Source organism: Haloprofundus salinisoli (genome assembly GCF_020097815.1).
Lineage (GTDB): Archaea > Halobacteriota > Halobacteria > Halobacteriales > Haloferacaceae > Haloprofundus > Haloprofundus salinisoli.
In genome coordinates this window covers 1,916,641-2,024,099 of the sequence record NZ_CP083663.1, presented here as the reverse complement: position 1 = coordinate 2,024,099, position 107,459 = coordinate 1,916,641, and the positions used below count along the sequence as shown (strand labels likewise).

Annotated in this window: 125 protein-coding genes, 3 tRNA genes and 2 pseudogenes (2 of these 130 only partly in view); 59 read left to right on the top strand and 71 right to left on the bottom strand. The window is 65.6% G+C overall.

Annotation, left to right across the window (positions count from 1 at the left end; all coding sequences use genetic code 11):
• Positions 1-584 carry the 3' portion of a DNA repair and recombination protein RadB gene (gene radB, locus LAQ73_RS10795; protein WP_224268293.1) on the top strand. Its footprint begins 115 nt before the window's first position, so only the last 584 of its 699 coding nucleotides appear in the window; the start codon falls outside the window, past its left edge; it ends in the stop codon at positions 582-584.
• Positions 585-1,209: 625 nt separating this feature from the next.
• Here radB and LAQ73_RS10790 read toward each other — a convergent pair.
• Positions 1,210-2,352, bottom strand: a complete 1,143-nt coding sequence (locus LAQ73_RS10790) for a CBS domain-containing protein (protein ID WP_224268292.1) — start codon at positions 2,350-2,352, stop codon at positions 1,210-1,212.
• 143 nt (positions 2,353-2,495) lie between these two features.
• Here LAQ73_RS10790 and LAQ73_RS10785 point away from each other — a divergent pair, with 143 nt between their 5' ends.
• Entirely contained in the window at positions 2,496-2,843 is a 348-nt protein-coding gene (locus tag LAQ73_RS10785; RefSeq protein WP_345778405.1) for a lycopene cyclase domain-containing protein, read from the top strand.
• 213 nt (positions 2,844-3,056) lie between these two features.
• On the top strand, positions 3,057-3,584 hold the full coding sequence (locus tag LAQ73_RS10780) for a DUF7504 family protein (RefSeq protein ID WP_224268291.1): 528 nt from the start codon (positions 3,057-3,059) through the stop codon (positions 3,582-3,584).
• Between the two features lie 9 nt (positions 3,585-3,593).
• On the opposite strand, the gene LAQ73_RS10775 is transcribed toward LAQ73_RS10780, so the two are convergent.
• Positions 3,594-4,697, bottom strand: a complete 1,104-nt coding sequence (locus tag LAQ73_RS10775; RefSeq protein ID WP_224268290.1) for a GNAT family N-acetyltransferase — start codon at positions 4,695-4,697, stop codon at positions 3,594-3,596.
• 296 nt (positions 4,698-4,993) lie between these two features.
• A tRNA-Val gene (locus LAQ73_RS10770) sits at positions 4,994-5,068 on the bottom strand.
• 209 nt (positions 5,069-5,277) lie between these two features.
• Between LAQ73_RS10770 and trpD the strand changes: the two genes are divergently transcribed.
• The 4 genes from trpD to trpG are packed head-to-tail and all read left to right on the top strand — an operon-like array spanning position 5,278 to position 9,276.
• Positions 5,278-6,297: an anthranilate phosphoribosyltransferase gene (gene trpD, locus LAQ73_RS10765; protein WP_224268289.1), complete on the top strand. Its 1,020-nt coding sequence runs from the start codon at positions 5,278-5,280 to the stop codon at positions 6,295-6,297.
• Entirely contained in the window at positions 6,297-6,959 is a 663-nt protein-coding gene (locus LAQ73_RS10760; RefSeq protein WP_224268288.1) for a phosphoribosylanthranilate isomerase, read from the top strand. Before trpD ends, LAQ73_RS10760 begins: the two co-directional genes overlap by 1 nt.
• Positions 6,956-8,644, top strand: coding sequence for an anthranilate synthase component I (gene trpE, locus LAQ73_RS10755; RefSeq protein WP_224268287.1), 1,689 nt, complete (start codon positions 6,956-6,958; stop codon positions 8,642-8,644). The genes LAQ73_RS10760 and trpE overlap by 4 nt, the downstream gene beginning before the upstream one ends.
• Complete coding sequence (gene trpG, locus LAQ73_RS10750) at positions 8,641-9,276, top strand: anthranilate synthase component II (RefSeq protein ID WP_224268286.1); 636 nt, start codon at positions 8,641-8,643, stop codon at positions 9,274-9,276. The genes trpE and trpG overlap by 4 nt, the downstream gene beginning before the upstream one ends.
• A gap of 68 nt (positions 9,277-9,344) precedes the next feature.
• Here trpG and LAQ73_RS10745 read toward each other — a convergent pair whose 3' ends face one another.
• Positions 9,345-9,554 carry a DUF8029 family protein gene (locus tag LAQ73_RS10745; RefSeq protein ID WP_224268285.1) on the bottom strand — a complete coding sequence of 70 codons (210 nt, stop codon included), beginning with the start codon at positions 9,552-9,554 and terminating at the stop codon, positions 9,345-9,347.
• Between the two features lie 398 nt (positions 9,555-9,952).
• On the opposite strand from LAQ73_RS10745, the gene LAQ73_RS10740 reads away from it, so the two are divergent.
• On the top strand, positions 9,953-13,066 hold the full coding sequence (locus tag LAQ73_RS10740; protein ID WP_224268284.1) for an adenosylcobalamin-dependent ribonucleoside-diphosphate reductase: 3,114 nt from the start codon (positions 9,953-9,955) through the stop codon (positions 13,064-13,066).
• A gap of 158 nt (positions 13,067-13,224) precedes the next feature.
• Here the strand turns inward: LAQ73_RS10740 and LAQ73_RS10735 are convergent, their stop codons facing one another.
• The gene (locus LAQ73_RS10735) at positions 13,225-14,643 is read right to left on the bottom strand and encodes a Cdc6/Cdc18 family protein (RefSeq protein WP_224268283.1); all 1,419 of its coding nucleotides are present in this window, start codon (positions 14,641-14,643) and stop codon (positions 13,225-13,227) included.
• 896 nt (positions 14,644-15,539) lie between these two features.
• Here LAQ73_RS10735 and secY point away from each other — a divergent pair.
• The 9 genes from secY (at position 15,540) to LAQ73_RS10690 (ending at position 24,767) form a co-directional block, all read left to right on the top strand.
• Complete coding sequence (secY, locus tag LAQ73_RS10730) at positions 15,540-17,045, top strand: preprotein translocase subunit SecY (protein WP_224268282.1); 1,506 nt, start codon at positions 15,540-15,542, stop codon at positions 17,043-17,045.
• 133 nt (positions 17,046-17,178) lie between these two features.
• Positions 17,179-17,472 (top strand): hypothetical protein, encoded by a 294-nt coding sequence (locus LAQ73_RS10725; RefSeq protein WP_224268281.1) that lies wholly within the window; start codon positions 17,179-17,181, stop codon positions 17,470-17,472.
• Entirely contained in the window at positions 17,472-17,624 is a 153-nt protein-coding gene (locus LAQ73_RS10720; RefSeq protein ID WP_224268280.1) for a hypothetical protein, read from the top strand. Before LAQ73_RS10725 ends, LAQ73_RS10720 begins: the two co-directional genes overlap by 1 nt.
• A gap of 183 nt (positions 17,625-17,807) precedes the next feature.
• Complete coding sequence (ddfA, locus tag LAQ73_RS10715) at positions 17,808-18,062, top strand: DdfA family disk-determining factor (RefSeq protein WP_224268279.1); 255 nt, start codon at positions 17,808-17,810, stop codon at positions 18,060-18,062.
• 150 nt (positions 18,063-18,212) lie between these two features.
• Positions 18,213-19,733, top strand: coding sequence for a sensor histidine kinase (locus tag LAQ73_RS10710; RefSeq protein ID WP_224268278.1), 1,521 nt, complete (start codon positions 18,213-18,215; stop codon positions 19,731-19,733).
• Positions 19,723-20,184 carry a response regulator gene (locus LAQ73_RS10705; protein ID WP_224268277.1) on the top strand — a complete coding sequence of 154 codons (462 nt, stop codon included), beginning with the start codon at positions 19,723-19,725 and terminating at the stop codon, positions 20,182-20,184. The genes LAQ73_RS10710 and LAQ73_RS10705 overlap by 11 nt, the downstream gene beginning before the upstream one ends.
• A gap of 1,636 nt (positions 20,185-21,820) precedes the next feature.
• Positions 21,821-22,876: a metal ABC transporter substrate-binding protein gene (locus tag LAQ73_RS10700; protein ID WP_224268276.1), complete on the top strand. Its 1,056-nt coding sequence runs from the start codon at positions 21,821-21,823 to the stop codon at positions 22,874-22,876.
• Between the two features lie 116 nt (positions 22,877-22,992).
• Positions 22,993-23,769: a metal ABC transporter ATP-binding protein gene (locus LAQ73_RS10695; RefSeq protein WP_224268275.1), complete on the top strand. Its 777-nt coding sequence runs from the start codon at positions 22,993-22,995 to the stop codon at positions 23,767-23,769.
• 80 nt (positions 23,770-23,849) lie between these two features.
• Positions 23,850-24,767 (top strand): metal ABC transporter permease, encoded by a 918-nt coding sequence (locus tag LAQ73_RS10690; protein ID WP_224270748.1) that lies wholly within the window; start codon positions 23,850-23,852, stop codon positions 24,765-24,767.
• A 118-nt stretch (positions 24,768-24,885) separates the two neighbouring features.
• On the opposite strand, the gene nikR is transcribed toward LAQ73_RS10690, so the two are convergent.
• Positions 24,886-25,314 carry a nickel-responsive transcriptional regulator NikR gene (nikR, locus tag LAQ73_RS10685; RefSeq protein ID WP_224268274.1) on the bottom strand — a complete coding sequence of 143 codons (429 nt, stop codon included), beginning with the start codon at positions 25,312-25,314 and terminating at the stop codon, positions 24,886-24,888.
• A gap of 388 nt (positions 25,315-25,702) precedes the next feature.
• Between nikR and LAQ73_RS10680 the strand changes: the two genes are divergently transcribed.
• The 7 genes from LAQ73_RS10680 (at position 25,703) to LAQ73_RS10650 (ending at position 30,660) form a co-directional block, all read left to right on the top strand.
• Entirely contained in the window at positions 25,703-26,077 is a 375-nt protein-coding gene (locus LAQ73_RS10680) for a DUF8159 domain-containing protein (protein ID WP_224268273.1), read from the top strand.
• Complete coding sequence (locus tag LAQ73_RS10675; protein WP_224268272.1) at positions 26,074-27,051, top strand: alpha/beta hydrolase; 978 nt, start codon at positions 26,074-26,076, stop codon at positions 27,049-27,051. Before LAQ73_RS10680 ends, LAQ73_RS10675 begins: the two co-directional genes overlap by 4 nt.
• Before the next feature lie 87 nt (positions 27,052-27,138).
• Positions 27,139-28,374 carry an ornithine cyclodeaminase, nickel-pincer nucleotide-dependent gene (locus tag LAQ73_RS10670; RefSeq protein ID WP_224268271.1) on the top strand — a complete coding sequence of 412 codons (1,236 nt, stop codon included), beginning with the start codon at positions 27,139-27,141 and terminating at the stop codon, positions 28,372-28,374.
• Between the two features lie 66 nt (positions 28,375-28,440).
• Positions 28,441-28,812 carry a zinc-ribbon domain-containing protein gene (locus tag LAQ73_RS10665; RefSeq protein ID WP_224268270.1) on the top strand — a complete coding sequence of 124 codons (372 nt, stop codon included), beginning with the start codon at positions 28,441-28,443 and terminating at the stop codon, positions 28,810-28,812.
• A gap of 145 nt (positions 28,813-28,957) precedes the next feature.
• Positions 28,958-29,971, top strand: coding sequence for a DUF7490 domain-containing protein (locus LAQ73_RS10660; protein ID WP_224268269.1), 1,014 nt, complete (start codon positions 28,958-28,960; stop codon positions 29,969-29,971).
• Positions 29,968-30,300 (top strand): DUF8060 family membrane protein, encoded by a 333-nt coding sequence (locus tag LAQ73_RS10655; RefSeq protein ID WP_486606346.1) that lies wholly within the window; start codon positions 29,968-29,970, stop codon positions 30,298-30,300. The genes LAQ73_RS10660 and LAQ73_RS10655 overlap by 4 nt, the downstream gene beginning before the upstream one ends.
• Before the next feature lie 93 nt (positions 30,301-30,393).
• Positions 30,394-30,660 carry a hypothetical protein gene (locus LAQ73_RS10650; RefSeq protein WP_224268267.1) on the top strand — a complete coding sequence of 89 codons (267 nt, stop codon included), beginning with the start codon at positions 30,394-30,396 and terminating at the stop codon, positions 30,658-30,660.
• A 6-nt stretch (positions 30,661-30,666) separates the two neighbouring features.
• On the opposite strand, the gene LAQ73_RS10645 is transcribed toward LAQ73_RS10650, so the two are convergent.
• The 3 genes from LAQ73_RS10645 to LAQ73_RS10635 form a co-directional block, all read right to left on the bottom strand.
• Complete coding sequence (locus LAQ73_RS10645; protein ID WP_224268266.1) at positions 30,667-31,491, bottom strand: ZIP family metal transporter; 825 nt, start codon at positions 31,489-31,491, stop codon at positions 30,667-30,669.
• A gap of 87 nt (positions 31,492-31,578) precedes the next feature.
• On the bottom strand, positions 31,579-32,817 hold the full coding sequence (locus LAQ73_RS10640) for an MFS transporter (protein ID WP_345778381.1): 1,239 nt from the start codon (positions 32,815-32,817) through the stop codon (positions 31,579-31,581).
• Positions 32,818-32,938: 121 nt separating this feature from the next.
• The gene (locus LAQ73_RS10635; protein ID WP_224268265.1) at positions 32,939-33,631 is read right to left on the bottom strand and encodes an SDR family NAD(P)-dependent oxidoreductase; all 693 of its coding nucleotides are present in this window, start codon (positions 33,629-33,631) and stop codon (positions 32,939-32,941) included.
• Positions 33,632-33,723: 92 nt separating this feature from the next.
• On the opposite strand from LAQ73_RS10635, the gene LAQ73_RS10630 reads away from it, so the two are divergent.
• The 4 genes and pseudogenes from LAQ73_RS10630 to cruF all read left to right on the top strand — a co-directional run bounded on the left by LAQ73_RS10630 (position 33,724) and on the right by cruF (position 37,725).
• Positions 33,724-34,155, top strand: a complete 432-nt coding sequence (locus LAQ73_RS10630; protein ID WP_224268264.1) for a hypothetical protein — start codon at positions 33,724-33,726, stop codon at positions 34,153-34,155.
• Between the two features lie 93 nt (positions 34,156-34,248).
• Positions 34,249-35,841: pseudogene (locus tag LAQ73_RS10625) on the top strand (phytoene desaturase family protein); the annotation flags it as partial.
• 185 nt (positions 35,842-36,026) lie between these two features.
• Entirely contained in the window at positions 36,027-36,860 is an 834-nt protein-coding gene (locus LAQ73_RS10620) for a prenyltransferase (RefSeq protein ID WP_224268263.1), read from the top strand.
• The gene (gene cruF / locus LAQ73_RS10615; RefSeq protein ID WP_224268262.1) at positions 36,853-37,725 is read left to right on the top strand and encodes a bisanhydrobacterioruberin hydratase; all 873 of its coding nucleotides are present in this window, start codon (positions 36,853-36,855) and stop codon (positions 37,723-37,725) included. The genes LAQ73_RS10620 and cruF overlap by 8 nt, the downstream gene beginning before the upstream one ends.
• Before the next feature lie 27 nt (positions 37,726-37,752).
• Here the strand turns inward: cruF and LAQ73_RS10610 are convergent, their stop codons facing one another.
• From LAQ73_RS10610 to LAQ73_RS10485, 26 genes are all read right to left on the bottom strand, one after another.
• On the bottom strand, positions 37,753-38,706 hold the full coding sequence (locus LAQ73_RS10610) for a phytoene/squalene synthase family protein (RefSeq protein WP_224270746.1): 954 nt from the start codon (positions 38,704-38,706) through the stop codon (positions 37,753-37,755).
• Between the two features lie 163 nt (positions 38,707-38,869).
• Positions 38,870-39,019, bottom strand: a complete 150-nt coding sequence (locus tag LAQ73_RS10605; RefSeq protein ID WP_224268261.1) for an HVO_2523 family zinc finger protein — start codon at positions 39,017-39,019, stop codon at positions 38,870-38,872.
• A 111-nt stretch (positions 39,020-39,130) separates the two neighbouring features.
• Positions 39,131-39,634: an uL15m family ribosomal protein gene (locus tag LAQ73_RS10600; protein WP_224268260.1), complete on the bottom strand. Its 504-nt coding sequence runs from the start codon at positions 39,632-39,634 to the stop codon at positions 39,131-39,133.
• Complete coding sequence (locus LAQ73_RS10595) at positions 39,634-40,098, bottom strand: 50S ribosomal protein L30 (protein WP_224268259.1); 465 nt, start codon at positions 40,096-40,098, stop codon at positions 39,634-39,636. Before LAQ73_RS10595 ends, LAQ73_RS10600 begins: the two co-directional genes overlap by 1 nt.
• Positions 40,098-40,742 carry a 30S ribosomal protein S5 gene (locus LAQ73_RS10590; protein ID WP_224268258.1) on the bottom strand — a complete coding sequence of 215 codons (645 nt, stop codon included), beginning with the start codon at positions 40,740-40,742 and terminating at the stop codon, positions 40,098-40,100. Before LAQ73_RS10590 ends, LAQ73_RS10595 begins: the two co-directional genes overlap by 1 nt.
• The gene (locus LAQ73_RS10585) at positions 40,739-41,293 is read right to left on the bottom strand and encodes a 50S ribosomal protein L18 (protein WP_224268257.1); all 555 of its coding nucleotides are present in this window, start codon (positions 41,291-41,293) and stop codon (positions 40,739-40,741) included. The genes LAQ73_RS10590 and LAQ73_RS10585 overlap by 4 nt, the downstream gene beginning before the upstream one ends.
• The gene (locus LAQ73_RS10580; protein ID WP_224268256.1) at positions 41,294-41,755 is read right to left on the bottom strand and encodes a 50S ribosomal protein L19e; all 462 of its coding nucleotides are present in this window, start codon (positions 41,753-41,755) and stop codon (positions 41,294-41,296) included.
• On the bottom strand, positions 41,752-42,459 hold the full coding sequence (locus LAQ73_RS10575) for a 50S ribosomal protein L32e (protein ID WP_224268255.1): 708 nt from the start codon (positions 42,457-42,459) through the stop codon (positions 41,752-41,754). Before LAQ73_RS10575 ends, LAQ73_RS10580 begins: the two co-directional genes overlap by 4 nt.
• The gene (locus tag LAQ73_RS10570) at positions 42,460-42,996 is read right to left on the bottom strand and encodes a 50S ribosomal protein L6 (RefSeq protein WP_224268254.1); all 537 of its coding nucleotides are present in this window, start codon (positions 42,994-42,996) and stop codon (positions 42,460-42,462) included. It lies immediately after the preceding gene.
• A 1-nt stretch (position 42,997) separates the two neighbouring features.
• Positions 42,998-43,390 carry a 30S ribosomal protein S8 gene (locus LAQ73_RS10565; RefSeq protein WP_224268253.1) on the bottom strand — a complete coding sequence of 131 codons (393 nt, stop codon included), beginning with the start codon at positions 43,388-43,390 and terminating at the stop codon, positions 42,998-43,000.
• Between the two features lie 2 nt (positions 43,391-43,392).
• Positions 43,393-43,569, bottom strand: a complete 177-nt coding sequence (locus LAQ73_RS10560; protein ID WP_058582407.1) for a 30S ribosomal protein S14 — start codon at positions 43,567-43,569, stop codon at positions 43,393-43,395.
• On the bottom strand, positions 43,566-44,081 hold the full coding sequence (locus tag LAQ73_RS10555) for a 50S ribosomal protein L5 (RefSeq protein ID WP_224268252.1): 516 nt from the start codon (positions 44,079-44,081) through the stop codon (positions 43,566-43,568). The genes LAQ73_RS10560 and LAQ73_RS10555 overlap by 4 nt, the downstream gene beginning before the upstream one ends.
• Positions 44,078-44,809: a 30S ribosomal protein S4e gene (locus LAQ73_RS10550; protein WP_224268251.1), complete on the bottom strand. Its 732-nt coding sequence runs from the start codon at positions 44,807-44,809 to the stop codon at positions 44,078-44,080. Before LAQ73_RS10550 ends, LAQ73_RS10555 begins: the two co-directional genes overlap by 4 nt.
• On the bottom strand, positions 44,806-45,159 hold the full coding sequence (gene rplX / locus LAQ73_RS10545; protein ID WP_224268250.1) for a 50S ribosomal protein L24: 354 nt from the start codon (positions 45,157-45,159) through the stop codon (positions 44,806-44,808). Before rplX ends, LAQ73_RS10550 begins: the two co-directional genes overlap by 4 nt.
• A gap of 1 nt (position 45,160) precedes the next feature.
• The gene (locus tag LAQ73_RS10540) at positions 45,161-45,559 is read right to left on the bottom strand and encodes a 50S ribosomal protein L14 (RefSeq protein ID WP_224268249.1); all 399 of its coding nucleotides are present in this window, start codon (positions 45,557-45,559) and stop codon (positions 45,161-45,163) included.
• The gene (locus tag LAQ73_RS10535; protein ID WP_345778380.1) at positions 45,559-45,948 is read right to left on the bottom strand and encodes a 30S ribosomal protein S17; all 390 of its coding nucleotides are present in this window, start codon (positions 45,946-45,948) and stop codon (positions 45,559-45,561) included. Before LAQ73_RS10535 ends, LAQ73_RS10540 begins: the two co-directional genes overlap by 1 nt.
• Positions 45,939-46,496, bottom strand: a complete 558-nt coding sequence (locus LAQ73_RS10530; RefSeq protein WP_224268248.1) for a ribonuclease P protein component 1 — start codon at positions 46,494-46,496, stop codon at positions 45,939-45,941. Before LAQ73_RS10530 ends, LAQ73_RS10535 begins: the two co-directional genes overlap by 10 nt.
• 1 nt (position 46,497) lies before the next feature.
• Positions 46,498-46,704 (bottom strand): 50S ribosomal protein L29, encoded by a 207-nt coding sequence (rpmC, locus tag LAQ73_RS10525; protein WP_224268247.1) that lies wholly within the window; start codon positions 46,702-46,704, stop codon positions 46,498-46,500.
• On the bottom strand, positions 46,705-47,679 hold the full coding sequence (locus tag LAQ73_RS10520) for a 30S ribosomal protein S3 (protein ID WP_224268246.1): 975 nt from the start codon (positions 47,677-47,679) through the stop codon (positions 46,705-46,707).
• On the bottom strand, positions 47,679-48,140 hold the full coding sequence (locus LAQ73_RS10515) for a 50S ribosomal protein L22 (RefSeq protein ID WP_224268245.1): 462 nt from the start codon (positions 48,138-48,140) through the stop codon (positions 47,679-47,681). Before LAQ73_RS10515 ends, LAQ73_RS10520 begins: the two co-directional genes overlap by 1 nt.
• Positions 48,141-48,143: 3 nt before the next feature.
• Complete coding sequence (locus LAQ73_RS10510) at positions 48,144-48,566, bottom strand: 30S ribosomal protein S19 (protein WP_224268244.1); 423 nt, start codon at positions 48,564-48,566, stop codon at positions 48,144-48,146.
• On the bottom strand, positions 48,563-49,288 hold the full coding sequence (locus tag LAQ73_RS10505) for a 50S ribosomal protein L2 (RefSeq protein ID WP_224268243.1): 726 nt from the start codon (positions 49,286-49,288) through the stop codon (positions 48,563-48,565). Before LAQ73_RS10505 ends, LAQ73_RS10510 begins: the two co-directional genes overlap by 4 nt.
• Entirely contained in the window at positions 49,289-49,540 is a 252-nt protein-coding gene (locus LAQ73_RS10500; protein WP_224268242.1) for a 50S ribosomal protein L23, read from the bottom strand. It abuts the gene before it with no gap.
• Positions 49,537-50,280 (bottom strand): 50S ribosomal protein L4, encoded by a 744-nt coding sequence (rpl4p, locus tag LAQ73_RS10495; RefSeq protein ID WP_224268241.1) that lies wholly within the window; start codon positions 50,278-50,280, stop codon positions 49,537-49,539. Before rpl4p ends, LAQ73_RS10500 begins: the two co-directional genes overlap by 4 nt.
• Before the next feature lie 7 nt (positions 50,281-50,287).
• On the bottom strand, positions 50,288-51,304 hold the full coding sequence (locus tag LAQ73_RS10490; RefSeq protein WP_224268240.1) for a 50S ribosomal protein L3: 1,017 nt from the start codon (positions 51,302-51,304) through the stop codon (positions 50,288-50,290).
• A gap of 4 nt (positions 51,305-51,308) precedes the next feature.
• Positions 51,309-52,160, bottom strand: coding sequence for a putative RNA uridine N3 methyltransferase (locus LAQ73_RS10485; RefSeq protein ID WP_224268239.1), 852 nt, complete (start codon positions 52,158-52,160; stop codon positions 51,309-51,311).
• A gap of 222 nt (positions 52,161-52,382) precedes the next feature.
• On the opposite strand from LAQ73_RS10485, the gene LAQ73_RS10480 reads away from it, so the two are divergent.
• The 4 genes from LAQ73_RS10480 to LAQ73_RS10465 all read left to right on the top strand — a co-directional run bounded on the left by LAQ73_RS10480 (position 52,383) and on the right by LAQ73_RS10465 (position 54,232).
• Positions 52,383-52,453: transfer RNA gene (locus tag LAQ73_RS10480), tRNA-Gly, on the top strand.
• Between the two features lie 318 nt (positions 52,454-52,771).
• Positions 52,772-52,845: transfer RNA gene (locus tag LAQ73_RS10475), tRNA-OTHER, on the top strand.
• Between the two features lie 612 nt (positions 52,846-53,457).
• Positions 53,458-53,934, top strand: a complete 477-nt coding sequence (locus tag LAQ73_RS10470) for a MaoC family dehydratase (protein WP_224268238.1) — start codon at positions 53,458-53,460, stop codon at positions 53,932-53,934.
• Positions 53,935-53,986: 52 nt separating this feature from the next.
• Positions 53,987-54,232, top strand: coding sequence for a DUF6199 family natural product biosynthesis protein (locus LAQ73_RS10465; RefSeq protein ID WP_224268237.1), 246 nt, complete (start codon positions 53,987-53,989; stop codon positions 54,230-54,232).
• A 14-nt stretch (positions 54,233-54,246) separates the two neighbouring features.
• Here LAQ73_RS10465 and LAQ73_RS10460 read toward each other — a convergent pair whose 3' ends face one another.
• The 3 genes from LAQ73_RS10460 to LAQ73_RS10450 all read right to left on the bottom strand — a co-directional run bounded on the left by LAQ73_RS10460 (position 54,247) and on the right by LAQ73_RS10450 (position 56,135).
• Positions 54,247-54,573: a hypothetical protein gene (locus LAQ73_RS10460; RefSeq protein WP_224268236.1), complete on the bottom strand. Its 327-nt coding sequence runs from the start codon at positions 54,571-54,573 to the stop codon at positions 54,247-54,249.
• A gap of 57 nt (positions 54,574-54,630) precedes the next feature.
• Complete coding sequence (locus tag LAQ73_RS10455; RefSeq protein WP_224268235.1) at positions 54,631-54,855, bottom strand: DUF7130 family rubredoxin-like protein; 225 nt, start codon at positions 54,853-54,855, stop codon at positions 54,631-54,633.
• Between the two features lie 98 nt (positions 54,856-54,953).
• Positions 54,954-56,135, bottom strand: a complete 1,182-nt coding sequence (locus LAQ73_RS10450; protein ID WP_224268234.1) for a YihY/virulence factor BrkB family protein — start codon at positions 56,133-56,135, stop codon at positions 54,954-54,956.
• 30 nt (positions 56,136-56,165) lie between these two features.
• On the opposite strand from LAQ73_RS10450, the gene LAQ73_RS10445 reads away from it, so the two are divergent.
• Both LAQ73_RS10445 and LAQ73_RS10440 read left to right on the top strand, forming a co-directional pair.
• A complete protein-coding gene (locus tag LAQ73_RS10445; protein WP_224268233.1) occupies positions 56,166-56,480 on the top strand; it encodes an MTH1187 family thiamine-binding protein in 315 nt (104 codons plus the stop codon).
• A 2-nt stretch (positions 56,481-56,482) separates the two neighbouring features.
• Positions 56,483-56,671: a cation transporter gene (locus LAQ73_RS10440; protein ID WP_224268232.1), complete on the top strand. Its 189-nt coding sequence runs from the start codon at positions 56,483-56,485 to the stop codon at positions 56,669-56,671.
• Between the two features lie 106 nt (positions 56,672-56,777).
• Here the strand turns inward: LAQ73_RS10440 and LAQ73_RS10435 are convergent, their stop codons facing one another.
• Together LAQ73_RS10435 and LAQ73_RS10430 are read right to left on the bottom strand one after the other, a co-directional pair.
• Positions 56,778-57,032, bottom strand: coding sequence for a glutathione S-transferase N-terminal domain-containing protein (locus tag LAQ73_RS10435; protein ID WP_224268231.1), 255 nt, complete (start codon positions 57,030-57,032; stop codon positions 56,778-56,780).
• A 69-nt stretch (positions 57,033-57,101) separates the two neighbouring features.
• Complete coding sequence (locus tag LAQ73_RS10430) at positions 57,102-57,488, bottom strand: glutathione S-transferase N-terminal domain-containing protein (RefSeq protein ID WP_224268230.1); 387 nt, start codon at positions 57,486-57,488, stop codon at positions 57,102-57,104.
• A gap of 93 nt (positions 57,489-57,581) precedes the next feature.
• On the opposite strand from LAQ73_RS10430, the gene mch reads away from it, so the two are divergent.
• Together mch and LAQ73_RS10420 are read left to right on the top strand one after the other, a co-directional pair.
• Positions 57,582-58,523 carry a methenyltetrahydromethanopterin cyclohydrolase gene (gene mch / locus LAQ73_RS10425; protein WP_224268229.1) on the top strand — a complete coding sequence of 314 codons (942 nt, stop codon included), beginning with the start codon at positions 57,582-57,584 and terminating at the stop codon, positions 58,521-58,523.
• Between the two features lie 3 nt (positions 58,524-58,526).
• Entirely contained in the window at positions 58,527-59,015 is a 489-nt protein-coding gene (locus LAQ73_RS10420) for a double winged helix-containing putative transcriptional regulator (RefSeq protein ID WP_224268228.1), read from the top strand.
• 16 nt (positions 59,016-59,031) lie between these two features.
• Here the strand turns inward: LAQ73_RS10420 and LAQ73_RS10415 are convergent, their stop codons facing one another.
• Both LAQ73_RS10415 and LAQ73_RS10410 read right to left on the bottom strand, forming a co-directional pair.
• On the bottom strand, positions 59,032-59,379 hold the full coding sequence (locus tag LAQ73_RS10415; RefSeq protein WP_224268227.1) for a hypothetical protein: 348 nt from the start codon (positions 59,377-59,379) through the stop codon (positions 59,032-59,034).
• Between the two features lie 67 nt (positions 59,380-59,446).
• Positions 59,447-61,057 (bottom strand): GTPBP1 family GTP-binding protein, encoded by a 1,611-nt coding sequence (locus LAQ73_RS10410; RefSeq protein ID WP_224268226.1) that lies wholly within the window; start codon positions 61,055-61,057, stop codon positions 59,447-59,449.
• 170 nt (positions 61,058-61,227) lie between these two features.
• Here LAQ73_RS10410 and LAQ73_RS10405 point away from each other — a divergent pair, with 170 nt between their 5' ends.
• Positions 61,228-61,428 carry a hypothetical protein gene (locus tag LAQ73_RS10405; RefSeq protein ID WP_224268225.1) on the top strand — a complete coding sequence of 67 codons (201 nt, stop codon included), beginning with the start codon at positions 61,228-61,230 and terminating at the stop codon, positions 61,426-61,428.
• Positions 61,425-62,072: a hypothetical protein gene (locus LAQ73_RS10400; RefSeq protein WP_224268224.1), complete on the top strand. Its 648-nt coding sequence runs from the start codon at positions 61,425-61,427 to the stop codon at positions 62,070-62,072. The genes LAQ73_RS10405 and LAQ73_RS10400 overlap by 4 nt, the downstream gene beginning before the upstream one ends.
• A gap of 39 nt (positions 62,073-62,111) precedes the next feature.
• On the opposite strand, the gene LAQ73_RS10395 is transcribed toward LAQ73_RS10400, so the two are convergent.
• Entirely contained in the window at positions 62,112-62,612 is a 501-nt protein-coding gene (locus tag LAQ73_RS10395) for a J domain-containing protein (protein WP_224268223.1), read from the bottom strand.
• A gap of 288 nt (positions 62,613-62,900) precedes the next feature.
• On the opposite strand from LAQ73_RS10395, the gene LAQ73_RS10390 reads away from it, so the two are divergent.
• The gene (locus LAQ73_RS10390) at positions 62,901-63,035 is read left to right on the top strand and encodes a C2H2-type zinc finger protein (protein WP_224268222.1); all 135 of its coding nucleotides are present in this window, start codon (positions 62,901-62,903) and stop codon (positions 63,033-63,035) included.
• A 40-nt stretch (positions 63,036-63,075) separates the two neighbouring features.
• Here the strand turns inward: LAQ73_RS10390 and pyrF are convergent, their stop codons facing one another.
• Together pyrF and ppc are read right to left on the bottom strand one after the other, a co-directional pair.
• Complete coding sequence (pyrF, locus tag LAQ73_RS10385) at positions 63,076-63,870, bottom strand: orotidine-5'-phosphate decarboxylase (protein ID WP_224268221.1); 795 nt, start codon at positions 63,868-63,870, stop codon at positions 63,076-63,078.
• 124 nt (positions 63,871-63,994) lie between these two features.
• Positions 63,995-66,691, bottom strand: a complete 2,697-nt coding sequence (ppc, locus tag LAQ73_RS10380) for a phosphoenolpyruvate carboxylase (RefSeq protein WP_224268220.1) — start codon at positions 66,689-66,691, stop codon at positions 63,995-63,997.
• Positions 66,692-67,119: 428 nt separating this feature from the next.
• Between ppc and LAQ73_RS10375 the strand changes: the two genes are divergently transcribed.
• A complete protein-coding gene (locus LAQ73_RS10375) occupies positions 67,120-67,956 on the top strand; it encodes a ubiquinol-cytochrome c reductase iron-sulfur subunit (protein WP_224268219.1) in 837 nt (278 codons plus the stop codon).
• Positions 67,957-68,172: 216 nt separating this feature from the next.
• Here the strand turns inward: LAQ73_RS10375 and LAQ73_RS10370 are convergent, their stop codons facing one another.
• From LAQ73_RS10370 to LAQ73_RS10360, 3 genes are read right to left on the bottom strand one after another with little or no spacing between them, the layout of a single operon-like run.
• The gene (locus LAQ73_RS10370; protein ID WP_224268218.1) at positions 68,173-68,445 is read right to left on the bottom strand and encodes a ubiquitin-like small modifier protein 1; all 273 of its coding nucleotides are present in this window, start codon (positions 68,443-68,445) and stop codon (positions 68,173-68,175) included.
• 58 nt (positions 68,446-68,503) lie between these two features.
• Positions 68,504-69,727: a DUF8167 domain-containing protein gene (locus LAQ73_RS10365; RefSeq protein WP_224268217.1), complete on the bottom strand. Its 1,224-nt coding sequence runs from the start codon at positions 69,725-69,727 to the stop codon at positions 68,504-68,506.
• Positions 69,724-70,965 (bottom strand): potassium channel family protein, encoded by a 1,242-nt coding sequence (locus LAQ73_RS10360; RefSeq protein WP_224268216.1) that lies wholly within the window; start codon positions 70,963-70,965, stop codon positions 69,724-69,726. The genes LAQ73_RS10365 and LAQ73_RS10360 overlap by 4 nt, the downstream gene beginning before the upstream one ends.
• Positions 70,966-71,128: 163 nt before the next feature.
• Between LAQ73_RS10360 and LAQ73_RS10355 the strand changes: the two genes are divergently transcribed.
• A complete protein-coding gene (locus LAQ73_RS10355) occupies positions 71,129-72,304 on the top strand; it encodes an NAD-binding protein (RefSeq protein ID WP_224268215.1) in 1,176 nt (391 codons plus the stop codon).
• Positions 72,305-72,344: 40 nt separating this feature from the next.
• On the opposite strand, the pseudogene LAQ73_RS10350 reads toward LAQ73_RS10355, so the two are convergent.
• From LAQ73_RS10350 to LAQ73_RS10340, 3 genes and pseudogenes are all read right to left on the bottom strand, one after another.
• Positions 72,345-72,518 (bottom strand): annotated as a pseudogene (locus LAQ73_RS10350) (HPP family protein); the annotation flags it as partial.
• 77 nt (positions 72,519-72,595) lie between these two features.
• Positions 72,596-73,324: a guanosine phosphorylase gene (locus LAQ73_RS10345; protein WP_224268214.1), complete on the bottom strand. Its 729-nt coding sequence runs from the start codon at positions 73,322-73,324 to the stop codon at positions 72,596-72,598.
• Positions 73,325-73,388: 64 nt separating this feature from the next.
• Positions 73,389-73,760, bottom strand: a complete 372-nt coding sequence (locus LAQ73_RS10340; RefSeq protein ID WP_224268213.1) for an ArsR/SmtB family transcription factor — start codon at positions 73,758-73,760, stop codon at positions 73,389-73,391.
• Between the two features lie 114 nt (positions 73,761-73,874).
• Between LAQ73_RS10340 and LAQ73_RS10335 the strand changes: the two genes are divergently transcribed.
• A complete protein-coding gene (locus tag LAQ73_RS10335) occupies positions 73,875-74,396 on the top strand; it encodes a DUF7509 family protein (protein WP_224268212.1) in 522 nt (173 codons plus the stop codon).
• A gap of 3 nt (positions 74,397-74,399) precedes the next feature.
• Here the strand turns inward: LAQ73_RS10335 and LAQ73_RS10330 are convergent, their stop codons facing one another.
• The 3 genes from LAQ73_RS10330 to LAQ73_RS10320 all read right to left on the bottom strand — a co-directional run bounded on the left by LAQ73_RS10330 (position 74,400) and on the right by LAQ73_RS10320 (position 76,737).
• Positions 74,400-74,915 (bottom strand): hypothetical protein, encoded by a 516-nt coding sequence (locus LAQ73_RS10330; protein ID WP_224268211.1) that lies wholly within the window; start codon positions 74,913-74,915, stop codon positions 74,400-74,402.
• A 75-nt stretch (positions 74,916-74,990) separates the two neighbouring features.
• Positions 74,991-75,857, bottom strand: a complete 867-nt coding sequence (locus LAQ73_RS10325; RefSeq protein ID WP_224268210.1) for an ATP-dependent ribose-1-phosphate kinase — start codon at positions 75,855-75,857, stop codon at positions 74,991-74,993.
• Positions 75,858-75,930: 73 nt separating this feature from the next.
• Complete coding sequence (locus LAQ73_RS10320) at positions 75,931-76,737, bottom strand: DUF63 family protein (RefSeq protein WP_224268209.1); 807 nt, start codon at positions 76,735-76,737, stop codon at positions 75,931-75,933.
• 213 nt (positions 76,738-76,950) lie between these two features.
• Here LAQ73_RS10320 and deoC point away from each other — a divergent pair, with 213 nt between their 5' ends.
• From deoC to LAQ73_RS10285, 7 genes are all read left to right on the top strand, one after another.
• On the top strand, positions 76,951-77,586 hold the full coding sequence (deoC, locus tag LAQ73_RS10315; protein ID WP_224268208.1) for a deoxyribose-phosphate aldolase: 636 nt from the start codon (positions 76,951-76,953) through the stop codon (positions 77,584-77,586).
• A gap of 2 nt (positions 77,587-77,588) precedes the next feature.
• A complete protein-coding gene (locus LAQ73_RS10310) occupies positions 77,589-78,341 on the top strand; it encodes a winged helix-turn-helix transcriptional regulator (RefSeq protein WP_224268207.1) in 753 nt (250 codons plus the stop codon).
• Positions 78,342-78,618: 277 nt separating this feature from the next.
• A complete protein-coding gene (locus LAQ73_RS10305; protein WP_224268206.1) occupies positions 78,619-80,883 on the top strand; it encodes an amino acid permease in 2,265 nt (754 codons plus the stop codon).
• 95 nt (positions 80,884-80,978) lie between these two features.
• Positions 80,979-82,229, top strand: coding sequence for a tRNA (N(6)-L-threonylcarbamoyladenosine(37)-C(2))-methylthiotransferase (locus LAQ73_RS10300; RefSeq protein WP_224268205.1), 1,251 nt, complete (start codon positions 80,979-80,981; stop codon positions 82,227-82,229).
• A 49-nt stretch (positions 82,230-82,278) separates the two neighbouring features.
• Positions 82,279-83,292 (top strand): hypothetical protein, encoded by a 1,014-nt coding sequence (locus LAQ73_RS10295; RefSeq protein ID WP_224268204.1) that lies wholly within the window; start codon positions 82,279-82,281, stop codon positions 83,290-83,292.
• 53 nt (positions 83,293-83,345) lie between these two features.
• A complete protein-coding gene (locus tag LAQ73_RS10290) occupies positions 83,346-83,939 on the top strand; it encodes a S24/S26 family peptidase (protein ID WP_224268203.1) in 594 nt (197 codons plus the stop codon).
• 56 nt (positions 83,940-83,995) lie between these two features.
• Positions 83,996-84,586, top strand: a complete 591-nt coding sequence (locus LAQ73_RS10285; RefSeq protein ID WP_224268202.1) for a S26 family signal peptidase — start codon at positions 83,996-83,998, stop codon at positions 84,584-84,586.
• A 72-nt stretch (positions 84,587-84,658) separates the two neighbouring features.
• Here the strand turns inward: LAQ73_RS10285 and LAQ73_RS10280 are convergent, their stop codons facing one another.
• On the bottom strand, positions 84,659-85,591 hold the full coding sequence (locus LAQ73_RS10280) for a cation diffusion facilitator family transporter (RefSeq protein WP_224268201.1): 933 nt from the start codon (positions 85,589-85,591) through the stop codon (positions 84,659-84,661).
• Positions 85,592-85,699: 108 nt separating this feature from the next.
• On the bottom strand, positions 85,700-86,236 hold the full coding sequence (locus LAQ73_RS10275) for an HIT family protein (protein WP_224268200.1): 537 nt from the start codon (positions 86,234-86,236) through the stop codon (positions 85,700-85,702).
• A 296-nt stretch (positions 86,237-86,532) separates the two neighbouring features.
• Between LAQ73_RS10275 and LAQ73_RS10270 the strand changes: the two genes are divergently transcribed.
• Both LAQ73_RS10270 and LAQ73_RS10265 read left to right on the top strand, forming a co-directional pair.
• Positions 86,533-86,730 carry a DUF7835 family putative zinc beta-ribbon protein gene (locus tag LAQ73_RS10270; protein WP_224268199.1) on the top strand — a complete coding sequence of 66 codons (198 nt, stop codon included), beginning with the start codon at positions 86,533-86,535 and terminating at the stop codon, positions 86,728-86,730.
• 63 nt (positions 86,731-86,793) lie between these two features.
• Positions 86,794-86,967 carry a hypothetical protein gene (locus LAQ73_RS10265; RefSeq protein ID WP_224268198.1) on the top strand — a complete coding sequence of 58 codons (174 nt, stop codon included), beginning with the start codon at positions 86,794-86,796 and terminating at the stop codon, positions 86,965-86,967.
• An 85-nt stretch (positions 86,968-87,052) separates the two neighbouring features.
• Here the strand turns inward: LAQ73_RS10265 and map are convergent, their stop codons facing one another.
• Positions 87,053-87,943: a type II methionyl aminopeptidase gene (gene map / locus LAQ73_RS10260; RefSeq protein ID WP_224268197.1), complete on the bottom strand. Its 891-nt coding sequence runs from the start codon at positions 87,941-87,943 to the stop codon at positions 87,053-87,055.
• 430 nt (positions 87,944-88,373) lie between these two features.
• On the opposite strand from map, the gene LAQ73_RS10255 reads away from it, so the two are divergent.
• Positions 88,374-89,831, top strand: coding sequence for a hypothetical protein (locus tag LAQ73_RS10255; protein WP_224268196.1), 1,458 nt, complete (start codon positions 88,374-88,376; stop codon positions 89,829-89,831).
• 93 nt (positions 89,832-89,924) lie between these two features.
• Here the strand turns inward: LAQ73_RS10255 and LAQ73_RS10250 are convergent, their stop codons facing one another.
• The gene (locus tag LAQ73_RS10250) at positions 89,925-90,773 is read right to left on the bottom strand and encodes an isoaspartyl peptidase/L-asparaginase (protein WP_224268195.1); all 849 of its coding nucleotides are present in this window, start codon (positions 90,771-90,773) and stop codon (positions 89,925-89,927) included.
• Between the two features lie 106 nt (positions 90,774-90,879).
• On the bottom strand, positions 90,880-91,683 hold the full coding sequence (locus LAQ73_RS10245; RefSeq protein ID WP_224268194.1) for a mechanosensitive ion channel family protein: 804 nt from the start codon (positions 91,681-91,683) through the stop codon (positions 90,880-90,882).
• A 425-nt stretch (positions 91,684-92,108) separates the two neighbouring features.
• On the opposite strand from LAQ73_RS10245, the gene icd reads away from it, so the two are divergent.
• Positions 92,109-93,368 carry an isocitrate dehydrogenase (NADP(+)) gene (gene icd / locus LAQ73_RS10240; RefSeq protein ID WP_224268193.1) on the top strand — a complete coding sequence of 420 codons (1,260 nt, stop codon included), beginning with the start codon at positions 92,109-92,111 and terminating at the stop codon, positions 93,366-93,368.
• A gap of 147 nt (positions 93,369-93,515) precedes the next feature.
• Here the strand turns inward: icd and LAQ73_RS10235 are convergent, their stop codons facing one another.
• Both LAQ73_RS10235 and LAQ73_RS10230 read right to left on the bottom strand, forming a co-directional pair.
• Positions 93,516-93,854: a cupin domain-containing protein gene (locus tag LAQ73_RS10235; RefSeq protein WP_224268192.1), complete on the bottom strand. Its 339-nt coding sequence runs from the start codon at positions 93,852-93,854 to the stop codon at positions 93,516-93,518.
• A 40-nt stretch (positions 93,855-93,894) separates the two neighbouring features.
• Positions 93,895-94,695, bottom strand: a complete 801-nt coding sequence (locus LAQ73_RS10230; RefSeq protein WP_224268191.1) for a YihY/virulence factor BrkB family protein — start codon at positions 94,693-94,695, stop codon at positions 93,895-93,897.
• Positions 94,696-94,830: 135 nt separating this feature from the next.
• Here LAQ73_RS10230 and LAQ73_RS10225 point away from each other — a divergent pair, with 135 nt between their 5' ends.
• Positions 94,831-95,355: a DUF5817 domain-containing protein gene (locus tag LAQ73_RS10225; protein WP_224268190.1), complete on the top strand. Its 525-nt coding sequence runs from the start codon at positions 94,831-94,833 to the stop codon at positions 95,353-95,355.
• Between the two features lie 26 nt (positions 95,356-95,381).
• Here LAQ73_RS10225 and LAQ73_RS10220 read toward each other — a convergent pair whose 3' ends face one another.
• Positions 95,382-95,561 (bottom strand): hypothetical protein, encoded by a 180-nt coding sequence (locus LAQ73_RS10220; protein WP_224268189.1) that lies wholly within the window; start codon positions 95,559-95,561, stop codon positions 95,382-95,384.
• 70 nt (positions 95,562-95,631) lie between these two features.
• On the bottom strand, positions 95,632-96,924 hold the full coding sequence (hmgA, locus tag LAQ73_RS10215; protein ID WP_224268188.1) for a hydroxymethylglutaryl-CoA reductase (NADPH): 1,293 nt from the start codon (positions 96,922-96,924) through the stop codon (positions 95,632-95,634).
• 272 nt (positions 96,925-97,196) lie between these two features.
• Between hmgA and LAQ73_RS10210 the strand changes: the two genes are divergently transcribed.
• Positions 97,197-97,559, top strand: coding sequence for a DUF7344 domain-containing protein (locus LAQ73_RS10210; protein ID WP_224268187.1), 363 nt, complete (start codon positions 97,197-97,199; stop codon positions 97,557-97,559).
• A gap of 23 nt (positions 97,560-97,582) precedes the next feature.
• Positions 97,583-98,377 (top strand): TrmB family transcriptional regulator, encoded by a 795-nt coding sequence (locus tag LAQ73_RS10205; protein WP_224268186.1) that lies wholly within the window; start codon positions 97,583-97,585, stop codon positions 98,375-98,377.
• A 31-nt stretch (positions 98,378-98,408) separates the two neighbouring features.
• Here LAQ73_RS10205 and LAQ73_RS10200 read toward each other — a convergent pair whose 3' ends face one another.
• A complete protein-coding gene (locus tag LAQ73_RS10200) occupies positions 98,409-99,065 on the bottom strand; it encodes a helix-turn-helix domain-containing protein (RefSeq protein ID WP_224268185.1) in 657 nt (218 codons plus the stop codon).
• Between the two features lie 88 nt (positions 99,066-99,153).
• On the opposite strand from LAQ73_RS10200, the gene LAQ73_RS10195 reads away from it, so the two are divergent.
• Together LAQ73_RS10195 and LAQ73_RS10190 are read left to right on the top strand one after the other, a co-directional pair.
• Complete coding sequence (locus LAQ73_RS10195; RefSeq protein ID WP_224268184.1) at positions 99,154-100,164, top strand: NAD-dependent epimerase/dehydratase family protein; 1,011 nt, start codon at positions 99,154-99,156, stop codon at positions 100,162-100,164.
• 116 nt (positions 100,165-100,280) lie between these two features.
• Complete coding sequence (locus tag LAQ73_RS10190) at positions 100,281-101,852, top strand: amidohydrolase (RefSeq protein WP_224268183.1); 1,572 nt, start codon at positions 100,281-100,283, stop codon at positions 101,850-101,852.
• A 225-nt stretch (positions 101,853-102,077) separates the two neighbouring features.
• Here LAQ73_RS10190 and LAQ73_RS10185 read toward each other — a convergent pair whose 3' ends face one another.
• The gene (locus LAQ73_RS10185; protein ID WP_224268182.1) at positions 102,078-102,890 is read right to left on the bottom strand and encodes a formate/nitrite transporter family protein; all 813 of its coding nucleotides are present in this window, start codon (positions 102,888-102,890) and stop codon (positions 102,078-102,080) included.
• 172 nt (positions 102,891-103,062) lie between these two features.
• Positions 103,063-103,983, bottom strand: coding sequence for an ArsR/SmtB family transcription factor (locus LAQ73_RS10180; protein ID WP_224268181.1), 921 nt, complete (start codon positions 103,981-103,983; stop codon positions 103,063-103,065).
• A 131-nt stretch (positions 103,984-104,114) separates the two neighbouring features.
• Between LAQ73_RS10180 and LAQ73_RS10175 the strand changes: the two genes are divergently transcribed.
• Complete coding sequence (locus LAQ73_RS10175) at positions 104,115-104,378, top strand: hypothetical protein (RefSeq protein WP_224268180.1); 264 nt, start codon at positions 104,115-104,117, stop codon at positions 104,376-104,378.
• A 24-nt stretch (positions 104,379-104,402) separates the two neighbouring features.
• Here LAQ73_RS10175 and LAQ73_RS10170 read toward each other — a convergent pair whose 3' ends face one another.
• The 5 genes from LAQ73_RS10170 to LAQ73_RS10150 all read right to left on the bottom strand — a co-directional run.
• The gene (locus LAQ73_RS10170; RefSeq protein WP_224268179.1) at positions 104,403-105,371 is read right to left on the bottom strand and encodes an alpha-ketoacid dehydrogenase subunit beta; all 969 of its coding nucleotides are present in this window, start codon (positions 105,369-105,371) and stop codon (positions 104,403-104,405) included.
• Positions 105,368-106,453 carry a pyruvate dehydrogenase (acetyl-transferring) E1 component subunit alpha gene (gene pdhA, locus LAQ73_RS10165; protein WP_224268178.1) on the bottom strand — a complete coding sequence of 362 codons (1,086 nt, stop codon included), beginning with the start codon at positions 106,451-106,453 and terminating at the stop codon, positions 105,368-105,370. The genes LAQ73_RS10170 and pdhA overlap by 4 nt, the downstream gene beginning before the upstream one ends.
• A 44-nt stretch (positions 106,454-106,497) precedes the next feature.
• Positions 106,498-106,773: a hypothetical protein gene (locus LAQ73_RS10160; RefSeq protein WP_224268177.1), complete on the bottom strand. Its 276-nt coding sequence runs from the start codon at positions 106,771-106,773 to the stop codon at positions 106,498-106,500.
• Between the two features lie 6 nt (positions 106,774-106,779).
• Positions 106,780-107,073, bottom strand: coding sequence for a hypothetical protein (locus tag LAQ73_RS10155; protein WP_224268176.1), 294 nt, complete (start codon positions 107,071-107,073; stop codon positions 106,780-106,782).
• 245 nt (positions 107,074-107,318) lie between these two features.
• On the bottom strand, positions 107,319-107,459 hold the 3' portion of the coding sequence (locus tag LAQ73_RS10150; protein ID WP_224268175.1) for an aldo/keto reductase. It continues 660 nt past the right edge of the window; 141 of the gene's 801 nt are visible here — the last part of the coding sequence; its start codon lies off the right edge, out of view — the gene reads right to left on this strand; it ends in the stop codon at positions 107,319-107,321.

The window sequence follows — 107,459 nt, the reverse complement described above, 5'->3', positions numbered from 1 at the left end:
TCGCGCTGTCGGCCGCCGTCGACGTCGCCGCCGCGGGCGGAACCGTCGTCTACATCGACACCGAGGGGCTCTCCATCGACCGCTTCCGCCAATTCGTCGAGGCTCGCGTCGACGACGAGCAAGCGTTCGAGGACGTCGCCTCCCGCGTCATCGTCACCGAGGCGTACGACTTCGCCGAACAGGAACAAGCGGTGCGCGACGCCGAGGAGTTCGCCGACAGGGCCGACCTCGTCGTCCTCGACAGCGCCACGGGCTTCTACCGTCTCGAACGCAGCCTGGAGGGAGAAGGCGGCGAGTCGCTCCGCCGAGTCGCCCGGCAGGTGACGCATCTGCTGTCTTTGGCGCGGAAACACGACATCGCCGTCGTCCTGACGAACCAGGTGTTCACCGACCCCGACACGGAGAGAGCGCGGGCGCTCGGCGGCCACACGCTCGAACACTGGACCGGCGTCGTCGTCCGCCTCGACCGCTTCCGCGGCGGTAACCGCCGAGCGACGCTCGAGAAACATCGCGCGAAAGCCGCCGGAGAGAGTGTGACGTTCCGGATTACCGGCAACGGATTAGAGACGACCGAGGAGTTCTGAATCGGCGGGCCGGCGCTAGTTGTTGGTCTTGTTGAAATCCTCTGGACGGAGGTAGATTTCAGCGGTCGTGCTCCATAGAAGGCGCGTATCGGGTTACTGGCTCGGCGTTCGGTGTGAACGAATCAAATCACTCAGTACAGCCTCTAAGATAGATATTTTCTGAGTATCCACAAAATGAGGGCGAGAAAGGCTCCGAAGAAAAACGGAGATTCTGGAAGTGGAAGAAGAAGGGCTGAGAAAGCGAAGAGGAGAATTGCCAAGATCCACCATGTGAGCGGAGGGACAAGCTCCCCTGCTCCTTGAAGAAAACTTGACAACATACACCTTCTTCGATAGCGTTCTATAAACCGGTTCTGATGAATACAACCTCTGTATCCAGCATATAGTTCCTCTCAGCTGTTGGATGGTTCCAACCGAGCCCAGTTGTTCTATCGCGAACGAGCGAAGTGAGTGAGCGGGCCGACGACCGAACGGAAGCGCGCTCCGCGCGCTGAAGTGAGAGAGGAGTGTCCTCGTGAGCGAAGCGAACGAGGGCTCGTCAGAGCTTTGCTCTGACGGTGCTTTTGGTCGAGCTTTTGCCGAGTGAAGGCGGCGAAGCCGCCTTCACGCAGCGCAAAAGGTCGTTTTATAGTTCGCCGAGTTTCCGCAGCAACTGCCCGCGGTACTGCTCGTCGGCGTTGATCCCCTTCATCTCCAGGACGTTGCGTTCGAGTTTGTCGAGCGCGACGCGGAAGGCGTGCTCTGCGCCGTAGCCTTCCCCGGAGCCCGCGACCTGTCCGTGGCTCGTCCGGAGTCTAATCTGCGACTGGATGAGCGGCGTGCCACGGAGTTTCTCCTTGTGTTCGTGGAAGCGAAGGTGCGCGTGGTGGACCTGCATCTCCTGGTACTTGTCGACAACCTGCGTGAGGCTCTCGACGAGTTCCGTCCGCGTCACGGTGCCGAGCAGATCGACGTTCGTGATCTGAACGTCCATCTGTTCCTGCTCGGTGTAGGTGAGCGCGCGGAGCACGTCCGTCTTCGTGAGGACGCCGAGCACTTCCGAGTCGCTGTCCGACGGCGTGACGACCAGTCCGGCGATGTCGTTCTCGAACATCCGCGAGACGGCATCCCTGACCGACTCACCGGGGTTCGTCGTGAACACCGGACTCGTCATCAGGTCGTACACCGGCAGGTCGAGCATTCGTTCGAGGTCGCCGCTTCGGTCCCCGGTGCCCTGACGGGCCTCGTTACGGACGACGAATTCGGTGATGTCGTGCGTCGTCAGCACGCCGGTGAGATTGCCGTTCTCGTTGAGGACGGGAAGTCGAGAGATACCGTTCTCGCGGAGGCGATTTATCGCCTGCCCGTTGCGGTCCTCCTCGCGAATCGTCACCACGTCCTCCGTGTAGATCTGCTCGACGGTGAGCGCGTCCAAGTTCTCGTGGACGGCTTCGAGAATCGCGTCGCTCGTGATGATCCCCCAGAGCTTCTCGCCCTCGTAGACGGGAGCGATCTGGGTGTCACCCTCGATGAGCATCCGCGACGCTTCGCGGACATCCTCGTGACGGTCGATGCGCGGCGCGGAGCGCATCAACGCGGCGGCCTTCGTGTTGTCTTCGATGTGCGACTGAATCAACTGCTTCTCGCCGACCACCCCGACGTAATCGCCGTCGTCGGTGATGATGATACCCTTCGGGTTCTCGCGCTCGAACGCAGACCGGACCTTCCCGAGTCGGGTGTCGGCCTCCAGCTCCACGAAGTCCTGGAGTGCTATGTCAGTAATGTCCATGGTCCAAGTTTCATCTACACCGCCTGAGGGCTTGAAAGTTGTTTACCCCCCGCTGCTTTCCGATACCACGTTGTATAGTAGGCGTGGTGTGCTATAGCATTGGAGTCAGGGCGGCCGGAGGCGTCCGTCTCGCTCTCACGACGTTGCCGGATATCGGCGTTTTCGGGCCTTACACGTACCTGGTGACCGAGGTGTTGTTCGGAAGTATTGCGGCCGTCCTGCTCTGGCGGGCGAACGCGTTTCGACGCGCGGGCGAAACTATCGCCGTTCTCTACCCCATCGCCTACGTGTGGGACTGGTACACGCTCGAAGTGGGCGTCTTCTCGATTCCGCTTCGGACGGGTGTCGAACTGCTCGGCATTCCGTTGGAGGAACACATCTTCATCGTCGTCGTCCCCTCGCTCGTCATCGGTATCCACGAACTCGTCCACGGGCCGTGGGGGCGAACAGACGGAGCGAGTACGGAGGCGAGTGAGCGCCGGGACGAGTGAGTACGAGGATTCGTGAGTACGGAGACGAGTGAGTGCGGGGACTAGTGAGCGCCGGGACGGCCGCCTGCTGCGGGTTCGGGTGCCACCGAAACAGTCCGGAAGGCAGAGCAAACCGTCCAGTAGCGAGTGGCTATGGCCTCGGTAGGCGGCGTATGTCGATAAGGGGGGTCGTTCTACGGGAAGGTACGCGGCGGCGACACCGCAGATTTCCCAATGGTCATCGACACAGATGTAAACACGACGAACGTGCCGGCGGCGGGCGAACAGACGCTCGTGCGCACTGTCGACCCCTTACCCGCAGCGGCACTGCCCCGAACCGACAGACTGCTCGTCGTCAGCGCTCGCCTCCACCCGCAGCGCCTCGAACGCTTGCTCCGCGAATCGGGACGCGACCCCGCGAGCGCGACTCTGCTGTCGGTCTGGCCGGTCGAACTCGAGTACGACGGGCCCGTGACTCTCTCGGGCGTCGTCCACCCCGGCGACGTGACGGGCGTGGGGATGCGTCTCGTCGACGCGCTCTCGACGCTCTCGGAGGGCGATTGCGTCGCTACCGACGCACTGGGCGTTTTGGAGATGTACTGCGAACCAGACGTCGTCTCTCGGTTCTTCTCGACGGTGCTCCAGAAGACCTCGGGCCGGCGGCTCCACGGCGTCCACACGGTTCAACCGGGCGTCGCCGTCGACGGTGCGCTGGAGGCGCAGTTCGACCGAGTCGTCGACGAACCGACGCAGTCGTCCTGACACAGTCGCTCAATACGTCGGGTCCCGCTCGCTGAGCATGAGTTCCCAGCTGTCCGGGTCGGCGAGCGGTAACCCGTTCAGTCGCCACGGCCGGCCGGTCGTCGAAACCGGACGGGCCACCATCATCGTCGACGGTTTCCGGATCCTCGACAGCGGGAGGCTGTCGTCGACCAGGTAACCCGACCGAAGCGCCGCCGCCCGAGGGAGCGTCGCCTTCGTCGCTCGTATCAGGTCGCTGTCTGGGTGGTCGGCCGCGATCGCGTCCAGCAACCGCTCGAACGCCGGGTTCCTGTCGTCGACGCCCATCGGCTGTGCCTCCATCACGTTGGTGAGGACGAGTCCGTTCTGCGTCCGCTCGGTGTGCGTAATCGCCCCTGCGACCGGGTCGTCGCGCCGGGCGACGTAGACGCGGTGGTCGCACTCCGGTACGTCGTAGCGCCAGCGATAGAACGCGGCGTCACGAGCGACGTGAATCGCACTCGGGACGTTTTCGGCGTACAGCGACGCGAACACCTCCGCCGGAACCGTCGAGTGTCGGGTGACGGTCACGTCGGAGGCGTCGGCTCTGAGCTGCCGGCTACAGGCGAGATGCGCCTTCGAGAGCGCGTTCAGCGTCGCGTCCCCGACGGTACCGAGTCCTCTGCCGCGCGCGCGCAACAGCGCGTTCGGACGTTGGACTCGGAAGTACGAGCTCAGCGAAAGCACCTCTCTCCAGCCTAGTTTCTGGAGGCCTGGACTGATGGCCCCGTTCGGGAAGTTAAAGAAAACCGACGTCTCGGTTCCCTCGTACGTCTCGAACAGCCACGTCGCCAGTTTCGTCAACAGGCCTCGTCTCCGATGTTCCGGGTCGATGAGAACGCCCGCAGGTTGGAGCGCGAGCGTCCGCTCGCCGTTCGCTCGGAGCGGGAACACCATACACGGGAAGAATCCGACCGGGTCTCCGTTCACCGAAGCGACGGCGATCGCCTTCTCGTCGAGGTACGGGCTCGAATACCGCCACTCGAACCACTGTTCGCTTATCTCGAACCACTCTCCGCCGAAGAGCTCACAGAACGTCTCCCGGTCGGATTCCGCGTATCCCCGAATCCGATACGTCTCCTCTGTTTGAGCCATCCTCTCCACTAGAACTCTGCAACCACTTTGTTTTTCATCGGTTGAACTTTCGAATTGCGCCGTTTATCTCCGAAACCATAACGTGTGAAAAGTATTTCTTCCTCGGCTGTCAGTCAGCGTCTCCGGAGAGAACACGGAATAGACTGATTGGCGAGCAGTGACCGCGAGAAAATCAAAACGAGCCAAGGCGGTCGCCGGACGCCGTTTTACTCCGTCGTTTCTCGCTCGAATAGCGCCTCAGAAACGACTCTCGTGCTCAGTTCGGAGCGTCGGAGCGGAGAGCGCGAGAGCTGTAGTGGGTTTGGGCAGATTTGAACTGCCGGCCTCCTCCATGTCAAGGAGGTGTCATAACCAGACTAGACCACAAACCCAGTCCGGCGTTCACCTGCTGAACGCAGTATCACGTATCCCGGCCGGGTAATTGAAGGTTTCGGAACGTGGTTCCGTCGGCGACTTTCGACGCCCTCAAATAGGTGCGACGGTCCCGCGATGGACGCTCCGACCCGGGTTTCCGACGACAGGCTTATACCGATGTACTGATTTGTACACTACAACACGAATGCGTACATTGGTGTCCACCATGCAGGAATTCATCGAACGCGTCACGAAGGGGGAGAATCTGACCGTCGAGGAAGCCCACGAGGTCGCGGACGCGGTTTTCGAGGGAGCGACGGAGGCGCAGATCGGTGCGCTGCTCGCCGCACTCAGAGCGAAAGGAGAGACGGAAGCCGAGATAGCCGGGTTCGCACAGGGGATGCGCGACGCCGCGCGGACGATCTCGCCCGACCGGACGCCCCTGGTCGACACCTGCGGTACCGGCGGCGACGACTACAACACCATCAACGTCTCGACGACGAGCGCCATCGTCGCGGCGGGTGCGGGCGTCGCCGTCGCCAAACACGGCAACTACTCCGTCTCGTCCTCGTCGGGAAGCGCCGACGTGCTCGAAGTCGCCGGCGTGGAGATCGACGCCGAACCGCCGTCGGTCGAACGCGCCATCGAACGCGACGGCATCGGGTTCATGCTCGCGCCGGTGTTTCACCCCGCGATGAAGGCCGTCATCGGCCCGCGAAAGGAACTGGGGATGCGGACGCTGTTCAACGTGCTCGGTCCGCTGACGAACCCCGCGGGGGCGGACGCGCAGGTGCTCGGGGTCTACGACGACGACCTCGTTCCGATCATCGCAGACGCGGTGTCGCACATGCCCGTCGAACGCGCACTCGTAGTTCACGGCGACGGGCTCGACGAAATCGCGCTCCACGGTGAGACGAGCGTCGCCGAAGTCGACGGCGACGACGTCACCGAGTACGCGCTCACGCCCGAGGAGATGGGACTCGATTCGGCACCCATCGCGGCCGTCTCCGGCGGTACCCCCGAGGAGAACGCCGCCGACCTCCGCGGCATCGTCGAGGGCGACGTGACCGGCGCGAAGCGCGACATCGTCCTCGCGAACGCGGGTGCGGCCGTCTACGTCGCCGGCCTCGCCGACAGCATCGAAGACGGCGTCGACCGAGCGCGCGAGGCTATCGATTCGAGTGCGGCCGCCGAGAAACTCCGACGACTCACGGAGCCGCCGGTCGAACCCGCTCGGAGCAACTGATGACGCGGGTCAAACTCTGCGGCTTCACCCGCGCGGCGGACCTCCGAGCGGCCGCCTACGCAGGCGTCGACGCCATCGGCGTCATCACCGAACTCCCGTCCGACGTCGAGAGCCCGCGGGAAGTCGCCCCCTCCTCGGCGGCGGATCTCATCGCCGCCGCACCGCCGTTCGTCACGACCGTGCTCGTGCTCATGCCCGGAACGCCGGAGCGCGCCGTCGAACTCTCACGGCTCGTCGACCCCGACGTGCTCCAACTGCACGGCGAGTTCTCCGCAGACGAACTCCAGTACATCCGCGCGGAGGCGGAGACGAAGCTCGTCGCGGCCGCCGACGCCGAGAACACCGAGCGGGTCCGCGACCTCGACTCGGTGGTCGACGCGCTGCTCTTAGACTCCGTGACTGACGAGGGTGCGGGGGGAACCGGCGAGACCCACGACTGGGAAGCGACGGGCGAACTCGCAAAGACGCTCTGCTCGCCCGTCATCCTCGCGGGGGGACTGACGCCGGAGAACGTCGAGGCGGCCGTCGAGACGGCCGGTCCGTACGGCGTCGACGCCGCAAGCGGTGTCGAACTCGCCGGCGGCATCAAGGACCACGACGCGGTACGCGAGTTCGTCCACCGGGCGAAAGCGATGCAGTTCCGCGAGGGGGTGTCGGCGTGAGTTCGCTCGACCGCAGTCGGGCGTCGTTCGCGTCGCTGTTCGACGGCGTCGACGGCCCCGCAGTCGCCCGAGTCACGGCGATGCTCGACCTCCCGTCGATCGCACCGCTGTCGGCGTACGCGGCGCTGTCGGACGAGAACGACTACGGTTTCCTCCTCGAAAGCGCGGAGAAGACGCCGTCGAGCGACCCCGACGGGGCGTTCTCTCCCGGGACGGCGACCGACCGTCACGCCCGCTACTCGTTCGTCGGTTACGACCCCGAGGCGGTCGTCACCGTCGACGCCGACGGAGCGAGCGTCGAGTCGCTCGGCGGGCGCGCGGCGCGCTACGTCGAACCCGACGACGGTGACGTGCTCGACGCACTCCGCGGCGCGCTTCCGGACGCCGAGCGCGTCGGGTTCGACGGGGGCGAGGAGACCGCCCGTCAGCGACTCGACGGCGGCTTGGTCGGCTTTCTGGCCTACGACGCGGTGTACGACCTCTGGTTGGAGGAGGTCGGCGTCGAGCGACCGGCCGCCCACGCCGAGGAGTCCGCGACGCCTGACGCGCAGTTCGTCCTGACGACGAAGACGCTCGTCTTCGACCACGCCACCGACTCGGTGTCGCTGGTCTTCACGCCCGTCGTCGGTCCCGACGACAGTCCCGAGCGCGTCTACGGCGAGCTCGAATCGGAGACGACGCGCCTTCGTGAGAAACTCGCCGGGGCCGAGACGCCCGACCACGGCGGCTTCGAGAAGCACGACGAGACGGCAGAATCCCAAGAGGCGTACGAGGCGGCGGTCCGGGAGACGAAACGGCACGTCCTCGACGGTGACATCTATCAGGGCGTCATCTCTCGAACCCGAGAGCTTCGGGGCCGAATCGACCCGCTCGGCCTCTACGCGTCGCTGCGCGAGGTGAACCCCTCGCCGTACATGTACCTGCTGCGCCACGGCGACCGAACCGTCGTGGGCGCGAGCCCCGAGACGCTCGTTTCGGTGCGCGGCGACCGGGTCGTCGCCAACCCCATCGCCGGGACCTGTCCGCGTGGCGACAGCCCCGTCGAGGACCGCCGCCTCGCGGGCGAGATGCTCGCCGACGACAAGGAGCGCTCCGAGCACACGATGCTCGTCGACCTCGCGCGAAACGACGTGCGCCGCGTCTCCGAGGCGGGCAGCGTCCGCGTCGAGGAGTTCATGAACGTCCTCAAGTACAGCCACGTCCAGCACATCGAGTCGACGGTTTCGGGCACCTTGGACGCCGAATCGGACGTCGCCGAGGGAACCTCGGCGGGCCGACAGACGCGGTCTGTCGACGCCTTCGACGCCACCCGCGCGTCGTTCCCGGCGGGAACGCTCTCGGGCGCGCCGAAGGTCCGCGCGATGGAGATTATCGACGCGCTGGAGACGACGCCCCGAGGACTGTACGGCGGCGGCGTCGGCTACTACTCGTGGACCGGCGACGCCGACGTGGCCATCGTCATCCGGACGGCGACCATCGAGCGCGGAGACGACGGTGACGACCTGGTTCGCGTCCGCGCCGGCGCGGGCATCGTCGCCGACAGCGACCCGACCGCCGAGTACGAGGAAACGGAACAGAAGATGGGCGGCGTGCTCGACGCGCTCGAACGCATCGAGGACGAGTGCGGAGAGAGTGACGGGCGCGGAGAGAACGACGAGAAAGCGCCCGCGGAGGCGACGAGATGAAGGTGCTCGTCGTCGACAACTTCGACTCGTTCACCTACAACCTCGTCGAGTACCTCTCGGAGACGCGGGTCGAACGCGAGGATACCTCCGAGGTAGTCGACGTAGAAGTGCTGAAAAACACCGCCTCGCCCGACGAAGTTCGGGCCGTCGACGCCGATGCCATCGTCCTGAGTCCGGGGCCGGGTCACCCCGAGAACGACCGCGACGTGGGCGTGACGCTCGACGTACTTCGGGAACTGAGCCCGGAGGTGCCGACGCTGGGCGTCTGTCTCGGCCTCGAAGCGGCGGTGTACGCCTACGGCGGCGAGGTAGGCCACGCGCCCGAACCCGTCCACGGAAAGGCGTTCGCCGTCGACCACGACGGAGCGGGCGTCTACGCCGGACTCGAACAGGGCTTTCAGGCCGGGCGATACCACTCGCTCGTGGCGACGACGGTGCCGGACTGCTTCGAGGTGACGGCGACGACCGACCACGACGGAACGGAGCTCGTTATGGGCGTCCGCCACCGCGAGTATCCCATCGAGTGCGTCCAGTTCCACCCCGAGAGCGTGCTGACGGCCGTCGGTCACGACATCGTGGAGAACTTCTTGCGAAACTGCGTCGCCGACGCGCCGCGACCGACGGCGGACTGAGGCTCACCTCACGACGGGCGAGTGCGAAGAGAACCCCTGTTCGTAGATTCGGGCGTCGACAGCGGCCCTTACAGCAGACCTGGTGCGACGAGCGAAACGACGGCCAGCAACCCCACGACGACGATCGCGATGGTCACGAGTCGCCACGCCAGACGCAGGAGGACACGGCCGACGAGTACGACCGCACCGAGCGTCAGCAGTCCGATGAACAGCGAACCGTACGGCGTCTCGCTGAGTGCGGTCTGTAGGAGCGGCTCGACGACGGGGAGGACGTCCATAGCTCCCGATAGTATTGCCGTCGACATAAACATGTGTCGGACAGTGGTTGGAGGGCCGATATCTTTCGCCGACCCAGGGTCCTGACAACGAGGTTGAACCCCCCTCTGCTTCCGCTGGATATCTCGGAGCTATCTAGCGGTTCGATGCTCCTGAGAATCACTTTCACCGTACTCTGCACATCGTTATGTCCCCACCGACTCGATAGGTGAGTGAAGGCGAGTCGAGTCGGCGGAACACTCACATATCATAGATATCATCTAGTTGGTAATACCCGACTTCGAAAGCATTAATGGGTCACTGCCGTATCAAACGTTCCGTCATAGATGACGAGCCGGAGCCGATAATATGCCCTACACGCAGCCACTTACACACCCACGAACGGAGGAGAGAGCGACAGATGAGTAACGCCAACCCGAGCGCGGACGAACTCGTGCTTCCGGTCAAGCGCACCGAGGGCGAAACCCTCGAAGCGCGGATGACCTCGAACGCGTACAACAACATCCTGCCCGCACGCTATCTCCGCAAGGACGCCGACGGAAACCCCACCGAGACGCAGGACGAGCTGTTCGCCCGCGTCGCGAAGAACATCGCGCTCGCGGAGGCCGTCTACGAGGCAGAACAGACGGGCGAGTCGGTGACGGTCACGCCCGACCAGCTGAAACCGGATCACCCGCGCCGCGACGAACTCGCCGCGGAAGTGTTCGGGAAGGGTGTCACCGCCGACGACGAGGCGGAGACGCCGCTGTCGGTCTACAACGTCAACAAGTTCGCCTACGACACCGTCGTCCCCCAACTCCCCGAGGAGATTCGGTCGACCGTCGAGACGCGGCGCGGGGAGTTCCAAGAGCTGATGGAGATGCTCTCGTTCGTCCCGAACTCGCCGACGCTGATGAACGCCGGCGACGAGCTCCAACAGCTCTCGGCCTGTTTCGTCGACTCGCCCGGTGACGACATCACCGACATCCACCAGACGATGCAGGAAGCCGCCGAAGTGTTCCAGTCCGGCGGCGGCATGGGTTACGCCTTCTGGAAGCTCCGCCCGTACGGCGACGCCGTCGGCTCTACCGGTGGTATCGCCTCCGGTCCCATCACGTTCATGCGGACGTACGACCAGATGTGCGAAACCATCGCACAGGGCGGTGCCCGCCGCGGCGCGCAGATGGGCGTCATGCGCGTCAGCCACCCCGACGTCATCCAGTTCATCCACGCGAAGAACAAGGACGTCTCGCTTGCGCACTCGCTTCGCCTCAACGACCCCGACGACTACACGCACACGAAGTTCGCCGACGCGCTCGACGAGGCGCGCGAACTCATCGACGAAGAGGGACGAGTGGCGAAGCACCTCCGCAACGCCGTCGAGGGCCACCTCTCGAACTTCAACATCTCCGTCGGCGTCACCGACGAGTTCATGGAGGCGCTGTACGACGACGAGGAGTTCGTCTTCACGAACCCGCGGACCGAGGAACCGCACGTCGCCACGCCCGAGACGAAGGAGCTGTACGACATGTTCGGTCTCGGCGAGCACGTCGAAGTCGGCGAGGTGCTCTCGGTGCCGGCCGCCGAACTCTGGGACCACATCGTCTCCGGCGCCCACGAGAACGGCGAACCGGGCATCATCTATCTCGAACGCGTCAACAAACAGCACTCCTTCGACGTCGAGAAGCACCCCGACCACCGCATTCTCGCGACGAACCCGTGCGGCGAACAGCCGCTCGAAGAGTACGAGGCGTGTAACCTCGGCCACATCAACCTCTCGACGCTCGCCTCGCTGGACGCGCCCGACTGGCGCGTCTGGTCCGACGAGCACCGCGACGAGTACGACTCCCACGAGGAGGCCGTCGAGGCGTTCCTCGCGGAGGCCATCGACTTCGAGGAGTTCGACCGCCGCATCGACCTCGGGACGCGCTTCCTCGAAAACGTCGTCACGATGTCGGACTTCCCGGTGCCGAAGATCGAGCAGAAGGTACGCGAGATGCGCAAAATCGGCCTCGGCGTTATGGGTCTCGCCCAGCTGTACATCCAACTGGGCATCCGCTACGGCTCCGACGCGGGCAACGAAGTCGCCAGTCAGCTGATGACCCACATGAACCACCAGTCGAAGTGGGCGTCGCACGAACTCGCCGAGGAGCGCGGCTCCTTCGACGACTGGGGCGACTCGAAGTACGCGAACCCAACCGAGTACCGCCAGTGGTTCGAGCACCACACCGGCCTCAACGCCGACGAGTGGGCCGACGGCTTCGCCGTTCGCAACCACAACACGACGACTATCGCCCCGACGGGCACCACGTCGATGGTCGGCAACACGACCGGCGGCTGCGAACCCATCTACAACGTCGCCTACTACAAGAACGTCTCCGACGACGTCCAGGGCGACGAGATGCTCGTCGAGTTCGACGACTACTTCCTCCGCGTGCTGGAGGCCAACGACATCGATGTCGACGAGGTCAAGCGTGAGGCCCAAGAACAGATGGCGAACAACGAGTTCGACGGCGTCGACTCGCTGTCGACCGTCCCGGACGCCATTTCTGAACTCTTTGTCGTCACCGCCGACCTCTCCGGCAAGGACCACGCCGCGGTGCAGTGCGCCTGCCAGCAGGGCGTCGACTCCGCCATCTCGAAGACCTGCAACTTCCCGAACTCCGCGACGAAGGAGGATATGGACGAAGTCTACCGGTACATCTACGACCACGGCGGCAAGGGCGTCACCGTCTACCGCGACGGCACCCGCTCGAAGCAGGTGCTGACGACCCGCGCCGACAACGCCGAGTTCGCCGACGAGGACGAGGCCGCCGAGGTCATCGCCGAGCAGATTCGGGAGGCGTTCGGCAGCCTCGACACCTTCCTCGACAACGAGGAGGTCCGCGAGGCGCTCGGCAACGACCTCGAAGACGTCGTTGCGACGACCGGCGAGGGTCGCGCCTACGCACAGGAGCGCCCCCGCCCGAACGTGCTCCACGGCATCACCCAGCGCATCGACACCGGCTACGGGAAACTCTACGTCAACATCAACGAGGACGAGGAGGGCGAGCCGTTCGAGCTGTTCGCCACCATCGGCAACTCCGGCGGCTTCACCAACTCCTTCACGGAGGCGTTGGCGAAAGTCATCAGCTACTCGCTGCGCTCGGGCGTCGACCCGCACGAGATCGCCGCCGACCTCCAGGGAATCCGCAGCCCCAAGGTCGCGTGGGACAAAGGCGAGCAGATCAACTCCATCCCGGATGCGATCGGCGTCGCGATGCGACGCTACCTCGACGGCGAAATCGAGAAGCCGTACCCCAAACAGAAGAGCCTCACCGAAATCGAGTCCGAGACGACGGACGCGGACGTCGACGCCGAGGAGGCTCCCGAACCCGACGGCGGCGCGTCGGTCTCGAACAGCGCGAACTCGTCGGCGATGGACGACCTCTTGGCCGCGGGCGAGAGCCCCGAGTGCCCCGAGTGCGGTAACCTGACGCTGTACTTCTCGGAAGGCTGCAAGACCTGCGAGTCCTGCGGCTGGTCGGAGTGCTGAGATAGCAGCGCAGTAGCGACTCTCCGATCTCTTTTCTTCCCTTCTCTTTCCTTTTGACGCCGCGTTGACCTCTGGAGCGTAACGGCACTACTGGGGCGTGGCGGCGATACCGAAACGCCTCGTTTTGATTTTTGATGCGGAAGCGACGAAGAGTCCGACTACAGCTCAGAGCCCGAGTCGAGCGCCTTCAGCACGATCTCGGGGTCGCGGTTCAGCGAGTGGACGCGATAACTGCCTTTCTCGTAGCCGCCGCCGGTGTGGCGGCTCTCGGTGATGCCGAGAAACGACTGCTCCTTCAGCAGACGGGAGACGCGGTCCCACGAGATGGGGTCGGAGCCCTCGTTCGCGCAGACCTGCTTGTACGTCGAGTAGATGTCCTGTTTGGCGAACTCCTCCTCGTCGCGGCGCATCGTCAGCGACGCGAGCGCGACGAGGATGTACTTCACGTGCGGGGTGCTCCCGGAGACGAGTTCGGCGAAGCGGTCCGCCTCTGCGCGCTCCATCGCGCTGTCGATGTGTTCTTCGAGCACCTGCGAACTGTCCGACTCCTCGGCGATTGCGCCCGCGTAGCGCAGGATGTCGATGGCTTTCCGGGCGTCGCCGTGTTCGCGGGCGGCCAGCGCGGCGACTTTCGGAATGACGTCCGCCGAGAGCACGTCCGGTTGGAACGCGTCGCGCCGATTCTCGAGAATCTGTCTGAGCTGCGTCGCATCGTACGGGTGGAAGACGAACTCGCGGTCCTGCAGCGACGAGTCGACGCGCTCGCCGATGGACTCGCGGTACTGAATCTTGTTGCTGATGGCGATGATGCCGACGTACGAGTCGGTCTTGCCAGACTCCTCGGCGCGCGAGAGCGTCATCAGGATGTCGTCGTCGCCGTCGAGTTTGTCGACCTCGTCGAGGATGACGATGAGCGAGCGCACGTCGTGGTCGTCGAGGAGGTCCCAGACGTGTCTGAAGTACTCCGCCGCGCCGATTCCCTTCCGCGGAATCGAGAGGTTCGGTTCGAGCGTGTCGCGCACGCCGAGCGCGAGTTCGCGCGCCGCCCGCGTCTCGGTGTCGTCGTTCGAGCAGTCGACGTACTGGTAGATGAGGTCGACGCCGTTGTCGCTGGCGCGCGCGCCTGCCTCGCGGGCCATGTGCTTGGAGACGAGCGACTTGCCGGTGCCCGTCTTCCCGTAGAGGAGGAGATTTCGCGGCGGGCCGCCCCTGACGGCCGGACCGAGCGCCTTCCCGACCGCGCGAATCTCGTTGTCGCGGCCGATGATTCGGTCCCGTTCGGGAACGTAGCCGACGCGGAGCAGTTCCTCGCGTGCGAAGATGGACCCGACGGCGAACGGATCGCCGTTCGAGCCATCGTCCGGCCGCGGGTCACCGCCGTCGGTCGTCACCGTTTCGGCGGTTCCGCCGCTTCCACTCCTTTCTGCGTCCTCGCCGATGTCCGCGTTTCCACCCGTGCCCGCGTCTTTGCCCGTTTCGTCCGCCGTCGTCGCGTACGACCGGAGGTCGGCGTCGTACTCACTGACCCGTCGACACCGATTACGACGCTCTCGTCCTCCGTCCTCCGAGTCGGTCATCGACTCACGTAGCCACACGGCAGCGAGATAAAACTGCCGACCTCGTACCGAGTGAAGTTCGACCCGTTCCGAACGACGGCGCGGAGAACCCAGCGCGGTTCGGTGGTCACGAGAACGGTAATCCCCCACCCCCTGTACCGAGTGAAATGAGGAGTGAGGGGAGGGTGGTAGTTCGTCAAAAGTCGACGAATACGTCACTCGCACATATACACCGTGTGACGTGATGTCACGGTGGGGATAGAAAACGGCGCATCGAGGTCCGAGACGACGAACTGTACAAATTTCTGTTGTTGTTGTTTGCTTCTACAGATAAATATATAATATACGCGAGTCACTCGGTTCCATCCCGCTCCGCCGGGAGGCGGCCATGGGGCGTTTCACTCGGTTCGAGGGGTGACGGTGGTGGTATTCGGGAAGACAGTGTTCGTCATGGGAAGACAGTGGTATTCGAGAATTCAATCGGTATTGGGGGTCTGCGAACGCGTCGCTGTTCAGTGTCGAGCAGTTCGAGCGACTTTCTCGTCAACCGGCCGTTGCGCTCTATGAGCTGACGACTACGTCTCACCGACGCGCTTGCGGAGCGGTTCTTCGGACCGGCGCAAACAGTGACTCGAATCTCACACAGCGACTGTGAATTGCCTCGGAGCCTGATCCCGAGGCACGCTGTCTTGACTTCCGGATGACGACCACCGTTCGATCAAATTCACTCGGTACCGGGGGCCTCCGTCGTCATCGGTGCGATTCGTCCCGTTCAGTCCGTCGAACGTTTCGAGGAAGGGCTTCTCGTCTGCCGATTTTGGCGTCTGATTTTCGATAATCGGCCGATGATACCAGTCCACAACCGACCGGCAACAAAAGCGAAGAACATACAAATCCCGATGCGAAGTACCGGTTATATGGGTTGGAAAGAGACGGCCGAACCAGTTTTAACGCGGATGCCCGCAGTCGAGCGTCCGGAGGGACACGTGCCCTTCCGGCGCAAGCTCGGCTGGACTGCCGGAATCCTCGTGTTGTACTTCTTCCTCACGAACGTCACCCTCTTCGGGTTGGACGTTTCGACGCAAAGTGACCTGTTCGGACGCTTCCGGTCTATCCTCGCCGGGGCGCAGGGATCGATTCTACAGTTGGGTATCGGTCCCATCGTCACCGCGAGCATCGTCCTCCAGTTGCTCGGCGGTGCGGACCTACTGGGACTCGACACGGACGACCCGCGGGACCAGATCCTCTACCAGGGACTGCAGAAGTTCCTCGTCGTCGTGATGATCTGTCTGACGGGCATCCCGATGGTGTTCGCCGGGAACTTCCTCCCGCCGAGCCAGGCCGTCGCTGACGCGTTCGGAATCACGCCGACGGGCGTGAAAACGCTGCTGTTCGCCCAGATCTTCGTCGGCGGCGTCCTCATCCTGTTCATGGACGAGATCGTGAGCAAGTGGGGCGTCGGCTCCGGTGTCGGGCTGTTCATCATCGCCGGCGTGAGCCAGCAGCTCGTCGGTGGCCTGTTCGCGTGGCCGTCGCTCGGCGGCGCGCCGGGCTTCATCCCGACGTGGATCGGCATCCTCACCGGCTCTCAGCAACTGGCCGACGGGCAGTTGCTCACCGGCGCAGGCCTCCAGGCACTGCTGTTCCAGCCGGGGCAGATCCTCGCGCTGTTCACGACGGTGCTCATCTTCGCTATCGTCGTCTACGCCGAGTCCGTCCGCGTCGAGATTCCGCTGAGCCACGCCCGCGTGAAAGGCGCTCGCGGCCGCTTCCCCGTGAAGCTCATCTACGCGTCCGTTCTGCCGATGATTCTCGTGCGGGCGCTGCAGGCGAACATCCAGTTCCTCGGGCGCATCCTCTACTCGCAGAGTCCGGCCGGCTCCAGCGCGATTACGCTGTTCGGGACGTCGATGCCGTGGCTCGGTCAGTACGGTTCGGACGGACAGCCGGTCGGCGGCTTCTTCTACTACTTCGCGCCGATTCAGGCCCCGCAGGACTGGCTCTGGTTCCTCGCAGGGACGGCGGCGGAGCCGTGGCAGATCTTCATCCGGGTCGCCATCGACCTGACGTTCATGGTCATCGGCGGCGCGATATTCGCCATCTTCTGGGTCGAGACGACCGGGATGGGGCCGGAATCGACGGCGCGACAGATTCAGAACTCCGGGATGCAGATTCCGGGCTTCCGGCGGAACCCGCAGGTCATTGAGAAGGTGATGGAGCGCTACATCCCGCAGGTGACGGTCATCGGCGGCGCGCTCGTCGGCCTGCTCGCCGTCATGGCGAACATGCTCGGCACTATCGGTCAGGTCTCCGGGACGGGTCTGCTGCTGACGGTCTCTATCACGTACAAACTGTACGAGGAGATTGCCGAGGAGCAGCTCATGGAGATGCATCCGATGATGCGCCAGATGTTCGGACGATAAGGCCGGACATCTGAGCCCTCACACGGCCGAAATCAGCGTATTTCCCCATCTTAGCTTTGCCGCAGAACATCCTCCAGCAACCGCTCACTCTTCCACGGAAGCAGCGGAGTGTTCCACATGAGCCGCGACTACGATGTACAACCGCATTGAGGAACTCGAAGCCGAGAACGAACGGCTAATCGAGCAGCTCGACGCGCTCGGTGAGATCGGTGCGGAGAAGACGACGAAGACGACGAACGAGATACCAGACGACCTCGGCCTCGCCGGGAGGGAGGTCGAGTACACCGACGAATCCGTCGATGTCCACCGCGGCACCATCCGCGGGACGATCGTCGAGGACCGCGACTGTACACGCGTGCTCCTCAACCTCGATACCGGTGACCGAGTCCAGATGGACCGCCCGAGTGAACAGCCGGAGATGCTGTGATGCGAGCAACCGTGCCCGCTCAACAGGAGGATACCTATGGAAATCGTCACGGGTTACTTGAGCGGATCGTCAGCCACCGACCGAAGGGCGACGACGAGGTCCGTGAAACGCTCAGCAGAAACGGAGACATCGCTCCGATCGACGACTTCTAGAGCACCGACAACACTAGTTCAGAACTATCCGTGTTTTGGGTTCTTTGCGCAAGAACCGATTAAATTTTCGTCCCTATAGTTTTATATGTTACTCTAGATGAGTTTGGAAATAGATATTCCCTCGAATATTTAGTAGAAGAAAGGGTCTCTCTAGTTATTGAAGCAATGAGCGTGACCCCCGACATGAATACGAAACTGGAGACTGTCGCACCAAGCCAAGCAATCGTTGAGAGGATTGCTGCTCTCGAAGAAGCCGATCAGACGGAACTCGATCCGCTCTATGAGACCGTTGATCCTGAAGCCCTGAACGCTCTCGTCGAAGCAACTGAACGTAGCAACCCTTCTCTCCAGATCCAGTTTACCTACAACGGCTATGAGGTGACCGTCAGTAGCGGTGGCGTAGTCTACGTCGACGAGGACGCAGATTCGAAGAGATAACGCGGTAAACCCGCGCTACAAACTGCATTACGACTGGAAAATTAATATCCTCTTCAGAAGTGAGTAAATCAAATTTAGATAACGAAAGAAAAAGAGATTATCCCATCGAATCCCATAACACTATATGAGTCTCTCCCTGGATTACGGGTAATGCGTTTTAGGGAGTGGACCCCTTCTGACGTTTCCGGACGGAAATTTATCGTAGCAATCGGTGGGATTTTCGTCGCACTCGTAGTCAGCTATCCGTTCCTCCCCGTTGTCGACGATGCATCGTCCGAACTCTGGCTCGTACTCGGTATTCTAGTCGGTATCCCCGGTCTCATCCTGTTGTACGGTGGCTACTGGTTGCCCCGAACTGACATCCGTTCGGAACTGTATCCTACTGTCGGCAAGTGGTGTCTCCGCGGCATAGTAATCGGGGTCGCCATCATGATTCCTATCGTTCTTGCCAGTAACAATCCTAACATCGTCGCAAATATACTCTTGCTCACGGCACTGGGCAGTCTCGCGGGTTTTGGTGCGGGTGGGTACGACGCGCGGGCCAAAACACGGCAACTCGAGCTTCAAGAAACGGTCGATCAACTGGAAACGTCGAACGAGCGCCTAGAACGACACCAGCAGTACACCGACGATATTCTCGACGCGATTCCTGACGTGTTCTATGTTTTAGACGAAAACGGAGCTCTCAAACGTTGGAACCAAACCCTCTCGGAGGTTTCTGACTACACGGATGAGGACATCTCATCGATGACTGCAGCCGACTTCTTCGAGGACGACAACCGTGATGCTGCCGTGGCTGCAGTCCGCGAAAGCTTCGATAGTGGTTCAGTGAGCGTAGAGATCGATCTACACACCAAAGGTGGCGACACCGTCCCCTTCGAGTTCGTTGGATCCACGCTCGAGGACACTTCCGGAGACTCTGTTCTGGCTGGCATCGGGCGTGACGTTACGGACCGAGTCGAGCGCGAACAGCGGCTCGAAGAGTCCAACGAGCGGCTCGAACAGTTCGCCTACGCTGCCTCCCACGACCTCCAAGAACCGCTTCGGATGATTTCGAGTTATCTGCGGTTGATCGAGGACCGAGCCGACGAAGAACTGACCGAGGAGACCGAAGAGTTCCTCGAGTTCGCCGTAGACGGGGCCGACCGCATGCGTAACATGATCAATGGGTTACTGGCGTACTCACGCGTGGAGAATCAGGGGGAGCCGCTCGAACCGGTCGACCTCAACGAAGTGGTAGGAGACGTGCGCGACGACCTCAACGTACGTATAACCGAAAGTGATGCCGACGTTGACATCGAGGAGCTGCCTCGTGTGGCGGGAGATGAACGTCAGCTGCATCAGGTGTTTCAGAACTTATTGAGCAACGCGCTCGAGTACAGTGGGGACGGGCCGCCACGGGTGCATATTTCCGCCGACCGGGACAGTTCGATGTGGGAAGTGTCGGTTCGGGACGAGGGTATAGGGATCGAGCCGGACGAGCAAGATCGTATCTTTGCAGTATTCCAGCGGCTCCACTCCCAGAACGACCACCAGGGCTCGGGCATTGGCCTGGCACTGTGCGAGCGGATCGTCGAACGTCACGGCGGCGAAATCTGGGTCGAGTCCGAGCCAAGCGAGGGAACGACGTTCTCATTTACCCTCCCTGCGGAGGATGAGCATGACAAGTAAGTATAGAAGAACCGAGCCGATCGATGTCCTCCTCGTCGAGGATAATCCTGGCGACGTCCGTCTCACGAAAGAGGCATTCAAAGACGGGCAGATCGCGAATACGCTCCACGTCGTTGGAAACGGTGTCGACGCCCTCGATTTTCTCTTCCAACGAAACGACTACGCCGACGCACCTCGGCCGGGTCTCGTGCTGTTAGATCTCAACCTCCCCCGAAAGAACGGAGACGAGGTGCTCGAAGAGCTTCACGGGGACCCTGACCGCCGGCGCATTCCGGTTCTCGTCCTCACGAGTTCGGAAGCCGAAATCGACATCGTCCAGTCCTACGAACTATGTGCGAACGGGTACCTTACGAAGCCGGTCGATCCCAACGAGTTTATCACCATGATACAGGAGTTAGAGCGGTTTTGGCTCTCGATCATGCGGTTACCGACTGACACAGATCTCGATTGAAAAGTTTACGTTGTATTCAGTATATCTGCTCGCACCGATCACTCTCTGAGGGTATCAACGTAGCCAACTCAAGCCGCTCCGACATCTACTCCACTGTCACGTGACCCCTTCCTCCTTCACCACATACGCTTCGATTCGAAAACTCATGTCAATGTGACTCTGTAGCCACATGTAGCCAACAGTCCTTTCAAGAACCCTCGGCACAGTCGCTCGGCGACGGGTAGAGCGTCAACATCTCCGGGATTTAACCACCACGCTATACTTGATACCGACTTGTTGGTTAACGCCGGTGCTGTCGATGTGGAGAATATAGTTTTTCGACTGTTGTCACGAACCACAGATAGCGCAAACAATTATGTACTTTCCATCGCTCTCTAGTCTGGTTGTCGGTCCAGAACAGTTCTCTACCGAAAATTCGTGAGGGGGTGATCGGACCGGCAACCTGCCTCTGACAAGCAAACGGGGATGCGTTCCATCTCCCCTCACTTCTTCGGACGTTCGGAACTGAGTTACTGCCAGACCCTACTTGCGTGGTATTCTCACAAGCGGTATCTCAGAGACGTTCGTAGCGACCCGTACGCGACCGGAGGGTGCGCACTCGATAGCGCATCTCTCGCAATCGGCCGACTTGGGCCGCGTTTACGTCGTTTTTTCCTACCTCAGGCAGCGAATAAGTTTACTGTGTATAAGATGTTTGCACTCCGGAATTACGATAGCGTCAATACACCACCCACCAAGTCGATAGTGGACATGTCCGAGAGATTCTTAATTGCTTGCAGTTGTTGTGAAAATATCATTCCTGGTCGTCGGGATGATGACGGAGACGCCTATCCTATGGGTGTCAAAAAATGTCCCGAATGCGACGGTACTGAGTTCGAGGTTGTCGAAAATACTCAGGAAAGCTTCGACTACTCCGAGCCGGACTCAGAGCGTCTGTTCTGACACTCCCTGTTTCCGCTGCAAATTCTGGAGACACCTTATCACGAGTGAAATCCGGAAACCACGGCCGCGAGTGAAAGTTGGGCGTCAGAGTACGTCAAACACGCCGAGGCCGTATTATCTATAGATAAGAGTGTATATTTCTAACAAACATCACGTCACCTAAACAGTTAGCCACATCACTAATACTCGAAAAGCGACTACTCAGTAGTGGTGAGTGACGCTCCCCATGGCAATCGCTCGCCGGTAGGCACCTCAAAAGGTGGTGTGTCAGACCTGAGAGGAACGCAGTGGTGTGTCAGAACCTACGTCTTCTCTTGGGGGAGCTACGAAACTCCCTATGAGTAGAGAGCCTGTTCTTTTGGTATAAATCTGCCCGAATGTCTTCCTATTTGCTACTTTTGTGAGTATGCTCATTCGCCGTTGTTGAGGTTCTCTTGGTCGACCGAGCGCGATGTCCGTTCGTTGCGACGTAATTCCTGACACACGCGCAGCGCCGACCGGCGGAGGTCCCCAAATCGGAGATAAGGGTGTTGAGCGCTTTGACTTCGATATCACGACGATGCTCGACGAACTCCCGGATGGCACCACGCTCCTCGTCGTGCTCCTCTCACCACTCCTTCGCATCCGACTAACAACACTTCATAACTAGATGACAGAGTTTATTAACCGGTGAGTGAGGATTACTAAACAGAGCATGAGCCTTCACAGTCGCAGAGAGATTCTGGGGACGAGCGCCGGACTCCTGACCGCGGCGCTTGCAGGGTGCACGGACACGAACGGGAGCGGGGAGTCCGGCGGGGCGAGCGGAAGCGGCGAACCGACGGCGCAGGCGTCGTTTTTCGTGCTTTCGGATTTCGCGTCGAACGTCGCCGGCGACGCGGCCACCGTCGAGAGCCTCGTTCCGTTCGGACAGCACGGTCACGGCTGGGAGCCCGGGCCGGACCTCCAGCGGACGGTGCTGGAGTCGGACGCGTTCGTCTACATGGGTGAGGGGTTCCAACCGTGGGCGGACGACGTCGTCACGAACCTCGAAGACGCAGACAGCGACGTGGCGGTCATCGAGGCACGTCACGGGGTCGATCTGCTCGGTGCCCCGGGTGACGGTGATGGCCACGACCACGAGGAAGAGCACCACAACGAGACGAGCGACGACCACGAAGAGGAACGTCGCAACGAGTCCGAGGCCGGTGACGACCGCGGACACGACCACAGCGATGCAGACCCGCATTTCTGGCTCGACCCCACGCGCGCGGCGACCGCGGTCGAGACCATCCGAGACGGCTTCGCGGAGTTCGACTCGACGAACGCGGACGCCTACGCCGAGAACGCCGACGCCTACCACGAGACGCTCGAAGAACTCGACGCGACGTTCGAAGAGGAACTGTCGGGACGCCAGCGCGAGGACGTCCTCGTCGCGGGCCACAACGCACTCCAGTATTTCGGAGACCGTTACGACGTCCACGTCCACGCGCTGACCGGCCTCTCACCCGACGACCAACCGTCGGCACAGGACATCAGACGCGCACAGGAACTCGTCGACGAGCACGGCATCGCGCACGTTCTCGCGCCGGTGTTCGAGTCCGACCGCGCCGCTCGCCAACTGGTCGAAGAGACCGACGCCGACGGTGTGCTCCCCATCACAGCGATTCCGGGCGTGACCGAGGAGTGGAACAAGAACGGATGGGGGTACGTCGACGTGATGCGAGAGGTGAACCTCGACAGCCTCAAGACCGCACTCGGCGCGGAATGAGTTCCGGTCGATGCGACCGTTCCGTCAGACGCTTCAACCACGACGCCGTCGGAACGAACGGAGAGACGGGTGAACGCAGAGATGACCGCCACCGAGGAGACGGACGAAAAGAGCGTATGACCGCGATCGAGCTATCGAACGTCACGTTCGGGTACACCGACACGCCGGTCGTCGAAGACGTCTCGCTCAGCGTCGAGGACGGCGAGTTTCTCGGCCTCGTCGGGCCCAACGGTTCGGGAAAGAGCACGCTTCTACGACTGATGCTCGGCCTCACCCGACCCGACGCCGGGAGCGTCGAACTGTTCGGCGAACCCGCGCGGACGTTCGACGCCGGCGAGCGCATCGGCTACGTCGCCCAGGACGTTGCCAACGCTGCGACGGAGATGCCGATCACCGTCCGCGAAGTCGTCGAGATGGGTCGCTACCCCCGCGTCGGCTTCGGCCGACTCGGCGCGGAAGACCGCCGCATCGTCGCCGACGCGCTCGACACCGTCGGCGTCGCCGACCTCGCCGACCGCCGTCTCGCGCATCTCTCGGGCGGGCAGCGCCAACGCGTGTTCATCGCGCGGGCGCTCGCGGGCGAGGCGGACCTCCTCGCGCTGGACGAACCCGCCGTCGGCGTCGACGCCGACTCCAGAGAGGCGTTCTACGACCTTCTCCGCGGCCTCAACGAGGGCGGACTGACGGTCGTGCTCATCGAACACGACATCGGCGTCGTCACCGAGCACGCAACGACGGTCGCCTGTCTGAACCGCAGGCTGTTCTTCCACGGCGAGCCCTCGGGCTTCGCTGAGAGCGACGCCCTCTCGCGGGCGTACGGTGCGAACCAGCGGATGCTGGAGCACGACCACCACCACGACCACACCCACGATAGCACCCACTCGCACCCATGACCAACTCGACGCTGTTTCCGGCCGCGAGTTTGCTCCTCTTGGACCTCGTCAACCAACTGGTGCGACTCATCGGCGGCGGGATGTGCGCGGCCACGCGACCACTCGGAATCGAGATTCTCTGCTATCAGTTCATGCAACAGGCGTTCGTCGCCGGCCTCTGCGTCGGCGTCGTCGCGCCGCTCATCGGCAGTTTTCTCGTCCACCGCGAGATGGCGTTCATCGGCGACACGCTGGCGCACACCGCCTTCGCGGGGGTCGCAATCGGGCTGTTCCTCGGGTCGGCGTTCGAAATCGCCGTCTCGCCGTACGTGACGGCGCTCGTCGCCGCCGTCCTCTCGGCGCTCGTCATCGAACTTATCGCCGACTACACCGACGCCTACGGCGACGTCTCGATGGCGATCGTCCTCTCGGGCGGCTTCGCGCTCGGGACGGTTATCATCAGCCTCACCGACGGCGGCATCGCCGTCGGCATCAGTCAGTACCTCTTCGGCAGCCTCTCGACGGTGACCCTGGAGAACACCTCGGTGCTGCTGTTGCTCAGCGCGCTCGTCGTCGGCGTCGTCGGCCTGACGTACAAACAGCTCCTCTTCGTCACGTTCGACGAGACGGCCGCGCGCGTCGCCCGGGTGAACGTCCCGCTGTACAACCGCCTGATGGTGATGCTGACGGCGCTTGTCGTCGTCGCCGCCATGCAGATCATGGGCGTCATCCTCGTCGCGGCGATGCTCGTTGTCCCCGTCGCCGCCGCGGCGCAGGTCGCCCGTAGCTTCCGCGAGTCGGTGCTCGTCGCCGTCGTCGTGGGCGAACTGGCCGTCCTCTTTGGCCTCACCGCCTCCTACCAGTACGGCGTCGCCGCCGGCGGGGCCATCGTCCTCGTCGCCATCACCCTCTACGCCGTCGCCATCGCCGCCGACCGAGTCGCCCCCCGGCGTTCGGAGACGGCGACCGAGGCCGCCGCCGACGGCGGGAGCGTCAGAGATTCAGAGGGCCGGCCGTAACCTCGCTGTGGCCGCTTTTCCACCAACCGGCTCTTCGCTACGACCGGATCCGACGACGCATCGGCTATCGCACTAGCGCTTTGGTTCGAGAACAGTTCCGGACCGGAGCGCCGCTAGCTCACTCGCCGTCGGCCAGCGGGCCGAACTCGTCGACGGGCATCACCGAGTAGTCGACAGAGAGCGTGTCTCTGGTCGCGCGGACCTTGCCGACGAACGTCGAGATCTCTTCGAGCGTCCCTTCGAGGACGAACAGTTCCATGCAGTAGTGCGCGCCGACGTGGCTGTGGAAGTTCGAGGCGACGAGGCTTTCGTGTTCGTGGCGCAGGTGCATCATCCGCTCTTCGACGCTCGTCGTCTCGTAGTCGAAGACGACGGTGACGACGCCCATGAGTTCGCGGTCTTCCAGGCGAGTGTCTTCGAACTCGCCGAGGAGGTTTCGAGAGGCGTCGCGGACGACTTCGCTGCGACCGGTGTAGCCGTGGTCTTCCGCGAACGCGTCGATGCGTGCCAACAGTTCCTCCGGCATGGAGACGCTGACGACGGTCATGTATTAACTGAATGCCCTTCGACTATTAACGGTTATTATCCATCGACCGTCCACCGCCGCTCGGGCCGCCGATGAGAGTGCGAGGGAACTGATTCTCACTCGCGTCCACCCGAGTCACGCCCGGAAGATGACCGCACGACTGCAAGCGGCGAACACCGGCGACGAACCGATGTGCTCCGCACCAAGGAGAAGGCGAGGCACGGCATCGGCAGCCCACGTCGATGCACGTCACCGAGCAGGCCGAACAGTGGGGCTTCCTCTGTGAATCGCTGGGACTGGACGCCGACGACCTCCGGCGACGCAGCGCCCGCTGCCGGCGTAGTTCTCCCGTCGGATTCGAACTGTCGCCGCGGCAAGCGTTTAGCCCCCCGCTCCCGTATCCCGTAGTATGACCGACGCGAACGTCATCGAGGAGGAACTCCGGGGCAACGGTATCAACGTCGAGGAGGTGGACGTCGGCGACGGGTCCGACGGCGTCGACCTGACGTACATGACGGCGTTTCCCGCCGCGCACGTCAACCACCGCGAAGTCGGCCAGGCGCTGACCGCCTTCATCGACCTCGCGCGGGAGGGCGAGTGGAAGCCCGAACCGGTCCGCGCGACGTCGGTTCGCATCGACGACGACGTCCAGGGTCGCTGGCGGGCCGAAGCCGAGTGGTTCGAGGACTACCTCTCGTACGGCCTCTCCGACGAGGACTTCTCCGAACTCGTCCTCGATACGCTCGAAGAGGAGCCGTCGATGTTCGCCGGAGGCGACCGATGAGCCGAGAGGAGAGCGCGTGGCGACACCGCGAGGGCGTCGACGCGACGACCGGCGAGCAGCGTCGTCCCTCCCGCTACGAGTTCTCGACAGTCAGCGTCCGGTTCGACAGCGACGGCGAGCGCTGCGTCGGGACGCTGTACCGTCCGGACCGCCCGAAGAACCCGCCGCTGGTTCTGATGTCGGCCGGCCTCGGTTCCGACCGCGAGTTCGGCCTCCCCGCCTACGCCGAGCGGTTCGCCGAGCGAGGCTACGCCGTCTTCCTCTTCGACCACCGCCACTTCGGCGACAGCGACGGCAAGCCGCGAAATCTGATCAGTCCCGCGAAACAGATCGCCGACTGGCGGGCGGCCATCGAACGGGCCGACGAGTTAGACGGCGTCGATTCGGACCGACTCGTCCTCTGGGGGTCGTCGTTCGCGGGCGGCCACGTCCTGGAGATCGCCGCGGGCGAACCGCACGTCGCGGCGGTCATCTCGCAGGTCCCGGTCGTCGACGGGCGGTCGACGACGCTCGGCAAGGGGCTGAAGTTCGTCGCCAAGGCGCTGCCGCTGGCGCTCGCCGACAAACTCCTCTCGTTCGTCGGACGTTCGAAGACGATTCCTATCGTCGGCACGCCCGAGGAGTTTGCCGTCATCAACGAACCGGGCGCGAAGACGGGCTTTTTCGACCTCGTGCCGTCGAGTTCGGGGTGGAAGAACGAGACGCCCGCGCGAGCGTTCCTCTCGATTTCGGGCTACCGCCCCGGGACGAAAACCGACGAGGTCCACTGCCCGACGCTCGTTGTCGCGGGCGAACACGACGAAATCGCCTCGCTCTCGGACGTCGAGAGCGCCGCATCGAAGCTCCCGAACGGGACGTTCCTCCGGCTTCCGGTGGGGCACTTCGACGTCTACGGCGGGGAGACGTTCGAGGAGTCGCTGGCCCACCAGTTCGCCTTTCTCGACCGCGTCGTCGGCGACTCGGCGGGCGACTGACGACCGGCAGCGAACTCGGCGCATCGCTCGCGTCGCAAGCTTCCCCCGCGACGTAACCCTCTTTTCGGTCTCCCGCGTCTCTCCGCTATGACTGTCTCCCGTACCGTGGAACTGGAGGGCCACATCATCGACTCGGGGATGATGGGCCGCTGTTTCGGCATCGTGATGGACCTCGGCGGTTCGTTCGAGGTAGAGGAGTTCGAGGTCGGCCGCCACAAAGACGCCACCACCTACTGTCGGATGCGCGTCTCCGCCGACACCGAAGGCGACCTGCAGACCATCGTCCACGAACTCCACCAGAGCGGTGCGAACCCCGCCGACCCGCGCCCGGTGTCAGTCGAACCCGCACCCGCAGACCGGGTCGTCCCCGCCGGTTTCTACTCGACGACCAACCACCCGACCGAGGTGTTCTACCGCGACGAGTGGACTCCCGTCGACGACATCGAGATGGACTGCGCGGTCGTGATAGAGGAGGGCGAAGACGGCGAACTCAGCGCGCGGACGAAGGTGCTGAACGCGATTCGGAAGGACGACCTCGTCGTCGTCGGCGAGTCGGGTATCAGAGTCAACCCGCCGGAACGACCCCGCGACGCTTCTGGCCCGTTCGGCTTCATGCAGGGCGGCGTCTCCTCGGAGCGCCCCTCGGAGTCGCTCATCCGCGAAGTCGCCGAGGCGCTCGTCGAGACGAAGCGCGAGGGCGGTAACGTCCTCGTCGTCGCCGGCCCGGCACTCATCCACTCCGGCGCGGGCGACGCGCTGGCGGACCTCGTCCGCGAGGGGTTCGTCGACGGTCTCTCGGCGGGCAACGGCTTCGCCACCCACGACATCGAACGCGGCCTCTACGGCACCTCCCTCGGCATGGACATAGAGACGATGGAACACCCGCGGAAGGGGCACAAACACCACATCTACACCATCAGCGAGGTCATCCGCGCGGGCGGTATCCGCGAAGCCGTCGACGCCGGACTCATCGAGGAGGGCGTGATGTACGAGTGCGTCCGAAACAACGTCGACTTCGTGCTCGCGGGCTCCATCCGCGACGACGGCCCGCTGCCCGACACCATCACCGACGCCGTCGAGGCGCAGAACGCCATCCGCGAGCAGGCCCACGAGGCCGACCTCGTGTTGATGCTGTCGACGCTGCTTCACTCCGTCGCCGTCGGCAACTGCCTCCCGTCGACGACGAAAACCGTCTGCGTCGACATCAACCCCGCGACGGTCACCCAACTGTTGGACCGCGGGTCGTCGCAGGCCATCGGCATGGTGACCGACATCGGAACGTTCGTGCCGACGCTCGCGGAGAAAGTGTTCGAGGTGGAGTGAAGGGCCCCCGGGCGTCGAAGTTATATTATCAAAAAAAGTCAGATGACAACGAGATAATACTCGGAGATGCTACTGTTCATCATCTTCGGCTGGCCGCGACGGAGCAAAGAGTACGGCGAGACGTACCCCGGACACTGTAGCCACTGCGACAACGACCAGTACTACGAACTGAGGAAGTCCAGACGCTGGCTCACGCTGTACTTCCTGCCGCTCTTGCCGCTCGAGCGAGCGACGCGGGGACTGTTCTGCAGCATCTGCGGTACCGGCTTCGAACTCGACCGCACACAGTTCAAAGCCGCCAAATCGCTCTCGAAGTCGACGACGGCGTTCGCCGAGGGGGACCTGTCGGAGCGGGAGTACGGGCGCGAGTTGGAGACGTTCGAGGCGACGCTCGATATCTCGGGGACGACTAACACCGAGCGAAGCGACGACGTCTGACCGGCGGATTCGCAACCGCCCTTCCGAGGACTCCTCACCCGCTCTGCGACGATGTCGCCGTCCGCGCGGCGGTCGCCCCCTTCGTGCGTATTTTCCTGACAGTGACTACACAAAACATTTAACGCCGACACGTGACCGCCGTGATATGAACCGTGAAACGACGTTCGCCGCCGCGGCCACCGTCGTGGCCGTGGTGTCGCTCGTCGCCGCCGCGGTGGTCCCCGGTGCCCTCGCCGACCCGACCGACGACGGGCCGCTCCGTCCCGGTCCCGTCCAGGTCGAGGAGGTCCCTATCGCCCCCGGCGCTGCGACGGGCGAGACGGCCACGCTGGCCGTCGAAGCCAGGCTCGAACACCGAGGTAACCCCACCGACAACGTCACCGTGCTGTTCCGCGCTATCGACAGCGAGTCGAATCTCGTCGAGACGAGTCACACCGCCGACGTGGGGACGCTCACGGGCGACCGCGAGACGCCCGTCCGCGCCAACCTCACCGTCGCCCGCGAGGGCGGCTACGAGATAGAGACCATCGTCTTCCGCGACGGCGAACGCGTCGACCGTGCGACTCGGCGCGTCAGCGGCCTCGAAGCGCTCACGCCCGCCTACGCCGACTCGAACGTCGGGTTCGCCGAATCGACGGCGTTACAGCCCGTCTCCGTTTCGGTCGGCTCCGCCGACGGCGACCGGGTCAGTCTCGATCTCTCGGCGGCGCTGACGAACGGCGGCGACGCGCCGACGAGCGACCTCGAAGCGACGTTCGTCGTCCGACAGGCCGAGTCGAACGTCGTCGCCGACCGGGTCACCGTCCCCGTCGGCGAGATTCGCGCCGGGCGAACCTCGACCGTCGACGCCTCCGTGACGGTGCCCGGCGAGTACAACTACTACGTCGACGCCATCCTCTGGCGCGACGACGTCCACGTCGACTCCGCCCGGAGCGTGGCGAACCTCGACCCGACCGAGCGCATTAGCGCGAACGTCACCGAGCGGGAAGTCGAGTTCGAGGTGGAGGACTTCGAGTCCGGAGGCGCGGAAACGACCGCTGCCACCGAAGACGGCGGCGCGTACAGGGGGACTCAGTCCGACACGCCCGGATTCGGCGTCGTCGTCGCCGTCGTCGCCCTGCTCGCGGCGGCGCTTCTCGCCCGGAGGCGGTCCGAATGAGAGACGACCAATCGACTCCCACAGAGATGACCACGAACGATAACTCTACGACGCGAACCGATGGAGGAACGACGAACAGCAACGCCAATCCGAGCAACGACCGCGACCGCTCGGGCCGCGACGTGCGAACACTCTTGAACTACGCCGCGCTGGCGGTGCTGGTGCTGTTCGCGCTGGTGACGGCGGTCCAACTGTACACAGCCGTCGGCGGCGCCATCGACCGCTGGGTCGCTCCCGACTACCGAATACTCTTCCGTGCAGCGTTCAACCTCGTCGTCCTCCTGCTCTGCGTCGGCGGCATCTCGCTGCAACTGCGGCGGTTGGACTGAGCACCGAGCAGGTCGACTCCGACGCCGCCCCGGTTACGTCGCCCACACGAGACGGTTCAGAAGGCCTATAAGTGGGCCGCCGACCCCACCACCATGGACCCGACGATGGGTGCGATGGACCCGAAGACGAAGCGACAGCACGAGTGCGCTATCGCCGTCCCTCGGAGCGAGAGAGACGCCGCGGTCGAACTGATTCGAGACGATATCCTCGCGGAACTCACCGAAGAGTGCCCCGAGTGCGGGCACTACGCGACGCTCTCGACGTACGAACCGGCGTTCTTCGAGGGGCGCGACCCGGAGAAGATCTCGGTCGCGTTCACCTGCCCCTCCTGCGAGTGGCCCATCGGCCTCAACCTCTGAGTCGGCTCAGAGCGCCACCCAGGCCGCGAAGACGACGAGGCCGCCGAGACTCGTGCTCGCGACGGCGTGCAGTCGGAGTCGGTCGAGCAGCGCGTGGGCGTCGCCCTCGACGCTGAGCGCCTCGTGAATCTCGCTGCCGAGTTCGCAGCGGGGCAGGAAATCCATCGCCACGTGGAGGAAGACGCCCGCAGCGAACCCGAAGACGACTCCCCGAACCGCGGCCGTCGCCGGGAGGACGACGACGCTCGACAGAATCGCGGCGAGGCCGACGCCCGCCGCAGGCAACAGCAGCACCGACCACTCCCGACCGGCGCGGCGCAGTCGCGTCGCGGCGGCGTACCCCGCCGGTCCCTTGTGCGAGACGATGGCGAGACCGAGCGTCAGACCCACTTCCATGTTCCCGTAGACGATACCGATGATAGCGCCCGCGGAGAGCGCGTGCGCCGACAGTTCCGTCACCGTACGGTCCAGCGGCAGGTCGAGGTGGGCGAGGCGGTGGCCGATAGTGTGCGAGCCGAAGCCGACGAGCAGGCCGAGCGCGACGCCGAAGCCGCCGTACTGTGGGACGTCGCCGCTGACGCCGATGGCCTGCGGGAGCAGGAACACCGCGGCGCTGGTTATCATCGCGCCGCTGGCGAGGCCGTACCCCCAGACGAGGGCGTCCGCGCGCTCGTCGGTTCCCCGCGCTCCGAGCCACCCCGCGGCGGCCATCGCCAGAAACGCCACCCAAGAGATGACGAGGAGGTCTCTCGCCCCGCGCTGGAGCGCCACGGCCGAGAGGAGGACCAGCAGCGCGAACGAACTGATGCCGAGCACCGAGCGTCGTTTCACGTTGTGAACTGAGCTTCTCGGATTAATATGACCGTCGGTTCTCGGACGGGGCCTCGTTTCGCGGCCGTTTCTCCCTTCGACCGAGCGTCATTCGACCGCGTTATCCGACGACGCCGGGGTCCGAACCGGCATCTCCCACGCGAGAATCGCAAGCGACCCGGCGAAGAGGACGCCGCCGGCGACGCCGAGCGTCAGAAGCGGCGAGGCTGCGTCCGAGAGCGCGCCACCACCGAGTTGGAACGGGACGACAGTGAGGCCGCTCACCATCGCCATCGCGCTCAGAACCGTCGCTCGGCCCAGCGATTCGATGCGGTCGTTGACGTACTGTCCGGCGAGCGTCCGCGTCGTCTCGCCGACGCTGCGGGCGAACAGTAACACCGGAATCGCTAGGAGAGGGACGACGTACATCGCCGCGAGCGACGCGCCGAGGGCGAGCGGAATCACGACGAACCAGCGACGGAGGCCGACGCGTTCGACAATCCATCCGGCGTTGTAGCTGAGTCCGGCGGCGACGAGACTGATAGCCGCGTAGAACCACCCCAACAGCGGTTCTATCTGCCTCTCGGAGACGCCGTACTGGGGAATGACCGCCTCGAACACCGGTTGTAAGAAGATGAACACGAGGTAGGAGACCGCCGAAAAGAGCACGAAGTAGTAGAGCACGAACGATCGAATCTCTCGCTTCGAGGCGGTCTTCCGAACGATTCCGAGCGTTTCGCCGAAGCCGAGGCGGTCGGCGCGCGTCCGCTCGTACGTCTCGGACTCGTCGACGGCGAGGAGGACGAAGAGACCGAGACTCGTCACCCCCGCGGCGACGAAGAACGGGTACGAGAGGTCGACACCGCCGAGGTAGCCGCCTATGATGGACGCACCGACGCCGACCAGGAGCGCGACGGACTCGCCGCGGCCGCGGACGCGAGCGAACTCGTCCCCGGACCGCTCGTCGGTGAGCGCGTCGTAGAGCCACGCGTCCTCGCTGCCCGACCGGAAGTTGTAGCCCATCGACCAGCAGACGTACAGAATCGCGAGGGCCGCGAACGACCCGGCGAAGCCGATAGCGACGAGCGTCCCCGAGATGAGGCCCGTCCCGACGAGGAGGCTGTTTCGTCGGCCGATTCGGTCGCCGACGTACCCCGTCGGAACCTCGCCGAACACGGTCGTCAGGTTGTACAGCGATTCGAGAATCGCTATCTGCGCGAACGAGAGCCCCTGTGAGAGAAAGTAGAGGTACATGACGGGGCGGTAGAACTCGACGGCTTTCGTCGCCTTGTACGCGTAGTACGCGAGTATCTGCGGCGACGAACGAGCGTCGAGTTCGGGAGACATCTGTTTCTCGATTACCGTCGCCGCCCACTTTATTTTCGCTATGACGGATTCCGAAAGTCGTAATACGCCGTCCGCTGCCGAGCGTCTCTCCGCGACCGGAGGCGGTCCGTTGCCTTCTTCCTCACCGCGTCGCGTTCTTCCAGGTCCGGTGGTCGAGAATCTCCCCGTCGAGGTCGTCGGCATCGGCTTCGGTCGCCGCCCAGACGAACATCGGCGCGATGTCGTCGGCGTCGCGGCCCTCCCCGCCGGTGAGCTCGGTGGCGACGGGACCCGGGTCGACGACGCCGACGGTCTGCGAGAGGTCGGCGGAGAACCCCCGCGCCAGCGCCTCGTCGGCGGCTTTCGAGACGGCGTACACGCCCATGCCGGCTCTCGCCTCGCGGGCGACCGACTCCGACGGAATGAGGACTCGCGCGTCGTCGGCCATGTGCGGGACGGCCTCCTTTACCGCGGCGAACACCCCGCGGACGTTCGTCCGCATCGTATCGTCGAAGCGGGCGTACGACTCCTCGGCGGTCGGCATCTCACCGGGCGTCCCGTGGTTGACGGCCGCGCAGGCGACGAGCACGTCTATCGGCCGCGACTGGCGTGCGGCCAGTTCCATCAGTCGCTCCATGTCGAACTCGTCGCGTACGTCGGCGCGTTCGGTACGTATCGTGCCGCCGGCCTCCGCGAGTTCGTCGGCGAGGTCGTCCAGCGCCTCCTCGTCGCGGGCGCAGGCGACGACGTGCGCAGCCTCGGCGGCGAACGCGGCCGCGACGCTCCGCCCGATTCCTCGACTCGCCCCGGTGACAACCACGGTCATCTCGTCCATACTCTCGGTTAGGCTGAGTTCGACCTAAAGATGCGTCTCCCGGGCCGGCCGGAAGCGTACAGACTTTTGTCGATGCGTATCTCGGTGCCGGTATGACACACGGTTCCGATGTCGTGACGTTCGACGCGGACGCCGCGCTCGAAGCGGTGCGAGAGGCCGTCGACGGGCCACTCTACTCGTTCGCCGTCTACACGCCGGAGGCGCACGAACTCCTCCACGTCGACGACGCCACGCGCACGTTCTACCGCGATCGCGAGCAGATGCTCGCTCACTTCGACGAGATTCACAACTACGCCGGCATCGACTTCGCGGAGATGGAGCTCTTGACCGAGGAGCTGTTCCCTATCGCCGACCGCGTGAGCTACGTCACGACGGCGATGGACTACCTCAAACTCCTCCGCATCTACTTCGAGCGGGAGGGAGTCTTTCTCGCGCTCGCTCCCGACGAACCGGTGACCGAACTCGTCGAAGCCGTCGCAGACGTCGCCGCCGAGACCCCGGATTCGGGAGACTCGAACCCGTAGCTCACTGGTCGCGAACACCGGGAGACACCGCCGACCCCGTGCGTCGGCGAGGCAGTCAGTCGTTTTATGCTCTGAACGCCCCTAGTTGGTGTCGTGACCTTTCCAGCGAACGGCGACGGCACCGGAGATGTCGACGCCGACACCCCCGCCGCGGACGCCGGTCGGCGCTTCGGGTCCGGCCTCGACGGCGACCGCGACTGCGTCCGCGAGGAGCTCTCGACGCTCGCTGGACAGTCCGTCGTCGTCGTCGGCAGCGGCTTCGGCGGCCTCTCGACTGCTTGCTACCTCGCCGACGCCGGGGCCGACGTCACCGTATTAGAGAAGAACGAGCAACTCGGCGGCCGCGCCAGTCGCTTGGAGGAGGACGGCTTCCGATTCGACATGGGTCCGTCGTGGTACCTGATGCCCGACGTGTTCGAGGACTTCTTCGGCTACTTCGGGAAGCGACCGACGGAGTACTACGACCTCGAACGCCTCGACCCGCACTACCGCATCTTCTTCAAAGACGGCGACCGCGTGGACCTCGTCCCCGACGTGGAGACGAACAAACTGCTGTTCGACTCCTACGAGGAGGGCGCGGGCGAGACGCTCGAACGCTATCTCGAAAAGTCTGAGCGCAACTACCGCATCGGAATGGAGCAGTTCGTCTACAAGGACCGCCCGCGTCTGCGCGACTACATCGACACCGACGTGCTCCGGCACGCGTGGGGGCTCTCGCTCGTCGGGTCGATGCAGGGCCACGTCGAGAACTACTTCGAGAACCCGAAGCTCCAGCAGATCATGCAGTACACGCTGGTGTTTCTCGGCGGTGCGCCGTCGACAACCCCGGCGCTGTACAACCTGATGAGCCACGTCGACTTCGAACTCGGCGTCTACTACCCCGACGGGGGCATCGGCGCGGTCGTCGACGCGATGGTCGACCTCGCGGAGGAACTCGGCGTCACCTTCCACACCGGCGACGCGGTCGCCGAGATTCGCGGCCGCGAAGGCGGGTTCGCCGTCAGAACCGAATCCGGCGAACAGTACCTCTCGGACCTCGTCGTCTCCGACGCCGACTACGCCCACACCGAGCAGGAGCTCCTGCCGCCCGAGAAGCGTCAGTACGACGCCGACTACTGGGATTCGCGGACGTACGCACCGTCGGCGTACCTGCTCTACCTCGGCGTCGAGGGCGACGTCGAGGAGCTGGCTCACCACACGCTCGTGCTCCCGACCGACTGGGAACCGCACTTCGACACCATTTTCGAAGGGCTCTCGTGGCCCGACGACCCGGCGTACTACCTCTGTGTCCCCTCGAAGACCGACGACTCCGTCGCTCCCGAGGGTCACAGCAACCTGTTCGTCCTCGTTCCCATCGCCGCCGGTCTGGACGACGCCCCCGAGATTCGAGAGCGTTTCCGCGAACAGATCCTCGACGACATCACCGAGAACACCGGCGTCGACCTGCGCGACCGCATCGTCTTCGAGAAGTCGTTCTGCGTCAGCGACTTCGCGGAGCGGTACAACAGTCAACGGGGGACGGCGCTCGGGATGGCGCACACGCTCCGCCAGACCGCGCTCCTGCGGCCGCCGCACCGCTCGAAGAAGGTGCCGGGACTGTACTTCACCGGGTCGTACACGACGCCCGGTATCGGCGTCCCGATGTGTCTCATCAGCGGCCGTCTCACCGCCGAGTCGATGGCGAAACACTCCGGTCGTGTGGACGGGCGGGCATCGAAAGCCGCCGAGGACGAGATCGTCCGCTCCGACGGCGAAGCGAGCGAGGTGACCGACTCGGCGTACGCTACTGACGCCGGTGACCCCGGCGACCAGCGCGCGGAGTCGGACGACGCCCCGGCAGAACGAGAGTCGCCGACTCGTTCGACCGACTGATGGGTCGCCTCGGCCACCTGCTGAAGCTCTCTCGCCCCCGCTTCTGGTTCTACCTCGCGGGACCCGTCGTCGTCGGCGTCGCCTTCGCGGCGGAGTCGATTCCGGAACTCTTCGCCCCCCTCGCGCTGGTATTGTTCGGCTACTTTCTCGTTCCGGGGAACGTGTTCCTCTACGGCGTCAACGACGCGTTCGACGCCGACATCGACGCCGAGAACCCGAAGAAGGACGACAAGGAGGTCAGATTCGGCGGCGACCCCGTCGTCGTGGCCGTCGTCGCCGCCTCCGGGCTGCTGGGACTGGCGCTCTTGGCGGTGACGCCGCGGATCGCGTGGGTCTGGCTGGCGGCGCACTTCTTCCTCGCCGTCGAGTACAGCGCCCCGCCGCTTCGGTTCAAGACGACGCCCCTCTTGGACTCGCTATCGAACGGACTGTACATTCTCCCGGGCGTCGCCGCCAACGCCGCCGTCGCGGGCGAGCACCCGCCCCTCCTGGCTGTGCTCGGCGGCTGGCTCTGGACGATGGGGATGCACACGTTCTCGGCGATTCCCGACATCGAGCACGACCGCGAGGCGGACATTCGGACCACGGCCACAGTACTGGGCGAGACGCGGACCTACGCCTACTGCGCGGGCTGTTGGCTCGCGGCGGCGCTCGCGTTCGGTCTCGTCGACCTCCGAATCGGCCTGTTGCTGCTCGCGTATCCGGTCGCCGTCTTCGCCATCTACCGCTCGAACGTCGACGTCTCGCGGGCGTACTGGTGGTATCCTGCGCTGAACACGGGCGTCGGGATGGCGCTCACGGTGGGCGCGCTCTGGAGGTTGGTGTATGGCTGATTCGATATCGGCAGTCTCGGAGTCGCTACCCTCGAACCGCACGGAGGTGGAGACGCGACTCGATCGACTCGTCCGCGAGAACCGCTTTACCATCTCGGTCGTCTTCCCGCTGGTCGGCGGGCTGGTGCTCGTCGCCAGTCGCCTCGAACTGCTTCCCGAGCCGCTGGCGTTCAACGCGTTTCTCATCCTCCTCGGGACGTTCGTGATGCGCTCGCCGCTCATCGTCGGGACGCTCCCGCTGTTCGACCGCCGGGCGGTCGCGGGCGTCTCGGCGCTCGCGCTGTACGCCTACGCCATCGAGTACACCGGCGTCGAGACGGGGTGGCCCTACGGCGAGTTCTACTACGGCGTCGACCTCGGGCCGTCCGTCGAGGGGGTTCCGCTGGGGCTTCCCATCTTCTTTCTCCCGCTGGTGATGAACTCGTATCTGCTCTGTCTGCTACTGCTCGGCGACCGCGCGAACAACCCGGCGGTCCGTCTCTTCGCGGTTATCCTGACCGTGCTGGCGATGGACGTGGTGTTGGACCCCGGAGCCGTCGCGCTCGGCTTCTGGGTGTATCCAGACGTCCCGCTCGGCGGCGGCTTCTACGGCGTCCCACCGTCGAACTACGCGGGGTGGGTCGTCAGCGCTACCGTCGCCGTCGTCACGCTCGATTGGGCGTTCGACCGCCGAGCGCTCCTGGCGCGACTGTCGCGCTGCGAGTTCATGCTCGACGATCTGGTGAGCTTTGTCATCCTCTGGGGGAGCGTCAACGTCGTTTTCGGCAACTACGTCCCCGCGCTGGTCGCGGCGCTGTTCGGCCTCGGCCTGCTTCGGACGCAGCAGTTCGACGCGGGACTGCTCAGACCGTCGTGGCTCCGGTGAGTTCGAGACAGTAAGAGCGCGGTCGGCTCAGCGCGCCGGAAGCCCGTCGTGGCGTCCCGCACCCGCCGCCGGCGACCCTCGTTTCGACACCGAACTGACGCACCAGAACACCGTCTCGGGGTCTTTCGTCCACATCCAACGATAGCGGGTGCGGGCGAACAGGCTCAGTTTTCGGAGTCGGCTCAGCTCCGGCGTCGCGGAGAGCACGTCGTAGTTTCGATCGCGGATGAGTCGGTGGTGGTCGGCGTACAGCACCGCCGCCAACAGCACCGAGAACTGGCAGTCCTCGGGGAGGTACTTGATGCCGGCGACGCCCTCGCGGTAGAGCGCCTCCGTTCGGAGGAGTTCCGACTCCATCGCGGTGGTGAACCCCTCCGAGAGTTCGTGACGGCGAATCTGCCCCTCCGTGACGTCGTGTTCGCGCAGCGTCGTCTGCGGGAGGTAGATGCGGTCCCGCTCGTCGATATCCTCGCGCACGTCGCGCAGGAAGTTCGACATCTGGAACGCTTCACCGAGTTTGGTCGCGTGCGGGAGCGCTCGTTCCCGCTCTTCGGGGTTCATCACGGCGGTCATCATTCGGCCGACGGCCGCCGCCGATCCGTCTATGTACGCCGCCAGTTCGGCGTACGTCTCGTAGCGACTCTTCGTGATGTCGGTCAGCATGGCGTCTACGAACGCGTCCACGTCCGCCTCTTCGATGCCGTGCCGTTCGCGCATCTTCGAGAACGCCGACAGCACGGGGTTGCCGGTCTCGGTCTCGCCGAGTGCCGCGGCGCGTAGCCGTTCGAGTTCGACCCGCTGTTCTTCCGGCGTCGCGTCGCCGGCGTCGTCGACGACCTCGTCGGCCAGTCGAAAGAAGGCGTAGAGGACGTACGTCGGGTGACGGACCCGCCGGGGGAGGAGCCGCGTCGCGAAGTGAAACGTCTTCCCGGTCCGCTGTTGTATCTCCTTGCTCCGAGCGACTTGCTCGTCTCTCACCATGAGGACGCACCCTGCGGTCGCCCTCTCCATCGTCTACTCGGGTCACAACAGCGCATGAGCTACGCATTCTTAGGGAGAGCAGGCCCATAATCGTTAGTAACAATACACGTTACAGAACGGACGACGGTCCGTCACTCGCGGGTGAGGACCGCCGGCCCCGACGTTACCAGAACGTGTCGCTGCAGTCGTAGACGACGCCGTGGGTCGGACAGACGTACTTGCAGTGGCGGTGCTGCATCGACGCGCCGCAGAACGGACACGGTCGTCCGCGCGGTGTCTCCTCCGCCTCCGACTGCTCCGTCGTCTCGGTCACGTGGATACGTCGGGGTGCCAGCCGTTTGACTGTTGCTCTCGGCGGTGAGCCGAAGCGGCGCGTCCGCTCGCGACGTAAAACAAAGAGAGATACCGCGCGTCCGAGACGACTTTACTCGTCGTCTTCGGCGTCTTCGTCTTCTTCGGCCGCTTCGGCCTCTTCGAGGAGGTGTTCGCCGTACTCGGAGAGTTCGGCGCTGCCGCCGTTCTCTTCGAGGTCCTCGACGGCCGTCGACGTGAACGCGTCGGCGACGACGTGCAGTTCGTTGCGGACCTGCCCGCCGCCGAGCACTTTCACGACGTCGGTGTCGCTTCGCGCGTCGACGACCTCGCGGGCGTCGAGGCGGTAGCCGTCACCCTCCTCCTCGGCGAGGCCGTCCGCGGCGTAGAGCGCGGCGTCCTCGTCGAGTTTCTGCAGACGCACCTCGACGACGTCGAGTTGCGCGTCTTCCGGGCGGGTGAAGCCGTGTTTGCCGAGCGGTTCGTAGTTGTGGAACTCGTGTTTCGCGCGTCCCGCGCGGCCGCGGCCGCCGCGGTGACCGGCACCGCGCCGGTTCTTGTGCGTGCCGCCGCCGTGGGTTCGGGACCCGCGCTGTCGACGTTTCTTGGATGTCATTATCGCATCGCCTCCAGCAGTTCGTCGATGTTCTCGGACTCGTGCTTGCCGAGCTGACCGCCCTCGCTGGTCGGGTGCTTGAGCCCCCTGTGCCCGCCGCGCGGCGGGTGGAGTCGCAGTGACGGGGAGAGACCCTGCTCGCGCAGCGTCGTCTCCTCGTTCACGAGCGCCTCCGCGAGCGCGCCGACGTCGTCGTAGTCGGTGTTCTCGGCGAGGTAGTCGTCGTCGACGTCGGCGTCGCCTTCGAGCGGCTCCGCGCGCTTGCGCAGGAGCGTCTCGACGACCTCCGCGCTCGGTTCGCCGTGAGCGACGTACTCGTTGACTTTCGTCACCATGCCGCGGTAGGTGTCCGTCTCGGGGACGAACGCGCAGTGGTTGACGCCGTGGATGTTGAGCATCTTCAGCGTGTCGTGCACCGCACCGCTCATGTTGACGTCACCGCGGAGTTGAACGACCGCGCGCATCACTCGCTCACCTCTTGCTGGACTTCACGAGCGTGTCGCGGCGTCCGCGACTGCGAGGCGTTCTTCAGCGCGTTGTACGTCGCTTTCGCGAGGTTGACCGTCGTCCGGGTGTTGCCGTCGGACTTCGTCCACGCGTCCTGGATACCGGCGAGTTCGAGGATGCTGCGGACGGTGGGTGCGGCCGCGAGGCCGAGACCCATCGGCGCGGGGATGACCTCGACGGTCACCGACCCGGCCTTCCCTTCGGCTTTCCGGGTCAGAGAGTGGGTCCCGCCCGCGCGGTCCTCCCACGAACCGGAGCCTCGGTCGACTTTGATGATGTTCAGCTTTGCGACGTCGATGGCCTTCTGAATCGCCGAGCCGACCTGGTCGTCGCGGGCCTCGGCGTAGCCGAGGAACCCGTCGCGGTTGCCGACGGCGACGACACACCGGAACTTCACCCGGCGGCCGGAGTCGGTCATCCGCTGGACCATGTTGATGTCGAGCACGTCGTCGTCCAGTCCGGGGAGGAGCTGGTCGACGATCTCGGGCTCTTTCAGCGGCAGGCCCGTGTCGAGCGCCTGCTCCATCGACGTGACGTCGTCGTTCTGGACCATGCGGCCGAGGCGCGTTCGCGGCTCCCAGCCGTTGTTGTTTCTGCTCATTCGTCGTCCTGTAGTTGTTCGAGCACGTCGTCGAAGTGCTCGGGTAGTTTCGTGGCGTCGAACTCCCCGCCGTACAGCGGCTCGTCGAGCTGTTCCGCGTACTCGGCGATGTGCTCGCCGCGGTTACGCGACCAGTCGGCCAGCACGCTCTCGTTGTGCGGGATGTCGAGGCCAGCGTCTATCGCTCCTTCCTGAACGGCGAACACCTTGTTGCCGGGCGTCGCCGTGTTCAGGCCGATGTCGAGGACGGCCTCTTCGAGGCCCGCCTCGACCGCTCGCTTGCCCGCGAGGTAGCCCGTCAAGTACGCGCTCGGGAGGTTGCCCGTGGGGGCTTCCCAGCCGTACTCGGCGAGATCCTCGGAGGAAGCGGCGGCGTGTGTGTTGTCACCGTCGGGTCCGGGGGTTACCAGCTGCGCCCTGACGTGCTTGTTGCTGACGCGGGCTACGAGCCGCGGCTTGCCGGATTTCAACAGGCGCAACCGCTGATGGTAGTCTGTCCGGACCTCTCGACGGCGTCGCATCGGTACCTTGTATCGTGGTCCTGTCGCCATCTATTGGTCCTCCAGTTCGATATCGTAGTTGTTCCGTGCGTACGCTTCGAGGCGGTCGACGCTGACGAACTCGCCACCGCTTGCCTTGTTGTACAGCTCGCGGTACTGGGTTCGGTTCAGCGGACCGTCGTCGCGCAGTTCCTTGAGTCGGGCTCGCTGGGCGCGAATCCGGCTCATCCACTCGTCTTTCGAGTCGCGTCGCGCGCCGGCTTTCCCTTTGCGGGTGCCGGGGCCGCTGCGGTGGCCGTAGTCGCGTTTAGCCTGCCGCTCGCGGGCGCGGCCGCGCGAGTTGGACTTGGCGTCCTTCGCGCGGATGGTGCCACTGTCGACGAGGTCACGGATGTCCTCGCGCGTGATGGCTTCGGCGATCTCGCTCTGTTCGTCAGGGTCGAACCAGACGCGGCTCTTTCCGACGTCGAGGACGTCGGCGGCCATGCGTCGTTGTGCGCTCAGGTTCGTCATTGGTCGACCTCCACTTCGACGTAGGTCGGGTTGAGGACGCGAATCTCGCGGTCCTCACAGACGTCCTCGATGCGCTCGCGCTTGCGAGCGCCGACTTTGCTGGCGATGCGGACGGCCTGCGTGTCGCCGTCGACGCCTTCGAGGTCGTCTACGTTGTGAACGTGCACTTCCTCGAAGCCGCTCGGGTGCAGACCGCGGGCGGCCTTCGGCGTGCGGTAACCCGATTCGACCATCGGGCCCTTGCCCTTGATGCCGCGTCGCTGCTTGGAGAGTCCGCCGCGCGGCTTGCGCCACGACTCGGGGACTCGTTTCTTCGCGTGGTACTTCTGGCGGCGGAACGCGGGCATGCCCTCGCGGTGCTTCTGCCCGAGTGCGCGCGCCGTCTCGTCGTCGAGGTTGGGCGTCTTGTCGACGTGGCCGCGGGGACGGAGCTCCGTCTCGACGTCCTCGTCTGCTTCCTCGGCTTCGGGCTCGCGCTCGTCTTCGACTTCGGCCTCGGTCTCCTCGGAGACTTCGAGTCCGCCGACGTCCGCTTTGATGCGGGCCGCCAGCGCGTTGCCGATGCCTTCGACGTCGGCGAGTTCCGACTGGCTCGCCGCCTTCACGTCCTCGACGGACTCGTAGCCGGCTTCCTGCAGCGCGTCTGCCTTGCTCGGTCCGACGCCGCTGATCTCTTCGAGCGTCTCTGGTTCGTCGTCGGCCATTTATGCACCACCTGCCTGCGGCTTCTCGGTGATGTAGACGCCGTCTTGGAACACGCGAGTGTCCTTGTCGGTGACGCGCGTCAGCTGTTCGATGGACGCGGCGGTCTGCCCGACGGCTTCCTTGTCGGAGCCGGTCAGGATGACCTCCTCGCCGTCGATCTGTACCTCTGTGTCGCCGCGAATCTGCGCGCGGCGCGGTGCCTTCTCACCGAGGAAGTTCTCGATGACCACTTCGTCACCCTCGACGCTGACCTGCATCGGGAAGTGAGCGTAGTAGACCTCCATCCGGTACTCCCAACCGTCGGTGACGCCGTAGAGCATGTTTCGGATGTGGCTCTCGAACGTTCCGATGGTCGCGTTGGTCTTCGCGTTCTCGGTGTCGCTTTCGACGACCACGCGGTCGTCGTCGACACTGACGGAGACGTCCGGATACCAGAGCCGTCGCGTGACGGACCCGTTCGGTCCCTCGACGGTGAGGTCGAGGTGGTCTACCTCGGCGGAGGCGTCGTCTGGAATTTCGATTTCGACTCGACTCATATTAGTAGACGTATGCGATTACTTGTCCACCGATGCCCTGTTCGCGGGCCTCGTAGTGGCTCATGACGCCGTGGCTCGTCGTGACGATGAGCGCCCCGTAGTCACGGGCGGGGAGGAATCGCTTCTCCCATTTCTCGAATTCGCCGGCACCCGCCGAGTAGCGGGGCTTGACTGCGCCACAGTGGTTGATAGCGCCTTTCAGTTCGACCTCGAACCGACCGGCTCTGCCGTCGTCGACGAAATCGAAGCCGTCGATGTACCCGCGGTCGTAGAAGACCTCGAGGACCGAGCCGATGATGTTCGAGGCGGGTTGTACCTCGTGGGACAGATGCCCGACGCTCTCGGCGTTGTCCACGCCGGAGAGCGCGCTGCTGAGTGGGTCGTTGTCAGCCATTGTTATCGATACTTCTTGAATCCCATCTCGCGGGCGATCTCGCGGAAGCACTGCCGGCAGAGGTTGATGTCGTACTTGCCGACGAGCGCCTGTTTGCGACCGCATCGGCGGCACTCGTGGCGCTGGCCGGTGCGCTGCGTGGCGTGTTCGCCCGTCACGTCTGTTTCACTTTCGCTCATTGTTCAACCTCAACGTCGAACGACTCCTCGAGGAACGAAATGGCGTCCTCGGGGGTCAGTCGGTGATTAGCGGGGATGCTCCGCGTCACCTTGTCTCGCTTTGCGACACGGTAGCCGGGGCGGACGAGGTTGACCGTCACGTCCAGCCCGTAGATGCCGATTTCGGGGTCGTACTCCTGGCTCGGGAACTCCGTGTGTTCCTCGACGCCGAAGCTGAAGTTGCCCGTGTCGTCGAAGTTGCTCGCCGAGAGGTCTGCCAGCGGCAGCGCCGTCTCGAGGAACTCGCGGGCCGTCTCGCCGCGCAGGGTCACCTTCGCGCCGACCGGCGTGCCGATGCGGACGCCGAAGTCCTGTCCGGCGCGCTTGGACGTGGTGCGGACGCTCTCTTGGCCGGTGACGGCCTCGATGATGTCCTCGGCGTTGGCGAGTTCGCGGCCACCCTGGCCGATGCCCATGTGGACGACGACCTTCTCGATGCGCGCCTGGCGCATCTCGTGGACGGACTCGCTCATTCGTCGTCACCTCCGGTGGTGATCTCCGGTTCGCCGCCGGTGAAGTTCTCGTCGATGACGACGACGTAGTCGGCGACCGTCTCGAAGCTCTCGCCGTCTTCCTGCTCGACGGCGACGGTGTTGTCGCCGCTACCGAGCGTGACAGTGATATCCGAGATGGTACCGATTTCGCCGGAGTGCGCGCCGGCGACGGCTGTCACGAGCGCGCCTTCCTCGTACGGGAAGTGCGCGACGATCTCCTTCGTCTCGTTGTCGACGACGACCGAGTCGCCGCTGCTGTACTCGGCAGCGTCCTCGAGGTGGACGTTCGTGCCGTCGTGCAGCGTCAGCTGGAACGCGCCGCCGGCGACCTGCCGCTTGCCGACGATCTTGCCAAGGCGGCTCGACGCGGCGTCCTCGTCGATGGCGGTCAGCGCGAGGCGACCACCCTCGTCGGGGAAGACGCGGTAGTACTCGTCTCGGGCGGTGAACGCCAGGATGTCGAACAGCCCGATGGGACGGCGCTCGTCGGAGACGTTGTCGCCGTTGACGAGGACGGTTCCCTCGTTGAGCGCGTAGCGCGCTTCCTTCTTCGTGTTGACGTAGCCGAGCACGTCCCGCAGGAGGATGAGCAGCGGAACGCCCTGCCCACCGTGCGGACCGGCACCGGCTTTGACCGTCCAGACCTGTTCTTTCCGTTCGACCGGCCACGAGTTCGGGACCGAGAGTCGCTTCTGATGCTTCGTCATTCGTCACCCTCCAGACGCGCTTGGCGGCGCTCGTCTTCGAGGACCAGTTCGGTCACGCGGACGTTCGAGGTGTCGACCGGCCGCGGGACTTCTTCCCCGTCGGCCTTCTCGACGACGACGCCCTCGACGGTGATGACCTCGCGTTTGAGGTCGACGTCGACGACTTCGCCGGTCGTTCCGGCGTCGTCGCCGCGGAGCACCTCGACGGTGTCGCCCGCGTTCACGCGAACGTTGCGTCGGCCGTACTCCTCGCGGAGGTCGTCCGACAGCGTCGCGCGGACCTGCTCGTGTCGCTCGTGCAGCGGCGCGTCGCGGTTCTGGATTCGCTGTTTGCGTGGTTGCTTGCTCATACTATACGATCATCGTAGCCGTGGATGCGATGCTCCCGAAGCGCTCGGCGACTTCCCGCGCGATGGGACCTTTGATCTCGGTCCCGCGAGGCTCGCCGTTCTCGTCGATGATGACGGCGGCGTTGTCCTCGTACTTGACGCGCGTGCCGTCGGGCCGGCGGATGGCTTTCCGCTGGCGAACGATGACGGCCTCGAGCACCTGTCGACGCATCTCGGGGGTGCCCTTCGTGACCGAGACGGTCACTTTGTCGCCGACGCCCGCTTTGGGGTGTCGGTTCTTCGTTCCGGAGTAGCCGGCGACGCTGATCACTTTCAGCTCGCGGGCTCCGGTGTTGTCGGCGCAGGTGATGAGCGAGCCTCGTTCGAGACCCTGCGTGACGTCGGCTTTCAGCGCCTCCATCACGCCTCACCCTCTTCGTCCGACTCGTCGCCGGTCGTCTCGGGGGCCGCGAGGCCCTCGGTGACGTCCAGCGACGCGATTTTCTCGACGACCACGTGCGATTTCGTCTTCGACAGCGGTCGTGTCTCTGCGATGCGAACCGTATCGCCTTCCTCGAGCTCCACGCACGGGGGTGCGTGGGCGGGAACGCGACTACGCCGCTTCATGTAGCGGTCGTACTTGGGAACGCGAACGTCGTATTCGCGCTCCACGATGACGGTTTTGTCCATGTCTGTGGAGGCGACGGTGCCCTCGAGCGTCTGTCCTCGCACGGCAAGCGAGCCGTGGAAGGGACAGTTCGCGTCGGAGCAGGTCTCCTCCGGTTCTGGTACGTTCAGTCCTATCGCCATGTAGATTCACCTACGTTTTCGGTGCGCAATGCGGGTCGTGAGAGCAGCTTTGCACCATCCACCGTAACGTAGACTGCGCCCTCGCAGTCGCCGGACGGCGAGTCGCCGTCCGACGAGCCCTGACGGGTCGACCCAGACTGACCGGCTAAATGACCGGCAGTTTCCGACTCCCGTTTGGACGCAGACCCCGGGGCCTTGCGGCGTCGTCGGCGCGTGTCCGACGACTCGTCGAGGTGGTCTCGACGGTTCCCGGCGGCTTCATTTGTGCGCGACGGTCCGGTTGTCGGACCGCCGTTTCCTCGTTCGAGTGCGAACTCGAACGTCGTTCCGCGTTTCGGCACCTGAACGACCCGAGCGCCTCGCTCGGCGATCTCCTCGCCGAACAGTCGAGCGGCAGCGGGCACGTCGCAGTCGACGTGCAGCGTCTGCATCGTCTCGACGACGACACGGCCGACTATCCCGACGAGGTCGGGGTTGTCGGCGGCGGCCACCCGGACGGGCAGGCCGTTGAGTTCGTGTCGCGTGAGGCGTTCGGGCGTCAGGGCCATCTTACTCGTCGTCGCCCTCTTCGTTCTGGATAGTTTTGATTCGGGCGATCGTCCGGCGAATCTCGCCGATTCGGCCGGGGTTCTCCGGCGCGCCGCCCGCGGCTTGCACCGCGCGGGCGTTCAGGAGCTCCGTCTCGAGTTCCTCGACCTCGGCCTCGCGCTCTGCGGGCGTCATGTCGCGGATCTCGTCGGGGTAGAGGATGGCCATCTACTGACCCTCCTCCTCGTCGGCTTCCATCTCGGCGACGAGGTCGGCGGCCTCCTGTTCGACTTCCTCGTCGAGCTCGGAGAGCTCCGCGTCCACGTCGTCGGTGGCTTCCTCGTCGGCGTCGAGCGCGTGCTCCTCGTCGTCGATGTCGCCGGGGCCGACCGGCTCCTCCTGCGGTTTCGCGGTCTCGCCGGTCTCCTGGACGATCTCCTCGACGACTTCCTCGTCGATGGCGTCCTGGGCGTCGTCCTCGCCGGCGTGTTCGGCGGGCACGTCGTCTGCATCTTCGCCGACGTCCGGCACTTTCTCGTCGTCGGGCTCTTCGAGGAGGTCCTCGACGCCCTCGGTCTCTGCGATCTGTTCGACCGCTTCGACCTCGACGTCCTCGGCGACGGAGAAGTCGTCCGGAAGCTGCGCTCCCGGCGGGATGATCTTCACCGTCACGCCGATGGTGCCGAGCTTCATGACGGCGACGCCCTGACCGGTGTCGACGACTTCCTCGGCGGGTTCGCCGTTGTGCTTGATGTAGCCGCGGTTGAACTTCTCGTCGCGCGAGCGTGCGCCGGTGACCTTGCCGTTGAGCTTGATCTCCGCGCCGAGCGCGCCGGCGTCCATGATGCGGTCGATGGTCGTGTGACCGGCCTTACGGAAGTACCAGCCGCGCTCGAGCGCGTTGGCGAGGCGGTCGGCGACGATGCGCGCGTTCAGGTCCGGCTCGTCGACCTCCTGAACGTCGATCTGGGGGTCGTCGAGGTCGAACCGCTCTTCGAGCTGGCGGGTGACCTTGCGGATGTTCTTGCCGCCCTTGCCGATGACCATGCCGGGCTTCTCGGCTTTCAGGACGATCTGGGTGCCCATCGGCGTCTTGGCGACGTCCATGCCGCCGTAGCCGGCGCGGCCGAGCTCTTCGGCGAAGAACTCGTCGATCTGCGAGCGCTGGAGTCCGTCTTCGATGAACTGATGTTCGTCTGCCATTATTCTTCGACCTCCTCGATGATGAGCTCCACGTCGACGAGCGTCGTGTTCCACGGGTCCGCTCGTCCGAACGCGCGGGGCTTGCGCCCCATCTGCTCGTCGACCTTGTGGGGGGCGACGTGTTTGATGACCATCGATTCGCCGTCGAAGCCCTGCTCGTTCGCGTTGTTACGCGCGTTTTCGAGCAGTTTCAGGAAGTCCTTCGACGCTTTGTTCGGGTAGCGACCCGCGTCCCACCCGTCGATGTCGCCTTTGTGGCCGACGCCGGAGTTGTGCTGCTTGAACGGCACCGACTGCTTCTCGTCGATGACGTCCTGCAGGTACGACTCGGCGTCGTCGACGCGCTTGCCTTTGATGGCGCGCGCGATGGCCTTGCTGTGCTTCAGGCTGATGGGCCGCTCCCGGAGCATGGCTTTCGCCGTCGTGTCGGGGTCGGCCTCGACGCTGTAGTTGATTCCCATGGGTTACTTGAGTGGCACGAACTTCGAGGACCGGGTCGCACCGATACCGGCCTGTCCGTGTTCGACCGAGTTGCGGGTGAGCTGGAACTCGCCCAGGTAGTGACCGATCATCTCGGGCTGAACCTGGACGCGCTCGAAGCTCTGACCGTTGTACACCGCGAACGTCAGACCGACGAACGCGGGCACGACGGGCATGTCGCGCAGGTGCGTCCGAATCGGGTTGTTCGCGGTCTCCTCTTCGGTCTTGTCCCGGGCCTTCTCGAGCAGTTTCTCGTGCTCGACGCCCAGGCCACGGTTGACGGTTCGCCGCTGACGCGCGGGGAGCAGTTCTGCGACCTCGTCGAGCTCCATCGACTGCAGCTCGTCGAGCGTGTGGCCGCGGTAGGTGAACTCGCCCTCGCGGCCGGTGCGGTAATCTGTGCTCATTTGTTACGACCTCGTCCGGTACGTTTCGATGCGATGTCTCCGACCTTCCGACCCGGCGGCGCGTTCCGCGAGACGGATTTCGGCTTGCCGGGGTGCTGGCGGCCGCCGCCACCGAACGGGTGGTCGACGGCGTTCATCGCCACACCGCGGACGCGCGGGTACTTGGTACCGCGGGCGCGCATCTTGTGGTGCTTCTTCCCCGCCTTCACGAACGGCTTCTCCGTCCGACCGCCACCGGCGACGACGCCGATGGTGGCGCGGCACTGCGGATTGAGCCGTTTGACCTGGCCGCTGGGCAGCTTGACGGCCGCGACGCGCTTGTCGTGGGTCAGAAGCTGCGCCGAGACGCCGGAGGCGCGGGCGAACTTGCCGCCGTCGCCGGGCTGGCGCTCGACGTTACAGACCGGAATCCCCTCGGGGATCTCGGCCAGCGGCAGCGTGTTGCCGGGCTTGATCTCCGCGGAGACGCCGACCTGGATGGTCTCGCCGACGGTGACGCCCTCGGGCGCGAGCACGAGGCGGCGGTCGCCGTCTTCGAACTCGACGTCGGCCAGCGGCGCGGCGCGCGCGGGGTCGTGTTCGATGTCGACGACGGTTCCGGAGATGGTGTCGCCGTCGGTCGTTTCCTTCTTGTGCGTGAGTTCGGCCTTGTAGCGGTGCGACGGTGCACGGAACGTGGACGTGCCGCGTCCGCGACGTTGGCCTTGGATTCTACGTCCCATCTAAAACACCCCAATTCGGGAGGCGATCTCCTGTGCGTCGTCGTCCTCGGAGAGACGCACGGTCGCCTTCTTGGTTCCTTTCGGCGTGACCTGCGTGTTGATACTCGAGACGGTCACGTCGTAGCGCGATTCGATCTCCTCTTTGACCACGGGTTTCGAGGCGTCGAGGTCGACGACGAACTGGAGCTTGTTGTCGAAGTCCATCTCGTTCATCGCCTTCTCGGTGACGAGGGGGTGGCGGATGACGCTCATCGGTTCGCTACCTCCTCGACGGCGCTCTCGGTCCAGACGGTCAGGCGACCGGCGTGGGTGCCGGGCGCGAGGTCCTCGGTGTTGACCTCGGCGGCGGTGACCACGTCGGCACCGGCGAGGTTGCGAGCCGCCTTCGACGGCTCCTCGCTGGTGACAAAGAGGATGGATTTGGGTCGCTTGTACTTGCGACCGCGGGCCTTCCCCTGTCCGGCGCGGACTTTGCGGTCCTCTGCGCGTTCGATGTCGGCGTCGACGCCGAGCGTTTCGAGCAGCGAGAGGACTTCCTGCGTCTTCACGAGCTCCTCGAACTCGTCGCTGACGACGAGCGGGAGTTCGACGCCGTCGTCGAACTGGTGGCCGCGCTCCGCGACGATCTCGGTGTCGGTCGTCGCCGCGATGGCCGAGCGGACCGCCAACTGGCGCTCCTTCTTGTTGATCTTCTTACCGTGCTCCTTTTCGGCCTTCGGCGGGTGCGCTTTGCGCCCGCTGACGGCCTGCGGGACGCGCCGTGCTCGCCCGTTCTCTCGGGGCACGTGCGCCATACCGCGGCCGCTGCCGAGCGACTCGGCCGGGGTTCGCATCCCGGCGAGGGGGTCGGCTCCGTAGGCCTGCGTTCGGTTCGCCTGTGCGGCGAGGACGGCGCGCTTGATGAGGTCCGGACGGTACGTCGTCTCGAAGACCTCCGGAAGCTCGAGCGTGCCGGCGTCGTCGCCGTTCAGGTCCTTGATTGTTGCTTCCATTCGTTAGTCACCCCTGGTTGGACGCGGTGGAGACGTAGCGCACCTCGGGGTCGAGGCGCGGCTGGTCGTTCGGTCGGATGGCCGGGCGGAAGCGCAGGAGGCGCTTGTTCGGGCCCGGGAGCGAGCCCTCGACGAGCGCGTAGTCGCCGTCGACTTCGCCGTAGTTGACGAAGCCGCCGTCGACGGACGCGTCGTCGCCGTTGCCCATCGAGACGAGGCGTTTGTTCAGTTCGGTGCGCTGGTGGTAACCGGTCTGCCCCTGCTGGGGAACCGTCGAGCGGACGCGGCTCGGGTTCCACGGGCCGAGGTTACCGATGCGACGCCGCCATCCCTGGCGGGCGTGCTTGCCTTTGCGTTTCTGGACGCCCCAGCGCTTGACGGGACCCTGCGTCCCTTTGCCTTTGGTGACGCCGGCCGCGTCGAGGTACTCGCCCGCGCGGAAGACGTCGGCCATCGCGTGCTCGCCGCCCGCTTCGAGCAGGTCGAGCGCGAAGTCGGCGCGTTCGTCGAGCGAACCGCCGCCGACGCGAGTCTCCATCACGTCGGGTTTCTTCTTCGGGACGTTCTTGAGGCCGCTCGGGACGGTGTGGGTGATGACCCGAAGGTCGTCAACCTCGCCGTCGTCGAGCAGCGAGCGGAGGTCGTCTGCGTCCTCCTCGAACGTGTCTTCCGACGGCAGGTCGAGGACGCGGTCGAGGTCCTCGTCGAGGTCGGTCGCCCAGACCTCGGTCGTCGGTTTCTGTCCGTACGGCGTGTTCTGGTAGGCTCGAAGCGCGACGGCGCGCATCGGCGGGGTCTCGACGACCGTCACGGGAACGGACTCCTCCATCCCCTCGCGGGCCGAGTTCGCCGTGTCGTTGACCATGACGACGTGAGTCATCCCGGCCTTGTAGCCGGCGAAGCCCTGCAGCGCAGGGGATCCCTCGTCGTCGGGCCACGACTTGATGCGCGGAACCTCTTTGGCTGCGCGCGTACGCGGGCCGAAGCCCATCGAACCTTTTCGTGGTCTGCTTGGTTGTGGCATTGTTTCACTCCGTGAGTGTTAGGCAGGCGAGTGAGGCGAACATCGCTTCCTCCGTTCGCACGACCTCGCTGCCCTGTCGCGGAACCGTATTGAGCCAGAGGTCGAACCCCGGACCGGGTTCGACTCGGTCGTCTGCCGACTCCTCGTCGGCGACGGCTTCGGGCGGAAACCCGAAGATGTCTGGAAGCCCTCTCTCGGGCGAACCGAAGGCGACGGTCATTCCGTCGGCGGTTCGTCCGGCCAGCGTCGACAGCCGCCCGACGGACAGTTTTTGTCCGAATCGGGAGGTGCCGATTTTCACGCCGGCGTCCTCACGGCCGAGCGCTTCCGACAGGTCCGTGCGCTCGACGACGAACCCCGGTGGGGTCTCGTCGACGATGCGGGCACGGACCGGTTCTCTCGAAGAGATCCTGACGGTGACGCGCTCTCGCTCCTCGACCTCCGTTCCCGGAGGCGTGTAGAGCGAGATCGGGTGTTGCAGTCCGCAATTGACCCGGACGCGACCTTCAGGTCCGACCTCGGTCACGATTCCCTGTGTTAACGACCCCGAATCGTCGGATTCGGAGCCGGTCCGTGGCGAGACACGGAGCGGCGGTAGCACGCCGGCGTACCGTAACTCGTCGCGCTTGCCCCACGCCTCCTGTCGGAGGTAGGGGGGCGTCGCGGCGTATTCGAGCACGGTCGCGACGAACTCGCCGCCCCAGCGGCGCTCGCCCTCCCTGTCGGGGAAGACGACCAGCCGGTCCGCCCGGAACACCGTCGCCGCGCGGGCGACGTAGCCGATTTTGCGAGTCGCCTCGCGTTGGTCCTCGGCCTCCCGGACGAGCGACGACGGCACGCATACGGTGAGTGTCATGCCGTCGTTTGGGTGTCTCGCCACTAGACTGTGACGTTGCTATCCGATACGCACTAAAAAGGGTAGCGGAATCGAAATCGGCGTGAGACGCCCTCGCATGACGGTTGACGACACATTCAGCCGATTTTGAGAATGCGAACCGCCCCCACGCCCGCTGTCGATTCGACTCCGATTCGCAAGCCTTATCAACAAATGCCGCAATTGTGGAAACGCAGCAGTCAGGCGCTGGTAGTGTAGTGGTATCACGTGACCTTGCCATGGTCACAACCTGGGTTCAAATCCCAGCCAGCGCACTTCTCCCGAACACAACACCGCGAGTGAGCTCCAGGTCGCTCCAATCTCGCGTGAGGTAAATGCGGTACGGGATTTGAATCCTCCCCATCGAAGATCCCCAACTGAGAGGAGGTCGGGAGAGAAAACCATTGCTAGAGAGTAGCTAGCGTGGTGAAATATACGGAGCCACTCGCCGTCACATCGCTGGGTCCACGACTCGAATCTGAGACACATCCGCAGCACTCGCATCTGTCCCGACCGTTGTTTCGCGAAGTGATAAGGGAGAAAACGCCTTTACTGCTGGGGGGTGTTGGTAGAGACGCAGAGGCGGTCACCCCGCGCTGGTAGTGTAGCGGTCAACACGCGGTCGTTTCCACGGCCGCAACCCAGTGTTCAAATCCTGGCCAGCGCATTTCTCCGATCTCTAAACACCGAGCGACGGGTTTTATCCCATCGTGAGGCTCCAAATCGGTGGGTAAGCGACGGATGTGAGCCGGTCAGTCGCGCGCAGCGAACAGCGTCCTCGTGAGCGAGCACCTCTGACTCAGTCCAAATCCCGGCGAGATGGAGTCTCGTCGACCCTCGCAGACCTCTGGTCTGCTCGGTCCTGGCCAGCGCACGTCTCTGAGCTCAGTAGTTCCGACTGGCGCGTTTCGTCACGAGGCACACATACTCTCGGTCGACTCACACTCTCCCGGACGTACGCGTGGCCCACAAGTTGATAACGGCACGTCCTGACGGGGTAGTCGCTGTCGACGACCCGAAAACTGGGCACGCATCCGTAGCATCGAGGGTTCTGTAGCGAAACAGGGAGCGAACGCTTCGTCGACACGCCGTACACCGCATCGTGGGGGAAGTCCACCGACCGACCCGCCCAGCGACGAGCAGACACCGGGCCGTCGCGGTCCGCCGGGTCGGTCGATGGGGTCGTACGCCTGTCGTGGCGCGGTCAGCGTGACCCGCCGCGACGCCGCTCATTCGTCGCTACCGGAACGGTAATTCCACCAGCGAGTCGTTACTCGGTATGCAAACTGACGCGGCCACCTCCACCCGCCAGTACTATGAGGACCTCGACCCTGAGGGTCGCTGGGAGTTGGCGACGGCGACGTTGACGAGAGACGACATCGTGGCGTTCGCCGAGCAGTACGACCCGCAACCGTTCCACGTCGACGAGGACGCCGCGCGCGAATCGATGTTCGGCGGCCTCATCGCGAGCGGTCTCCACACCTACTGCGTCTGCAACCGTCTGGCGACGGAGGCGTTCTTCCGGAACGTCGCGTTTCTCTGCGGCCGCGGCCTCAGCGAGTTCCGGTGGCACCGCCCGGTTCGACCCGGCGACACGCTCTCGGGGTGGGTCGAACTCGGTGCGATGCGCGTCTCCGACTCCGACCCCGGGCGCGGCTACGTCGACGTCGAGATAATCGGCGTCAACCAGCGCGACGAAGTCGTCATCTCGTGGACTGCCCACGCGCTCGTCGCTCGGCGGCCACGAGAGCAGTAGTCCGTACCGTCGACAGAAACGGCTATTCCTAAACGAGTCAGACGGCTAACTGATGGTCTCCGAACTCGGATACGCGCGGATGGCACTCGGCGGTGCACTGCTTCTCGTCGGAGCGGTGTCGGTGCTGTTTCCGTACAAGATCGCTCTCCTCAGGGAGGTAGTCGATGCGGTTGGAAGCACGCGACGTCTCGAAGACGTAGCGCCCGCGAACTGGTCGGTGTTGCTCACGAGAATCGGCGGCGGCGTCGTCGGTGCCGTCGGTCTGCTCTGGCTTCTGCAGGGATACGCAGTGGTGTGAGGCGCGCCGCTCTGCTACCGTCGCTCGTCGCCCTCGAAGTTGAGTTCTTCGTTCTCGTCGTCCGTGAGGGTCGCGTCCTCGTCGACGCCGAGCGAGAGCGTCTCTCCGGTTTCGATCCGCGCGAGGCCGTCGAGTTCGCAGAGCGACGCGACGGCCGACTCGGGGACCCGCACTAACACGGCGCGAAACTGCAGGTCGCGCTCGACAGCGCCACCACCCGTTCGAACGGTCGATTCGAGCGCGTCGCGGTCCGCGCCGTCGCCGAGTTCGACGACCAGTGTCACCTCCTCACCGTCGATGGGGTCGTCGCGCATCCGGCGCACGGGGTGTGAGAGGTACATACTGGACGCAGTTCGGTCGCGGGCAAAAACGAGTCCGGTTCCAGTCGGGCGAAGCGGTCAGTCCTCCGTCCGGTAGTACAGCTCCTCGCGCGGCGCGTCGCCGTTCGAGCAGGTGAGGGGAAACGCCTCCAAATCGCCGGTTTCGCCGCAGCGGTGACAGCGCCAGACGAGGTACGCTTCTGCGAGCGCAGAACTGCTGAGGCGCTCGTCTCTGACGACCGAGCGTCGGGGAATCGCGCCGGCGGCGGTCGAGTCACTGGTCAGTGTTCGAGGTGAGTTCATCGTGTTTATCGGTACCTATTCACAGTATGGAGAGATAAAACTGCGACTCCGTCGGAACCGAGAGTGTCGGAAACGGCGAGAGCGACCAGAACGACCGGTCACTCCTCGTCGCGGACGGACCAGCGAAGTTCGAGGCCGTAGCCGCCGTCGCTGAGTCGGAGCAACGAACCGTCAGTTTCGGTCGCGATGCGCTGCGGTTTCGGAAGCGTCACCGACCCGTCGCCGACTTCGACGGTTATCTCGTCGCCGGCGTCGAGCAGGCGGTCCAGTTCGGTCAGCGCCGCGGCGAGCTCCGCTTCGCTCGCTCGTTCGGCGGTGTGTTCGGGTCGAACGCCGCCGACGACCGGCTCGATGCTCACGTCGGCGCTGCGGTTCGAGAGCACGGCGTTGATGGCGACGCCGACGAGAACGACGAGGCCGCTGAAGTAGAGCCACGTCAGAACCAGGAGAACGACCGCGAGGAGGTTTCCGGGGCCGTCGCTGTTGGCGGCGGCGTAGTACTGAAAGCCGAACTGAAAGACGGTGAGGCCGACGGCGGCGAACACCGTCCCCGGCAGAATCTCGACGACGCTCACGTCGGTGTCGGGAAAGATGTAGTACATCGGTAGAAACGTGAGCGTCAGACCGCCGACGAGGAGCAGTAACTGCAGGAGCCGTCCGCCGACGCCGTACTGCGCGAGGCCGAACTGCTCGATCTGTACCGCCGCGAAGATGGCGATAGCGACCGTTCCGAGGACGACGATGGCGTCGAGTATCTGGTCTTGAAACGTGTTCTCGGCTTCCGTCTCGTAGATGTCCGAGAAGGCCGTATCGAGGCCGCGGAAGATGCGCATCGCACCCCACAGCAGGAACACGACACCCGCGACGGAGAGACTCGTCGACCCGCTGGCGTTCGACAGGTCCCGAATCAGTTGGTCGCCCGTGCCCGGTGCCAGCACCGTGCCGACGAGCGACTCGAACCCGCGCTGAAACGAGCCGTCGCCGACCGCAGAGAACGCCGCGAGCGCCAGCGCGAAGAACGGGAGCAACGAGACGAACGCGTGGTAGGCGATGCTCCCGGCCAGAAAGGTGAGCTTCTCCACCCGTATCTCGTGAAGGAGTGCGCGACCGACGGTCACAACGCGTTCACGCGAGGGAGACATTACACTCCGTACGACGACGACCGCCAAAAAGCCCGCCGGGAGCGTCGTCGATACGGTCACCGTCGGTTCGGCTCCGCTCGTCGATGCGGGGGCGGGAACGAGACCGGTCGCCTCGTCGCCGCCGAAATCGACCCGCAAAGTTAGGTCGCTGGCTGTAGACCCCACCGTATGACCGTCATCGCACTACTGAGCGTCGCACCGGTGACAGAGGAGAGTATGGCCGCCGACGTGGCCGAGGCCGTCGCCGCGCTCGACGAGTTCGATGTCGAGTACGAGACGAACCCGATGGGAACCGTCATCGAAGCCGAGGACGTCGAGACGCTCCTCGACGCAGTCGCCGCCGCGCACAACGCCGTCGACGCCGACCGGGTGAGCACGTTCCTGAAGATAGACGACAAGCGCGCGAGCGACGAGACCGCCCGGGAGAAAGTCGAGGCCGTCGAACGCGAACTCGGCCGCGAGGCCCGCAGCGGGGGCGAGTGACGGTGGCGAGACACCGCACCGCGCTGACCGTCACCGGGATGGAGTCGGACAACGCCGCCCAGCGCATCGAGAGGCGTCTCCAGGAGCTCGACGGCGTCGACGAAGTGCAGGTCCGTCGCGGCGACGACAAGATCGTCGTGCTCCACGAGGCCGAGGAAGCGGACTCTCACGACCTCTACGAGGCCGTTTGACAAGAAGGGTACGAGGTCAGCGGGAGCGGATAACGCGAGTGTCGCGGTCGGCGAAGAGTTCGGCGACGACGCCCTGAGCGCCGCCCGCCTCTGTGCTCGGCGGCGCTCAGCCGTAGTGTTCGCCGAGGTAGTTGACGATGTCGTCGCTCTCGTACATCGTCTCCCCGCGGGCGTGGTCGACAAGGAACGGTATCTGGTCCTCGCCGCCGAGCGTCGTGAGCTCCTCGTGGGTCTGGTCGTTCAGCACGTCGCCGTCGTGCGTTCGCGGGTTGTGGATAACGTAGGAGACGCCGAGCTCCGTCAGTTTCTGACGCGCCTTCTCGGAGTACGGACAGCCTTCGGCCTGGTACAGTTCGAGCATCGCAGGATGTGGGTCGACGGCCAGTCAGTAATACGTTGGTTCGCGCGTGCGAGAGCGTCGGCGACCCGCTCACCGAACGACCTGCAGTAGTCGACCGGCGACGCCCGCGACGGTACCGCGCAGTCCGCCGCTATCGGGTTCGCGCACGTCGATTTCGGTCCGGGACGCGCGCGAGTCGCCGTAGTGGTCGTCGAGGTAGGCGACGATGGCGTCGCTCTCGTACAGGCGCGCGCCTCGGTCGTGGTCGACGAGGAACGGTATCTGGTCCGCCTCGCCGAGTGCGAGCATCTCGTCGTACGCCTGCCGGTTCACGACGTCACCGCCCTCGCCGCCGGGAAGGCGAGGCGTGTGGCTGACGTAGGAGACGCCGAGTTCGGAGAGTTTGTCTCTGACTTTCGCGCAGTGCGGGCAGCCCTCTGCCTGATACAGTTCGAGCATCCTGTTCGACGGTACCACACGACGGAAGTAAAAGTCGTGCGACGCGAGATGATGCCTCGCGCACGACCGCCGACCGCCAAACCCTTTATCCGAATGGGCGCAACCGAGGGTATGGACAGTCTCAATCGGATGGCGATAGAGCTCGTCGACGAGGCGCTCGACTTCGCCGACGAGTTGAACGTCGGGGCGTACGAGTTGGAGTCGGGCGCGACGGTGCTGGACTTCGGCGTCGACGCCGCGGGCGGGGTCGAAGCCGGGTTGTTGCTGACGGAGATACAGACCGCCGGTCTCGCCACGGTGCAGAGCCGAATGGGCGAGGTCGACGGCGCGCCGATTCCGCACGTCGAACTGTCGACGGACCACCCCGCTATCGCGCTGCTCTGCTCGCAGAAGGCCGGCTGGGAACTCGACTTCGACCGCTTCGACGGCCTCGGCAGCGGTCCCGCCCGCGCGCTCGTCGGCCAGGAGTCCGAGTTCGAGGCCGTCGGCTACTACGACGAGTTCGACCTCACCGTTCTCGCCGTCGAGAGCATCGACCTGCCGGGCGACGAGGTCGCCGAACACGTCGCCGACCTCGCGGGGGTCGAACCGAGCGCCGTCTTCCTGCCGACGTTCGCCGTCGGCTCTATCGCCGGCAGCGTCAACATCGCCTCCCGCGCCGCCGAGCTCGCCGTCTTCCGCCTCTTCGAACTCGGTTACGACCCCCGAGATATCCTCTCGGTCAGCGGCAGCGCGCCCATCGCGCCCGTCAGCTACGACGAGGGCGTCGCCATGGGGCGGACGAACGACGCGCTCGCCTACGGCGGGAAGGTCCACCTGACCGTGCGCGACGAGTTCGACCGCTTCGACGAGGTCCCCTCGACCGCCGCCGACGAGTACGGCACGCCGTTCGAGGACATCTTCGCCGAGAACGACTGGGACTTCTCGCAGGTGCCGGTGTCGGCGTTCGCGCCCGCGCAGGTCACCGTCGACGTCGTCGACGGCTCCACGCGCGTCTTCGGCGAGGCGGACGAGGACCTGCTCGCGGAGTCGTTCGGTCTCCGCGAACTCTGAGCCGTGCAGTTCAAACTCGTCCCCCCCGCGCCCGAGGGCCTCGACGTCGTCGCGGACGCCCAGAAGGCGGTACCGCTCGTGCCCGACTCGGAGGACGACTGCTGCGAACGCCTGATGCGCCGGGTCGGTTTCCCGAGTCGTGATGCGGCCCGGACGTGGTTGACGTTTCTTCGGGCGCTCGAACTCGCCACGGAGACGCCGACCGGGTTCAAGCGACTCCGAACCGACCCGACGCCCGACCACCTGCGCGACGCGTTCGTTCGCCGGGTCTTCGCCGCCGAGGAGCTGCTCGCGGTCCTCGACGACGCGGAGAGTCCGGTGAACGCCGACGAGGCGTACGACCGCGTCCGCGACCGGGTGCCGAAGTGGGAGCATCTCAAGAATCCGCAGCGGTGGGAGGAGATCTGGCGCGAACGCGTCGGCGACGTGCTGGAGTGGTTCGTGCTGCTCGATTTGGCCGAACGTCGAGACGGCGGCTACGTCCGGAACTGACCGCCGGCGTGTCGCCTCACGACCGCCGCCGGGCGAACACGTCCCCCAGATAGCTCCCCGCGAACGCGCCGCCCCCGCCGAGACCGATCGTCACCGTCTGGCCCACCCCGAGCGCGCTCGCCGCGTAGACGGTGACGGTGCCGACGACTAACGCGCCGAGCGAGGCGAGAAACGCCCCACCGCTGTCGAACGACTCTGGGCTGTCGAACCCGCCGAACGCCTCCGCTCTGAGCAGCGGTATCGCCACCGCGACGCCGGCAACGATGGCGAGCGGTCCGTCGAGTCCCGTCGACCCGAGCACCGCCGTCGTAACGCCGGCCAGCAGCGCTCCGGTAACTGTCAGTACGACCTGTCGCTGTTCCATAAATCAGAGAGTCTCTTCTGAAAGAAGGAAGTTCCGGGGGACGAGAGCGCCGAACCCGTCGGACTCCTCACTCGTAGTGAACGTCGGTCACGGTGCCGACGCCCTTGCTCTGGCCCTCGCGGAAGACGAACCGCTGGCCCTCCTCGACGAGATACGGCCGAAACTTGAACTCGACGCGCGAGTGGCCCGTGTCGCCGGGGAGCAGACGCCCTCTCTCGGGGTGAAACACCGCCGCCTCGCTGATGGTTTCGAGGTGGATGACCGGTTCGTAGCCCGTCCCGATGCGGGTCGGGTGGTTGAGCACCATCACGTCCGCCTCGAACGACCGCACCGGACGCGGGTTCGACGACCGCGGGACGAGCACCATCCCGCGCTCGATTTCGGCCTCCTTGACGCCTTTGAGCGCGATGCCGACGATGCGACCCGCCTTCGCCTCGTCGACGCGGTGGTAGTGCATCTCGATGGAGCGCACCTCCACGTCGCGGAAACTCCCGTCGGGCATCGGCCCGAGCAGCAGTTCGTCGCCCGCCTCGACGGTGCCGGAGTTCACGGTGCCGGAGGCGACCGCGCCGACGCCGGTGACGCTGTAGCTTCGGTCGATGTACATCCGGAACTGCCCTTCGCCGTTGCTCGTCTTCGGGAGCGTCTCGAACAGGTAGTCGAGGTCGTCCAGACCCGCCGTGGAGACCGCACTGGTCCGGAGGATGGGGACGACGGAGTCGCTGATCTCCTCTCGGGCGGTCTCGACGCCGTAGCGTTCGACCGCCAGCGGCGTCTTACCCACGTCGCGGAGCAACTTCTCGACTTCGTGTTCGACTTTGGCGGCGCGCTCATCGCTGACGGCGTCGACCTTCGTGATGGCGACTATCGTCGGCAGTTCGGTCGCGAGCAGGATGCCGAGATGTTCGCGCGTCGTCTTCGTCGGGCCGTCGTCGGCGGCGACGACGAGCAGGCCGTAGTCGAGTTTCTGGCCGACCAGTCCGCGGATGGTGGTGCGGAGCCACGGTTCGTGGCCGACGGTGTCGACGAAGGAGACGAGGCGGTCGGCCGTCTCGACGACGTGCGCGCGGTCGCTCTTGCGGTGCGGGTTGCGCATGTGGACCGGGCCGTCGTCGTCGAAGCCGTAGACGGCGTACGAGAGGTCCGCCGAGAGGCCGCGTTCGACCTCGTGCGGCTGGACGTCGAGGAAGCCGCGAGTCCCGCCGTCGCCGTCGTCGGCCTGGCCGGTGACGAGCGACCCGACGAGGGTGCTCTTGCCGTGGTCGACGTGGCCCGCGGTGCCAACGACGATGTGTTGCTCGTCGGTTTCGAGCATCGCACCCTCGCGGATGGTGGCGACGCCGACGAGCCCTGCGTTGGCTCCGTCGCCGACGCCCCAGGTATCCACGTCTTCGATGTGCGCGCCCGCCTCCTCGGCGAGCAGCGAGAGGACGTCCATCGACTCCGAGAAGGCGTCCGCCGAGATTCCGGCGATGCCGCCGTCGTCGGTGACGCCGACGACGTACGTCGCCTCGCCCTCGCCGGAGAGCACCCGGTGTCGAAGCTGGGCGGCGAGGCTCTCCATCCGGCCACCGGAGAGGTGGACTTCCTTGGAGAGCCGTTCTTTGAATTCGATGTACCCGCCTTCCTCTTCTCCGCGCTGTAGGGCCTCTTCGAGAGCGGCCCGGTCGGCGCTCATGGGCGGCGATAAGCGTCGGTTTGCTAAAACCTTTTTCGTGTTGTGGGTACCCATGTCACGGGTCGAGTCCCGAACGCTACGGACTGCTCCGGTCGCTCCCCGACGGCACCGAACGCTGTCCACTCAGGGCGCACGTTTAGGGACAGTTCTCTGGAACTCACTGTCGCACCATGACGCGACGGATGGAACTCGACCGACGGACGACGCTTCGACTCGCAGGGACTGCGGTTGCCGGGGCAGGGGTGGCCGCGACGGGAACCGCGGCGGCCCAGACCGACGGGCAGGGCGGGAACGACTCCGGCAACACCTACGGCGACGGCAGACCGGGCGGAGGTGACGACGCCGACGGCGGACCGGGTGGTGACGGATGACCGACGCACCGCGACGGACGCGACGGCGCGTGCTGAAACTGTCCGCCGGAGCGCTCGGAGCGGCCGTCCTCGCGGGGTGTACCGGTCCGGCCGGAGGCGGAGACGATGGCGGTGGCGGAGACAGCGGCGGTGGCGGAGACGGCGGCGACCAACCCGCGCCGCGCGGTGAAGAGACGCCGGGCGCGGCCACGACGGAGGACGAACAGTCTCCGACCGCCGACGACACGGTGACCGAGGAGGCGGAGACGGGGACGACCGACGGGTCGACGAACGAGACGGGAACCGGAACCGCCGAGGGCGGCGAGAATCGGATTCGACTCGGCGCTCGAACGGACGGCTGGGTCGGGAGAGCGCCCGACAGCATCGCCGACCAGCAGAACCCGAACCTCTCGCTCGTGGAGGGCGAGACGTACGAGTTGATCTGGGAGAACCTCGACGGAAACGAACACCAGCTGCTCATCGAGGACCAGAGCCAGACGGTGCTCTACACAACCGACCGCGCGAGCGACCAAGGGAGCCAACAGCGTATCACGTTCGAGGCGCGGGAGGCAATGAGCACCTACTACTGCAGAAATCACTCGAGTCAGATGCGCGGGCAAGTGCTGATGGAAGGCGAGTCCGCGGCGGACACTCCCAGCGGGTAGCCGCGAGGAGTCGGTATCTCGCGTCGACACCCGAGTCCGTTACTCGTTCAACGACTCGTACGCGCGGTTCACCCGTTTGAACGACTCCTCGTCGCCGTCTTCCGTATCGGGGTGGACTTCCTTGACCTTCGAGCGGTAGGCGCGTTTCACCTCGGCGGTGCTCGCGCCGGGTTCCAAATCGAGCGCGCGGTACGCTTCGACGCGCGTCGGTCCCCGCGCCGTCCGCGGCGCGCCGGTTCTCGACCGTCCGTTGGTCCGCCCGCCGGCACGCCCGTTGTGTCGCGCCCGCCGACGATTCTCCCGGACGTTCTCGCGGCGCGCGCCCGCGCCGAACCCGGCCGGTTCCCGACGGACGCGACGAGAGCGCGCCTGTTCGGCGAGCCGGCCGCTCGCCTGGTACCACATGAAGTACGTCGTCGCGCCGAAGGGGATGGCCAAGACGAGCAGAAAGAGCGAATAGCTCAACCCGAGAACCGCGAGGAGGACGGTGATCCCCGCGAAGACGGCGGCGAGCCCCATGATGAGCCGGTCGCGCTCCACAGGAGCGCTACGGACCGCACGGACCTAAGGCTCCCGCCCGGCGTCGGCGGTCCGCAAGAGCGAACTCGACCTGCCCAGCGCTCAAGTGACTCGGCGTCGTACCACGCGTATGAGTGTCAGTGGCGTCTGCCAGGTGTGCGAGTCGGCGGAAGCGACTCACACGTGTCCGAACTGCGGTGCGATGGTCTGTGACGAGCACTACGACCGCGAACTGAGCATCTGTGTTCAGTGTGCGTCCACGACGCAGCAAGGTAGGGCGGATAAAATCGATCAGTCGGACGTGATGCGATGACCGAGTCGGACGACGCGGACTCGGCGAACGAAGTCGAGTCGGGGTCGTACGTCTGCGAGACGTGCGGCGAGGAGTTCGAGAACCGGGCCGCGCTCGACGCACACGTCCGAGACGCCGGACTGGTCGACTGACGACTCGTCCCCGCGGAGCGGCCGAACGCCGCGTTCGCGGCTAGCGGAACTCGTTGAGTCGCTGCTTCATCCGTCGAGCGGAGCGTCCGGCGGCTTTGTCGAAGCCCTCGCCCTCGCCGGCGAAGATGATGCCGCGCGAGGAGTTGACGAGGCCGACGCCGTCGGCTCGCAGCCCGAACTCGACGGCTGCCTCCGCGTCGCCGCCCTGCGCGCCGACGCCCGGGACCAGAAACGGCAAGTCCGGCACCTGCTCGCGCAGCGACTCCAGTTCCTCGGGCGCGGTCGCGCCGACGACCAACCCGACGTTCCCGTTTCGGTTCCAGAGGTCCGAAAGCGCCGCGACGCGCTCGTAGATCGGCTCGCCCGTGTCGAGTTCGAGCTCCTGGAGGTCCGACGCGCCGGGGTTCGAGGTCCGACAGAGCACGAACACGCCCTTGTCCTCCCGCGAGAGAAACGGTTCGAGCGAGTCGCGGCCCATGTACGGGTTGACCGTGATGGCGTCGACATCGTCGAGCAGTTTGGCGTACTGCCGCGTCGTGTTGCCGATGTCGGCGCGCTTGGCGTCGAGCAGGATGGGCACGCCTTTCCCCTCGGCGTAGGCGATGGTCTCGCGGAGCGAGCGCCACCCCTCCTCGGACTCGTAGAACGCGGCGTTCGGCTTGTAGACGGCGGCGTGTTCGTGCGTCGCGTCGATGATGCGGCGGTTGAACGCCCACTGCGGCAGCTCTTTCTCCTGCAGGTGCTCGGGGATGCGCGACGGGTCGGTGTCCAAGCCCACGGAGACGACGCTGTCGACCGTCGCGATGCGGTCGGCCAGGCGGTCGAAGAAGTTCATTGACGGGCCGTCGGACGGGGGGAGGCTAAATGTTGCTCTTCGGCGGAACGGTGGGCCCGTCGGTGAGATCTCCGGGCGGGCCTCGCCGGCGGCGGACCCGCCGGCGTCGGGTCGGCGCTCTCGGCTACCCCGTGTTCTTCATCCCGGCGGCGATGCCTTTCACCGTCAGGCGGAGCGTCCGTTCCTCTTCGGTGGTCCGGTGAGTCTGCGCCATTAGGTGCGTCTGCAGCAGGTTTAGCGGGTCGACGTACGGGTTGCGTCGGCGGAGGCTCTCGCCGAGCCACTCGCGTGTCAGCAGCGAGTCGCGCCCCGAGATGGTGCCGACCAGTTCGGTCGCGCGGTCGTACTCGTTCTCGATGCGACCGAAGAACGTGGCGCGCAGCGACGCGTCCGCGAGGTTGGCGTACTCGGCGGCGATTTCGAGGTCCGTCCGCGCCAGCGACAGCGCCGCGTTGTCGAGCGTCGTCCGGAAGAACGGCCACTCGTCGTACATCTCTCGAAGCGTCTCCTGGTCGCCGTCGTCTTCGAGGTACGCGTCGACACCGGCGGCGAGCGCGTACCACCCCGGCAGGATGCACCGCGACTGCGTCCACGAGAACACCCACGGGATGGCGCGGAGGTCCTCGACGGTGCGCTCACCCGACCGGGAGGCGGGGCGAGAGCCGAGGTTGAGGTTCTCGATGACCGTGATGGGCGTCGCCTGCTCGAAGTAGGAGACGAACCCCTCCGTCTCCAGCAGGTCGCGGTACTCCTGTCTGGCGGCGGTGGACATCGTGTCCATCGCCTCGGCCCACTCGTCCGGGACGTGTTCTTTCGGCTCCTGAATCGCCTCGTAGCGGGCGCGAATCTGGGCGTCGAGCATCTGTTCGAGGTTGCGCTCGGCGATGCGCGGGTTCGCGTACTTCTCGGCGATGGCCTCGCCCTGCTCGGTGAACTTGATCTGTCCCGACACCGTCTCGTTCGGCAGCGCGAGCATCGCCTGGTTCATCGGACCGCCGCCGCGGGAGATGGAGCCGCCGCGGCCGTGGAACAGGCGCATCTCGACGTCGTACTCGTCGGTGATGTCGGCGAGGCGGCGCTGGTTCTTGTAGAGGTCCCAGTTCGCCGCGAGGAAGCCGTTCTCCTTGTTCGAGTCGGAGTAGCCGAGCATGATCTCCTGGAGGCCGTTGCGGGCGGCGAGCGCCTGCGAGTACGCCTCGTTCTCGAACAGCGTGCCCATGATGCGGTGCGCGCCGTTGAGCGCGTACTCGGTTTCGAGGAGGGGAACGATGTCGATACCGCAGTGGTCGGGTAGCGAGACGACGCCCGCCTGGTCGGCCAGAAACAGCACTTCGAGGACGTGACTCGGCTCGTCGGTCATCGAGATGGCGTAGGTGTCGATGGCGCTGACGCCGTACTCGCGCTGCCAGTCGCCGAGTTTGCGGAAGCGACGGAGCACCCGCGTCGTCTCGTCGGAGAACTGTTCGAAGTCGTCGAGGTCGAGCACCGGCTGGTCCTGCAGGACGGCCTCGGTGAGCAGGTCGACGCGCTCGTCTTCGTCCATCGAGCGGTACTCGATGCCCTCGACCGCCAGCGCCTCCGCGATGGCGCTCGTGTGTTTCTCGCGGTGGTCGCGCAGGTCGAGACTCGCCAGGCTGAATCCGAACGTGTCGACCTGTCGCATCAGCGGTTCGACGTACGCGGAGACGACGCGCTCGGCCCCGTTCAGTTTCAGGCTCTGCGCGATGACGTCGAGGTCGGCTGCGAGTTCGGCCGCGTCGTCGTAGCCGTCGGGGCGGACGTCCTCGACGCGTTCGAGGCGCTCGCGCATCAGTTTCAGTTTCTGCCGGTACGGTTCGTCGGGGTAGCGCGTCGTCGCCTCCTCGGCCGTCGCCGGCAGTCGCTCGCGGTCGGCCTCCAGCGACTGCTCGAACGCCAGCCCCGCGTCGATACGGCTCCCGTCCTGACTGAGCACGCCGGAGAGGCGCTTGAGCGCGCTTCGGTAGCGGTCGAGGACGACCGAGCGCTGGCGTTCGAGCGTCTCCTCGGTCACGTCGACGGTGACGTACGGGTTGCCGTCGCGGTCGCTGCCCGCCCACGAACGGAACTCGAACAGCTTCGGCACCTGCACCTCGTCGCCGTACGCCTCCGAGACGATATCTTCGAGTTCGCTGTACACCTCGCCGGTCACATCGAACAGCGTGTTCTCGAGGTACCACTGGACGTTTCGGGCCTCGTCTGTCGGTTCGGGGCGGCGGTTTCGAACCTGCGCCGTCTGCCAGAGGCTCGTCACCTCGGCGTCTACCTCGTGCCACGTCTGGTCGTGTTCGAGATCGGTGAGGCGGCGTTCGTCCAGCGTCTCCAGTTCGCCCGCGATGGAGCGAAGCTTCGATTTGACCGTCTTGCGGCGGGCTTCGGTCGGGTGGGCGGTGAACGTCGGTTCGACGAGGACGTCGTCGAGAACCTGCTGGACGGTGTCGGGGTCGGCTCCGTCGTCGACGAGGGCGGCGACGGTTTCGACGAGGCTGTCGTCGAGCGTCCCGTCCTGCGACCCGCGTCTGACCGCGCGGACGCGTTCGCGCTCCTCGGCGAGGTTGATGAGCTCGAAGTACGTCGTGAACGCCCGAGCGACGACGCTCTCGTCGCCCGAGCGGAGTCTGCCGAGCACGTCGTACAGTTGCTGTCTCGACTCGATGTCGCCCTTCCGGTAGCCGATCGCGTTCGTCCGAAGCTCTTCGACCGTCTCGAACGCCTCGGTGGACGTCTGAGCCTCCAGTACGTCACCGAGCAACGCACCGAGTTCACGGACGTCCTGGCGAACCGTCCGGTTGTGCAGGTCCATGCGTACGTGTACGAGTGGCATAGGGTAAAAGTCCGCGACAACCGTCGAAAAATTGCCTTAGAATCGAGTACTATCGTCCATTACGTTTTGTCTTCGTGGTCGAAATGAAGAGAGAAGAGGAGAGAAGCGCAACGAGTGATGTCTGACGACCAGGGCGTCGACCTGTTTGGTCTCGATGCGGTCCGACGCCGCTGTGGATGCGGACCCCGCGAGGGGTCGGTGACGCGCCACGTGGCTGGCTGTACTCACATTCCGTTGCAATCGTGGCGGCGTCGCCTGAATCGGGGAGCGTGATACGTAAAAAGCTCGCTAAGAGCAGTATATAGCAGACCGGAGTCGAACGGTGTTGCGGGCGGTATAGTTCGGCGGTGGTGACTGCTCCCCACCCACTTCGTCAGTCTTTTTATCGGTCACTCTAACGGCTAGGTATGAGCGATAGCGACAAGTACCCCGCCGAATCCGGGCGGCGTCGGTTCGTGAAAGGCGTCGTCGGGGGCGCTACTCTCGCGGGCGTGGGGGCCCTCGGGACGACCACCATCAACGCGGCGACGAACGCCTCGGGTGCGGGTGGCGGTTCGACGCAGGCGTACTCCATCGAGAACATCGCGGGACCGGCACCGCGCGGGATGCCACAGATTCCCATCGAGATCGACGACGAGGGCTACATCAAAGGCGTCTGGCCCGAGGTCCAGACCGTCGAACAGAACGGGGTCGAGGTCCAGCTCGCGCGGATGCAACTCGGCGGCACCACCTACTCCTCCGAGTGGTTCCAGTACTGCGGCGTCGAGTCGTACGAAGGTCTCAGCCCCACTTACGAGAGCGACAACTACTTCCTCTCGGGCTCCGCGCCGCCGTACTCCTGGCAGCAGGAGGAGAAATCGGAGGGCGACCGGTTCAACATCAGCGACTTCGAGGATTACGAGACGTGGGGGAACGGCATCGGACAGGCCGGTATCGGGAAGCCAGCCTCCGGGACGTGGCGCTCCGAGGACACCGAAGACATCATCCCGGTTCAGATGATCCGAAGCAAGCGCATCGAAGAGGCCGCACAGAACAACCAGTGGCTGCAGGCGAGTACCTCCCAGGGCGTCATCGCGTGGCTCAACAAGTGTACCCACTTCTGCTGCGTCCCCGGGTACAAGACGACGGGGTCGTCCGCGACGTTCGGCGGTGCCGACGCCGTGTACTGTCAGTGCCACCAGTCGGTGTACGACCCGTTCAGCATCGTTCAGACGCTGTTCGTCGCCCGACCGCGGCCCGAGTAACGCCGACGCTCACCGAGGCTCGTCGGCCCCCTCTTCTCTCCGTGTTCTCTGAACCGAGCGTAGACGAGGTTTCGAAAGGCGAGCAGGCGGCGCAGCGTTCGCACCCGCCTGAGAGCGCGCCGCGCACCCGCCTCGACCCCCTCGCGGTCATCGTTCGGGCACGCCGAGCGGTGGACCGCGCGTTCGCTGACAAACTTTAGCCGCCGCCGCTCTCGCTCAGCCGCCGCTGACCGGCGGGAACAGCGCGAGTTCGTCGCCGTTGGCGACGGGCGTGTCGAGCCCCTCGCCGGTGAAGACGCTCTCGCCGTTTCGGAGCACGTTGATGTGGTCTTGTACCTCGCCGTCGTCGTCGAGGACGCGCGATTCGAGCGCCGGGCGCGACGAGAGGAGCACGTCGAGCGCGTCGCCGACGGTGTCGCAGTCGGCGTCGAGCGAAACGGTCCGCGTTCCAGCCGTCTCCGCGAGGTCTGCGAAAAGCTTCCACTGCATGCTCGCTACTCGCCGCGCAGTCGACATGAGGGTTGCGGGCTTCCGAGGCCGGCGACGGTCAGTCGTCGCTCGCGGTGCCCGCGGCCGTTCCGACGGTCCGTTCGAGGCGGCGGAGCTCGTCCGGGCGCGCGATGACGTACAGCGTGTCGCCCGCGGACAACCGCCGCGAACGCGACGGTATCGCCTCTACCGGGCCGCTCTGCGGTCGGACGGCGACGACCGTCGTGGCGAGGTCGCCGACCGTCGCGTGCGTGCCGGAGTCGGTCTCGGCAACGGAGACGACGCCCATCGTCTCCTCGGCGGTCCGAAGCAGCGCCGCGAACTGCCGTTCGACGCCGGGGTCGACCGGGAGGGTGACGAGGCGGTACGACTGTGCCACGTCGAGGCGGCCGACGTCCGCCTCGTCGACGGCGAGCGTCGCCACCTCGTCGGTCGTCGCGCGGAGTTCGCCGGTGAGCACCCGCGTCGGGCCGTCGGCGGCGGCGTGCCACACCTGCACCGTGTCGCCGGGACTTGCCTCGAACGAGGGGTCGCCGCGGACCGCGACGGCGACGCCGCCGGGCGCGAGCGTCGGTCCGATGCCGGCGAGGCGACTGCCGACGGCGAGATACTCGACCTCGCCGTCCTGCGTGAGGTCGACGTCGACGTGGCCGACGCCGTAATCCTCGCGGAGGCGGGCGACGAGCCGCTCGCGGAGTTCCGCGACGGTGAGTCGCCGGGGGAACAACAGCGTCTTGCCGGCGAGCGACTCCTTCGTCGCGTCGGCGACCGGGTCGTACTCGTCCATATCCTCGATGTCTTCGGGCAGCGTCACGGAGATGACGCGGCCGACGGAGCGGACGACCCGGCCGACCTCGCCTTCGAGTTCGCGGACGCCCGAAAACGCGGCCGTGTTCGCCGCGAGCGCATCGCCGAGTTGCGCGCCGACGGGTGCCGCCACCGTAGCGGCCGCGAGCGCGCCGAGGTTGAACAGCACGTTACCGACCAGAAACAGGTCGTCACTGCCGTTGCCGCCGGCGGCGAAGTCGCTCAGTTTGGCCGTGTTGAGGTAGAGGACGACCGCCGAGAGGCCGAGCAGGACGGTGAGGCCCCGAGGCGGGCGCTCTCGGAAGTACCAGCGGTAGCCGAACACCCCGACGGCGGCGACGGCGGCGGCGGCGAACGCGAGGCCGAGAATGTAGAACGCGTCGCCGAGCAAGCCGGTTTCGGTACCGAGCGGTTCGTTCGGCGTCCCCGTCTGCAGCCAGACGAACGCGTCGACCGCCGAGAGATCTCCTCTCACGCGACCACCTCCTCGAGCGACGCCAGCGCGGCGGGCGAGCCGACGACGAACAGCTCGTCGCCCGCCGCCAGTCGAGTGTCGCCGCGCGGGGCGAACCGCCAGCGGTCGCGGCGAACCGCGAGGACGGCCACGTCGTAGGCGTCGCGGACGCTCGCGTCGCCGAGCGTCGTTCCGTCGAGCGCGCTGTCGGCGCGAATCGACAGTCGCTGGACGCGCCGACCCGCCTGGCGCAGCAGCCTCGTCAACTCGAACTCGCGGCGGGTCCCGCGCGAGCGAACGACCACCTGCGGCGCGTCAGCCGACAGCAACGCCTCCGCGCCGGGCCGGTCGACGGCGACCGTCAGGCGACCCTCGCCGCCGGCGGCGACGGGGGCCGCGGGGGCGACCGTCGGTTTCTCCTCGTCCTCGCTCTCGTCGGATTCGGCGTCGTCGTCGGTGTCGGGCGTCGGCGAACTCGACGCCGTCGGTTCAGCGGCTCTCACCGCGACGACCGTTCCGTCGACGCTCCGGTCGGCCGTCCGGAGCGTCACCGACTCCCCGCGGGCGACGCCCGTCGGGACGAGCGTCTCGACGGAGACGGCGCGCTGGCCCGGCGAGAGGCGCTTCGAGAGGCTGCCGACCGGCGGGGCAGCCGCGAGCGTCGCGCGGGCCCGTTCGTCGAGCGACACTGTGGCCTCCGCGAGGCCGTAGTCGGTCCGAAGTCGTTCGGCGAGTCGAGTTTCCAGTTCCGAAAGCGGGACGTCTGCCGGGAACTCCCACTCGCCCTCTCGCAGCTCCGTGCGGAGCGCCGGAGGAAGCGGTGGATACCCTTCGATGTCGTCGACCTCGCCGGCGACGGTCACCGTCACCCGACGCCGGCCGCCGACGAGTTCGACCACCTCACCCGAGAGCGTCCGCTCGCGGAGCGACTTGAAGGTGATTCGCTTCGGGAGCGTGCCGCCGAGTTTGTCGCCCTGTGCGTGCGCGTACAGCGACAGCATCAGCACGACGAGGATGGCGACGGTGAGCGCGACGCCGTGTTGTCCGTCGGTGAGACTGGCGTCGCCGAGCGCCAACAGGCCGCCGTTGGCTCCCGCGATGGCCAGCGCGAACACGACGACACCGAACCCGGGGATGGAGACGCCGGTGAAGTACTTGAAGACGAAGCCGAGCCCAGCGGAGACGAGCGCGGGGATGATACCCGTGAGGACGCCGAGGTAGAGGCCTCGCAGAATCTCGACCGGTATCGACTGCACCATAGCGTCGCCACAGGCGGACCGAATAAACGTCTACCGAACCCGGAGGACGTCGTCTCGGGCGACCCGGACGACCCGCCGATTCGGACGGTCACCCGGAGGTCCGACGAGGGCCGCGGGCGGACTTCGGACGAATTTATGTGTCGCTGTCGCCGAACCCGGAGGTATGGAGGTGAACCGGAAACTGGTCGGGCCGCGGCTCGCCGTCGGACTGGCGTCCGCGGCGGCGATGCTGTCGATTATCACCGGCGTCGCCGGATTCGGCATTCCCGGCCTCGACGTCCCGAGCGTCACCGGTCCGCTCGCCGCGTACGTTCCGCCGTTCGTCCAGCAAACCGCCGGGTTCACCGGGGCGTTTACCGGCTTTCTGCTGTTGGCGAGCGTCTACGCGCTCCGCCGCGGCTTTCGGCTCGGCTGGTACGCGGCGATGCTACTACTGCCGTTGTCGGCCGCACAGGGACTGCTTCAGTCGAGTCCGCTCGCGTATCCGCTGGTAGTGCTCTCTATTCTGGCGTTGTTCGTCGTCTCGTTGAACCACCGGCACTTCAGAGAGCACGCCGAACTCACCGCGACTCAGCAGGCGGCGCTGGCAGCCATCGGCCTCGCGCAAGTGTACGGCACGGTCGGTACGTACGTGCTGCGCGACGAGTTCGGAACCGTCGACACCGTCGTCGACGCGTTCTACTTCACGCTCGTCACCGCCAGCACCGTCGGTTACGGCGACGTGACGCCGGCCAGCCAAGCGGGGAAACTGTTCGCTATGTCGGTGCTTCTCACCGGGACGGCGAGTTTCGCCGTCGCCCTCGGGACGCTCCTGACGCCGGCCATCGAGGCTCGACTCGCCAAAACACTCGGACGCATGACAGACACACAGCTCTCGCTCTTGGAAGACCACATCCTCGTCCTCGGCTACGGGGACCTGACCGAACCGATTCTCGAAGAACTGCGCGACGAGGCAGAGTACCTCGTCGTCACCCGCGACAGCGATCGCGCCCAGGAACTGACCGACCGCGGCATTCACGTGCTCACTGCCGACCCGAGCGACGACGACCCGCAGAGGCGTGCCCGCGTCGAGGATGCCCGCGCCGTCGTCGTCGCCACCAACGACGACGCGCAGGACGCGCTCTCGATTCTCACTGCGCGGCAGTTGAACCCCGAGGTCCCCATCATCGCCGCCGCGACGCTCCGGGGCAACGTCCAGAAACTGAAACGAGCGGGTGCGAACACAGTCATCAGCCCCGCGGCGCTCGGCGGTCACCTGCTGGCGGCGTCGGCCCTCGGTGGACAAGGCATCGAAGACGTCGCGGAACGACTGCTCCGCGACCGCTCGTTGGAGCGCTGAGACGGCGGGGCAGCCCTCTCCTGAGCCCGGTCAGGTGAGGTCCGCGGTCGACGACTGCGAGGTCACAGTCCGGCGATTCGAGTCGCTCGAACGTCGGCGGGGAGAGAAAGCGCGAGGCGGCGCTTCGGTCGCCGCTGGAGCCGATGATAACGGGGTCGTACGCCCGGGCGTTGGCGCTGATAAGCGATTCGACCTCCGGGCGGGCGACGCGAGTTCGCGGCGCTCGATCCGACGGATGCGGCGAAAGAGGTTACCGACGCGCGTCACCACCCGGTCGAGCAGTCGGCGCTCTCAGGCGACTGTCGTGACCGCATCCAGCGTGATGGCGATGGCTCGTTCGACGTTGTTCTTCGCCTTCTCTGGCAGTTCCTCGTCGGAGTCCGCGCCCTTCTGGGTCCCCTTCACGAGGTTGCCGTCGACGGTGCAGATGGCTCCCGCGCGCATCCCCTTGCGGCGCGCGAGCGCGAAGACGGTCGCCGCCTCCATCTCGATGGCGAGTAGGTTCGCCGCGTTCCACTCTTCGACGTACTCGTCGGACTCGTTGTAGAACGCGTCGTCGGAGACGATGGGGCCGACATGAACGTCTTCGTCGTTGGCTTCCGCGGAATCGACGAGCGCCGTCAGAATCCCGTAGTCCGGTACCGCCGGGTACACTTCGGACTCGTAGCGCTTCGAGGTACCCTCTTCTTTGGCCGCACCGGTCGCAACGATCATGTCGCCGATTTCGACGTGCTCCTGCAGCGCGCCGATGGTGCCGACGCGAATCACCGTGTCGACGCCGACGCGCGAGAGTTCCTCGACGGCGATGGCGGCGGACGGACAGCCGATACCGGTCGAGCAGATGGTGAGCGAAACGCCGTCGTACTCGGCGTTGACGATTTTGTACTCGCGGTTCTGCGAGACTTCCTCGACGTTCTCGCACTGCTTTGCGATTCGGTCGACTCGGCCCGGGTCGCCGGGGATGAGCGCGATGTCGTGTACGTCTCCCTCCTCGACGAGCAGGTGCGGCTGTTTTGCCATATCCGAGGGTCACGGGTAGTCGGGAAAAACTGATTGGTCTCCCGTGTCGCCTCGGGCGCTCGCTCTACCCGTACCGCTGCAGCAGGTCGCGCTCTTCGGCGATGAGTTCGCTCACGCCGTGGGTCATGATGGCCTCGCCGAGCGCCGTCGCCGCGTAGTACGAGTAGAGGCCGTCTTTTCCGCGCTCGCGGCGCTTTCGATTCGCCACCAACCCGACGTCGACGAGTCTGTCGAGGTGGTAGTGCAGGCGGTTCGAGGGGCTGTCGAGGCGCTCTGCTAACTCGCTCGCGCTCAGTTCGCCTTCACGGAGCAGTTCGGCGAGCACGCGGTAGCGCGTCTCTTCGCCGATTGCGCGCTGCATGGCGAGGTACTCGCTCAGCGCGAGGACGCCGTCCTCGGGGAGTTCGGGGATGTCGGGATGTTCGGCTTTGGACATGGCGACCACTTACTGTTCCTAAGTAGCGCTTCACGGTACATAACACTTCTTGAGTCAGCGTTCATTGAAACATCCGTCATTTTTATACCCTCGCTCCGAGAACCACTGCCAAAGATGCGTGACCACCTCCTCGACACCCTCCCACCGACGAAGTATCGGCGCTTTCTCGTCTATCTCATGGGGCCGTACAAGACCCACCGCGGGGAGAACACCGAGATGTTCGCCTTCCTCGAACGCCTCCGCGACGACCTTCGGGGCGTGGGATTCAACGCTTTTCTCGCCACCGACGTCGACATCGACTTAGAGGAGATGGACGCCGGGACGCAGTCGCTTCGCTTCGCCCGCGCCAGCAACGCCGTCGTCTTCGTCGTCCCCGGCGACGGCCGGAATCTCGGCGTCGGCATCGAAGTCGGGGCGGTGCTGGAGGATATGTCCGACCACGAGCGCGAGCGGGTGCTGTTCGTCCACGAAGCGGGCGTGCGGAGTGCGATGATTCGCGCCGTCGCCGACCGGTGGGATGCGACGGTCCGGGCGTACGACGACGAGGCGAACCTCGTCGACGGGGTTCGGCTGTTCGTCCGCGACGTGATGCGCCGCGAGGGCGACGGAACTCTGCCGTTCCCGCCCGAGGAGTGAGCGTCACGCGAAGGCGAAAAGAAACGGCGCGACCACGGCTAACGCCGCCCCGAAGACGAGCGAGGAACGGAGCCACTGCCCGCGAACCGCCGTCGACTGCTCTTCGTAGATGCCGCTACCCCCGGCGCGCGGGAGGACGACGTAGGCGAAGAACCCGTAGATGAACCCGACGACGAGACCCACGGCGACCAGATGCAACAAGAGGTCGACACCGCCGAGCGTCCCTACACTGGGGGCGACTGCCTCGCCGAGCGTCAGCACGAGCGCGTAGAGTACGCCCGCGAGCGTCCCCGCGCCGTGGTGGACGACGGTGGCGTCACGGAAACTCACCTCGTCGGGCGTCGTTCGGCGTAACACCGAGGCGGTGACGTAGGCGGGCGTAAAGCCGCCCTCCTGTCGACCCATCGGCACACCCATGACGACGGCCGCGACGAGACCCGCCAGCGCACCCAGCGCGAGGCGGATCAGCGACGCGATGCTCTGCGCCGCCGCCGTGTCGAGGGCGATGTCGACGAGCATTACCCGGAAAAGTCCGTGCAGTCGTATAAACGTGCGGGAGACTATCGAAACGTCTGATAGGAGTTCCGGAGCATCTCAGTCCCCGTCGAGCAGTCGGCCGACCGTCTCCCAGTCGAGCGCCGTTCGCGCGCCCACCGACGAGGCGGCGACCGCGCCACAGGCGTTAGCGACGGCGAGCGCTCGGTCGTAGCCGTCGCCGTCAAGTCGACTCGCCAGAAAGCCGGCGGCGAACGCGTCGCCCGCACCCGTCGTGTCGACGGTGTCGACGGTGAAGCCGGGATGCGTGTACGTCTCCGTCGAGGTACGGACCTCCGCGCCGCACGGGCCGTGTTTCAGCACGAGCGTCCGGCCGCGCGGCGAGAGGTCGGTGTCGAGCGCCGCCGCCGCCTCGCGGTCGTTGAGAAACACGACGTCGGCCCCGTCGAGCGCGCCTTCGAACCCCCGGTCGCCGACGCGCCGACCCGGGTCGAAACTGACCGGCACTCCCACCGCGTGGGCGCGTTCGACCAGCGTTGCGGCCGTCTCGGGGTCGTGGCTCGTCAGGTGGAGGTGGTCGGCCGCGGCGAGTCGTTCCGGGACGAGGTCTGAAGCCGCAAAGGCTTCGTTGACGCCGTCGCGCCCGAGGACCATCACCCGCCCGTCGGCGGCGACGACGAGATACTTCACCGCGGTCGAGCCCTCGGCCCGCACCAGCATCGCGCAGTCGACGCCCGCGTCGACGAGTTCCGCTTCGACGTCCGCGCCGTGGTCGTCGTCGCCGACGCTCCCGAAGATGTCGGTGGCCAGACCCAACCCGGCGAGGCCGCCGGCGACGTTCGCGGCGCTACCGCCGCCCGCGCCGGACTGCGCTTCGATGGCCGCTTCGCCGTCCGGTTCGGGGAGGTCGTCGACGCGGAGCGTCACGTCCCAATTGACGTGACCGGCGCAGATGACGCGGGGCATGAGACGACTCTCGGTCGCCGGTGGGAAAAAGCCACCCGACGCGGTCGTGCGCCGGCAACGGAAGGCCGCCGGGTCAGGCGACGGCGAAGAGAATGAGGTTGTGGACGCCCGGGCCGAGGCCGACCGCCGCGATGAGCGTCAAGAGCAGAAACCCCTCGCCAGGTTCGTCGCGGACGTAGGCGGCCATGAGCGAGACGACGACCCCAGCCAACAGTAGTTTCACGAGGACGAACAGCCATCCCGTCCCCACGAGGTCGGCCGTCGGAAGTTCGGCGGCGAACTCGAAAATGAGCCGAGACAGCGGCGTCCGTTCGCCGAACGAGAGCACATCGAGACCGACGGCCGTCGAGACGCCGTCGAGCGTGTGGCCGAACACCGCGAGCGCGCCGGCCCAGCCGGTGAGGGCCGTCTCCGGGCGGACGGTTTTCAATGCGACCCACGCCGCCGCGCCGAGAGCGAGCGAGACGACGAGCGCGACGGTCGACCAGAACGGCTGAAAGGACCCGACCGAGAGCGCCGCCGCGACGGGAAACCAGACGGCGGGAATCGCGGCGGCGACACCCGCCGCGGCCAGCGTTACGGGAACCGGTTTGTCGGCCGCGTCGGCGACAACCCAGACGCCGCCGGCGACGACGGCGACGGAGAGGTACACCGAGGGCGTCCCCATCAGCGGTTCGATTGCGGCGGGGAGCGTCCCCAACGCGTAAGCGACGTGGAGCGCCGACCCGGTCACCATCCACGGTGCGAGCGCGAGCACGTGGCGCTCAGCGAGCGTGGGCCGACGACGGTACAGCGCGTAGCCGACAGCGGCGAGACCGACGACGAGCGCGAGGAGGTACGGCAACGGCGGCAGCGCGAACCCCTCGGGCAACACCTGCATGGGGCGAGGAGTGTCGGGCCGCCGTGAAAGCCTTACCGAACGCAGACGGCGACGTCACTGTCTCCGGGTAGCTGTCGTCTTCGGATCGCTGTCGTCTCCGGTGGTTATCGACGCTCCGGGTGGCGGTCGGACCGCGCGGCGGCCGGCCCACTCGGCGAACGCGCAGCACCCCACCTCCGGCGGGATTTTAACACCTGCCGCCGTGGGGCCGCCATGGAGCGAAGCGAACTCGCCGCCCGCATCGACCACACCGTCCTCGGCCCGGAGACGACAGTCGCCGACGCGAAATCGGTACTCGACGACGCCGTCGAGTACGGGATGAACGTCTGCATCCCGCCGTGTTACGTCGCCGAAGCGGCCGAGTACGCGCCGGACGTGACGCTCGCGACGGTCGTCGGCTTTCCGCACGGCCAGCACTCGACGGAGGCGAAACGCGCCGAGGCCGTCGACGCGTGGGAACAGGGTGCCGACGAGTTGGACATGGTCATCAACGTCGGCCGTCTGAAGGCCGGCGAGGACGAGGTAGTCGAAGCCGATATCGCCGAAGTGGTCGCCGCGGTGCCGATTCCGGTGAAGGTCATCATCGAGACGGCGCTTCTGACCGACGGGGAGAAACACCGCGCCTGCGAGGCGGCCAAAGAGGCCGACGCCGCGTTCGTGAAGACCTCGACCGGCTTCGCCGACGGAGGCGCGACGGTCGAGGACGTCGAACTGATGTCCGAGTATCTCCCCGTGAAGGCCAGCGGCGGCGTCGGCAGTTACGAGGAGGCGATGGCGATGATAGACGCGGGCGCAGAGCGCATCGGCGCGTCCAGCGGGGTGGCGATTCTCGACGGCGCACCGGAGTGAGAATGGAGGGAGCGTTCCAACTCGACGAGGTCGACCGTCGCGTCATCCACGCGCTGATGGCGGACGCGCGGAACACCTCCGCGCCCGCCATCGCCGAGGGGCTGGGCGTCTCAGCCGGGACGATACGTAATCGAATCGCCCGGTTGGAGGACGCGGGCATCATCAAAGGATACCACGCGCACGTCGACTTCGAGCGGGCCGACGGACGACTGACGAACCTCTATCTCTGTAACGCGCCCGTCGCCGAACGGGAGTCCATCGCCGCGAGGGTCCGAACCGTCCCGGGCGTCGTCCACGTCCGGGAACTGATGACCGGTCGCCGGAACCTCCACGTGCTCGCGGTCGGCGAGGACATCGCCGACCTGCGGCGCGTCGCGCGAGCGCTCTCCAGTCTCGGCATCGAGATCGAAGACGAGGACCTCGTGCAGGCGGATACGTACCTCCCGTACGCTGCGTACGAACCCGAAGGCGACGAGCGCCGGGGAACGCTCTCGGACTTCGTCAGCCTCACCGGTGGCTCCGAAATCGTCGAGGCGACTATCGGCGAGGGCGCACCAATCGACGGGTTGACGCTCTCGGAGGCGGGCGAACGCGGCCTCCTGAGCGGAAACACGCTCGTCATCTCCGTCGACCGCGGCGACACCGTCGTGACGCCGCGAGGCGATACTGTCCTCCGCGCCGGTGACGAGGTGACGCTGTTTTCGCGCGGTGACGTCCCCGACGAGACACTCGCTGCGCTTCGAAATACGGAGTAGTTCGGGACGACGAGTCGATACCGGCCGCACCGGGACGTTCGCTGCTCGAAACGTAATCGCCGTGAGTGACAACGCCAGTTGACGATTTCTTTTATAAACTCAGCTTCCGAGGCTGGCGAAAGAGTAGGCGATTTAAATATTGAATTTCACGCCGAACAGATTTGAGTCGGTCAAGTTATGATTCCGCACTCGTTACACCGGAGTATGAGAATTCGAACCGAGAGGACAGGAAGAGCTAACGCAGGGTCGCCGAGTCGTCACTCTGAGGGGAGACGCAATGGCTGAGGAGGAGTTAGCGAAGGACCTGGGATTGCTGTCGGCGATGACCATCGGCATCGGGACGATGATCGGTGCGGGTATCTTCGTACTGCCGGGCGTCGCCGCCCAGGAGGCCGGCCCCATCGTCGTCGTCTCCTTCGTCGTCGGCGGCCTCATCGCCATGGTGAACGCGCTGTCGGTGTCGGAACTCGGCACGGCGATGCCGAAAGCCGGTGGCGGCTACTACTACGTCAACCGCGCGCTTGGTCCGCTGTTCGGCTCCATCGCCGGTCTCGGCGACTGGGTCGGCCTCGCGTTCGCGTCGGCGTTCTACTGTATCGGCTTCGGGCAGTATCTCGCCGAGCTCGTCGGCCTTCCCGGCGTGCTGTTTCTCTCGCCGATACAGGTTGGCGCGCTACTCGCCGGATTCGTCTTCGTCGGCGTCAACTACATCGGCGCCAAGGAGACCGGCGGGGTCCAGACGGTCATCGTGCTCATCCTGTTGGCGATTCTCGGCGTGTTCGCCGTCGCGGGGTGGAGTTCGTTCGACTACGCGACGCTCGCCGGTGAGGACGGTCTCGCCCCGTTCGGCTTCGGGGCGATCCTTCCGGGAACCGCGTTGGTGTTCGTCTCGTTCCTCGGGTACGCAAAGATCGCAACCGTCGCCGAGGAACTGAAGAATCCCGGACGAAACCTCCCTATCGCCATCATCGGGAGCGTCGCGCTCGTCACCGTCGTCTACGCTATTCTCGTGACGGTGATGCTGGGCGTCGTCCCGTGGCCGGAGCTGAGCCAAGACGCGCCGGTCGCACAGGCGGCGGAAGTCGCGTTCCCCGGCGGTATCGCCGGTGTGGCGGCGACGGTGATGACGCTCGGGGCGCTGTTGGCGACGGCGTCGTCGGCGAACGCCTCCATTCTCGCGTCGGCACGCATCAACTTCGCGATGGGTCGCGAGAAAATCGTCACGAACTGGCTCAACGAGATTCACCCGCGGTTCGCGACGCCGTACCGCTCGATTCTGGTGACGGGACTCATCATCATCGTCTTCATCTCGGCTTTGGGTCAGGACCTCGCGGTGCTGGCGAAGGCGGCGAGCGTGCTGCACCTCATCGTCTACACGCTGATGAACGTCGCACTCATCGTCTTCCGCGAATCCGAAGCGATCGACTACGAACCCGAGTTCCGCGTGCCGTTCTACCCGGTGACGCCGATTGCCGGGGCGCTGTTGTCGCTCGGTCTCGTCGCGTTCATGGACGACATCGAAATCGCGCTGTCGGCGGTGTTCGTCGTCGGCGCGGTCGTCTGGTACTTCGTCTACGCGCGCGAGAAAGTCGAGACGGGGGGGCTCCTCAGCCAGTACGTTCTCTCTCGCTCCGAGACGATGCCTGACGCCGCCGTCTCCGCCGCCAGTACCGTCCAACCCGACGGTGGCCAGTACCGCGTCATGGTCCCGCTCGCCAACCCCCGCACCGAGAAGCATCTCATCGAGTTGGCGAGTCTGATGGCGACGGCGCGCGGTGGAACGGTCGAGGCGGTCCACGTCGTCACCGTGCCCGACCAAGTGCCGCTGTCGGCCGGTGCCGAACGCATCCGGCAGATAGACGCCGAGTCCTCGAAGCTGCTGGCGGCCGCCCGTGAGAGCGCCGAGACGTTCGGCGCACCGGTCGAGACGCGGACCATCGTCTCGCACCGCTCCGTCGAAGAGGTGTTCGACGCCGCCCGCGACCACCGCGCGGACCTCGTCGTGATGGGTTGGGGCGGCTCGCCGTTCTGGTCGGCCGGCCGCGTCGAGGGGACGCTCGACGAACTCACCGGAAATCTCCCCTGTGACTTCCTCGTCCTGAAAGACGAGGGGTTCGACCCCTCGAAGGTGCTCGTGCCGACGGCGGGCGGAGCGGACTCCGACCTCAGCGCGGAGGTCGCGCGCGTCCTCCTCGACCGGGGGTCGGAGGTGTCGCTGCTCTACGTCGTCAACGGCGAGGACGAGCGTGAAGCGGGCGAGGCGTTCCTCCGCGAGTGGGCCGCAGAGCGCGACCTCGACGACGCCGAGATTCGCGTCGACGCCTCCGGCGACGTCGAGGGCGCAATCGGCCGCCACTCCGCGGAGATGTCGATGGTTATCATCGGCGCGACGGAACGCGGTCTGCTCTCGCGGTTGCTGACGGGGTCGCTCGTTTACGACATCGTCGACGAGGTGGAGTGTTCGGTGTTGCTCGCCGAGCGCCCGAGCGAACGGTCGCTGCGGGAGCGGTTGTTCGGGTTGGGGTCACGGTCGGACGACTGAGGTGGCCACACTTCGGTTTCTGTCGTCGCAGCCGGTCTCGAACCGGCCCCAATCGTCGCGCTTTTGCCCGCAGGGCCGATACCACCCACAAGCGAATGGCCCGGTACCACATCGAAACCTACGGTTGCACGTCGAATCGGGGTGAGAGCCGCCACATCGAACAGGCGCTGCGCGACGGCGGTCACTACCCCGCCGACGGACCCGAGGAGGCCGACGTGGCCATCCTCAACACCTGCACGGTCGTCGAGAAGACCGAACGCAACATGATTCGCCGGGCCCAGGAGTTAGAGAAGGAGACGGCGGACCTCATCGTCACCGGCTGTATGGCGCTCGCGCAGGGCGACGAGTTCCGCGAAGCCGGCATCGACGCCGAAGTGCTCCACTGGGACGACGTGCCGAACGCGGCGATGAACGGCGAGTGTCCCACTGTCACGCCCGACACCCAACCCGTCCTCGACGGACAGGTCGGCATCCTCCCCATCGCCCGCGGCTGTATGTCGAACTGCTCGTACTGCATCACGAAGTTCGCCACCGGGCGCATCGACTCGCCGCCCGTCGAGGAGAACGTCGAGAAGGCCCGCGCGCTCGTCCACGCCGGGGCGACGGAGCTCCGTGTCACCGGCCAGGACACCGGCGTCTACGGCTGGGACAAGGGCGACCGAAAGCTCGCCGAGCTCTTGGACAGAATCTGCGATATCGAGGGCGACTTCAGAGTTCGCGTCGGGATGGCCAACCCCGGCGGCGTCCACGGCATCCGCGAGGAACTCGCCGAGGTGTTCGCCGAGAACGAGAAGCTGTACAACTTCATCCACCTGCCGGTCCAGTCGGGCAGCGACGACGTACTGGAGGACATGCGTCGACAGCACCGCGTCGACAAGTTCCTCGACATCGTCGAAACGTTCGACGAGAGACTCGACTACTGGACGCTCTCGACGGACTTCATCGTCGGCTTTCCCACCGAGACGGACCACGACCACGCCCAGAGCATGGCGCTGTTCAAAGAGATTCGCCCCGAGAAGGTGAACATCACGCGCTTCTCGAAGCGCCCCGGCACCGACGCCGCGGAGATGAAGGGCCTCGGCGGCACTCTCAAGAAGGAGCGCTCGAAGGCGATGTCCGAGTTGAAGATGGACATCGTCGGCGAGGCGTACGAGGCGATGGTCGGCACTACGCAGGAGATACTCGTCGTCGAGGAGGGCGTCGGTGACTCCGTCAAGTGCCGCGACGGCGCGTACCGTCAGATTATCGTCCAAAATGCTTCTGAACACGGCGTCGAACCCGGCGACTTCTTGGAGGTCGAGGTGACGGGTCACCAGACGGTGTACGCGTTCGCAGAGCCGGTCTGAGTCAATATCGGGAGAAAGCATTTATTCACTCACCTGACAGTCTGGAGTGATGGCGCCCTCCAGACGGACGTTTCTGCGTTCGACGGTTCTCGTCACGACCAGCCTCATCGCCGGATGCACTGCTCCGGCGACCGACGGGAGCGACGACGCGGACAGTCCAGAGAACGAGACGCCGACCGAGACCCGGACGTCCACGCCGTCGGAGTCGGCGACCGACGCTCCGGAGAACGAGCCATTCGTCCTGCCCGAGTCGTCGGTGCGGACCGTGGGTGACGTGCGAATCGCCGTTGCGAATCCCGCCGTCAGAAAGGCGGCGGTCTACGAGTCCATCATGGGTTCCGGCGGCGTGCTCGCGCCGACCGACCGACAGTTCGTCGTCGCAGCGGTCCAGCACCGCGAAAGGGTGAATCCGGACGTGCCGACGGAACCGCCGTACGACGCCTTCGAACTCGTCGTCGACGGCGAGACGCACCCAGCGGTCGAAATCGAGGAGCGAACGACGGGCGCGTACACCACGTCGTTCGCTGACCGGGGGCGGTTCCGCTACGACGGGCCGCCGATACCGAAACCACGAACGGTCGGCTGGGTCGCCTTCGAGCCACCGTCGCCGCTCGATGCCGACGAAGCAACGATTCGCTGTCGCCACGACGGTGACGCCGCCGAGTGGTCGCTTCCGGGGGACGCAGTCACCGAACTCGGCCGCCGTGCGCCGACCTTCGAGTTACGGTCGTTCGAGGCCGAAGTCGGAAGCGCGGGGCTAAACGTCGAACTCTCGCTCGTTGTCGAAAACACGAGCGACGTCGACGGTGAGTTCCTCGCGGCAGTGTACTGGCCGACGACGGGTATCGCTGACGACGACGAATCGACTATCGTACGGGAAAACGTCGACCCAACCGGACGAGTCGAGTGGACGCAGCGGTTCAGTACCGAGTACTCGGGCGACGCGAACGGACAAGCGACGGCGAGCGTCGACGGGATGGTCTCGGCGTCGGAGACGGTCGACCTCGATACCGAGTCGACGACGCCGACAGAGACCACGACGATCACCGACTCGGCCGACTGACCCGACTCCCCGTCCCGCAACGCTCTTGCTTCCTGCTACGTACCCCTGAACAGATGGCTTCTCGCCTCCTCTCCGACGTCCTCCAACCTGTCGCCGTCGTCACGGCGGTGTTTCTCCTCCTCGTGCTGGTGAGCGGCGTGTGGCCGCCGATGGTCGCCATCGAGAGCGGGAGCATGGACCCGCACATGCAGAAAGGCGATATGGTCGTCATCACCGCCACCGACCGGTTTTCGGGGGGAAGCGCGGACGCCGCCGGGGTCGTGACCACCGACGACGACGGCGAGTACCGACGCTTCGTCGGCGACGGCGACGTGATAATCTACAACGCGCCGAACCGCGGGACGCCGATAATCCATCGGGCACGCTTCCGCGTCGAAGCGGGCGAAAACTGGTACGAGCGGGCGAACCAGTCGTATCTCCCCGCCGGTGTCGAGAGCTGCGACGAGCTCCGAAACTGCCCCGCGCCGCACGGCGGCTACGTGACGATGGGTGACGCCAACGGCGTCTACGACCAGGCGAAAGGCATCGCGCCCGTCGTGAAAGAGGAGTGGGTCCGCGCGAAGGCCGGCCTCCGAATCCCCTGTCTCGGGTGGCTTCGCCTCGTCGCCGAGGGCTCGGAACCGCTCGGTGGCGTCTCCTGCGGGTGAGAACTCCGAGCGAGGCCACCACAATCTACTCTTAGCCACTCCGCGTACGTGACGGCGTGTCAGGAACGGAAGGCGGGTCCGTCGTGCGGGAGTTCTTCGGCATTCTCGCCGCGATTTTCGTCGTCAGCGCGGTGCTCTTCGCCGTCGCCGGCGTCTGGCCGCCGGTCGTCGCCGTCGAGAGTGCGAGCATGCAGCCGAACCTCGACAGAGGTGACCTCGTCTTCGTCACCGACGTGGGTCGCTTCGGCGGCGACGGCATCGACGGGGACGGCATCACGACCGTCGAGGAGGCGGAATCGACCGCCCACGAGCGCTTCGGCCGACCCGGTGACGTGGTCGTCTTCGAGGAACCCGACCGGTACGGCGCGCCGACGCTGCACCGGGCGCATCTGTGGGTCGAAGCCGGCGAGAACTGGTACGACCGCGCCGACCCCGCGGCGATTCCGGCCGAGGCGGATAGCTGTGAGGAACTGGCGAACTGCCCGGCCCCGCACGCCGGGTTCGTCACGAAGGGCGACGGCAACCAGTACTACGACCAAGCGACCGGCTACGCCGAACCGGTTCGACCCGGCCGGATTCGCGCGAAAGCAGACGTCGGCGTCCCGATGCTCGGGTGGCTTCGTCTCCTCGTGACCGGCGTGCTGTAATCGTCGAGTTTGCGTCGCCGCCGGAGTCGGTGCCGAGTTCGGCGCACGCTTCACGCGGGTGTCGTGCGCCGTTCAGCGCCGTCCGTCGACGCCGGCCTCTCCGGCCAGTCGGTCGGTCTCGTCGTCGTCTTTCCACTCGCCGAGTTCCTTCGGGTCGACGTGGACGAACACGTCGTCGACTTCCGAGATCTCCCGTATCGACACGACGATGTCCGTCTCGATGTCGTGGGCCTCTCGGACGGTCATGTCGCCTTCGACTTCGATATGGAGGCTCACGTCGATCTCGGGGCCGACGTAGTGTGCAACTACGTCGTGAGCGCCGCGGACGTCCGGATGCGAGAGCGCGCGGCGGATAATCTCGCTTCGGAGGTCTTCCGGCGGCGCGCGGCCGACGAGGTAGTTCACGTTGTCGCGGACGATTTCGTACCCGGTGTAGCCGATGCCGAGGGAGACGACGGCGGCGGCGACGGGGTCGAGGATCGGTGCGCCGAGTCGAGTACCGAGCACGCCTACGAGCGCCGCACCGGCGGTGAGAATGTCGTTTCGGTTGTCGAGGGCGGCGGCGACGAGCGCGGGCGAGTTCTCTCGCTCGCCGACTCGGCGGCAGTATCGGTAGAGCGCGTACTTCGCGACGGCGCTGGCGGCGAGCACGCCGACGGCAGCGAGACCGACCGTCTCGCCGTAACTGCCGGTGAGCACGGACCGGACGGCTTGCCACAACACCGCCGCACCGGCCGCGAAGATGCCGACGGCGACGAACAACGAGACGAAGGGCTCGATTCGCTCGTGGCCGTGCGGGTGGTCGAGATCCGGCGGTTGCGTCGTGATGTAGAGGCCCGCGAGGACGACGAAACTGTAGACGGCGTCGGAGAGGCTGTTGACCGCCTCGGACCCGACGGCGAGGCTCCCGGTGGTGTACCACACCGCCGCTTTCGCCGTGGCGAGCGCGAGGTTCGCCGCGAGGACGACCATGCCGACGCGCCTGACGACCGCCTGCCGGTCCATCGGTCGAGGTACGCCACCGCCGCTGAAAGGTGCTTTGGAGTGACGGTCTGTGCCGCTGATTCACTCGGCATCGGGTGTGTCGACGGGTGCCGGGAGCCCGAGAAGAACTCAGTCGAACCGAATCCGAACCGCGGCGTCGTCACCCTCGACGGTCGCCCCCTCTTGCCCGGCAAAAGCGTCGTGGAGGCGGTCGTAGGTGTCTTCGAGGGCCTCGACGAGCACCTTGGTGTCGCCGATGACGGGCATGAAGTTCGTGTCGCCGGACCACCGGGGAACGACGTGGGTGTGGACGTGGTCCTCGATGGAGCCGCCGGCGGGGCCGCCGAGGTTGAGGCCGGCGTTGAAGGCGTCCGGGCCGAGCGCAGTGCGCAACGCCTCGAACGTCCGCTGTTTGAGTCGCGCGTGGTCGAACAGGTCCGCGTCAGTGAGGTCGGTGTACTCCCCGGTGTGACGGTAGGGGATGACCATCACGTGACCCGGGTTGTACGGGTAGTTGTTCAGGAGGACGAAGCAGCGGTCGCTCCGGGCGACGATACGGTTCTCTCTGTCTGCGTCGTCGGCCGGGAGCGTGCAGAACGGGCAGCCATCGCCGCCACTCTCGCGTTCGACCCACTCGATGCGCCACGGCGCGAACAGTCGGTCCATGGCACAGTCAGAGTCGCCAGTCGCTTAGGCGTATCTCACTGCGACTGTCGACGACCGCCTCGACGCGGTGACGGCACGGACGTGCGTGGTCACGGCCTCGACACCTGGATTGCGTTTTCCGTACGCGTCGACCTACCGGCCGAAAGTGTTTTACTTCGTTGCTTATCGGTCTGAACGGTTTGAACGGTCCCCCCGTTACGGGCGGTTAAAGTCGCCGCCGTCTCCCGATGAACGGTCGAAATGCTGCGGAACGGAGGTGTGTCTTTATTCGCAAATCGCTCATACTGTTGCCTGAAATGGCGACGAAACCCAGACCCGATGGGGTGACAGAGGCGTGTGGCCACTGCGGGAGGGAAACGACACACGACGTCCGTGTCGAAATTCGGACCGAGAGCAAGAAACCCGAGAACGCGGAGTTCTCGCGCGAGCCGTACCGTATCTCGGTCTGCGGCATCTGCGGCGCGGAGACGACACAGCGGATGAACAACGCGTGACCACGGCGGTTCCCCGAATCCTTCTCACATCTGCAACGTGCTCGAACGGAGGTCGGCGAAGCGGTGACTCGATATTCGAACGCACCGCGGAGACGTCCGGCCCGGCAGGCGGTCGTCGATAACGGTGTCGCGCTCGCGGCGAGGCTGACGCCGTGTAGAGTGACCTACGCGTGGGAAGCCGGAAATCCCGAGAACGAACCCGACTACGACGAGCTGCTGGCCGCCGTCGAAGCGTAGCGGCGGTCGCACGGTGCAAGCGGCCGCAGACGACTCTTTTCTCGGTTGAACCCGCGAGTAATGCGCGATTTCCGGCAGCGACGGCTCAGTTCGTCGTGATCTCGCAGCCGTCTTCGGTGACGATGACCGTGTGTTCGGCCTGACTGACGAGACAGCCGTCGTCTTCCTTCAGCACCGGATAGCCGTGGAGGATGTGGTTCTGTTCGAGGCGGCGAATCGCCATCTCCGCGCGGGGCACGTCGAGCCATCGGGCCGCGAAGGGGAGTGTCCGGTAGTGCTCTTTGACGCGGTCGAGCACCTGCCGAGCCTGTCGGTTGCGGACCGACCGGTCGTTTTCGAGGCTGTAGATCTCCTCTTTCGCGCCCTCGGTCACCTTCCCGCTACCGTCGGTGGCGAACGGTTCGACGGCGACCACGTCGCCGACCTGCAGTTCGACGCCGCGTTCCGCCCCGCGATTCGGGATGTTCGGCCCCGTGTGGGCGTCCCACTGCTGGACGCCGTGTCCCGAGAGGTTGAGAATCGGCGTGTAGCCGTAGCCGCGGATGACGTCCTCTATCTCCGCGCCGACAGCGCCCGTCTCCGCCCCGGGTTCGATGGCGTCGAGTGCGGCGGCGAGCGCCTCCTCGGACGCTTCGACGAGTTCGTCGTTGCCCGTGAGGTCGACGGTGACGGCGGCGTCGGCGATGTAGCCGTCGACGTGGACGCCGACGTCCAGACAGACCATATCCTCGCCGAACTCGGTGTCGTCGTCGCGGGCGGGCGTCGCGTGCGACGCCTCCTCGTTGACGCTGATGTTGACGGGGAATGCGCAGCCAGCGTCGTGTTCGGCGATGCGCGACTCGGCGTACTCGGCGACTTCGAGGTGCGTGACGCCGGGTTCGATCAGCTCCGCGGACTCGTCCAGTACGGTTCGGAGGATGTCGCCCGCCTCGCGGTACTTTTCGACCGTCTCGTCGTCGAGATGTCCGATGCTCATACCCGCAGGCTTTGACCGACCGACGCAAAGAGGTTGCGGGACGGCAACGCGATATCGATTGGGTCGGCGCTCCGCGAGCGTCGAAGAGTCGAACTCGTGGTCCCCGCGAACAACGTGCCCGTTGCTCTCGAAGACGTCTCTCCTCGCGGTGAGCCCCAGACCCGTTCGTCGGCCGTCGACGGGTGTCATCGGGAAGCGAGTCGCCGGACGACCGGAGCGGCCGACCGCCGAACGCCCCCGATTCGAGAGACGAACGGAGACCGAGCACGAACCGCATTCGAGCGGCCGAATCAGTCAACTAACGTTCAGTAATTAGAGCTTTTCGCAGAAAACCCCGAGACGGCGCAGTGACAGATGGTAGAGATAAGCTCCGCATGTGGGATGAAAACAGCCGTTCCGGTTTATTATCGAATCTGCGGTGATTGAAAGCGTGAGTTCCACAACCATACGGACGGCCGTCGCGTTAGTGACTGCGCTTCTGCTCGTAACGGCAGGCGTTCAGCCCGCGATGGGTGGTTCGGCGACGACGGCAAACGAGAACGTAACGTTCACCGACGTATCGGTGAGTGAGCTACAAGTAGAGGGCGGAACCGTCGAGAACGTCACGGTCGAGCGGTTGGTTGTCCAAGAGGTGCAGATCGGCGACCAAGGTACCGTCGACCAGGGCGTCTTCGAGGACGTCTCGTTCGATAGTATCGAGGCCAGCGGCGTCTCCATGGAGGACATCGAAGTCCAGGACGACGACGTGAACGAGGCCCAGGCGCGTGGCTACCTCGACTCTAACGAGAACGTCAGCCAGGTCGTCATCGGAGAGCTCCGCGTCAACACGCTCTCCGTCGACGAAGTGAACGTCGAGGAGGACCAGACGGGTCTGCTCTCCGGCGACTCGATGTCGAACGACTCGACGTCCAACGAGAGCGATTCGATGGGTGACTCCAACGAGAGCGACTCGATGGCCGGCGAATCGAGTCAGACGGGCGACTCCAACGGAACGATGGTCCTCGTGCGCGAGGTCAACGTCGACGAGATGGAAGTCGACTCGCTGACCATCCAGACGCTCCAGCAGTCGACGCCGATGCCGTCGGCGTTCGACGACACGGAGGGTACCCAGAACGTTTCGCTCAATGAGAACACGAACCAGACGCTTCAGGCGCTCGACCAGGCCGAGATGGCTATCGACGCCAACCGCGAGCAGTTCACTGACGAGCAGTACGTCCAGCTGAAGACGGAACTCGCCAATGTTCGCGCGGCGGTCGAAGACGGTGAGGTGACCGAAGAGGAATCCCAGCAGCTCTCCGAGTCCACCGAGAACATCCGTTCGACGCTCAACGAGTCCGACGTCTCCGACGAGCAGGTTCAGGGCGCAGTCGATAGACTGCCCGACGACGCTCGACAGGTCGGCTCCGGTGCCGGTGACATGATCGTCATCGACGCGGTCGACGTCGGCACCGCCGAAGTCGAGGAGATGACGACCGGCACCACGTCGGTTCGCGTCGCTTCCGACTGGAACAGTCTCGCTGTCACCGGTGTCGAAGGACCGTCCGAGATCTCCCCCGGTGAGACGTACAACGTCACCGTGACGGTTGTCAACCCGACCGACGAGACGACCGCAGACACGATCACCTACCGCGCCGGCCTCGGTGCGCCGACCAGCGAACTGGTCGTGCTCGAACCCGGCGAGACCCAGCAGGTAGAACTCGAAGTCCGCGGCCCGAGTCAGACCGCACTCGAACGGACGAACTCGCCGCAGCACATCGTCACCACGTCGAAGACTACCTACACCGTTCCGGTCTCCGCCAACGACACCGCACCCGGTAACTCCGGTGACGCTGGCAACGGGAACGGTAACGGCAACGGGAACAACAGCGGAAACAGCAGCGACAACTAACTGACGCCCTTCCGTCTCTTCGAGACGGGATTCCCTTTTTGACGTCGACTCGAACCGACAGCGACGCGTCCGCATACAGTCTCCGAAACTACCCTATCGCGTCGCGGCGCTCGTCTGCATCCCGTCGGTGTTGAACGCGCTTCCGGCCCCGTCGCCGTCGAGGACGATGATGCCCGCGTCGGAACCGGTGAGTTCACCGAACTCCGCCATCGCGCGGTCGGCGGCCGCCTGCGCGTCCAACCCCTCTTCGAGGTGACGCACCGCCCGCCGCGAGAGCGTCGCTTTGGCGATGTCTTCGCCCGCGCCGGTCGCGCTCGCGCCGCCGGCGGGCGCGCAGTAGAACCCGGAGCCGATCTGCGGAACGTCGCCGACACGGCCGGCGAGCGCGAACCAGCGTCCCCCCGTCGACGTCGCGGCGGCGAACGTCTCGCCGTCGCCGGCGACGGCTCCCACGGTGTCGTGACCGCCGAACCGCTCGCGGAGCCACTGTAGATGTTCCGTGGGACTCCCCTCCGGCGCGTCGCTGTCGGCCCAGCGCTCGCGACTCTTCTCGGTGAACAGGTCGACGCCCGTCTCGACGCCGTAGTCGGCGGCGAGGTCGACGGCGTGGTCGCCGGCGACGAGCACGTGCGGCGTCTCCTCCATGACCACCCGCGCGACCGAGACGGCGTGTTCGACGCCCGGCATGCTCGCCGCGGCCCCCGTCTCGCGGTCGCTCGTCATCACGCCCGCGTCGGTCCGGACGACGCCGTCGGACTGGACCGCGCCGCCGACACCCGCGTTGAACCGCTCGTTCGATTCGAGAACCTTCACCGCCTCCTCGACGGCGTCTAACGGCGTCGACTGCGCTGCGCCAGTTTCGGCCGCTTCGCCGAGCGTCGCCTGTCGGGGTTCGGGTTCGTCCGGACTCCCGCCCGCGCCGCCGTGTACGATGACGTGCATGGCGGCGGATGCGTACCGGGTGACAAAAAGGACGCCCAATCCGGCCAGCGAGACGGTCGACCGACTCGGCGCGTGACGCAAAAAACAGCAAACAGCGGTTGGTCGTTCAGTCGTCGTCGGAACTCACCGTACTGTCGCTGAACTCCGGCGAGCCGCGACTGGCGCGTCCGGCCCAGTTGTCGATGTTGTCGGCGACCCACCCGCGAGCGCCGAACCCGAGCGCGAGGCCGACGCCGATGGCGATGGCCGCGCCCAGCCCGTAGGCGACGGCCTGCGCGACGATGTAGAGGACGCGGACGCTGAATCCCATCGTGTCGAGGCCGATGACGAGCACGCTGAAGTAGAGGAACAGCCGGACGCCGTCGGCCAGGACCCCGCTGTAGCGCGTCTCGGTCGCCGTCGAACTCTGCTGGACGACGCGGGCGATGAAGTCCGCGACGATGAAGCCGAGGACGATGACGAGCAGTCCCGCGAGGAACGCCGGCAGGTACGAGACGGCGGTCGATATCCACTGCGAGAGCAGCGTGATGGCGAGCGCGTTCGCCGCGGCGAGGACGGCGAGCAGGTAGACGTAGTACGCTGCGAGTTTCCCGAGCGTACCGGAGACCGCCTGTTCGGTTCCACCCAACGCCCCTCCGACGGGCGTTCTGAGCGCCATCCGATCGATCTCGGCCCTATCGACGACCTCGCGGACGACACGCGCGACGACGCGTCCGACGACCCACCCGATGAGGAGGATGGCCAACGCGCCGATCAACCGCGGGACGAACGCGACGATCGACGAGACGGTATCCTGGAGGAACTCCGGGATACCGAGCTGCAGGGCGATGAATAACGGGACGAACGGTACGAACGCGGCGTTCGTCGTGTGTTCTGAGTCGGTACGTGCATCGGTGTCTATCGTGGACATAGCCACGTTACGGAAGAGCCCCGAGAGACTTGAATTCGTCGACTAAGAGAAGAAAATAACACCACAGTGGTGGCTATCCGAACCCCGGTGCTGTCACATCGCCCGAGCCGAACTGAGTGTTCCGGGCGAGTGAGCTACCGAAAGCGGTAGAATAGTTATTCAGCGCTTAGCTCGCCGTGTTCCGGCCGTCCGGAATCTCGGAGTATCTGCGCTGCAGTACCGTTCACGCGAAATATCAGACTTGACATGCCATGCGGACGGACACTCCGTTTCGACCGTCACCGCACGCCGTGGGCGCGGACGAGGTTCGGCCCGGCGACGACGAGTTTCGGGGTCGCTGTCTCGCCAGTGGTTCGTCCAAATATTGCCGTCGGAACTACAGAACGGCAGGCCTTTTACGCTGCCTCGGAAACTCACTGTTGTTCATGAGCTACGACAAAGTCGAGGTCCCCGAGGAGGGGCAGAAGATCACGGTCGCCGACGAGGAGACCGGCGAACTCGACGTTCCGGAGAACCCCATTATCCCCATCATCCACGGGGACGGAATCGGTACGGACGTCGGTCCCGCCGCGCAGAAGGTGCTCGACGCCGCCGCGGAGGCGACGGGCCGCTCCATCGCCTGGATGCGCGTCTACGCCGGCGAGTCCGCCCGCGAGAAGTACGACGAGAACCTCCCCGACGACACCGTTGAGGCCATCAAGGAGTTCAACGTCGCCATCAAGGGCCCGCTGACGACGCCCGTCGGCTCGGGCTTCCGCTCGCTCAACGTCGCGCTCCGCCAGAAGCTCGACCTCTACGCGAACGTCCGCCCGACCTACCACATCGACGGCGTCCCGTCGCCGGTCAAGAGTCCCGAGAAGATGGACATGGTCACGTTCCGTGAGAACACCGAGGACGTCTACGCCGGCATCGAGTGGGAAGCCGGCACCGACGACGTCGAGAAGGTCCGCGACTTCGTCGAAGACGAGATGGGCGCTACCGGCGTCATCCACGACGGCCCGGTCGGTATCGGTATCAAGCCAATCACCGAGTTCGGCTCGAAGCGCCTCGTCCGCGAGGCCATCGACTACGCCATCGAGAACGACCGCCCGTCGGTGACGCTCGTCCACAAGGGCAACATCATGAAGTTCACCGAGGCGGCGTTCCGCGACTGGGGCTACGAGGTCGCAGAAGAGGAGTACGACGAGACCATCACCGAGGACGAACTCTGGGAGGAGTACGACGGTGAGCGTCCCGAGGACAAGATCGTCGTCAAGGACCGCATCGCCGACAACATGCTCCAGCAGCTCCTCACTCGAACGGACCAGTACGACGTCATCGCCACGATGAACCTCAACGGCGACTACATGTCCGACGCCGCCGGCGCGCAGATCGGTGGCCTCGGCATCGCGCCGGGCGCGAACTTCGGCACCGCCCGTTGTCTCGCCGAGCCGGTCCACGGCAGCGCGCCGAAGTACGCCGGTCAGGACAAGGTCAACCCGACCGCGATGATTCTCTCCGGTCGCCTGATGCTCGAGTACATGGGCTGGAAGGACGCCGGTCAGCTGGTCAAGGACGCCGTCGAGGAGACCATCTCCTCGGGCGACGTCACCTACGACCTCCACCGCCAGATCGAGGGCGGCAACAAACTCGCCACGAGCGAGTTCGCCGACAAGGTCGTCGAGAACATCGAAAAGCTCTCGTAGAGGGTCTCCCCAGCTCGCGCGGTAATCCGCGATTTTTCGAGAACGATTCAGAAAACAGTACCGTCTCGGACGACGATCTCACTCTCTTTCGTCTCCGGTGTCGTCCAGAGCATCGTCTCGGCGAAACGGCTCGTGATTCGACCGGCGCTACTCCTGCCAGTCGGGGTTCGTTCGAGGCGGACTGAAGACGTCGACGCCGCGGACGGGTTCGTCGCCGCGGTTCTCGGCGCTGTGGGGTTCGTCGCCGGGGATGACGTAGGAGTCGCCCTCGGTGACGCGAATCTCCTCACCGCCGACCACGAACGTGAGCGTCCCCTGCGTGATGTAGCCCGTCTGTTCGTGCGGGTGGTCGTGTTCGGGCACCGACGCGCCCGCGGCGATGTGGAAGTGCTGGACGCTCATCTTCTCGCCCGCGGCGAGTTGGGCGAGGTGCACGTCGGGTACGGCTTCGGTCGTCTCCACGTCTGACAGCGACAGTCGGTCCATGCGAACTGCGCGCACGCCGGCCCGATAAAGATAGCGCGAGTCAGCGCGGTGCACGGAGTTCCGCGTACGGCGTCGGACGTTCGAGAACGACGTTGACTACCGCACCGAGAAGGACGAGGACGCCGCCGAGGTAGAGCCACGTCACGAACAGCAGCACCGCCCCGAGGACACCGTAGGCTTGGTACTGGGAGGCGTTCTGCGCGTAGTACAGAAACCCCAACTGGAGCAGCAGCCATCCCCCAGCGGTGACCGCGGTACCGGGGATGACGTGTTTGAACGTCACCGAAACCGGTGGGAGGATGTAGTAGATCGGCAGCAGGACGAGAACGAGCAGGACGAACAGCGCGAGCGTCGTCACGAACACCGGGTACGGAATCGAGAGGTCGACGAACGTGAGGAGCAGGCCCGCACCGACCATGAGCCCGATGGCGACGAGGACGATGCCGAGGACGAGCAGTCCGTCGAGCAACCGTCGGAAGAACCCGACGGAGTGGAAACTGCCGTACACTTCGCCGAACGCCTTCGAGAGCCCGCGAAACATCTTCAGCGCGGCCCAGAGGAGAAACGCGAGACTGACGAGACTCGCTCCCCCGCGCCCCGTGGAACTGGTCAGTGCCTGTTCGAGCACCTGCCGACCGCTCTCGGAGATGTACGCGCTCACCTGGCCGAGCGACTGCATCACCACCCGCCCCTCGCCGACGGACGCGGCGATGACGAAAACGAGAATCGCGAGCGGGATGAACGATTGGAGCGCGTAGTGGGCGAACGCCGCCGCGAGAAACGTGATATCTCGGTCCCGGGCGACGCGGACGACGGTTCGGAGCGTACTGGTCAGTCCCACACAGAGTCACTACTCACGGACAAACTGCAACGGTTCGGAGTAAATCGTTTCTTCACGCTGTGTGCGACAGTCGTCGATACCGATAGCTCTCGGGCGAGCAGTAGATTCAAACCCGTCGCCCGACCACAGCGAGATATGTACGCCGTCGTCGGCTGTAACGGCTGTTCGAACATCTGGATTCTGGAGAACCCGCGCGAGCAGGCGTCGGCGCAGTGCTCTCGCTGCGGCAAGCGCCACCAAACGAAGAAACTGCGGAAGATGTACACCGCCGAGGACCACGACGCCGCCCGGCAGGTTCGCTCGGCGATACTCGCCGAGAAGCAGGGCGCGTCGGAGGCGTTCTCGAATCTCGACTCGGTCGCCGAGATGGAGGGACGACTCGACGACGCGCACATCTCCGACCGCGAGTATCTCGAACGGTCGGGGCTCGACGCCGACGAAGTCGCCGCCGCGGGCGACAGTTCGTCCGCGTCTTCGAGCAAATCGCGGCGCGAACTCGTCGAGGAAGCCGTAAGCGAACAGGAGCGACCGACCGAAGACGAAGTGGTCGGCTACGCCGCCGAACGCGGCGTGCCCGCGGAGAAGGCGCGAGACATCCTAGAGAAACTCACGCTGGGCGGCGACGTCTCCGAGAGCGGCGGCCGGTACCGGTCGCTCTGAGTCGTCCGAGAACCGTCCGAGAACGTTCAGAGTTCGGTGCCCAGCGCAAGCACGCCGCCGACGACGAAGAAGATGATACCCGCCCCGACACCGAAGTCGCCGAACGCAAGCACACAGAACAGTCCGACGGCCGCGAAATACAGTCCGAGAAGTACGGTGCGAATGTCGTCAAGCGCACCGAGAACAGCAGTCCGTTGTGAAGCCATGCCCCGATTTCGAACGTCCGGAGCTTAATTCCACCTTAATCCGAAATCCAAAATCCGCGGCGGTGTGGACCTACCGACCCAGTTCCTCGTGTGCGCTCGACAGATGCCGCGACCCGAGCGCCGCCAGAAGCGAGAGCTCGCCCGCGAGCGACCCGACGGCGATGGCTTCGGCGAGCGCGTCCGCGTTCGCTCCGGCGGGGTCGCCGCTGCCGCGGACGCCGATGATGTCGAGGCCCTCGGCCTGCGTCGGGAGTTTGGTCCCGCCGCCGACGGTGCCGACTTCGAGGCTCGCCAAAGAGACGGAGACGTAGAGGTCTCCGCTCTGGACTTCGGCGGTCGTGATGGCGTTCGAGCCTTCGACGACCTGCGCGGCGTCCTGGCCCGTGGCGAGGAACATCGCGGCGACGACGTTGGCGACGTGGGCGTTGAAGCCGAGACTGCCGGCCTTGGCGCTGCCGACGAGATTCTTCCGGGTGTTGATTTCGGCGATCGCCTCGGGCGTGGTGTGGAGTCGGTCCTCGACGACTTTTCGGGGTATCGTCACGTCCGCCGTGACGCTCCGACCCCGCCCCTCGACGGCGTTGATGGCGGCGGGCTTCTTGTCGGTGCAGAGGTTGCCCGAGAGCGCGACGAGCGAGGCTGTCGTCTCCCCCTCGACTACGTCGCAGGCGGCTTGCGTCGCGATGGTGGCCATGTTCATCCCCATCGCGTCCTTCGTGTCGTAGCGGAAGCGGAGGAAGACGGAGTTGCCGACGACGTACGGCGTCACGTCGAGCAGTTCGCCGTGACTGGTCGTCTCCTCGGCCGCCTCCTTCAGCGCCGGTTCGTTGTCGCGGACCCACGAGACGAGCGCCTCGGCTTCGACCACGTCTGCGACGCTGAACACCGGCGCGCGGGTCATTCCGGACTTCGTCACTCGCGCCCGAGCGCCGCCCGCGGCGTCGACGACCGAGAGGCCGCGGTTCACGGAGGCCAAAAGCGCCCCCTCGGTCGTCGCCAGCGGGAGGTAGTGCTCGCCCGAGAGCGCGCCGCCGTCGTCACCGGAATGCGCAGCACCCTGGTTGCTCGTCGAGGTTTCCTCGACGTTGATGGTGACGGGACCGACGACGCCCATCGGAATCTGGGCCGCGCCGATCATGTTTTCGATGTTCGGGTCGGCCTGCTCGGCGGGAAACGCGTAGTCGCCGACGGCGTCGAGCGATGCGCCGGACTGCTCCCCGACGAGGAGTCGGCGTGCCGCCGTCGCGGTGTCGGCGTCGGCGTGGTCTTCGAGTTCGTGGAATCTGAGGTCGCCGTCGCGGACGCGGTCGGCGAGGGCTTCGGCCGCCTCAGGGTCCGGACTCGGCGCGGCAGAGTCGGTCATGCGAAGCAGTGGTTTCGGCGGTCGCTAAGGGTTGTCGGTTCGACTCCTCCGACCGCCCCGACGGCACCGACCGGGTCGCTCTTTTGACTGCGCCGAAAACACAAAGTAACCAGCAAACCGAGAGTTGTGAAGGGGTCGCGTAGGGCGACGGAGGTGCGATGAAAACCGTCCGACACAGCGCTGGCCTGGGTTGTTACGGGAGTGACAACAGAGCGGTTGCACCCGCAGAAACAACAAATATATTATATGTTTGTCGCCCTCTCTACCGAACGATGAACGACTCCATTTCTGAACTCGGTAGCGGCCAGACGCTCGACGTCGCGTTGACCGCACTGACGAGCGAGCGCCGTCGGCACGTCATCCGCTGTCTGAGCGAATCTCGGACGCCGACCTCGCTCGCGGACCTGTCGACGGAGATCGCGGCACGGGAGTTCGACGCGGCGAGCGGAGAGCCCTCGCCGGAGGCGGTCAAGCGGGTCCATCTGACGCTGTATCACGCTCACGTTCCGGCGCTCGAGGACGCGAACCTGCTCGACTACGACGCGGAGCGAGAGTCGGTCGCCCTGTCGAAACGTGGGACGCGAGCGAAACGGCTCATCGCGGCCCTCGAAGCGAATTTCCCCGACGTTGTATAAGTGTCCGCCTCGTTGAAGGCGGTATGTCGAGCGAACGGACCGCTAGCGATGCGTTGGAGGCGTTGGGTCTGACGCAGTACGAGGCGGAGTGCTTCGTCGCGCTCGTGCGGGTCCCGAAGGCGACCGCAGCGGAGATCAGCGACATCTCGGGCGTCCCCCGGTCTCGGGTGTACGATTCCGTCGACCGACTGAACGATCGGGGACTGGTGGACACACAGGAGTCGGAGCCGCGGCGATTCAGGGCGGTATCGACCGACGAGGCGCTGGAGAAACTCCGGCGGGAGCACAGCGCGACGCTCGAAGCGGCTGGCCGGGCGCTGGGTCGACTGGAGACGAAAAAATCGCCGGAGGAGAAGGGCGTGTGGGCCATCGCGAGCGCGGAGCACGTGAACGACCGAATTACCACCTTGCTCGACGACGCCGAGGAGCGCGTCCACCACATCGTCGCCGACGAGCGGGTGCTGAGCGAGACGGTGCTCGACCGGCTGGCGGCGGCGACCGACCGCGGCGTCTCGGTCGTGATAGAGGTTCCGTCGGAGTCGGTGCAAGAGCGCGTCCGGCGAGCCGTCCCGGAGGCTGACGTGCCGATTTTCGGCGGGCTTCGGGAGTCCGAGAAGGTGGTGGACAAGTGGCCGGGACAGGCGCTGATGGTCGACCGACACGCCGTGCTCGCCAGCGGCGTCGAACAGCACGGTCTCCCCGACGTGACGAAGGAGACGGCGGTCTGGACCACGGGGCGCGACCACGGGTTCGCCACGTGGATGCGCGAACTGCTCGGAGACCGGTTGGAGCGCACCGGGCGCTCGGAGGAGCGCTGAGTTCGAGGCGGGTCGACGACGTGGCCGGATCTTAGCCGTCGAACGCCTGCATGACCTTCGTCTCGGCCTTCTGCAGGTGCTCGGCGGCCGTACTCGGTGCGCAGCCGAGAACCGCCGCAACGTCCTCCTGATTCGCTCTCCGAGGTATCTCGTAGTATCCGAGATCCAGCGCGGTATCGACGGCCTCGCGCTGGCGGTCGCTCAGCAACGCCTCCAACAACCCCGGCACCGCGTTCAGTCCGCCGATCTGGGTCACCTCGACGGTTATCGGCTCCGGAACGGCGTCGATAGCCGTCTGAATCTCGTCTGCCGGACCGTACACCGAGTACGAGACGGTCCCGTCCTCTTCGTACTCCACGGGCGGGATGACCACCACAGGAGCGTTCGAGATTACGCCGAACAACTGTCGCAGCGGCTCGGTCGTCGCGTCCCTGATGTAGACGTAGAACTCGTCGGACCCCACCCGCGTCAGCTCGAACGCGACGACCTCCGGAATCGTTTCGATGGACGCCCGAAACGCCGTCGCGTCGCCTTCGACGTAGTGCATGATACCGAGTTCGTCCTCGGTGTAGTTCCAGTGCATCGCGGTCGCGCGTTCGACGAACGGCGCGTTGACGAGCAGGTCGTACATGGGATGGACCTCTGCCTCACGGCCGCCCGCATCGAGCGTCAGTCGCACGTGTTTCATACCCCGACGTTCGACGGCTGGCTTAAATGACCCGGGTAACTGCGGCAGTGAAGACTCGCTCACCGCCGCCCAACGTCGAGCTACAGAGATGAACGTATTCGTCACCGGTGCGACCGGAGTGCTGGGCCGCCGCCTCGTCGGCGAACTCGTCGACCGCGGCCACTACGTCGTCGGTCTCGCCCGCGATGCCGACGGAGCAGAGCTAGTCGACGCCGCGGGAGCGACACCGTCGCTCGGCGACGTTCTCGACCCTGATTCGCTGGAGGCTCCGGTATCCGACGCCGACGCCGTCGTCCACGCGGCGACGTCGATACCGAGCGCGACGAAGCCGACCGACGACGACTGGCGGCGAAACGACGAAGTCCGACTGGACGGCGCGAGAAACCTCGTCAAAGTCGCCGACGGGGAGTTCGATCGGTTTCTCTTTCCGAGCGTCGTCTGGGTCGCCCGACAGCCGGACGGGTCGCGTTTCGACGAAGACGCCGACCCGCACCCGACCCGCGCGACGCAGTCGGCTATCGACACCGAGGCGTATCTCGACGAGGCGGCGGTCGCGTTCGGGTTCGACCTCACCGTGCTCCGCTGCGGGTACTTCTACGCGCCGGACGCGACGCACACCCAGCAGTTCGGGAGACGCCTCCTCGAAGGGACGCTTCCGATTATCGGTGGCGGGACGCTCGGTCGTCGCGACGCCGAACTCTCGTTTTTGCACGCGGACGACGCGGCGCGAGCGTTCGCCGACGCGCTCGATAGCGACGCGACCGGTCTGTATCACGTCGTGGACGACGAACGAGTTTCGGTGGCCGACTTCCTCGAAGCGTTTGCCGCGCGTCTCGGGGCGTCGACACCGCGGCGGATTCCCGGATGGCTCGCCAAGTTCTTCGTCGGATCCGCGACGACGACGACGCTGACGACGTCTATGCCGACGGACGGCGAACGGTTCCGTCGCGACGTCGGATGGAGTCCGGCGTACCCGACGTACCGAGACGGGCTGCGGCAGATAATCGACTCGTGGAAGACGGACGGAACAATCCGGGAGCGTTCCGAGGGATACGAGTGGGTGGGCGACGCCGGAGCGCGTACACCGAGCGGCGTGTGACGGTCTCGTCTATCGCTGGCCGTCCATCAGCGTCGGCACAGTAGAACGGAGCGCCGTCGCTCGACCCAACGCCCGCTTCCCGAACGATTTTGCCGTTCGCCCGCCCCACGACCACCATGACCGAAGCAGCAGACCTCCTCCTCGTGAACGCGGAGGTCCACAGCCTCGTCGGTGCCGACGGAGCCGCCGCCGGCGACGCCGACGAGGTGTACGAAGCGCTCGCCGTCCGAGACGGCGAGCTCGTCCGACTCGGCTCCACGTACGACGTGGAGTTCCTCGCCGGAGCCGAGACCGAAGTCGTCGACCTCGACGGTCGGGTCGTCCTCCCCGGCTTCGTCGACGCGCACGTCCACCTCTCGATGACCGGCCGCTACCTCGTCCACGCGAACCTCTCGGGGGCGTCGGGACCGGCGGAGGCCGTCGACCGCCTCCGCGAGCGGGCCGCCGAGGCCGGGTCCGAGGGAGGCGGCGACGACTGGATTCAAGGCTACGGCTACGACGAGAGCACGTGGTCGGAGTCGCGCTATCTCACCCGCGAGGACCTCGACGCCGTCTCCGACTCCCGGCCGGTGGTCGCCTTCCGCGAGGACATGCACGTCGCGTCGCTGAACTCCGTCGCGCTCGACCGCTGTCGCGGCCGGATGCCCGACGGTGACGTCCACACCGAGGGCGGCGACCCGACCGGCGTCGTCGTCGAGGAGGCCGTCGACCCGGTGTTCGAGGCGGTCGAACCCGACGCCGCGGAGATGCGCGAACTGCTCGACGCCGCACAGCGCCGGGCCAACGAACTCGGCGTCACGGGCGTCCACGACATGGTCCGGCGCTCGCACGCGCCGCAGATGTACCGGGAGATGGACCTCGCCGCCGAGCTCTCGCTGCGCGTCAGAATCAACTACTGGGCCGACCACCTCGACGCGCTCTGCGAGACGGGTCTACGGACGAACCACGGCAGCGAAATGGTCCGGACGGGCGCGATAAAGAGCTACACCGACGGGAGTTTCGGCGGTCGAACCGCGAAACTCTCCGAACCGTACAGCGACGACGAGAGTGCGACCGGTCAGTGGGTCGTCGACCCCGAGGAACTGGGCGACATCGTCGCCCGCGCCGACGACGCCGGGTTCCAGGTGACCGCCCACGCCATCGGCGACGAGGCTATCGACGCCGTGCTGGACGCCTACGCGGCGACCGAGAACCCGGGGGCGATGCGCCACCGCGTCGAGCACGTCGAACTCGCCTCCGACGAGGCCATCGAGCGGTTCGGCGAGATGGGTGTCGTCGCCTCCGTCCAGCCGAACTTCCTGAAGTGGGCCGGCGAAGGCGGGCTGTACGACGCTCGGCTGGGCGACCGGCGGACGGAGACGAACCGCTACCCGGCGCTGCTCGACGCGGGCGCGCCGCTTGCGTTCGGCTCCGACTGCATGCCGCTGGACCCGCTATTGGGCGTTCACTGGGCGGTCAACGCGCCCGCCGAGAGCCAGCGTCTGAGTGTCACCGAGGCGCTTCGGGCGTACACGCTCGGCGCAGCGTACGCCGGATTCGACGAAGAACGGCTGGGAAGCGTCGAGGTCGGCAAACGCGCCGACCTGACCGTGCTCGACGGGTCGCCGTGGGAGCGGTCGGAGGCGATTCGAGAGCTCGGCGTGGCGATGACCGTCGTCGACGGCGACGTGGTGTTCGACGGTCGATAACCTCGGTCCCGCTATCGAGGGAGAGAGACGCTCTCCTGCTTTTCGACTATCGAGCCACAGCGTTCTTTCTTCGGCCTCCCTACCAGAGAGGTGCGGCCTGACATCCCGAGGCGAGTACGCCCTGCTCGTCTCGGTCTCGTTCCCGTAGACGCTTCGGCTCCCGTTCTCGCGGGCGCTCATCGGGCGACGCCGGAATCACCGTCCGACCCTCTCGGCGCGACTTTCCTATCCTCGGCTGGCGTGGCCGTACTTGAGCAGCGCGACGAACACGGACCCGCCGATGACGTTGCCGACCGTCGCAAGGACGAGGAACCGCGCGTAATCGGCGAGCGTTATCTCGGGGCCGAGAAACAGGCCAAACAACACTTCGACGTTGCCCGCGATGGAGTGCGGCAGGTGGAGGATGCCGATAGCGGCCGTCACGAGCCAGATAATGAGGATACGGCCCGTCGTGCTCTGGGCGGCGGTGACGAGCCACGAGAGTAACCCCATCAGCCACCCCGCGAGAACGGCCGACAGGAACATCCCCCAAGTGCTGTGGTGGACGAGTTTCTCCGCGACGACGATGAACGACTCGGGGCGCGCGACGCCGATGTCGGGGATGACGGTCACGGCGAACGCGGTGAACACCAATCCACCGAGCACGTTGCTCACGAATATCACCGTCCAGAGTCGACCGAGTTCGGCGAACGAGGCCTGTCCGTCGATGACGGGGAGCACCGCGAGCGTCGTGTGTTCGGTGAACAGCTCCGACCGGCCGAGGACGACGAAGATGAAGCCGATTGAGTACGCGCTAGCGAGCAGCAACTCGGTCGGCAGGTCGCCGTAGCTACCCGCCGAGAGCGTGAGCACGACGGCCATCAGAAGCGGGCCGAAGCCGATGTCAAGCCCCGCCGACAGCCCCGAGAGGAAGAGACCGTCGGGTTCGCGGTTGATCTCGTGTAACCCCTCCTCGATCTGCGTTTCGAGGATGTCTCGCACCGGTGTCTGGCCGCCGAAGAATCGTACTGATGTCTCGCGGCCGTCGGGTTCAGCCACGGTACCGACCGCCTTCTGCCGCGACGAACAACGTTGCCGACAAACCTGTCATACAGAGAGAACGGGACCCTCGTACGTAGCTATTGGGTCCGGGCCCCATCGTCGAACGTATCCGAGAGTACGCTCGGAGCGCACATACCGGCTCTTCGAGTGGTGTGGACCGTCGACTCGGCTACTCTTCCACCACGCCGACGGGGCGAGCGCACCCGTCGACGTCGAGGACGTTCAGCGAGTCGTCGAGGACGATACACATCGAATCGTCGCCACAGGGAACGTCGAGGCGAATCTCCAGCGGGTCACAGGAGACGATTTCGGTGTGCTCGTCGCTGACACACCACGGGAGCGTCCAGAACGGGCGGGTGCTCAGATCGACGCCGCGTTCGGCGTGGAACGTCATCACGTCGGCGTTGTCGAGCAGGTTGAGGCCGACGGCAGAGCGCAGGCGGTTGTGACACCGGCGGCACTCGTGGGCCACCTGCACGTCGAGGCCCGGAAACTCCGTCTCCCGCGAGAGCGTCGTCTCCATCTTCCCCATGCACTCGGGGCAGACGCCGTCGGCGGCGAGACAGTAGTGGTGGCGGACGTGGTGGTGAAACGCCTGCAGCAACTCCTCGGGCGACCGGTCGTCCAGCCCGCCCGGCGGGAAGGGGTAGCTGACGTGTATCGCCCCGCAGTCGCCGCAGGCGATGGCGAGCCGTTCCTCGGCGTACCACGCCTGGAGGTCGCCGCCGCAGTCGTAACAGTCGCCGTCGGCGTCGAACGGATCCAACTCGGCGCGGTCGGTGAACGTCCCCGCGAAGACGGCGCGAACGACCTTCCGACCGGGGTAGCGAAAGGCGTACCCCTCGTCGGTCCGCCGGACGAAGTGGTCGGTGAGTTTCTTGAGATGGTAGTTGAAGTGGGCGCTGTCGTCGATGTCGACGCGCTCGTACAGTTCCGAGAACGGCACCGGTTCCTCGGACCCATCCTCCTCTAAGAGCGCCTGGAGAATCTCGATTCGCGTGTCGTTGCCGAGGAGGGCGAACGCTTCGGCGGGGGTGATACCGGCGTCGTTTTCGGGGACTGCCGACTCGCTCCCGGCAGGGTGACTCATGTCAACCTCTTTCGATGCCCAGGGCAAAACGGTTGCGCCCCTCGGAACCGTTACTGAAGTTCGCTTCAGCGGAGCGTCCGTCGACCAGTCGACGAACAGCTATGCATCTGGAGACTGCCCACTCGCCCGCGATGAGTTCCCCCACCGACCACTCCGACGAGGACTCGCCACCCGGGTGGACGCCCGAGGAGAACGACGACGACGTCCGCTCGTGGCTCGGCGCAGACGAGCGCGTCGTCTGCGCCCGCGAAGACGACGGCTGGACCGCGTACGCCGTCCCGCGCAGCGAACTCGGCGCGTCGCACCGGACGCCGCTGACGGACGAATCGACCGACTTCGACGGCGCGCTCTCGGCGGCGCGCGACTACATGGAACGCAACGACGACGCGGCGTAGCCGAACGGAAGCGCGCGAGTCAGATTACCCCGACAGCGACCGCTCGATACCCCGTCGAATCCGGCTCTCGTCGGGGACGTACTCGTCCTCTCTGGCGAACAGCGGGTAGGGTACGTCGTAGCCGGTGACGCGTTGGACCGGCGCTTCGAGATAGTAGAGCGCGCGGTCGTTGATGCGAGCCGTTATCTCGGCGGCCATCCCGCCCGTCTTGGGCGCTTCGTGGACCACGACGCAACGACCGGTCTTCCGGACCGACTCCAGCACCGTCTCCGTGTCGAACGGGACGATGCTACGCGGGTCGACCACCTCGACGCTCGCGTCGACGCTCTCCGCCGCGTCGAACGCACGGTGGCGCATCGCGCCCCACGCGACCACCGTCACGTCCTCGCCCTCCCGCACCACGTCGGCTTCGCCGAGCGGCACGGTGTAGTCGCCCTCGGGAACCTCCTCGCGGAACGCCCGGTAGAGTCGCGTCGGCTCGAAGAAGACGACTGGGTCGGGGTCGCGGATGGAGCTCGTCAGCAGTCCCTTCGCGTCGGCGGGCGTCGAGGGAACGACGACTTTCAGTCCCGGTGTGTGCGCGTAGCCGGCTTCGAAGCTCTCGGAGTGGTGTTCGAGCGCCCGGATGCCGCCGCCGTAGGGCGCGCGGATGGTCATCGGGCAGTTCAGTTCGCCGCGCGTCCGACTGCGGAGACGGGCGACGTGCTGCTGTATCTGGTGGAACGCCTGGTGCATGAACCCCGAGAACTCGATCTCGGGGACGGGCGTGAAGCCGTAGGTCCCCAGTCCGACGCCGAGGCCGACGATACCCGCTTCGGCGACGGGGGCGTCGTAGACGCGGTTCGGATACTCGTCGATGAGTCCCTGCGTCGCCCGGAAGACGCCGCCGTTTCGGCCCACGTCCTGTCCGTAGACGACCACGGAGTCGTCGCGTGCCATCTCCTCAAACAGGGTATTGCGGACCGCCTCAACGAGTCGTTGCCGTTCCGTCATCGGTTCTCGCCCTCCGATGCGGCGTCACGGAACTCGGTGCGTTGGCGTTCCAACTCCGGAATCGGCGTCTCGAAGGCGTAGTCGAACATCTCCTCGGCGTCGACGCTCTCACGGCCCTCGTTCGCCGCTTGAATCTCCTCGCGGAGTTCCTCCTCGATGGACTCCTGCACGTCGACGATACGGTCGTCGTCTAGCACACCGCGCTCGCGGAGGTACGTCTCGAACCGGACAACGGGGTCTCGGGTCTCCCACTCGTCTTCCTCCTCTTCGTGGCGGTAAACGGAGGGGTCGTCGGAGGTGGTGTGCAGCGAGCGGCGGTAGGTCAGCGCCTCGACGAACACCGGGTCGCCGGCGCGGGCGCTCTCCAGCGCGTCGCGCACCACGGCGTAGGTGCCGAGCACATCGTTGCCGTCGACCTGCACGCCCTCGATACCGGCGGCGGCGGCCTTCTGCGCCAGCGTCTCCGCGCGGGTCTGTTTCGTGCGCGGCACCGAGATGGCGTACTGGTTGTTCTGACAGAGGAAGACGGTGTGGGCGTCGAAGACGCCCGCGAGGTTGGTCGCCTCGTAGACGTCGCCCTCGCTGGTCGCGCCGTCGCCGAAGTAGACGAGCGACGCGGCGTCCTCGCCGGCGATCTCCTGGGCCCATCCGAGACCGGCCCCGTGGAGCGCCTGCGAACCGACCGGAATCGACGGCGGCATGTTTCGGCTCTCGCGCGTCGTCGCCGACCCCTCCTCCATCCCCATCGCGTACCACAGTAACATCTGCGGCGGCGTCCCGCGGGCGAGGTAGGCAGGCGTCTCGCGGAACGACGTTACCATCCAGTCCTCGTCGGCGAGCGCGTGGGCGCTGCCAGCTTGGGCGGCCTCCTGCCCGATGGCGGGCGCGTAGGTCCCGAGTTCGCCCCGTCGTTGCAGGGCGATGGCGCGCTCGTCGAGTCGCCGGGAGCGTCTCATCGTCCAGTACATCTCGAGCAGGTCGTCCTCGGAGAGGTCAGGTTCCAACTCGGCGTCGACACTCCCGTCGGGCTCCAGCACCTGCACGTAGTCTATCGAGAGTTCGTAGGCTGTTTCACGCGGCACGGTTGTTCGAATGTCTGCGAGGAGCTACTTAGTTTAAAGTCGGCTCAGCGACGCGTGAGCGACGGCGAGGGAACGACAACCGTCGACGGGCGACGACGTTCTGGGAGTTCGCGTTCGTCTACGGCGCGTGGGCCGTCGGCCAGACGTTCCGCTCCGGCAGCGACGGCACGCGGCTCTACGAACTGCTCGCCGAGCGGGACGCGACCGCCGAGTTCGCCGCCGTCAAGGCTCGCGCGACGGGCCTCGGTCTCGCCGTCGGCGCGCTCACCGACCCCGTCGGCGGGGCGCTGGCGCGACCGGTCATCTGACGGCCAAGACATCGGCCGCTACGGCCCGCTCTCCCGAAACACCGCGGCGGCGGTTCTGACCGAGTCGCCGCCGAGCGTCGCGATGCCCGCCGCGAGACCGAGCGTCGAAAGCAGGAACACCTCCCACGCTGCGAGCGGGTCGCCGCTGGCCAACCGCGGGAGCGTCGCGCCGAGCAGCGAGAAGAGGAGCGCGACGGCGACGACGGTGCGCGTCTGTCTACGTCTCGCCGCACAGCCGTCGGGTTCGTCGCTCTCGTCGCCTTCCGCGCGGCCGTCGCTCTCGGCGTGCTCGTCAACCCGGGCGGCGCTCATCGCGCACCTCCGGCGACGCGACGGGGTCTCTCGTGCTGTTCGTCGAAACTCCTATGTCGTGAAACCGTCTGTCTCCTCATGCTCAATCCTCCCAAGGGGAACGAGCACCGCGTCGGTGTCCCACCACCGACCACTGCTGATGCTCGTGTTTTACTCAGACGTCTTTGGCTGCAATAAGCGCGAGCCAACCGCAGTGAAAGTACTTACAGAACCGAAGATGCGTCGAAATTACCCTCTGTGGGCGCTCAGACCTGGTTCCACGGCGCGTCGTCGAAGTCGACGATGCGCTCCTCGCGGTCGAGGCCGTCGATGGCCGAGACGTCTTCCTCGTCGAGTTCGAGGTCTTTGGCCCCGAAGTTCTGGAGGATGTGCTCCTCGCCGGTCGC

Bases quoted from the DNA above. Each gene is read 5' to 3' on its own strand.
- LAQ73_RS10595 (WP_224268259.1), bottom strand. From the start codon at position 40,098: ATGCGCGCGGTCGTTCAACTCCGCGGTGACGTCAACATGAGCGGTGCG.
- LAQ73_RS10340 (WP_224268213.1), bottom strand. From the start codon at position 73,760: ATGTCCAAAGCCGAACATCCCGACATCCCCGAACTCCCCGAGGACGGC.
- LAQ73_RS10670 (WP_224268271.1), top strand. From the start codon at position 27,139: ATGACTGTCTCCCGTACCGTGGAACTGGAGGGCCACATCATCGACTCG.
- ppc (WP_224268220.1), bottom strand. From the start codon at position 66,691: ATGGACCTGCACAACCGGACGGTTCGCCAGGACGTCCGTGAACTCGGT.
- LAQ73_RS10745 (WP_224268285.1), bottom strand. From the start codon at position 9,554: ATGGACGTCCTCCCCGTCGTCGAGCCGCTCCTACAGACCGCACTCAGC.
- LAQ73_RS10520 (WP_224268246.1), bottom strand. From the start codon at position 47,679: ATGGCAGACGAACATCAGTTCATCGAAGACGGACTCCAGCGCTCGCAG.
- LAQ73_RS10610 (WP_224270746.1), bottom strand. From the start codon at position 38,706: ATGGTGAGAGACGAGCAAGTCGCTCGGAGCAAGGAGATACAACAGCGG.
- LAQ73_RS10330 (WP_224268211.1), bottom strand. From the start codon at position 74,915: ATGCTCGTCGACATCGCCCTCGACACGGCGGCGGCGCAGAGCATCGCG.
- LAQ73_RS10460 (WP_224268236.1), bottom strand. From the start codon at position 54,573: ATGTACCTCTCACACCCCGTGCGCCGGATGCGCGACGACCCCATCGAC.
- LAQ73_RS10500 (WP_224268242.1), bottom strand. From the start codon at position 49,540: ATGAGCGTCATCCGCCACCCCCTCGTCACCGAGAAGGCGATGAACGAG.
- LAQ73_RS10470 (WP_224268238.1), top strand. From the start codon at position 53,458: ATGCAAACTGACGCGGCCACCTCCACCCGCCAGTACTATGAGGACCTC.
- LAQ73_RS10175 (WP_224268180.1), top strand. From the start codon at position 104,115: ATGAGTTCCCCCACCGACCACTCCGACGAGGACTCGCCACCCGGGTGG.
- LAQ73_RS10575 (WP_224268255.1), bottom strand. From the start codon at position 42,459: ATGGCCGACGACGAACCAGAGACGCTCGAAGAGATCAGCGGCGTCGGA.
- LAQ73_RS10295 (WP_224268204.1), top strand. From the start codon at position 82,279: ATGGCGCCCTCCAGACGGACGTTTCTGCGTTCGACGGTTCTCGTCACG.
- LAQ73_RS10225 (WP_224268190.1), top strand. From the start codon at position 94,831: ATGTACGCCGTCGTCGGCTGTAACGGCTGTTCGAACATCTGGATTCTG.
- LAQ73_RS10535 (WP_345778380.1), bottom strand. From the start codon at position 45,948: ATGGCGATAGGACTGAACGTACCAGAACCGGAGGAGACCTGCTCCGAC.
- trpD (WP_224268289.1), top strand. From the start codon at position 5,278: ATGCAGGAATTCATCGAACGCGTCACGAAGGGGGAGAATCTGACCGTC.
- LAQ73_RS10490 (WP_224268240.1), bottom strand. From the start codon at position 51,304: ATGCCACAACCAAGCAGACCACGAAAAGGTTCGATGGGCTTCGGCCCG.
- LAQ73_RS10415 (WP_224268227.1), bottom strand. From the start codon at position 59,379: ATGGAACAGCGACAGGTCGTACTGACAGTTACCGGAGCGCTGCTGGCC.
- LAQ73_RS10325 (WP_224268210.1), bottom strand. From the start codon at position 75,857: ATGCCCCGCGTCATCTGCGCCGGTCACGTCAATTGGGACGTGACGCTC.
- LAQ73_RS10585 (WP_224268257.1), bottom strand. From the start codon at position 41,293: ATGGCGACAGGACCACGATACAAGGTACCGATGCGACGCCGTCGAGAG.
- LAQ73_RS10555 (WP_224268252.1), bottom strand. From the start codon at position 44,081: ATGAGCGAGTCCGTCCACGAGATGCGCCAGGCGCGCATCGAGAAGGTC.
- LAQ73_RS10695 (WP_224268275.1), top strand. From the start codon at position 22,993: ATGACCGCGATCGAGCTATCGAACGTCACGTTCGGGTACACCGACACG.
- LAQ73_RS10305 (WP_224268206.1), top strand. From the start codon at position 78,619: ATGGCTGAGGAGGAGTTAGCGAAGGACCTGGGATTGCTGTCGGCGATG.
- LAQ73_RS10180 (WP_224268181.1), bottom strand. From the start codon at position 103,983: ATGAGTCACCCTGCCGGGAGCGAGTCGGCAGTCCCCGAAAACGACGCC.
- rplX (WP_224268250.1), bottom strand. From the start codon at position 45,159: ATGAGCAAGCAACCACGCAAACAGCGAATCCAGAACCGCGACGCGCCG.
- LAQ73_RS10650 (WP_224268267.1), top strand. From the start codon at position 30,394: ATGGACCCGACGATGGGTGCGATGGACCCGAAGACGAAGCGACAGCAC.
- LAQ73_RS10510 (WP_224268244.1), bottom strand. From the start codon at position 48,566: ATGAGCACAGATTACCGCACCGGCCGCGAGGGCGAGTTCACCTACCGC.
- LAQ73_RS10455 (WP_224268235.1), bottom strand. From the start codon at position 54,855: ATGAACTCACCTCGAACACTGACCAGTGACTCGACCGCCGCCGGCGCG.
- LAQ73_RS10660 (WP_224268269.1), top strand. From the start codon at position 28,958: ATGAACCGTGAAACGACGTTCGCCGCCGCGGCCACCGTCGTGGCCGTG.
- LAQ73_RS10710 (WP_224268278.1), top strand. From the start codon at position 18,213: ATGCGTTTTAGGGAGTGGACCCCTTCTGACGTTTCCGGACGGAAATTT.
- LAQ73_RS10690 (WP_224270748.1), top strand. From the start codon at position 23,850: ATGTGCGCGGCCACGCGACCACTCGGAATCGAGATTCTCTGCTATCAG.
- LAQ73_RS10300 (WP_224268205.1), top strand. From the start codon at position 80,979: ATGGCCCGGTACCACATCGAAACCTACGGTTGCACGTCGAATCGGGGT.
- LAQ73_RS10405 (WP_224268225.1), top strand. From the start codon at position 61,228: ATGACGCGACGGATGGAACTCGACCGACGGACGACGCTTCGACTCGCA.
- LAQ73_RS10720 (WP_224268280.1), top strand. From the start codon at position 17,472: ATGCGAGCAACCGTGCCCGCTCAACAGGAGGATACCTATGGAAATCGT.
- LAQ73_RS10560 (WP_058582407.1), bottom strand. From the start codon at position 43,569: ATGAGCGAAAGTGAAACAGACGTGACGGGCGAACACGCCACGCAGCGC.
- LAQ73_RS10705 (WP_224268277.1), top strand. From the start codon at position 19,723: ATGACAAGTAAGTATAGAAGAACCGAGCCGATCGATGTCCTCCTCGTC.
- LAQ73_RS10355 (WP_224268215.1), top strand. From the start codon at position 71,129: ATGGAGGTGAACCGGAAACTGGTCGGGCCGCGGCTCGCCGTCGGACTG.
- secY (WP_224268282.1), top strand. From the start codon at position 15,540: ATGGGTTGGAAAGAGACGGCCGAACCAGTTTTAACGCGGATGCCCGCA.
- LAQ73_RS10775 (WP_224268290.1), bottom strand. From the start codon at position 4,697: ATGGCTCAAACAGAGGAGACGTATCGGATTCGGGGATACGCGGAATCC.
- LAQ73_RS10410 (WP_224268226.1), bottom strand. From the start codon at position 61,057: ATGAGCGCCGACCGGGCCGCTCTCGAAGAGGCCCTACAGCGCGGAGAA.
- LAQ73_RS10375 (WP_224268219.1), top strand. From the start codon at position 67,120: ATGAGCGATAGCGACAAGTACCCCGCCGAATCCGGGCGGCGTCGGTTC.
- LAQ73_RS10550 (WP_224268251.1), bottom strand. From the start codon at position 44,809: ATGACGAAGCATCAGAAGCGACTCTCGGTCCCGAACTCGTGGCCGGTC.
- LAQ73_RS10235 (WP_224268192.1), bottom strand. From the start codon at position 93,854: ATGGACCGACTGTCGCTGTCAGACGTGGAGACGACCGAAGCCGTACCC.
- LAQ73_RS10700 (WP_224268276.1), top strand. From the start codon at position 21,821: ATGAGCCTTCACAGTCGCAGAGAGATTCTGGGGACGAGCGCCGGACTC.
- deoC (WP_224268208.1), top strand. From the start codon at position 76,951: ATGGAGCGAAGCGAACTCGCCGCCCGCATCGACCACACCGTCCTCGGC.
- LAQ73_RS10310 (WP_224268207.1), top strand. From the start codon at position 77,589: ATGGAGGGAGCGTTCCAACTCGACGAGGTCGACCGTCGCGTCATCCAC.
- LAQ73_RS10205 (WP_224268186.1), top strand. From the start codon at position 97,583: ATGTCGAGCGAACGGACCGCTAGCGATGCGTTGGAGGCGTTGGGTCTG.
- LAQ73_RS10790 (WP_224268292.1), bottom strand. From the start codon at position 2,352: ATGGACATTACTGACATAGCACTCCAGGACTTCGTGGAGCTGGAGGCC.
- nikR (WP_224268274.1), bottom strand. From the start codon at position 25,314: ATGACCGTCGTCAGCGTCTCCATGCCGGAGGAACTGTTGGCACGCATC.
- LAQ73_RS10210 (WP_224268187.1), top strand. From the start codon at position 97,197: ATGAACGACTCCATTTCTGAACTCGGTAGCGGCCAGACGCTCGACGTC.
- LAQ73_RS10335 (WP_224268212.1), top strand. From the start codon at position 73,875: ATGCGTGACCACCTCCTCGACACCCTCCCACCGACGAAGTATCGGCGC.
- mch (WP_224268229.1), top strand. From the start codon at position 57,582: ATGGACAGTCTCAATCGGATGGCGATAGAGCTCGTCGACGAGGCGCTC.
- LAQ73_RS10465 (WP_224268237.1), top strand. From the start codon at position 53,987: ATGGTCTCCGAACTCGGATACGCGCGGATGGCACTCGGCGGTGCACTG.
- LAQ73_RS10630 (WP_224268264.1), top strand. From the start codon at position 33,724: ATGACACACGGTTCCGATGTCGTGACGTTCGACGCGGACGCCGCGCTC.
- rpmC (WP_224268247.1), bottom strand. From the start codon at position 46,704: ATGGCCATCCTCTACCCCGACGAGATCCGCGACATGACGCCCGCAGAG.
- LAQ73_RS10655 (WP_486606346.1), top strand. From the start codon at position 29,968: ATGAGAGACGACCAATCGACTCCCACAGAGATGACCACGAACGATAAC.
- LAQ73_RS10590 (WP_224268258.1), bottom strand. From the start codon at position 40,742: ATGAGCAGAAACAACAACGGCTGGGAGCCGCGAACGCGCCTCGGCCGC.
- LAQ73_RS10195 (WP_224268184.1), top strand. From the start codon at position 99,154: ATGAACGTATTCGTCACCGGTGCGACCGGAGTGCTGGGCCGCCGCCTC.
- LAQ73_RS10780 (WP_224268291.1), top strand. From the start codon at position 3,057: ATGGTCATCGACACAGATGTAAACACGACGAACGTGCCGGCGGCGGGC.
- LAQ73_RS10270 (WP_224268199.1), top strand. From the start codon at position 86,533: ATGGCGACGAAACCCAGACCCGATGGGGTGACAGAGGCGTGTGGCCAC.
- pyrF (WP_224268221.1), bottom strand. From the start codon at position 63,870: ATGAACTTCTTCGACCGCCTGGCCGACCGCATCGCGACGGTCGACAGC.
- icd (WP_224268193.1), top strand. From the start codon at position 92,109: ATGAGCTACGACAAAGTCGAGGTCCCCGAGGAGGGGCAGAAGATCACG.
- LAQ73_RS10600 (WP_224268260.1), bottom strand. From the start codon at position 39,634: ATGACATCCAAGAAACGTCGACAGCGCGGGTCCCGAACCCACGGCGGC.
- LAQ73_RS10160 (WP_224268177.1), bottom strand. From the start codon at position 106,773: ATGTCTTGGCCGTCAGATGACCGGTCGCGCCAGCGCCCCGCCGACGGG.
- LAQ73_RS10220 (WP_224268189.1), bottom strand. From the start codon at position 95,561: ATGGCTTCACAACGGACTGCTGTTCTCGGTGCGCTTGACGACATTCGC.
- LAQ73_RS10570 (WP_224268254.1), bottom strand. From the start codon at position 42,996: ATGAGTCGAGTCGAAATCGAAATTCCAGACGACGCCTCCGCCGAGGTA.
- LAQ73_RS10190 (WP_224268183.1), top strand. From the start codon at position 100,281: ATGACCGAAGCAGCAGACCTCCTCCTCGTGAACGCGGAGGTCCACAGC.
- LAQ73_RS10170 (WP_224268179.1), bottom strand. From the start codon at position 105,371: ATGACGGAACGGCAACGACTCGTTGAGGCGGTCCGCAATACCCTGTTT.
- LAQ73_RS10580 (WP_224268256.1), bottom strand. From the start codon at position 41,755: ATGACGAACCTGAGCGCACAACGACGCATGGCCGCCGACGTCCTCGAC.
- LAQ73_RS10435 (WP_224268231.1), bottom strand. From the start codon at position 57,032: ATGCTCGAACTGTACCAGGCCGAAGGCTGTCCGTACTCCGAGAAGGCG.
- LAQ73_RS10635 (WP_224268265.1), bottom strand. From the start codon at position 33,631: ATGGACGAGATGACCGTGGTTGTCACCGGGGCGAGTCGAGGAATCGGG.
- LAQ73_RS10320 (WP_224268209.1), bottom strand. From the start codon at position 76,737: ATGCAGGTGTTGCCCGAGGGGTTCGCGCTGCCGCCGTTGCCGTACCTC.
- LAQ73_RS10640 (WP_345778381.1), bottom strand. From the start codon at position 32,817: ATGTCTCCCGAACTCGACGCTCGTTCGTCGCCGCAGATACTCGCGTAC.
- LAQ73_RS10390 (WP_224268222.1), top strand. From the start codon at position 62,901: ATGACCGAGTCGGACGACGCGGACTCGGCGAACGAAGTCGAGTCGGGG.
- LAQ73_RS10345 (WP_224268214.1), bottom strand. From the start codon at position 73,324: ATGGCAAAACAGCCGCACCTGCTCGTCGAGGAGGGAGACGTACACGAC.
- hmgA (WP_224268188.1), bottom strand. From the start codon at position 96,924: ATGACCGACTCTGCCGCGCCGAGTCCGGACCCTGAGGCGGCCGAAGCC.
- LAQ73_RS10680 (WP_224268273.1), top strand. From the start codon at position 25,703: ATGACCGACGCGAACGTCATCGAGGAGGAACTCCGGGGCAACGGTATC.
- LAQ73_RS10445 (WP_224268233.1), top strand. From the start codon at position 56,166: ATGACCGTCATCGCACTACTGAGCGTCGCACCGGTGACAGAGGAGAGT.
- LAQ73_RS10290 (WP_224268203.1), top strand. From the start codon at position 83,346: ATGGCTTCTCGCCTCCTCTCCGACGTCCTCCAACCTGTCGCCGTCGTC.
- LAQ73_RS10360 (WP_224268216.1), bottom strand. From the start codon at position 70,965: ATGGTGCAGTCGATACCGGTCGAGATTCTGCGAGGCCTCTACCTCGGC.
- LAQ73_RS10155 (WP_224268176.1), bottom strand. From the start codon at position 107,073: ATGAGCGCCGCCCGGGTTGACGAGCACGCCGAGAGCGACGGCCGCGCG.
- LAQ73_RS10280 (WP_224268201.1), bottom strand. From the start codon at position 85,591: ATGGACCGGCAGGCGGTCGTCAGGCGCGTCGGCATGGTCGTCCTCGCG.
- LAQ73_RS10505 (WP_224268243.1), bottom strand. From the start codon at position 49,288: ATGGGACGTAGAATCCAAGGCCAACGTCGCGGACGCGGCACGTCCACG.
- LAQ73_RS10250 (WP_224268195.1), bottom strand. From the start codon at position 90,773: ATGCACGTCATCGTACACGGCGGCGCGGGCGGGAGTCCGGACGAACCC.
- LAQ73_RS10245 (WP_224268194.1), bottom strand. From the start codon at position 91,683: ATGTCCACGATAGACACCGATGCACGTACCGACTCAGAACACACGACG.
- LAQ73_RS10200 (WP_224268185.1), bottom strand. From the start codon at position 99,065: ATGAAACACGTGCGACTGACGCTCGATGCGGGCGGCCGTGAGGCAGAG.
- LAQ73_RS10400 (WP_224268224.1), top strand. From the start codon at position 61,425: ATGACCGACGCACCGCGACGGACGCGACGGCGCGTGCTGAAACTGTCC.
- cruF (WP_224268262.1), top strand. From the start codon at position 36,853: ATGGCTGATTCGATATCGGCAGTCTCGGAGTCGCTACCCTCGAACCGC.
- LAQ73_RS10665 (WP_224268270.1), top strand. From the start codon at position 28,441: ATGCTACTGTTCATCATCTTCGGCTGGCCGCGACGGAGCAAAGAGTAC.
- LAQ73_RS10565 (WP_224268253.1), bottom strand. From the start codon at position 43,390: ATGGCTGACAACGACCCACTCAGCAGCGCGCTCTCCGGCGTGGACAAC.
- LAQ73_RS10370 (WP_224268218.1), bottom strand. From the start codon at position 68,445: ATGCAGTGGAAGCTTTTCGCAGACCTCGCGGAGACGGCTGGAACGCGG.
- LAQ73_RS10735 (WP_224268283.1), bottom strand. From the start codon at position 14,643: ATGACCGACTCGGAGGACGGAGGACGAGAGCGTCGTAATCGGTGTCGA.
- LAQ73_RS10620 (WP_224268263.1), top strand. From the start codon at position 36,027: ATGGGTCGCCTCGGCCACCTGCTGAAGCTCTCTCGCCCCCGCTTCTGG.
- rpl4p (WP_224268241.1), bottom strand. From the start codon at position 50,280: ATGGAAGCAACAATCAAGGACCTGAACGGCGACGACGCCGGCACGCTC.
- LAQ73_RS10740 (WP_224268284.1), top strand. From the start codon at position 9,953: ATGAGTAACGCCAACCCGAGCGCGGACGAACTCGTGCTTCCGGTCAAG.
- trpG (WP_224268286.1), top strand. From the start codon at position 8,641: ATGAAGGTGCTCGTCGTCGACAACTTCGACTCGTTCACCTACAACCTC.
- LAQ73_RS10485 (WP_224268239.1), bottom strand. From the start codon at position 52,160: ATGACACTCACCGTATGCGTGCCGTCGTCGCTCGTCCGGGAGGCCGAG.
- LAQ73_RS10515 (WP_224268245.1), bottom strand. From the start codon at position 48,140: ATGGGAATCAACTACAGCGTCGAGGCCGACCCCGACACGACGGCGAAA.
- ddfA (WP_224268279.1), top strand. From the start codon at position 17,808: ATGAATACGAAACTGGAGACTGTCGCACCAAGCCAAGCAATCGTTGAG.
- LAQ73_RS10760 (WP_224268288.1), top strand. From the start codon at position 6,297: ATGACGCGGGTCAAACTCTGCGGCTTCACCCGCGCGGCGGACCTCCGA.
- LAQ73_RS10275 (WP_224268200.1), bottom strand. From the start codon at position 86,236: ATGGACCGACTGTTCGCGCCGTGGCGCATCGAGTGGGTCGAACGCGAG.
- LAQ73_RS10725 (WP_224268281.1), top strand. From the start codon at position 17,179: ATGTACAACCGCATTGAGGAACTCGAAGCCGAGAACGAACGGCTAATC.
- map (WP_224268197.1), bottom strand. From the start codon at position 87,943: ATGAGCATCGGACATCTCGACGACGAGACGGTCGAAAAGTACCGCGAG.
- LAQ73_RS10540 (WP_224268249.1), bottom strand. From the start codon at position 45,559: ATGGAGGCGCTGAAAGCCGACGTCACGCAGGGTCTCGAACGAGGCTCG.
- LAQ73_RS10530 (WP_224268248.1), bottom strand. From the start codon at position 46,496: ATGGCCCTGACGCCCGAACGCCTCACGCGACACGAACTCAACGGCCTG.
- LAQ73_RS10675 (WP_224268272.1), top strand. From the start codon at position 26,074: ATGAGCCGAGAGGAGAGCGCGTGGCGACACCGCGAGGGCGTCGACGCG.